Here is a 115,343-nt window from a genome sequence, read left to right as displayed (position 1 = left end):
GTGCCGCACCGGCGGTAGCCGAGCTCGTGGCCGGTGAGGTCGGTCAGCTCGGCCGCGAACTGCGGATAGCGGCGGGCGGAGGCGACGTTCAGGGCGAGCAGCGTCTGCTCGCCGTAGTGCAGTTCCGTGACGGCGGCGAGCATCCCGGCCGCCACCTGGGCGGCGCCGCCGCCCGGTTCGGGGTCCACCACGGCCGTGGCGAGCCCGCGCTGCGCGGCCCGCCAGGCCGTGACCAGACCGATGATCCCGCCCCCGACGACGAGGACGTCCGACGTACGCGGTGACGACGGTGGAGACGACATGGGCGTCCAGCCCCTCCCTTCGCCGGCATGACCCGGATCAGGTTCGTACGGTCGGAGGCCGCCAGCCTCCCTCTCAGCCCGGTGCGTCCGGGCTCCCGCGAGTGCTTTACGTTGGCCACCCTAGCCCGACGCCGTATGTCTCAGTAAGGGAGCCTCCACCCGTGGCGCGTTCACTCGACGGTCTCGTCCTCGCCCCCGTCGCCGACCAGTCACCCGGCCAGGTGGGCACGCGCACCCGGTTCACCTATCACGAGCAGGACGGCGCGATATGGGCCGAGTACGAGGGCGGCGACGTCGTGCGCGGCCGCCTGGTGGGCACCCGGGACGGCGACCGGCTCGACTTCCGGTACGTGCAGCTCAAGACCGACGGCGGCACGTCGTCGGGGCACTGTGTGTCGACGGTCGTGGAACTGCCGGACGGGCGGGTGCGGCTGGAGGAGAGCTGGGAGTGGGAGTCGCAGCAGGGCAGCGGCACGAGCGTGGTGGAGGAGGTCGCCGCGTGACGACGGGGTCGTCGCCGGGTGGTCGGGGCCTGATCGCCGAGTGCGGAGCGTCACTGAACGCGCTTGCTGACCGACAAATTGCCAGGTGTCTATGGTGATCAGGTGAGCGAGCAGACGCAGGAACGGGCAGTGCCGGAGCGCGTGGTCGTGGTCGGCGCGGGCATGGCGGGTGTGCAGACCGCGGTCGCCCTGCGGGAGCAGGGCTTCACCGGCACCGTCACGCTGATCGGCGCCGAGCCGCACCAGCCGTACGACCGGCCACCGCTGTCCAAGGCGGTCCTGCTCGGCACGGCCGAGGGCTCCGCCTTCGACGTCGACTTCGAGGCGCTCGGCATCGAACTGCGGCTCGGCTGCGAGGCGCTCGGCGTCCGCCCGGGCGAGCACCTCCTCGACACCTCCGCGGGGCCCGTGCCCTACGACGCCCTCGTCCTCGCGACCGGCGCCGAACCGATCCGGCTGCCCGGCGCCGAGGGCGTCCCCGGCGTGCACCTGCTGCGCACCCTGGACGACGCCGAGCGGCTGCGCCCGGTGCTCGCCCGGCAGCACGACATCGTGGTCGTCGGCGCGGGCTGGATCGGCGCCGAGTTCGCCACCGCGGCGCGCGAGGCGGGCTGCGCGGTGACCGTCGTCGAGGCAGCCGACCGGCCCCTCGCGGGAGCGCTGCCCGCCGAGGTCGCCGCCCCCATGACGGCCTGGTACGCCGACGCGGGCGCCGTACTGCGCACCCACGCGCGCGTGGAGCGCGTCGAGCCCGGTGAGCCCGGCGCGGTGATCCTCGACGACGGTTCGCGGCTCCCCGCGGGCGCCGTCGTCGTCGGCATCGGCGCCCGGCCGGCCACCGCCTGGCTCGCCGGCTCCGGGATCGAGCTCGGCGCGTACGGCGAGGTCCTGGCCGACGAGCGCCTGCGCACCTCCGCGCCGGACGTCTACGCCGTCGGCGACTGCGCCTCCTTCCCCTCCGGCCGCTATGGCGAACGGCTGCTCGTGCACCACTGGGACAACGCCCTGCAGGGCCCGCGCACGGTGGCCACGAACATCGTCGGCGACGCCCCGGCCACCTACGACCCGGTGCCGTACTTCTGGTCCGAGCAGTTCGGCCGTTTCGTCCAGTACGCCGGTCACCACACGTCCGCCGACACCACCCTGTGGCGCGGGGATCCCTCCGGCCCCGCCTGGACGGTCTGCTGGCTGCGCGACGACCGTCTGGTCGCCCTGCTGGCGGTGGGCCGGCCCCGCGACCTGGCGCAGGGCAGACGTCTGATCGAAGCGGGCACGGTGATGGACCCGCGGCTGCTGACCGACCCGGCGAGGCCGCTGAAGGCGGCCACGGCGTAGCCCGTCCGACCGGCCCGGACGGGTCCGGCTTCCGACTGTCGGTGCGGGATGGCAGTCTGGAGACGTGACCGAGATTGACGCAAAGATCGATGCTCTCGTGCCTGCCTGGCTCACCCTTCCCGACATCGCGGAGATGATGGACGTCGAGGTGACCCGCGTGCGGCAGCTGGTGAAGGAAGGCCAGCTCATCGCGGTGCGCCGCGGTGAGAACCGCGCGCTGCACGTCCCCGCCGCCTTCATCGACGGGGACAAGGTCGTCAAGGGCCTGTCCGGGACCCTGACGCTCCTGCGGGACGACGGCTTCACGGTCGAGGAGATGCTGGAGTGGCTCTTCACGCCCGACCCGACCCTGCCCGGCACCCCCGCGCAGGCGCTGAGCGAGAATCGCGGCACGGAGGTGAAGCGCCGCGCCCAGGCGCTCGCCGTCTGACCTGACACACCGCCCGGCGTACGGGCCGCGGCAGGCCGGGGCCCCGGCCCACCACGGCCCGTGGCCGGTGCCGCCACGGCCGCTGCCCGTGCGCCACGACGGCCGCGTGCACACCACGGCCGCGCACGTGGCCGTACGCCGCGACGACGGGGGACACCCCGGCCGTCACCCGCCACCGATCTGGGGGACACACGCATGCCCGACACAGCCGCCACCGCACACGCCCGGCTCGCCGACGCCCGGCTCTACCTGTGCACCGACGCCCGCAAGGAGCAGGGCGACCTGCCCGAGTTCCTGGACGCCGTGCTGGCCGGCGGTGTCGACATCGTGCAGCTGCGGGACAAGGGCATGGAGGCGGCGGAGGAGCTGGAGCACCTGAAGGTCTTCGCCGACGCCTGCGCCCGCCACGGCAAGCTGTTCGCGGTCAACGACCGGGCGGACGTCGCCCACGCCGCCGGATCCGACGTGCTGCACCTCGGCCAGGGCGACCTGCCGGTGCCCGCGGCGCGGGCGATCCTCGGCGGCGACGTCCTCGTCGGCCGCTCCACGCACGCCGAGTCCGAGGCGGCGGCCGCCGCCGTCCAGGAGGGCGTGGACTACTTCTGCACGGGGCCGTGCTGGCCGACCCCCACCAAGCCGGGACGTCACGCGCCCGGCCTGGACCTGGTCCGGTACACGGCCTCCCTGGGCACCGACCGTCCCTGGTTCGCCATCGGGGGCATCGACCTCGGAAATCTCGACGAGGTCCTTCGGGCGGGCGCCCGCCGGGTCGTCGTGGTCCGCGCGATCACCGGGGCGGACGACCCGGGAGCGGCGGCGGCGGAGTTCGCGAAGCGGCTGCGGGAGGCGTAGGCCCCGGCCGGTCCGGGCGAGTGCCGAGGGCATGTGTCCAAGGGGTGGACAACAAACAGATAATCCGGACAAATCAGCCGCCTCCGGTTGGGGGACCGACGCCCCCTGGCTAACCTGCCCGTATGGCCCTCGGAACCGCATCCACCAGGACTGATCGCGCACGCACCGTGCGCGACATCCTCGCCACCGGCAAGACGACGTACTCGTTCGAGTTCTCGGCGCCGAAGACGCCCAAGGGCGAGCGGAACCTGTGGAGCGCGCTCCGGAGGGTGGAGGCGGTCGCTCCGGACTTCGTCTCCGTGACCTACGGCGCCGGCGGCTCCACGCGCGCGGGCACGGTCAAGGAGACCCAGCAGATCGTCGCGGACACCACGCTGACCCCCGTCGCCCACCTCACCGCGGTCAACCACTCCATCGCGGAGCTGCGCAACATCATCGGCCAGTACGCCGACGCCGGGATCCGCAACATGCTGGCCGTGCGCGGCGACCCGCCCGGCGACCCCATGGGTGACTGGGTCCCGCACCCGCAGGGCCTGACGTACGCGGCCCAACTCGTGGAGCTCATCAAGGAGTCGGGCGACTTCTGCGTCGGCGTGGCGGCCTTCCCGGAGATGCATCCGCGCTCCGCCGACTGGGACACGGACGTGACGCACTTTGTCGACAAGTGCCGGGCGGGCGCCGACTACGCGATCACCCAGATGTTCTTCCAGCCCGAGTCGTACCTGCGGCTGCGCGACAGGGTCGCCGCGGCGCGGTGCGAGACGCCGGTCATCCCCGAGGTCATGCCGGTGACGAGTGTGAAGATGCTGGAGAGGTTGCCGAAGCTCAGCAACGCCGCGTTCCCGGCCGAGCTGAAAGAGCGGATCCTCACAGCAAAGGACGATCCGACCGCTGTACGCTCCATTGGCATCGAGTTCGCCACGGAGTTCTGCGCGCGGCTGCTGGCCGAAGGTGTGCCCGGACTGCACTTCATCACGCTCAACAACTCCACGGCGACCCTGGAGATCTACGAGAACCTGGGTCTGCACCACCCACCGCAGGCCTAGACCTGCCGCACATACTTACGACACACTGCGTAGCGGCCACTGGGAGAGGGGCGTACATGGGCTGGACGGTCCTCTACATCGCGTTCGGCGTCGTCGCGCTGTGGCTGCTGGGCGAGGTGCTGCTGCAGTACAAGGCGCGCCTGCGCTGGCGGCTGCTCGCCTTCGGCGGCTTCCTCGGTGTCGTCGTGGGTGTGCTGATCCCGTCCGTCGTCGTCATCGGCCTGGGCGCGGCGGCCTTCGCCGTCGGCCAGACCTACGTCACGCTGTCGTTCCGCCGCGGTTTCGCGGCCGGCTGGGCCGTCTCGGCTCCGGCGGGTCTGATCGGCAGCAAGCGCCGCAGGCCCGAACCGGGCCGTCAGGAGCCGACGTTGGAGGTCTCCGGACTGGAGGCGGCCGAGGCCGGCCACGACGACCGCGCACACGGCCCCGACAGCCTCTCCTACGGCCACGGCGACTACGACCGCGACGACGTCTTCGCCCCCGCCCGCCCCGCCGTGCCCACGGCCGCGGAGACCACCGCCGTCTACGAGCCGCAGCCCCTGCCGGACGACACCGGCTCCTACGGCGTGTACGGCGACTCCGGTCACGGCCAGGACCGGCAGGCGCCGGCCGCGCAGACCACCGACGCGAACTACGCCTACGACTACTCCGGCTACGGCCAGCAGGATTACGGCTACGACAGCGGCCAGCAGCAGTACGCCGCCTACTCCGACCCGTACATCGGCACCCACACCTACGGGGGAGCCGCGTACGGCACCGGTTACGACACCACCGGCCAGCACCAGTACGGCCAGCAGGGCTACGGGCAGGACCCGTACGCCACCGGCGGCTACGGCGGCGAGACCCCGCCCGGCGGGGTGTGGGTGCCGCAGCAGCGCAGCACCGACGCGCCGTACGGCGGCGAACTCCCGCCGGAACAGGGGTATCCGCACCAGGGCGACGGGCAGCCGCAGGGTCAGGGCTACGACGAGCAGTACCGGTTCTGACGCCCACCGGCGCCGATCGCCGGCCGGTCGTTCACTGGGAGCCCCGGAACCCCGGCCCCTCCACGATCAGTCCGGCGACCAGCGCGCCCGACATGCCCGCGTGCGGCAGACCGCCGCCGGGGTGCGACCAGCCGCCCACCGTGAACAGGCCGCCGGTGCGCGTGCCGTTCGCCGGGTGCAGCAGGCGCCCGTCCGCCGCGGCCAGCGCCGGCGCCGGAACCGCTCCGCCCTCGGCGCCGGTCGCCTCCGCGATGTCGGCCGGGGTGAGCACCTCGTGCCACAGCAGGCGGTCGCGCAGGTCCGGCACGGCCCGCTCGGCGACCGCGATCAGGTGCTCGGCGTGGCCCTCGGCGTCGGCTCCGCCTCCCGCGGGCACCACCGAGGTCAGCGTGACCGCCTCGTGGCCCGCGTCCGGGACGGACTCAGGGCCGCCCGGCCGCAGGACGGTGACGGTGGGCCGCCCGGCCGTGCCGGGCACGGCGCCGAACAGGGAGCCCAACTCGCTCTCGCGGTCCTCCGCGTGCACCACCGTGCGGTGGGCCGTGCCCTCCGGGCGGCCACCCCGGAGGGCCAGCAGCACCGTGAGCCGGCTCGCCGTGCCGTGCTGCGGCGGCACGTCGCCGTCGCCGCGCACCGGCGTCCCGCCGACGAGGCGGTCCAGCACACCGGGCGCGACACCGGCGACCACGAACTCGGCCTCGGCCACCGCACCGTCGGCCAGCTCCACGCCCGCCGCCCGGCCGTCCTTCTCCACGAGGCCCGTGACCTCGGTGCCGAAGTGGAACTCGACCCTGCGCTCCCGGCACCGCTCGTACACGGCCCGCGCCAGCTCCCGCAGACCGCCGCGCACGTACCAGGTGCCGAAGGCGTGCTCCATGTAGGGCAGCACGGCGGTGCTCGCCGGGGCGGAGCGGGGATCCAGGCCGTGGGCGAGCGCGTGGCTCTCCAGGAGGGCGGTCAGGCGGGCGTCGCGCAGTTCCCAGGCGCCCACCTCGGCGAGGGTGCCGGCCCGGCGGGTGCGCAGCAGCCGCTTGTGCGGGACCGCCGGATAGGGCTCGCGCTCGCCGAGCACCCGCCAGTCGGGCCACAACGGCTCCTCCAGGAGCGGCCGGCGGGTCCGGTCCCAGGCCTCCCGGGCCCGCACCAGGAAGTCGCCCCAGCGCTGTCCGGCCGGCGGGCCGAGCGCCTCGTCCAGGGCGGCGACGACGCCCGCGCGCGAGGCGTTCGGCAGCGAGACCCGCGTGCCGTCCGCGAACACGTGGTGCGACGACGGGTCGACCTGGACCAGGTCGACGCACCGCTCCAGCGGTTCCTTGCCGGTCTTGACGAACAGATCGCGCCAGACCGCGGGCAGGGGCAGCAGGGCGGGGCCGGTGTCGAAGGAGAAGCCGTCCCGCTCGAAGCGGCGCACCGCTCCGCCGTACGTCTCCGTCCGCTCGTACACCGCCACCCGGTGGCCCGCGACGGCCAGCCGGGCGGCGGCCGCCATCGCGCCCATCCCGGCGCCGATCACCGCAATCCGTGCCATGCCAGGGACTTTATCGGCAGCCGCCGACGGTCCGGCCCGAGGGGCGGCGCCGGCCTGCGGGACCGACGGCTCCCTCCCCGGCGGGCCGCTCGCCGGGGCGGCTGCTGAGTACGGTGACGGGCGCGTACGTGACCGATCGCGGGCGCGGCGCGTTGGGCAGGAGTGCGCAGGGCTGAGTATCCGTACCTAGCCGGGGAGATGAGTACGCGCGCGGATGGGGTCCGACCTGCGCGAACGAGAGAGTGGAGGCACGGAGAGGGGCACGGCTCCGGCACCGGCGACACGGGGCGCCGGAACGGGGCCGGGCCCACGATCCGCTCCTTCCGCCGGCCGGTGTCGGCGGGAGTGAGGCACGGGGGGACCCGGGGGACGACCGAGAACGGGGGTTCCGACGGGGGGACGTACGGGGGAGCAGGAAGAGGCGCCGGTCCGACGGTGGCCCGCGGGGGACGCGGCCACCACGGACCGGCGCTTTTCTTGCGGCCGGATCTCAGGGGCGGCCGCTCACCCGGCCCTGGAGCAGCCGGGACAGGGCCGCGTGCACGTCGTCGAGGGAGCGTTCCGGCTGGAACGACTTCCAGTCCAGCGCGGCGACCAGCACCATGCCGACCAGCGCGGCGGCGGTCAGCGGGATGTCGATCTCCTCGCTGAACTCACCGCTCTCCACGCCGTCGCGCAGCACCCCCTCGACCACCGCGACGGCCTCCTGCCGGACCACCAGCAACGTGGACTGCCAGGCGCGGTTGGTGCGCCACAACTCCGCCACGTACAGCTGGGTGAAGGCCGGGTAGCGGTCGATGAAGACGAGCCCCGCGCGGATCATCGCGTCCAGGGCGTCGACCCGGCCGCGGCCCTCCCGTGCCGTCCGCTCGGCCGCCTCCCGCAGGGACGCGGTCAGCAGGCCGACGCCGTGCCGCAGCAGCTCCTCGAAGAGGACCGACTTGCTGGCGAAGTTGTAGTAGACCGTGCCCTTCGCGACCCCCGCCCGTTCGGCGATCTCGTCCACGGTGGTGGCGGAGAAGCCCTGCTCGGCGATGAGGGTGACGGCCGCCTCGTAGAGCTTCTGCCGGGTGGCCTCGCGACGGCTGCTGCCCTGCGGGGCGGCGCTGCTGCTTTCCATGGTCCCGATTGTCACAGGAACCTTTCCGGGGGATGTCACCGAAGGGCTCACAGGGTCAGCTCCGGGTGCAGCCGGTCGAGCGTCCACACCTGCCGGCGGCGTGCCGACAGCGCGGTCAGCGCGAGGGCCGCCACGGTGAACGCCGCGAGCACCACGCACGCGTGCCACACCGGTTCCGGACCGCCGCCCGTGATCAGCCTCCTGAGGGCCTCGACGACGTAGCTCATCGGCAGGAAGGGGTGCAGCGCGTTGAAGAAGCCCGGGCTGGTCTGCACGGGGTAGGTGCCGCCCGCCGAGGTCAGCTGGAGCATCAGCAGCGCGAGCACCAGGATCCGGCCGGCCGCCCCGAAGCGGGCGTTCAGCCACTGCACGATGGCCGTGAAGCACGCGGTCACCAGGAACAGGAAACCCACCGTCCCGGCCGCCCGGGCCATCTGCAGGCCGACCGCCCAGTGCAGCACCGACATCAGGGCCACCGTCTGGAGCACCCCGATCGCCACCACCGGCAGCCAGCCCGCCAGCGCGATGCGCCAGGCCGAGGCGCCCGCGGCGAGCGCACGCCGGTTCATCGGCGCGATCAGCATGTACGCCACCATGGCACCCACCCACAGCGAGAGCGGGATGAAGTACGGGGCGAAACCGGTGCCGTAGTTGGGCGCCTGGTGCAGGGACTCGGAGACGAGCCGGACCGGGTCGGCCATCACACCGGTGCGCTTGTCGCGGTCCTGCTCGTCGTAGTCCGGGATCTGCTCGGCGCCGTCGTGGAGGCCTCCGGCGAGCTTCTCGGAGCCGTCGACCAGCTTGAACATGCCGCCGTTCAGGTCGTCGGCGCCCGTCCTGAGCCTGCCGACGCCCTCGTCGAGATCGACCGCGCCGGTCCTGGCCGTACCGAGCCCCTTGTGCAGCTTCTTGGCCCCGGCGGCGACCTTTCCGGCGCCCTCGTTCAACTCGTTGATCTTCGTGACGGCGTCGTCGAGGTCCTCGGAGAGGTTCGGCGCGCGGTCGGCGAGGGCCTGAGCCTGCTTCTGCAGGGTGGCGAGGTTCTCGTCGAGCTTCTTCAGGTCGCCGTCCTGGTCGGCGACGAGGGTGTCGACGTCGTCCGCGATCACCGCCACGTCGGCCGCGGCGTCCTTGGCCTTCTTCAGGTCGGCGCAGGCCGGATCGGGCAGCGCCGGGTCCTCGCAGCGCGCCTTGTGGACGCCGGTGAGCGTGTCGGAGGCCGCGTGGGCGCCCTTGGCGGCGGCCGGGGCCGTCCTGACCAAAGTGTCCAGGTGGTCGCGGATGGTCCCGGAGGAGTCGGCGACGAGCTGGGCGGTGTCCCCGATGGTCTTCTCGTTGTCCTCCAGGAAGGGGCCCGCCTTGCCCGCGGCCTTGTTGACCTTGTCGGCGAGCGTCTGCGTGCCCTCGGCGACCTGCTTCGAGCCCTCCTCCAGGTCACCCGCGCCCTTGTCGAGCTTCTTCAGGCCCTTGGACAGCTTGCCGCTGCCGTCCTCGGCGTCCTTGAGCCCGTCGGCGAGGTCCTTGGAGCCCTTCTTCGCCTTGCCGATGCCGCCCTTGAGCTTGTCCGCCCCCTGCGCCGCCTTCACGGTTTCGCCGTGGATGTCGGAGAAGGAGATGAAGATCCGGTCCAGGAACGACCGCGAGGCCTTGGTGGACGCGGCCTGGCGCACCTCGCCGAACACCGTCCGGGAGATCTGTCCGACGATGTAGTTGTTCGCGTCGTTGGTCCGCACCTGGAGGGCGCCGGTCTCCGGGGAGTCGCCGGCGCTGGAGGCGATGCGGCGGCTGAAGTCGGCGGGCATGGTGAGCGACAGGTAGTAGGTGCCGTCCTCCAGGCCCCTGCGGGCCTCGGCGGCGCTCACCTCGTGCCAGTCGAAGACCTCGCTCTCGCGCAGCCCCTCGGTGATGTCGTCGCCCGCCGTGAGCCTCTCGCCGTCCGCGGTGGCTCCCCGGTCGTCGTTCACGAGCGCCACCGGGATGCGGTCGAGACGGCCGTACGGATCCCAGAACGACCACAGGTACAGCGCTCCGTACAGCAGGGGCAGCACCAGCAGCGCGACCAGCGCGGCGCGCGGCAGCCGCCCGCGCCCGAAGCGCCTGAGCTCAAGCGCGGCCAGCTTCGGCGAGCGCATCGGCCGCCTCCTTGTCTTCGTCGTCCTCGTCGCCTGCGTCTTCTGCGCCGTCCGGCCCGGTGGAGACGACCACAGCCCCCTCCGGTGCCTCGCTGCACACCGCCAGGACCGTCGTGCCCGAGTCGGCGATCGACGCCAGCAGCTCCCAGATCTCGGTCCGCTCGGCGGCCGAGAGCTTCAGGTCGGTGTCGTCGACGCCGAGCAGGCGCGGCCGGCCGATCAGGGCCAGGGCGACCGACAGGCGCAGCGCCTCGGTGCGCTCCAGGTCCCGCACGGCGGTACGGGAGCCCTTGGGCAGCGCCTCCCGGTCGAGGCCGGCCGTGGCCAGCGCCGTGTCGATCCGCAGTTTCGCCTCCGCCGCCCGCTCCCCGCGCGGGCGCAGCAGTCCGCGCACCGAGTCGCCGAAACGGCGCTGCAGCAGCGCCCGCTCGCGCAGGTGCTCGCCGACGGTCAGGGCCGGGTCGAGGTCGGTCACGCCCGGAACGTGTGCGAGGGCGCTCACCCGGCGCAGGGCGGACATCTGCCGGGGCAGCGTGCGGCCCCCGACGGTGGCCGTGCCCTCGGTCGCTCTCATCCGGCCCGTGAGCGCGAGCAGCAGACAGGTGCGGCCCGATCCGGACGGCCCCCTGAGCGCGATCAGCGCGCCGGGTTCCGCGTCGACGGAGACGCCGCGGAACGCCCAGCCGCGGGGCCCCTCGAGTCCGAAGTCGTGGGCCGTCACGCCGAGCCCGGACGCACTCTCCACGGCACCTCACCCCCTGGTCACTGCACCGAACTATTTGAACTGACTGGTCAGTGCAAAAACTAACCCGAACCTTCGATCGAAGCAAAAGCCCTGGTCAGAACGGATTGTCAGTGGCATACCTCACGATGGGCGCATACGGCACCTCGTAGCAGGGCGTGCCGTCACGCAGACGACAGGAGGATCGTCATGGCCCACTCGTCCGCAGCCGCCGCCCGTCGGCGCCGCGCAACCGGCCCTGCCCCCTCACTGACCGGCCCGGCGAGCGACGTGCACCCCGTGCTCCGCCGGACGACGGCCCCGCCCGCCGCCCTCGACCTGCTCGCCCAGGCCCGCGCCGGACTGGAGGAGGCCACCGTCCTGCAGACACCGAACGAGCGGTACGCGACGGCCCACCTCGCCGCCCTGCGCACCGCCGCCGCCGTGCTCGCCGCGCGCGGCCGGCCCGAGACCACACCGCGGGCCCGGGCCCGCATCAGGAGCGCCTGGGAAGTGCTCCCCGAGATCGCGCCCGAGCTCGCCGACTGGAGCGCGCTGTTCGCCGCGGGCGCCCCGCGCCGCGCCCGCGCCGAGGCCGGCATCGAGGGCGCGGCGAACAGCCGGGACGCCGACGACCTGATACGCGACGTGGCGATGTTCCTGCGCATCGTGGAGCGGATGCTCGTCCTCCAGCCGGTGCTGCCCTAGCCGCGCCCCGACGGCGACCGCCCGCAGGGCGACGGCACGGGCCGTGACATGCCGGACGCGGGATGAGAGCACCGCCGCACCCGGCCGGGCCACCGCCGGTACCGGAGTGACCGGGCCGGGCGCCGGAGGCAATAGGGTGGGGAGGGCCTGAAGCCTTCCCTTCCGTGCTCGCGGCGGGGAAGGCGCCCCGTTCGCTCCGCCGCATCGAGGCGGTGCCGCGCCGAGGAGTCAAACTGCCGTGTCGGACCCGATGCGCCCCCGCGCTTCCCTCCGTACCGCCGTGGTCTGGGAGGTCCTCCAGGACGCCCTCGACCGCAGGGTCAAGGCCACGGGTCGCCAGGCGCTGGACGTCCTCGACACCGGGGGAGGCAGCGGTAACTTCGCGGTGCCGGTGGCCCGCCTCGGCCACCGCGTGACCGTCGTCGACCCGAGCCCCAACGCGCTGTTCGCCCTGGAGCGCCGCGCCGCCGAGGCCGACGTCGCCGACCGTGTGCGGGGCGTCCAGGGCGACGCCCACGGCCTCTTCGACGTGGTCGAGCGGGGCGGCTACGACGTGGTGCTGTGCCACGGCGTCCTGGAGTACGTGGACGACCCCGCCGAGGGCGTTCGCAACACGGTGGCCGCCCTGCGCGCCGAGGGCGTCCTCAGCCTGCTCGCCGCCGGCCTGGGTGGAGCGGTGCTCGCGCGGGCCCTCGCCGGTCACTTCACCGAGGCCCGGCAGGCCCTCGACGACCCGAACGGCCGCTGGGGCGCGGGAGACCCCGTGCCGCGCCGGTTCACCGCCGAGCAGCTCACCGGCCTGGTCGAGAGCGCGGGGCTCAGGGTCGGTGCCGTGCACGGAGTGCGGGTCTTCGCCGACCTCGTCCCCGGCGTGCTCGTGGACACCGAGCCCGGTGCCCTGGACGCGCTGCTGAAGCTCGAGGCCGCGGCGGCCGAGCTCCCCGCCTTCCACTCCGTGGCCACACAGCTCCACGTGCTCGGTGAGACGCAGGGGACCGATGCGGCCTGAGTCGTCGGCCGTGGTACGCCGCTGATCAGCGGCGCGGCTGCAGATGGAGTACGCCACAGGTCCCCCGAACGAAGGCCCGGCGCCGTATGATCGGGGGAGACCGCCCGGCATGAGCGGTCGGCCGCTGGGGAATGGGAACTTCAGCGAGCCGGCGCGTTCATGACGGAGTCCGGTTGGCCAATTGGCGTAGAGGGGCGGGTTTCACGGGGGCGATTCCCTGCCTATCCTGAAGGGACCCCCCCCGGGTCGCCCCGGCGACTGCACGATGAGGAGGACTCCGTGCCGCTCTCGGAGCACGAGCAGCGCATGCTCGAGCAGATGGAGCGAGCGCTGTACGCCGAAGATCCCAAGTTCGCGTCGGCGCTCGAGGGAAGCGGGCTGCGTACGTACACCCGGCGGCGGGTCTACCAGGCGGTCGCGGGCTTCCTCGTAGGAATTGCGCTCCTCATGGCCGGTATGGTCGCCAAGCAGGTCTGGCTCAGCGTGGTGGGATTCCTCGTCATGCTCGGCTGCGCGGTCCTGGCCGTGACCGGCTGGCGGAAGGCCCCCAAGCCGGGCGAGCAGTCCGCCGCCCCCGGTGCCGGACCGCAGGCCCGCCGTCAGGGACGGCAGAAGCGCTCCATGATGGACCGCATCGAGGAGCGCTGGCAGCGGCGCCGGGACGAGCAGCAGGGCGGTCAATAGCCCCGGAACTCGCCAGCACCCTGGAACGTCCGTGAGGGGGTGACCACCGGAAAGGTGGTCACCCCCTCACGCATGTCCTCGACCTGCCGGCATCGTCGCTGGGCGCCCCGGCCGCCGGGGGCCGTCGGCAGAGTCCGACACCCCCGCCCCCCCGCTCAGCCCTGCTGCCCCGACGGCTTCCGCAGCGTCGGCCGGGCCGCGGAGATCCGCCGCTTGAGGGCGCTCCACCGGGCCGACGCCGTCCAGGCCACCCGGGCAGCCGAACGCGGGGCGAAGCGTGCGCGCAGCCGCGTGCCACGGCTGACGGTGGCCCGCAGCCCGGCGGTCGCGCGGTGGACGTCGTCCGTCAGACCCGCCATGGGACGGGGACGGGGCGCGTAGAGGACCTGTTCCACGGCGTCCGCCACCCGGTGCACCGCCGCCGCGGCCGTCGGATCGAGCTGCCCGAGCCGGACGATGCGGGCCGCAGCCTTGCGCGGGGTCTGGGACTCCTCCGGCGGGATGCCGAAGTCCCACGCCGTGTCCGTCAGCTCCTGCCATACGGCGAGGGTGTACGGGACCGCGTCCGCCTCGGAACGGCCGTGCGCCCCCAGTCGTACCGCCCGGATGCGCAGCCGCCACAGCATCGGCGACAGCGGGATCAGCAGCACCGCGAGCCCGCCCAGGGACCAGGCCAGGAACGCGTACCACTTCGGTCCGTCGCCCCCCGAGGCCGGAGTGGCCGGTGCCGACTCGCTCTCGCAGGCCTCCAGCTTTTTGTCCTGGGCCGTGCAGCTCTCGCTCGCCGACGGTGCGGCCGAGGGCTCCTCCGACGCGTTCCGGGAGGGCACGGCGGGGTCCGGGTCCGTGTCGCCCGGTGTTTCCGTCAGGGTGTACGACGGGATCGAACCCCGGGTCGGCGTGGGCTCGAAACGGGTCCAGCCCACACCCTCGAAGTACAGCTCGGGCCAGGCGTGGGCGTCCCGCAGCCCCACCGACACCGAGCCGTCCGCCTGCGGGGAGCCCGGCGCGAAGCCGACCGCGACCCGGGCCGGGATGTCCAGGGAACGGGCCATCGCCGCCATGGCGAAGGAGAAGTGGATGCAGAAGCCCTGCTTGTCCTCCAGGAAGCGGGCGATCGCCTGCGAGCCGCTGCCTACCTCCACCTGCGTGTCGTACTCGAAACCGCCGTTGAGCGAGAAGTACTCCTGCAGCTTGACCGCCTGGTCGTAGGCGTTCGTCGCGCCCGCGGTGACCTGGCGGGCCGTCCTGGACACCACCGCCGGCAGCGAGTCCGGCAGCTCGGTGTACTCGCGCTTGAGGGCGGCCGGCGGCTGCGGGGCCGCGGCGAGCTGATCGGCCGTCGGCCGCACGTCCAGGCTGCGCACCTCGTACGTCAGCCCGCGCGTGTTCTGGCCGTGGTCGCCGACCAGGGTCATGCCGACGGGTTCGTAGCGCCAGTTGCCGCCGACCCGCACGCCGCTCGGCGGGTACGGCATGGGCAGCCAGTCCTGGGCGTACCAGTCGGCGGCCGAGATCGTGGTCTCGGTCTCCGTGCGCCGGACGTCGGGGCCGAGGCCGGCCGGCGTCGGGAACGTGCCGTCCGGCACGGCGGTGATCTGCCGCTTGGAGGGCTTCCAGGTGGTGCCGTCGAAGTCGTCCAGGGACACGATCCGCAAGTACAGGTCGGAGATGTCCTCCGAGTCGGTCTCCACCGTCAGGACCTGGCGGTCCTCGTCCACGTTGAGACTGTCGCGCAGGGAGACCAGGGGGTTCACGGCGGAGATCGTGCCGCCGCCTCCGGTGCCGGAGCCCACGCCCGTCTTGGTGCCGTCCAGCAGCCCGCCGTTCATCGCGGGCAGGGCCAGCGGCACCACCAGGGCGACGCCCAGCGCGAACGCGCCGATGCGGCGCCCGGTGCGGACCGGGGCCACCGCGCCGCTCCGCTCCCCGCCCGGGGCGCGTGGCGCCCCGCCGAAGACCCGGCCCCACTGCGAGAGCCGCTCGCGTCCCTCGGCCAGGAGCAGCATCAGATAGCCGGCCGCCGCCACCAGGAACCACAGCCAGTCGGTGCCGCCCTCGGACAGCCCCGCGGCCACGGAGTACAGCGCGAGCAGCGGGAGCCCGGCCGGGGCGGCGCCGCGGAAGGTCACCGCGAGGGTGTCCACCAGCAGGCCGATCACCAGCACGCCGCCGACCAGCATCAGCCGGATGCCGTCGGACTCCAGGGGGGCGGGTATCGCGTACCGCGCGATGTCGTCGCCGCCCTGTCGCAGCAGCTCGGCGAAGCGCTGGAAGGCCTGCGGGCCGGGGACCAGCCCCGCGAGGGCCTGCTGCCGGGCGAAGACCAGGGTCAGCAGCACGAGCGTGACCAGGGCCTGCGCGGCGACGGTCAGCGGCCGGGCCAGCGGCACCCGCCGCGCCGCCGCGCCCACCCCGGACTGGACCGCCAGCAGGAACGCGGCCTGCAGGATCCAGGTGGCCGGGTCGACCAGCGGCAGCAGCGCGCATGCCGCCATCAGCGTGGCCGCCCACGCGCACAGTGCCAGTCGTGCCCGCCCGCTCATCGGGTGCCCTCCCGACCGCTGGTCGCCGCGGGGCGGGTGTGGTCGTGGTCCGTCTGCCGGTGGTGTCGCGTGCGCGTGGGCGCCCACGCGCACAGTGCCGGTCGTGCCCGCCCGCTCATCGGGTGCCCTCCCCGCTGCTCGCCGCCGCGAGGCCGGTGCGCTCGCGGTCGGCCAGCCGCCACAGCTCCTCCAGGGTGGCGCCCCGCGGCACGCCGACGGCCGTCCAGCCCGCCTCGCGCAGCATCCGCAGCCCCTCCCCGCTCCTCTCCGACGGGCCGGGCACGTCGGCGGGTTCCCGCAGCCAGGTCTCGCTGTCCAGCACGAAGGCGACCGCGCCGCCGCTGCGCCGGCTCATCTTGGCGGCGACCGCGGCCTGTTCCTCGTCCAGGTCGCCGAAGAACGCCACCAGCAGTCCCTCGTTCCCGCCGCGCAGCACGTCGTACGCCCGGGACAGGCCGGTGCCGTCGGAGTGGTCGATCACCGCGAGCGTGTCCATCATCAGCCCGGCCGCGTCCGCCGTCTCCTGGCTGGCACCCGCGAATCCGTCGGCGCCCTCGCCCGGGACCGCGTTGCCGGTGTCCGTGAGCAGCCGGACCGAGAAGCCCCGTTCCAGCATGTGCACCAGTACGGACGCCGTGCCCGACACGGCCCACTCGAAGGCGGAGTCGGGACCCGCGCCCTCGTAGGCCAGGCCCCGGGTGTCCAGGAGCACCGTGCACCGGGCGCGCTGGGGCTGCTCCTCGCGGCGCACCATCAGCTCGCCGTAGCGGGCCGTGGAGCGCCAGTGCACGCGGCGCAGGTCGTCGCCGTAGCGGTACCCGCGCGGGATCACGTCGTCCTCGCCCGCCAGCGCCAGCGACCGCTGCCGCCCGTCGCCGTACCCCTTGGCCTCGCCGCTCAGACGCACCGGCGGCAGCGCCTCGACACGCGGGATCACGGTCAGGGTGTCGTACGTGGAGAAGGACCGGGTCAGCTCGCACATCCCGAACGGGTCGGTCAGGCGCAGCTGGAGCGGACCCAGCGGATAGCGGCCGCGCAGATCGGAGCGGACCCGGTAGGACACCTCGCGGCGGCCGCCCGGCTCCACCCGGTCGAGCACGAAGCGGGGGCGCGGACCGAGCACGTAGGGCACCCGGTCCTGGAGCATCAGCAGACCGGTGGGCAGCCGCGAGACGTTGTCGATGCGCAGATGGACCCGGGCCTCGCTGCTCGCGGGTACCCGCGCGGGGGAGAGCCGGCGGCTGCCGGCGACCCGGTAGCGGGTGCGGTACAGGACGGTCGCGCACACCAGGGGCAGCACGCTCAGCAGCAGCCCCACGCGCAGCAGGTCGCTCTGCCCGAGGACGTAGGCGCAGACGGCGGCGGCGACGCCGGCGGCCAGGAAGGACCGCCCTCGCGTGGTCAGGCCGGTCAGGGCGGTGCGGACGCCACCCCTCTCGCCCCGCTCGTCCTCCGCACGGCCCGGCCCCCCGGTGTCCATCACAGCCTCCGCGGCGGCTGCTGGCCGTACGCCGTCGCACCCCGGCCCATGCCGAAGCCGGGCTGCTGCTGGGGCGCCGCGGGCACAGGGGTGCGCTGCAGGATCTCCTGGACGACCTGTTCGGCGGTGCGGCGGTTGAGCTGGGCCTGGGCGGTGGGCAGCAGGCGGTGGGCCAGGACGGCGACGGCGAGGGCCTGCACGTCGTCCGGCAGCGCGTACTCCCGGCCGCTCAGGGCGGCGGACGCCTTCGCCGCGCGCAGCAGGTGCAGCGTCGCGCGCGGGGAGGCGCCGAGTCTGAGGTCGGGATGGGTGCGGGTGGCGGCGACGAGGTCGACCGCGTACCGCCGGACCGGGTCGGCGACGTGGACGCCCCGGACCGCCTCTATCAGTTTCAGGATCTCGTGCGCGTGCGCCACCGGCTGCAGGTCGTCCAGCGGGCTCACCCCACCGTGGACGTCGAGCATCTGCAGCTCGGCGTCCGGGCTCGGGTAGCCGATGGAGACGCGGGCCATGAACCGGTCGCGCTGGGCCTCCGGCAGCGGGTAGGTGCCCTCCATCTCGACCGGGTTCTGCGTCGCCACCACCATGAAGGGGCTCGGCAGCTCGTAGGTCTGGCCGTCGATGGTGACCTGGCGCTCCTCCATCGACTCCAGGAGCGCCGACTGCGTCTTCGGCGAGGCGCGGTTGATCTCGTCGCCGATCACCACCTGCGCGAAGATCGCGCCCGGCTTGAACTCGAAGTCCCGGCGCTGCTGGTCCCAGATGGACACTCCGGTGATGTCCGACGGCAGCAGGTCGGGCGTGAACTGGATGCGCCGCACGGAACAGTCGATGGACCGTGCCAGCGCCTTGGCCAGCATGGTCTTGCCGACCCCGGGGACGTCCTCGATCAGCAGGTGTCCCTCGGCGAGCAGCACGGTCAGCGAGAGCCGTACGACCTCGGGCTTGCCCTCGATCACGCCCTCCACCGAACCGCGCACGCGCTCGACCACAGCGGTCAGATCAGTGAGGCTCGCTCGATCGTCATAGGTCGTCACCCGGCCCTCCTCGGCCCTTCCCCACGCTCCCTGAGAGCGGGGAATACCCCAACTTTCCGGACCGATGCACTGCGCCGCGGACCGGCCCACCCCGAATCACGGACACCGCGCGGAAAAAGTTCCGCGCGGACGCCGCTTCCCCGCATTCTTGCCGCCGTTACCGATTCGTGTCACTCGCCTGTGGACAACTGGCTGCGATATGTCGGGCCTTACGTGCTTTGCGGTGCTTGCGCGACGGGGACCATCGGAAGGCACCGGGGCGGGAGCACCCGTCAGGCGGGATCGACCTCGCGCAGGAGACCGGTCTTCACGTCGAAGACGAAGCCGCGCACGTCGTCGGTGTGCAGCAGGAAGGGCGAGGTGCGCACCCGCTGCATGGACTGCCGCACGTCCTGGTCGACGTCCCGGAAGGACTCCACCGCCCACGAGGGGCGCTGGCCGACCTCCATCTCCAGCTCGTGCCGGAACTCCTCGGTGAGGGACTCCAGGCCGCACCCGGTGTGGTGGATGAGAACCACACTGCGGGTGCCGAGCGCGCGCTGGCTGATGGTGAGGGAGCGGATCACGTCGTCGGTGACGACACCGCCCGCGTTGCGGATGGTGTGGCAGTCACCGAGATTCAGACCGAGCGCGGCGTGCAGGTCGAGACGTGCGTCCATGCAGGCCACGACGGCGACGCGCTGGACGGGACGGGCGTCCATCCCGGGATCGGTGAACGCGGCGGCGTAGCGCACGTTCGCTTCGACGAGCCGGTCGGTGACGGTGCCGTCGCCGGCTATGGCGGACTCGGAGCCCGCGGGAACCGATGCAGAAGTCGTCATATCCATGACGTTACTGGTCACTCGTCTGCCAGGCCCGCTGTGAGAGGGGACAAAGAACGCCATCGAGGCTTGTTGTGAGCCACCCCACAGAGCCGTACGGCTGCACCCGTCCGGGTGACGCGCCGCGCGCTGCCGGATCCTGCGCGCCGGCGTCCGCGACGCGCAGGCCGGTTGATTGACCGGGCGACAGGGTGGACTAAAGTGACGCGAAGCGGGAGGCGAGGCTCCCCCCGCTGGACTGAATTTCCCGGAGACCTGGGCGATGCCCCGCCAGATCTCCCCACGTGCGCGGCGCGTACGTACGGCTCGGCCTCCTCCCGCTCCTGGTCGGCTGACGCTTCCGGCGCCGGCAGGCCTCCCCTTCACCGAGCGGGCGGGGACCCGGCGGTACGTGCCGCCGCGCCGGACCCGAGAGGCCGCCCCACTTGAGCCAGAGTCGACACGTCCCGGTGATGCTCCAGCGGTGCCTGGACCTGCTGGCGCCCGCGCTCGAGGAGCCGGGGGCGGTGGTCGTCGACTGCACGCTGGGCCTGGGCGGACACAGTGAGGCGCTGCTGGAGCGGTTCCCCGAGGCGCGGCTCGTCGCCCTCGACCGGGACAAGGAGGCCCTGCGCCTGTCCGGGGAGCGGCTCGCACGCCACGGGGAGCGCGCCACCCTGGTGCACGCCGTCTACGACGAGCTGCCCGACGTCCTCGACCGGCTGGGCATCCCGCGCGTCCAGGGCGTGCTGTTCGACCTCGGCGTCTCCTCCATGCAGCTCGACGAGGCCGACCGCGGCTTCGCCTACGCCCAGGACGCCCCGCTCGACATGCGCATGGACCAGACGACGGGCATGAGCGCCGCCGAGGTCCTCAACACCTACCCGCCGGGCGAACTGGTCCGCATCCTCAGGGCGTACGGGGAGGAGAAGCAGGCCAAGCGGATCGTGTCCGCCATCGTCCGCGAGCGCGAGAAGGAGCCGTTCACCACCAGCGCCCGGCTCGTGGAGCTGATCCGCGCCGCTCTCCCGCAGGCCGCCAAGCGCACCGGCGGCAACCCGGCCAAGCGCACCTTCCAGGCCCTGCGGATCGAGGTCAACGGCGAACTGGCCGTCCTGGAGCGGGCGATCCCGGCCGCCGTCAAGGCGCTCTCGGTGGGCGGGCGGATCGCCGTGCTGTCGTACCACTCCCTGGAGGACCGGCTGGTCAAGCAGGTGTTCGCGGCCGGCGCCGCGAACACGGCACCGCCGGGACTGCCGGTCGTCCCCGAGCGTTACGCGCCCCGGCTCAAGCTGCTCACACGCGGTGCCGAACTTCCCACCGAGGAGGAGATCGCCGAGAACCGGCGCGCGGCTCCGGCACGGCTGCGCGGGGCCCAGCGCATCAGGGAGGACGTCGAGTGAGCCACGCGAGGCGGGGGTGCCGGCCGCATCGGCCGGGCCGAGGGGAGGGCGAGTGAACAGGAAACCCGAACTGAAGGGGAGAGCCGCTCGGCTCGCCCGGCTCTTCCCGCCGGGCGGCGGACGCGGGCAGGCGGCCCGTGCCCCCTTCGTCCTCCTCGTCGTCCTGCTCCTCGGCGGCGGCCTCATCGGGCTGCTGGTGCTGAACTCCGCCCTGAGCGAGGGCTCCTTCCAGATGGACGACCTGAAGGCGGAGACCAAGAGCCTCACCGACGAGGAACAGGCCCTCCAGCGGGACATCGACGCCTACTCGGCCCCCCGGGCCCTCCAGCGCCGCGCCCGCGAGCTCGGCATGGTGCCCGGCGGCGACCCTGCGTTCCTCGACCCCGACGGGACCGTCAAGGGCGTCCCCGGTCCCGCCTCCGCCTCGGGGGCGACCCCTCTCGTCATCGCCCCCGAGGCACTCACGGCGGCCTCCGTCACCGCACCGTCCACCCTCGCCCCGTTCGGCCCGGCGCCCACGCCGACCGCAGCGGCCACGGCGGCCGCGCCCACCACGATCCCGACCCCGACCCCCGGCAGGTGACGGAAGTGTCCGACAGGGAACCGCCGCGCCGCCGCGTGCCCGGACCCGCCAGGCCCGTCCGCCCCGGCGGGCGACGGCAGCCCGGCCCCGGCGCCCGCCCGGCCCGCCGACCGAGCGCGCCCCGCCCGGCCCCGCCACGCGTCATCCGGCTGGGCAGCCCCCGCCCCCGCCTGCGCATGGTCGGCCTCGCGTTCACCCTGGTGCTGGCCGCGTTCGTCGTACGGCTGCTCCAGGTGCAGGCCGTCGACGCCGGCACGTACACCGCCAAGGCAGAGCAGAACCGCTACGTGGTCCACGCCCTGCCCGCCGAGCGCGGCGGCATCACCGACCGCAACGGCGTGGCCCTCGCGACCACCGTGGACGCCTACGACATCACGGCCGACCCCACGATGTTCACCCGCGAGCAGCTCGACGTCGGTGACGGACCCGAGCAGGCGGCGGCGCTCCTCGCGCCGATCCTCGGCGAGAACCAGGAGGCGCTGGCCGGCAAGCTCCGCCCGGAGAACAAGGAGCTGCGCTACGTCCGTCTCGCCCGCGCCAAGACCCCGCAGGTCTGGAACCAGATCAAGGACCTGAAGGCCGCGCTCACCAAGAAGGCGGAGACCGACAAGTCCACGGTGAACGTCCTCGCGGGCGTCTTCGCCGACCCGAGCAGCAAACGCGTGTACCCCAACGGCGACCTCGCCGCCGCGATCCTCGGCTGGGTCAACTCCGAGGGCGAGGGCAGCGGCGGACTGGAACGGAAGCTGGACAAGACGCTGGCCGGCGAGGACGGCAAGATCCGCTACGCCCAGTCCGGCGGGCGCCAGGTGCCCACCGCGGGCTCCACCGAGACGCCCGCCGTGCCCGGCAGCGACGTCGAGCTCACCATCGACCGGGACATCCAGTGGGCCGCGCAGCACGCCATCTCCGAGCAGGTGAAGAAGTCGAAGGCGGACGGCGGCTACGTCATCGTCCAGGACACCGCCACCGGCGAGATCCTCGCCATGGCCAACTCGCCGAGCTTCGACCCGGGCGACCTGGCGCACGCCGACCCACAGGCCCTCGGCAACGCCGCCCTGCAGGACGCCTTCGAGCCCGGTTCCACCGCCAAGGTGCTGTCGATGGCGGCCGTGCTGGAGGAGAACGCCGCCACGCCGATGACCCACATCACCGTCCCCAACCGGCTGAAGCGCGGCGACAGGCTCTTCAAGGACGACATCGATCACCCCACCTGGTACCTCACGCTCAACGGGGTGCTCGCCAAGTCCAGCAACATCGGCACCATCATGGCCACCGGCGAGCTCGGCAGGACCCAGCAGGAGGCCAACCGGGTCCTCTACTCCTACCTGCGCAAGTTCGGCCTCGGCGACTACAGCGGGCTCGGCTTCCCCGGCGAGACCAAGGGCATCCTCGCGCCCCCCGACCAGTGGTCGACCTCGCAGCAGTACACGATTCCTTTCGGCCAGGGCGTGTCCGTGAACGCGCTCCAGGCGGCGTCCGTCTACTCGACGATCGCCAACGGCGGTGTCCGCGTCGAACCCACGCTCGTACGCGGCACGAAGGATGCCGAGGGCCGCTTCACGCCCGCACCGGAGCCCAAGAAGACCCGTGTGATCAGCGAGAAGACCGCGAAGACCCTCTCCGAGATGCTGGAGTCCGTGGTGGACGACGAGGAGGGGACCGGGACCAAGGCCCGCATCCCGGGCTACCGGGTGGCGGGCAAGACGGGCACGGCCAACCGCGTGGATCCGGCCACCGGCAAGTACCACGGCTACACCTCGTCGTTCGCCGGGTTCGCCCCCGCGGACAAGCCCCGCGTCACCGTCTACTGCGCCATCCAGAACGCCACCCAGGGCAGCTACTTCGGCGGCCAGATCTGCGGCCCCATCCACAAGGAGGTCATGGAGTTCGCACTCAAGACCCTCCAGGTCCCGCCGACCGGGGCGAAGGCGGCGAAACTGCCGGTCACCTTCAAACCCTGAGCAGACCGAATCAGCACCGAGCCACCAGGAACCACCCCGTGACAACGATCACCCCGGATCCCGGGAACCAGAGCGCCCCCCGCCCCTCGCTTCGCCCGGAAGCGGGTACGCCCGGTACGCTCACCGCCGTGCCACAGCCTGATCAGTCCCAAACCACCCAGAAGGGCCAACCCGTGACATACCCGGGACCGCCCCGGCCGGTGCAGGTCTCCGCCACACCCCTGGCGGAACTCGCCGGTCAGCTGGGTGTCACCGCGCCGGAGAGCACCGCCGGGGTCACGGGCATCACCCATGACTCGCGTGCGGTCCGCCCCGGCGACCTGTACGCCGCCCTCCCCGGAGCCCGCGCCCACGGCGCCGACTTCGTCACCCAGGCCGCCGGCCTCGGCGCCGCCGCCGTGCTGACCGACCCGTCCGGCGCGGAGCGCGCCGCCGCCACCGGTCTGCCCGTGCTCGTCGTCGACGACCCGCGCGGCCGGATGGGCGAGCTGGCGGCCACGATCTACGGCCGGCCCGGCCGGGACCTGCTCCAGATCGGCATCACCGGCACCTCCGGCAAGACCACCACCGCCTACCTCGTCGAGGGCGGTCTGCGGACGGCGAAGTCCACCGGGCTCATCGGCACCGTCGAGATGCGCATCGGCGACGAGCGCATCAAGTCCGAGCGCACCACGCCCGAGGCCACCGACCTCCAGGCCCTGTTCGCGGTCATGCGCGAACGCGGCACCGAGGCGGTCGCCATGGAGGTCTCCAGCCACGCCCTCGTGCTCGGCCGGGTCGACGGCTGCGTCTTCGACGTCGCGGTCTTCACCAACCTCAGCCCGGAGCACATGGAGTTCCACTCCGGCATGGAGGACTACTTCCAGGCCAAGGCGCAGCTGTTCACTCCGGCCCGCAGCAGGCTCGGTGTGGTGAACACCGACGACGAGTACGGCCGCCGGCTGGCGAACGAGGCCACGGTCCCGGTCGTCACCTACTCCGCCGAGGGCCACCCGGACGCCGACTGGCGCGCCGAGGACGTCCAGGTCGGACCGCTGGACTCGACGTTCACCGCGATCGGCCCCAAGGGCGAGCGGATCGCCGCCAGGTCCCCGCTGCCGGGCCCCTTCAACGTGGCGAACACCCTCGCCGCGATCGTCGCCCTCGCCGCCGCCGGCCTCGACCCGCAGGCCGCCGCCGACGGTGTCGCCGCCGTGCCGGGCGTGCCGGGCCGGCTGGAGCGTGTGGACGCCGGGCAGCCCTACCTCGCGGTGGTCGACTACGCCCACAAGACCGACGCGGTCGAATCCGTCCTCAAGGCCCTTCGCAAGGTCACCGAGGGCAGGCTGCACGTCGTCCTCGGCTGCGGCGGCGACCGCGACACCACCAAGCGGGCGCCCATGGGGGCCGCCGCCGCCCGGTTCGCCGACACGGCCGTACTGACCTCCGACAACCCCCGCTCCGAGGACCCGCTCGCGATCCTGGCCACCATGCTCCAGGGCGCGGCGTCCGTGCCCGCGCACGAGCGCGGCGAGGTCCAGGTCTTCGAGGACCGTGCCGCCGCCGTCGCCGCGGCCGTCGCCCGGGCCGAGCCCGGCGACACCGTGCTGGTGGCGGGCAAGGGCCATGAGCAGGGACAGGACATCGCCGGGGTGGTCCGTCCGTTCGACGACCGCCAGGTGCTTCGCGAAGCTATCCAGAAGACCCAGGGATGAACTTGTGATCGCCCTCTCTCTCGCCGAGATCGCAGAAGTCGTCGGCGGGCAGATGCACGACATACCGGATCCGTCCGCCGAGGTCACCGGGCCGGTCGTCCGGGACTCCCGCGAGGCGGGTCCCGGCAGCCTCTTCGTCGCCTTCGTGGGCGAGCGGGTGGACGGCCACGACTTCGCCTCGGCGGTCGTCGAGGCCGGTGCGGTGGCCGTGCTCGGCTCCCGCCCCGTCGGCGTGCCCGCGATCGTCGTGGACGACGTGCAGGCCGCGCTCGGTGCCCTCGCCCGCCATGTCGTACACCGCCTGGGGACCACCCTCGTGGCCCTCACCGGTTCCGCGGGCAAGACCAGCACCAAGGACCTGATCGCCCAGGTCCTGCAGCGCAAGGCGCCGACGGTGTTCACGCCGGGCTCGCTCAACAACGAGATCGGGCTGCCGCTCACCGCGCTCACGGCCACCGAGGAGACGAAGTTCCTCGTGCTGGAGATGGGCGCACGCGGCATCGGCCACATCAGGTACCTGACCGAACTGACCCCGCCGAGGATCGGCCTGGTGCTCAACGTCGGCTCCGCCCACATCGGCGAGTTCGGCGGCCGTGAGCAGATCGCGCAGGCCAAGGGCGAACTCGTGGAGGCCCTTCCGCCGGCGGAGGAGGGCGGGGCCGCGATCCTCAACGCGGACGACGCGTTGGTACGGGCCATGGCCTCCCGAACGAAGGCGAAGGTGATCCTTTTCGGAGAGTCCGACGAAGCGGACGTTCGCGCCGAGAACGTGCGACTCACGGACAGCGGACAGCCTTCCTTCAGGCTTCACACACCCTCCGGTGCAAGTGATGTGACCATGCGCCTGTACGGTGAGCACCACGTGTCGAACGCGCTCGCCGCGGCCGCCGTCGCCCACGAGTTGGGCATGTCCGCAGACGAGATCGCCACCGCGCTCTCCGAGGCGGGCTCCCTCTCCCGCTGGCGGATGGAGGTCACCGAGCGCCCGGACGGCGTGACGGTCGTCAACGACGCCTACAACGCGAACCCCGAGTCCATGAAGGCCGCTCTGCGTGCGCTGGTGGCCATGGGCAAGGGACGCCGTACGTGGGCGGTGCTCGGCAAGATGGCCGAGCTCGGGGACGAGGCGCTCGCCGAGCACGACGCGGTCGGACGGCTCGCCGTCCGGCTCAACGTCAGCAAGCTCGTCGCGGTCGGGGGCAGGGAAGCCGCCTGGCTGCAACTGGGCGCATACAACGAGGGTTCGTGGGGTGAGGAGTCGGTGCACGTGTCCGACGCACAGGCGGCGATCGACCTGTTGCGCAGCGAGTTGCGCCCAGGGGACGTCGTGCTCGTGAAGGCGTCCCGTTCGGTGGGTCTGGAGAGCGTCGCCACGGCGCTGCTGGAGACCGGCGCCGAGGGTGAGGTTGCCGCCCGATGATGAAGCAGATCCTGTTCGCGGGAGTCATCGGCCTCTTCCTGACACTGGTCGGCACGCCGCTGCTGATCAAGCTGCTGGCCCGCAAGGGCTACGGTCAGTACATCCGCGACGACGGCCCGCGCGAGCACGCCAGCAAGCGCGGTACGCCGACCATGGGCGGTATCGCCTTCATCCTGGCGACGGTCGCCGCGTACTTCCTGGCCAAGGTGATCACGAGCTACCTGGACCCCGAGGCCGACGCGGCGCCGACCTTCTCGGGTCTGCTGGTGCTCGGCCTGATGGTCGGCATGGGTCTGGTCGGCTTCCTCGACGACTACATCAAGATCGTCAAGCGGCGTTCGCTGGGCCTTCGGGCCAAGGCCAAGATGGCCGGCCAGCTGATCGTCGGTATCGCCTTCGCGGTGCTCGCGCTGCAGTTCGCGGACAACCGCGGCAACACCCCGGCCTCCACGAAGCTGTCGTTCATCACGGACTTCGGCTGGACCATCGGCCCGGTGCTGTTCGTGGTCTGGGCGCTGTTCATGATCCTCGCGATGTCGAACGGCGTGAACCTGACCGACGGCCTGGACGGCCTCGCCACCGGCGCCTCGGTCCTCGTCTTCGGCGCCTACACCTTCATCGGCGTCTGGCAGTTCCAGGAGTCCTGCGCCAACGCGCTGACCCTGACCAACCCCGGCGCCTGCTACGAGGTGCGGGACCCCCTCGACCTGGCGGTGGTCGCCTCCGCGCTGATGGGCGCCTGCCTCGGCTTCCTGTGGTGGAACACCTCGCCGGCCAAGATCTTCATGGGCGACACCGGTTCGCTCGCGCTCGGTGGTGTCCTCGCGGGTCTGGCGATCTGCTCGCGCACCGAGCTGCTCCTCGCCATCCTCGGCGGTCTGTTCGTCCTGATCACCATGTCCGTGGTCATCCAGGTCGGCTCCTTCCGCCTCACCGGCAAGCGCGTCTTCCGGATGGCGCCACTGCAGCACCACTTCGAACTCAAAGGCTGGTCCGAGGTCCTTGTCGTGGTCCGCTTCTGGATCATTCAGGGCATCTGTGTAATTGTCGGACTTGGCCTCTTCTATGCGGGATGGGCAGCGGAAAAGTGACCTCCTCGGCGCTCTCGGAACTCAAGGGCAAGCACGTCACCGTCGCCGGACTCGGCGTCTCGGGCGTCCCGGCGGCCAAGGTCCTGCACGGCCTCGGCGCGCACGTCACCGTGGTGAACGACGGCGCCGACGAGCGCGCGCGGGCGCAGGCGGCGGACCTGGAGGCGCTCGGCATCACCGTGCGCCTCGGCGACGGCGACACCCTCCCCGAGGGCACCGAACTGATCGTCACCGCGCCCGGCTGGAAGCCGGACAAGCCGCTCTTCGCGGCGGCCGGGCAGGCCGGCGTCCCCGTCTGGGGCGACGTCGAGCTGGCCTGGCGGCTGCGCGGCCCCGGCGCCGCCCCCTGGCTGGCGGTCACCGGCACCAACGGCAAGACCACCACCGTCCAGATGCTGGCGTCGATCCTCAGGGCCGCGGGCCTGCGCACCGCCGCCGTCGGCAACATCGGCGTCTCGCTGCTGGACGCGGTCACGGGCGAGGAGGAGTACGACGTCCTGGCCGTGGAGCTGTCCAGCTACCAGCTGCACTGGGCGCCGTCCCTGCGCGCCCACTCGGCGGCGGTGCTGAACCTCGCCCCCGACCACCTCGACTGGCACGGCTCCATGGAGGCGTACGCCGCCGACAAGGGCCGTATCTACGAAGGCAATCGCGTCGCCTGCGTCTACAACGTCGCCGACAAGGCCACCGAGGACCTGGTGCGCGAGGCCGACGTCGAGGAGGGCTGCCGGGCCATCGGCTTCACTCTCGGCACGCCCGCTCCCTCCCAACTCGGCGTCGTGGACGGCATCCTGGTCGACCGCGCCTTCGTGGAGGACCGGCACAAGAACGCCCAGGAGCTCGCCGAGGTCTCGGACGTCAACCCGCCGGCCCCGCACAACATCGCCAACGCCCTTGCCGCGGCGGCCCTCGCGCGCGCCTTCGGGGTGTCCGCCGCGGCCGTACGGGACGGGCTGCGGTCCTTCACGCCGGACGCCCACCGCATCGCGCACGTCGCCGACGTCGACGGGGTGGCGTACATCGACGACTCCAAGGCCACCAACACCCACGCCGCCGAGGCGTCGTTGGCGGCCTACGAGTCGATCGTGTGGATCGCGGGCGGGCTCGCGAAGGGCGCCACCTTCGACGAACTGGTCGCAAGGGCGGCGAAGCGACTTCGCGGAGCCGTCCTCATCGGAGCCGATCGTGCGCTGATCCGCGAGGCCCTGGCGCGACACGCCCCGGAGGTACCCGTCGTCGACCTCGACCGGACCGACACTGGGGCGATGCTCCAGGCCGTCCAGGAGGCGCAGCGGCTCGCGAGGCCCGGTGACACCGTGCTGCTGGCCCCGGCCTGCGCTTCCATGGACATGTTCACCAACTACAACAAGCGCGGTGACGCGTTCGCGGAGGCCGTTCGCGAACTCGGCGCCTGACCGGCCGCCTGTGCCGGGCGACCATGGGAGGGACGCGTGGGACGGTCCAGGCCGACGTACAGCGGAGGCTGCGATGCCCGGTAGTCGCACCGGACGTCCGCCCGTGCAGCGGGCCGTCAGACGGCCCTCCGCACCGAGGCCGCCGCACGAGAACCCGGTCCTGCGTCTCCACACGCGTCTGCGCCGTGCCTGGGACCGGCCGCTGACCGCGTACTACCTGATCCTCGGCGGCAGCCTGCTGATCACGGGGCTCGGCCTCGTGATGGTCTACTCCGCCTCCCAGATCACGGCGCTCCAGCTGTCGCTGTCGGGGTCGTACTTCTTCCGCAAGCAGTTCCTGGCCGCCCTGATCGGCGCCGGCCTGCTGGTCGCCGCCATGCGGATGCCGGTGAAGCTGCACCGCGCGCTGGCCTATCCGATCCTCGCGGGCGCCGTCTTCCTCATGGCCCTGGTGCAGGTGCCGGGGATAGGGATGTCGGTCAACGGCAACCAGAACTGGATCTCCGTCGGAGGACCCTTCCAGCTGCAGCCCAGCGAGTTCGGCAAGCTCGCCCTGGTGCTGTGGGGCGCGGATCTGCTCGCCCGCAAACAGGACAAGAGGCTGCTGACCCAGTGGAAGCACATGCTGGTGCCGCTGGTGCCGGTCGCCTTCATGCTGCTCGGGCTGATCATGCTGGGCGGCGACATGGGTACGGCGATCATCCTGACGGCGATCCTCTTCGGCCTGCTGTGGCTGGCGGGCGCGCCCACGCGGATGTTCACCGGCGTGCTGTCGATCGCCGCGCTGCTCGGTGTGATCCTCATCAAGACCAGCCCCAACCGCATGGCCCGGCTCGCCTGCCTCGGCGAGACCGACCCCGGTCCGGGTGATTCCTGCTGGCAGGCGGCGCACGGCATCTACGCCCTCGCCTCGGGCGGACTGTTCGGTTCCGGCCTCGGTGCGAGTGTGGAAAAATGGGGCCAACTCCCCGAAGCGCACACCGACTTCATCTTCGCCGTCACCGGTGAGGAACTGGGCCTGGCGGGGACGCTGTCGGTGCTCGCCCTCTTCGCGGCTCTAGGCTATGCGGGTATCCGCGTGGCCGGACGCACGGAGGACCCCTTCGTGAGGTATGCCGCGGGAGGCGTGACCACCTGGATCACGGCCCAGGCCGTGATCAACATCGGTGCGGTCCTCGGACTGCTGCCGATCGCCGGCGTCCCCCTCCCGCTGTTCTCCTACGGGGGATCCGCCCTGCTGCCGACCATGTTCGCCATCGGGCTGCTGATCGCCTTCGCGCGCGACGAGCCCGCTGCGCGGGCGGCGCTTGCGATGCGGCAACCTCGCTTTGGTAGAAAGCGGGGAGCCGGGGGTTCCGGGTCGAAGCGGAGCCCCCGGGGTTGGAACACGATGCGACGGCGCGCCTCGGCGGCGCGCTCGTCCGGAGAGCGGTGAATTTCGGTGCATGTCGTACTCGCCGGCGGAGGAACCGCGGGCCACATCGAGCCCGCGCTCGCCCTCGCGGACGCCCTGCGCAGGCAGGATCCGACCGTGGGGATCACGGCCCTGGGCACGGAACGCGGCCTGGAGACCCGACTGGTGCCCGAGCGCGGTTACGAGCTGGCGCTGATCCCGGCCGTACCGCTGCCGCGCAAGCCCACGCCCGAGCTGATCACCGTCCCGGGGCGGCTGCGCGGCACCATCAAGGCGACCGAGCAGATCCTGGAGCGCACCAAGGCCGACGCCGTGGTCGGCTTCGGCGGCTACGTCGCCCTGCCCGGCTACCTGGCGGCCAAGCGGCTCGGCGTGCCGATCGTCATCCACGAGGCCAACGCCCGCCCGGGTCTGGCCAACAAGATCGGCTCGCGCTACGCCAGCCAGGTCGCCGTCTCCACCCCCGACAGCAAGCTGCGCAACTCCCGCTACATCGGCATCCCGCTGCGCCGCTCCATCGCCACCCTCGACCGGGCCGCCGCGCGTCCCGAGGCCCGCGCGATGTTCGGGCTCGACCCCAACCTGCCGACGCTGCTGGTCTCCGGCGGCTCGCAGGGCGCCCGGCGCCTCAACGAGGTGGTCCAGCAGGTCGCGCCCTGGCTCCAGCAGGCCGGCATCCAGATCCTGCACGCGGTCGGCCCGAAGAACGAACTGCCGCAGGTTCACCAGATGCCGGGAATGCCCCCCTACAGGCCGGTAAGTTACCTGGACCGGATGGACCTCGCGTACGCCGCCGCCGACATGATGCTCTGCCGCGCGGGCGCGATGACCGTCGCCGAACTCTCCGCCGTCGGGCTCCCGGCCGCCTACGTCCCGCTGCCCATCGGCAACGGCGAACAGCGGCTGAACGCCCAGCCGGTGGTCAAGGCCGGCGGCGGACTGCTGGTCGACGACGCGGACCTGACGCCCGAGTGGGTGCAGCACAACGTCCTGCCCGTGCTCGCGGATCCGCACCGGCTGTACGAGATGTCCCGCGCCGCCGCCGAGTTCGGCCGCCGGGACGCCGACGATCTGCTCGTCGGCATGGTGTACGAGGCGATCGCCGCCCGTGCACACCGCTAGGCACGTCTGACGGAGGGCAGGGAGCGTGGCCGGTCCGAGCACCGCCGAGCGCGGTGAACGCCAGCAGGAGTCGTCCGGCCCGCCCCGCCTCCGGCGGTTCGGATCGCCACGCCTTCGTGTGATCGTCATTCTTTCCGCCGCCCTCGTGCTCGCCGGGGCCGGCACGGTCTGGGTGCTGTACGGCTCGAACTGGCTCCGCGTGGAACGCGTGTCCGTCTCGGGGACCCGGGTCCTCACCCACCAGCAGGTCCGAGAGGCCGCCGACGTACCCGTCGGGGATCCGCTCGTTTCGGTCGACACGGAAGCGATCGAGGCCCGTCTCGGCCGGGAATTGCCCCGCATCGACTCCGTCGACGTGGTCCGTTCATGGCCGCACGGAATCGGACTGAAAGTGACAGAGCGTACTCCGGTTCTGATTGTGCAAAAGGGCGGAAAGTTCGTCGAAGTGGACGATGAAGGCGTCCGATTCGCCACGGTTTCCCGCGCTCCGAAAGGCGTGCCCGCACTGGAATTGGACCCCTCCCGTTCCGGGTCGGCCGCGGCGAGCCTGCGCCGCTTCGGTGAGGACCGCCTGGTGCGGGAGGCGGTCCGGGTCGCCGGCCGTATTCCGGACGCGGTCGCGCGGGACACCCGGGTGGTCAAGGTCCGTTCATACGACGACATCTCGCTGGAGTTGGGCGGTGGCCGGACCGTGGCGTGGGGAAGCGGAGAGCAGGGGGAGCGGAAGGCCCGCACGCTCACCGCTCTGATGAAAGCGGCCCCCGATGCGCGGCACTTCGACGTGAGTGTTCCCACCGCCCCCGCCTCGTCGGGGAGTTGACGCGTATCGACGCAGGCCAGCACCCTGGTTGGGCAGCGCTACGGCTGATCACATAGGGTGAAAAGAAAAACGGGAGGTTCGGCGTGTTCGTTGAACGCGCGCCACTTGTCGACTTAGTGTCCTGTTCAGAAGACTCCAAGGAACAGACACACTGGTAACCCTAAACTTCAGGGTTAGGGTTCGGGTCGGCGATACGGACCGTCCCATTCGGCATCAGTCGTCGGGTCGCGGGGCAGCAGTGCTTCGACGATTCGACGACACGTAACTCGAGGCGAGAGGCCTTCGACGTGGCAGCACCGCAGAACTACCTCGCAGTCATCAAAGTCATCGGTGTCGGCGGCGGTGGTGTCAATGCCATCAACCGGATGATCGAGGTCGGTCTCAAGGGCGTCGAGTTCATCGCCATCAACACCGACGCGCAAGCTCTGTTGATGAGCGACGCCGACGTCAAGCTGGACGTCGGCCGTGAACTCACCCGCGGACTCGGCGCCGGAGCCAACCCGGCCGTCGGCCGCAAGGCCGCCGAGGACCACCGCGAGGAGATCGAGGAGGTCCTCAAGGGGGCCGACATGGTCTTCGTGACGGCCGGTGAAGGCGGCGGCACCGGCACCGGCGGCGCGCCCGTCGTGGCCAACATCGCCCGCTCGCTGGGTGCCCTCACCATCGGCGTGGTCACCCGCCCGTTCACCTTCGAGGGACGGCGCCGGGCCAACCAGGCCGAGGACGGTATCGCCGAGCTCCGCGAAGAGGTCGACACCCTCATCGTCATCCCCAACGACCGGCTGCTGTCCATCTCGGACCGCCAGGTCAGCGTGCTCGACGCGTTCAAGTCCGCCGACCAGGTGCTGCTCTCCGGTGTCCAGGGCATCACCGACCTGATCACCACGCCCGGCCTGATCAACCTGGACTTCGCCGACGTCAAGTCGGTCATGTCCGAGGCCGGTTCGGCCCTCATGGGCATCGGCTCGGCCCGCGGCGACGACCGCGCGGTGGCCGCGGCCGAGATGGCGATCTCCTCGCCGCTGCTGGAAGCCTCCATCGACGGCGCCCGGGGCGTGCTGCTCTCCATCTCCGGCGGTTCCGACCTCGGCCTGTTCGAGATCAACGAGGCCGCCCAGCTGGTCAGCGAGGCCGCCCACCCCGAGGCCAACATCATCTTCGGCGCGGTCATCGACGACGCCCTCGGCGACGAGGTCCGGGTCACCGTGATCGCGGCCGGCTTCGACGGGGGCCAGCCGCCCGCCAAGCAGCGGGACAACGTCCTCGGCTCCACCTCGGCCAAGCGCGAGGAGCCGGCGCCGGTACGGCAGCCCGAGAGCCGCCCGTCCTTCGGTTCCCTCGGCAGCGTCAAGCCGAAGGAGGAGCCCGAGCCGGTCGTCCCGGAGCCGGTGAGCGACCTGCCGCCGGTCGCCCCGCCGCCGGTCCCGCCGTCGCGGACCTACTCGGACAGCGCGGCCGAGGAACTGGACGTGCCGGACTTCCTGAAGTGATAGGACAGCGCGACACCGTGAACGGCGCGCACTTCGGCTTCACCGACCGGTGGGGCGGAGTGAGCGCCGTTCCGTACGAGGAGCTCAACCTCGGCGGCGCGGTCGGCGACGACCCCGCCGCCGTCACGGCCAACCGGGAACTGGCGGCGAAGTCGCTGGGACTGGAGCCGGCCCGTGTGGTCTGGATGAACCAGGTGCACGGGGCCGACGTGGCCGTCGTCGACGGACCCTGGGGGGACCGGCCGGTCCCGCGGGCCGACGCCGTCGTCACCACCGAGCGGGGTCTCGGCCTCGCCGTCCTCACCGCCGACTGCGTGCCCGTCCTGCTCGCCGACCCCGTCGCCGGGGTCGCCGCCGCGGCCCACGCGGGCCGGCCCGGCATGGTCGCCGGGATCGTCCCCGCCACCGTACGGGCCATGACCGAACTCGGCGCCGATCCGGCCCGGATCGTCGCCCGCACCGGTCCCGCCGTGTGCGGCCGGTGCTACGAAGTGCCGGAGGAGATGCGCGCCGAGGTCGCCGCGGTCGAACCGGCGGCGTACGCCGAGACGAGCTGGGGCACACCGGCGGTCGACGTGAGCGCCGGCGTGCACGCGCAGCTCGAACGCCTCGGGGTGTGCGACCGGGCGCAGTCGCCGGTGTGCACCCGGGAGTCGAAGGATCACTTCTCGTACCGACGCGACCGCACCACCGGGCGGCTCGCGGGCTATGTCTGGCTGGACTGAAGAGGCATGACGGACCGTAAGCACGAACTCGCCGGAAATCTGGCGAAAGTGGAGGAGCGCATCGCCGCCGCGTGTGCGGCCGCCGGGCGCGCACGTGACGAAGTCACCCTGATCGTGGTCACGAAGACCTACCCGGCGGACGATGTGCGAATTCTCTCGGAACTCGGTGTGCGTCACGTCGCCGAGAACCGTGACCAGGACGCGGCCCCCAAGGCCGCTGCTTGCTCGGATCTGCCCCTTTTGTGGCACTTCGTCGGGCAGTTGCAGACCAACAAGGTGCGGTCTGTGGTCGGTTATGCCCATGTCGTGCAGTCCGTCGATCGTCCCAAGCTCGTCACAGCTCTGTCGAAGGAGGCGGTACGGGCCGGGCGCGAGGTGGGCTGCCTCCTCCAGGTCGCGCTCGACGCCGGGGAGAGCGGGCGGGGGGAGCGCGGCGGCGTCGCGCCCGCGGGAATCGAAGAGTTGGCCGACCTCGTCGCCGGTTCGCCGGGGCTGCGCCTTGACGGACTGATGACCGTGGCTCCCCTCACGGGTGAGTACGCGGGTCGCCAACAGGCCGCCTTCGAGCGCCTCATGGATTTGTCGACCGACCTGCGCCGAGCCCATCCGGCTGCGAACATGGTTTCCGCAGGGATGAGTGCGGACCTCGAACAGGCCGTGGCCGCCGGAGCGACACATGTGCGCGTCGGTACCGCGGTACTCGGAGTCCGCCCCAGGCTCGGGTAACGTCGCCAAGAAGTCGGACCACAGCAGAAAATATGGTCATTACCGTCGAAAGGCGGATGCAACGACCCCGTGGATCGCGGGCACTTGGCAGTCGTCAGCCGATCCACCACAGAGCGGAGGACTCAGAGCATGGCCGGCGCGATGCGCAAGATGGCGGTCTACCTCGGCCTCGTGGAGGACGATGGGTACGACGGCCGGGGCTTCGACCCCGACGACGACTTCGAACCGGAACTGGACCCGGAACCCGAACGGGACCACCGTCGGCACGAACCGTCACACCAGTCGCACGGGTCACTCCAGTCCCAAAGGGACGAAGAGGTACGAGTCGTACAACCGCCCGCGCCGCGCGAGCCGGTGTCCCGATCCGCTTCGCTCGCGGCGGAATCGAGCCGCCCGGCGCGCATCGCGCCCGTGGCGTCCATCACACAAGAACGCGCAAGCCTGGAAAAGAGCGCACCGGTCATCATGCCCAAGGTCGTGTCGGAACGAGAGCCCTACCGAATCACCACGCTTCACCCACGGACCTACAACGAGGCCCGTACCATCGGGGAACACTTCCGTGAAGGCACTCCGGTGATCATGAATCTGACTGAGATGGATGACACAGATGCGAAGCGACTTGTCGACTTTGCGGCTGGTCTGGTGTTTGGTCTTCACGGCAGTATCGAGCGGGTGACGCAGAAGGTGTTCCTGTTGTCGCCTGCTAACGTCGATGTCACGGCGGAGGACAAGGCCCGCATCGCAGAGGGCGGGTTCTTCAACCAGAGCTGAGACGCACCACCGGTGAGAGCATGGATCAGGGGAGAGGGAAGCACAGGTCATGAGCGTGGTCCTGGATGTCGTCTACATCGCGCTGATGTGCTTCCTCATCGTGCTCATCTTCCGGTTGGTCATGGACTACGTCTTCCAGTTCGCCCGCTCGTGGCAACCCGGCAAGGCGATGGTGGTCGTTCTGGAGGCCACCTACACTGTCACCGATCCACCGCTGAAGCTTCTGCGGCGGTTCATTCCGCCGCTGCGTCTCGGGGGCGTGGCGCTCGACCTGTCCTTCTTCGTACTGATGATCATCGTCTACATCCTGATCGCGATCGTGAGCCGGCTGTGAGCGATGAGAGAGATACGGGCTTGCCGAATGCCGACGACAACGTTGAGGTGAAGAGATGCCGTTGACCCCCGAGGACGTGCGGAACAAGCAGTTCACGACCGTCCGCCTCCGAGAAGGCTATGACGAGGACGAGGTCGATGCCTTCCTCGACGAGGTCGAAGCCGAGCTGACCCGACTGCTCCGTGAGAACGAGGACCTGCGCGCGAAGCTGGCCGCTGCCACGCGCGCGGCCGCGCAGAACCAGCAGAACATGCGCAAGCCTCCGGAGCAGCCGCAGGATCAGCAGCAGGGCGGTATGCCTCAGCAGGGCGGTATGCCCCAGCAGGGCATGCGAGGTCCCGGCGCTCCGGTGCCCGCCGGCATATCGGGCCCGCCGCAGCAGCAGATGGGTGGCCCCATGGGTGGTCCGCCCCAGCTGCCGAGCGGTGCCCCGCAGCTGCCCGCCGGCCCCGGCGGTCAGGGTGGCCCGCAGGGTCCCGGTCCGATGGGCCAGGGTCCGGGGCCGATGGGCCAGGGCCCGGGTCCGATGCAGGGCCAGATGGGTCCCGGCCCGATGGGCGGCCCCATGGGCGGCCCGCAGGGCCCCGGTGGTCCGGGTGGTCCCGGCCTGCCCGGACAGGGCCCCGGTGGCGACAGCGCCGCGCGCGTTCTGTCGCTGGCCCAGCAGACCGCGGACCAGGCGATCGCCGAGGCCCGTTCCGAGGCCAACAAGATCGTCGGCGAGGCGCGTTCGCGTGCCGAGGGTCTGGAGCGGGACGCCCGTGCCAAGGCCGACGCCCTGGAGCGGGACGCGCAGGAGAAGCACCGTGTCGCGATGGGCTCCCTGGAGTCCGCCCGCGCCACGCTGGAGCGCAAGGTCGAGGACCTGCGCGGCTTCGAGCGCGAGTACCGGACGCGACTGAAGTCGTACCTGGAGTCGCAGCTGCGTCAGCTGGAGACCCAGGCCGACGACTCGCTCGCCCCGCCGCGTACGCCCGCGACGGCCTCGCTCCCGCCGTCCCCGGCGCCCTCGATGGCCCCGGCCGGCGCGAGTGCCCCGTCCTACGGCGGCAACCAGTCGATGGGCAGCGGTCCGAGCCAGTCCGGTCCGTCCTACGGTGGTCAGCAGCAGATGTCGCCGGCGATGACCCAGCCGATGGCTCCGGTGCGGCCGCAGGGTCCGTCGCCGATGGGGCAGGCGCCCTCGCCGATGCGCGGGTTCCTGATCGACGAGGACGACAACTGACGGGCTGTAGTACGGCGTAGACGTCGGCAGCGTTCAGGGCGGGCCCCGGGTTACTGACCCGGGGCCCGCCCTTTGCTGTGCCCGGTGCTGGTGCCGGGGGTGGGTGTCGCTCGCCGGCGCTTGCGGGGTGCCTCCCCCAGAGGGGGCACCCCCAGCGCCCACCCGTGCCGCCCCTGGGTGCCTCCCAGGCCGTTCAGGCACTAGGGGGAGGCACGATTGCCCGCAGCTACGGGAGAGGGCCCGGTTCCCGAGTGGGAACCGGGCCCTCGTGTGCCCGCGTCTCGCTTACGCCTTGCGGAGGCGGAACGTCAGGCTCAGACCCTCGTCCGTGAACGGCTCCCCGTACGTGTCGTCCGCCTCGCCCTGGGCGAAGTCCGTGGCCAGGACCTCGTCGGCGATCAGACCGGCGTGCGCGGTCAGGGCGGCGACGGTCACGGGGTCCGTGGCCGTCCAGCGCAGGGCGATGCGGTCGGCGACGTCGAGGCCGCTGTTCTTGCGGGCCTCCTGGATCAGGCGGATCGCGTCACGGGCCAGGCCCGCGCGGCGCAGCTCCTCCGTGATCTCCAGGTCGAGGGCGACCGTGGCGCCCGAGTCGGAGGCGACCGACCAGCCCTCGCGCGGCGTCTCCGTGATGATCACCTCGTCGGGCGCGAGGGTGATCGTTTCGCCGTCGACCTCCACCGAGGCCGTGCCTTCACGCAGGGCGAGGGACAGGGCGGCGGCGTCCGCGGCCGCGACGGCCTTGGCGACGTCCTGGACGCGCTTGCCGAACCGCTTGCCCAGCGCACGGAAGTTGGCCTTCGCGGTCGTGTCGACCAGGGAGCCGCCCACCTCGCTGAGCGACGCGAGCGACTCGACGTTCAGCTCCTCCGTGATCTGCGTGTGCAGCTCGGGGGAGAGCGTGTCGAAGCCCGAGGCCGCGATCAGCGCGCGCTTCAGCGGCTGGCGGGTCTTGACGCCCGACTCCGCGCGCGTGGCCCGGCCCAGCTCGACCAGGCGGCGGACCAGGACCATCTGGCGGGACAGCTCCGGATCGATCGCCGTCAGGTCCGCCTCCGGCCAGGAGGACAGGTGGACCGACTCCGGCGCGCCCGGGGTGACCGGTACGACCAGGTCCTGCCAGACCCGCTCGGTGATGAACGGGGTCAGCGGGGCCATGAGCTTGGTGACCGTCTCGACGACCTCGTGCAGCGTGCGCAGCGCGGCCTTGTCGCCCTGCCAGAACCGGCGGCGGGAGCGGCGGACGTACCAGTTGGACAGGTCGTCGACGAACGCGGACAGCAGCTTGCCGGCGCGCTGGGTGTCGTAGCCCTCCAGCGCCTGCGTCACCTGGTCGGTGAGCGCGTGCAGCTCGGACAGCAGCCAGCGGTCCAGGAGCGGGCGGTCGGCCGGGGCCGGGTCGGCCTCGCTCGGGGCCCAGCCGGTGGTGCGGGCGTACAGGGCCTGGAAGGCGACCGTGTTCCAGTACGTGAGGAGCGTCTTGCGGACGACCTCCTGGATGGTGCCGTGGCCGACGCGGCGGGCCGCCCACGGGGAGCCGCCGGCCGCCATGAACCAGCGGACCGCGTCCGCGCCGTGCTGATCCATCAGCGGGATCGGCTGCAGGATGTTGCCCAGGTGCTTGGACATCTTCCGGCCGTCCTCGGCGAGGATGTGGCCGAGGCAGACGACGTTCTCGTACGACGACTTGTCGAAGACCAGGGTGCCGACGGCCATCAGCGTGTAGAACCAGCCGCGGGTCTGGTCGATGGCCTCGGAGATGAACTGCGCCGGGTAGCGGGACTCGAACAGTTCCTTGTTCTTGTACGGGTAACCCCATTGCGCGAACGGCATCGAGCCCGAGTCGTACCAGGCGTCGATGACCTCCGGCACGCGCGTGGCCGTCCTCGCGCAGGTCGGGCAGGCGAAGGTGACCTCGTCGATGTACGGGCGGTGCGGGTCCAGGCCCGACTGGTCGGTGCCGGTCAGCTCGGACAGCTCCGCTCGGGAGCCGACGACCGTGAGGTGGTCGTCCTCGCAGCGCCAGATCGGCAGCGGGGTGCCCCAGTAGCGGTTGCGGGAGAGCGCCCAGTCGATGTTGTTGTTCAGCCAGTCGCCGTACCGGCCGTGCTTGACCGAGTCGGGGAACCAGTTGGTCTTCTCGTTCTCCTGGAGGAGCCGGTCCTTGAGGGCCGTGGTGCGGATGTACCAGGACGGCTGCGCGTAGTACAGCAGCGCGGTGTGGCAGCGCCAGCAGTGCGGGTAGCTGTGCTCGTAGGGGATGTGCTTGAACAGCAGGCCCCGGGCGTCCAGGTCCTCGGTGAGCTTCTCGTCGGCCTTCTTGAAGAAGACGCCGCCGACCAGGGGGACGTCCTCCTCGAAGGTGCCGTCCGGGCGGACCGGGTTCACGACGGGCAGGCCGTAGGCGCGGCAGACCTTGAGGTCGTCCTCACCGAAGGCGGGGGACTGGTGGACCAGACCCGTGCCGTCCTCGGTCGTGACGTACTCGGCGTTGACCACGTAGTGCGCCGGCTCGGGGAACTCCACCAGCTCGAACGGGCGCCGGTACGTCCAGCGCTCCATCTCGGCGCCGGTGAAGGTCTGGCCGGTGGTCTCCCAGTCCTCGCCGAGGGCCTTGGCGACCAGCGGCTCGGCGACGACGATCTTCTCCTCGCCGTTCGTGGCGACGACGTAGGTGACGTCGGGGTGGGCGGCGACCGCGGTGTTGGAGACCAGGGTCCACGGGGTGGTCGTCCACACCAGGAGCGCGGCCTCGCCGGCCAGCGGGCCGGAGGTCAGCGGGAAGCGGACGTAGACGGAGGGGTCGACGACCGTCTCGTAGCCCTGGGCCAGCTCGTGGTCGGACAGGCCGGTGCCGCAGCGGGGGCACCAGGGGGCGACGCGGTGGTCCTGGACCAGCAGGCCCTTGTTGAAGATCTCCTTCAGCGACCACCAGACCGACTCGACGTACTCCGGGTCCATGGTCCAGTAGGCGTCGTCGAGGTCGACCCAGTAACCCATGCGGGTGGTCAGCTCGGCGAAGGCGTCGGTGTGGCGGGTCACCGACTCGCGGCACTTGGCGTTGAACTCGGCGATGCCGTACGCCTCGATGTCCTGCTTGCCGGAGAAGCCCAGCTCCTTCTCCACCGCCAGCTCCACGGGCAGGCCGTGGCAGTCCCAGCCGGCCTTGCGGGCCACGTGGTAGCCGCGCATGGTGCGGAAGCGGGGGAAGACGTCCTTGAAGACGCGGGCCTCGATGTGGTGGGCGCCCGGCATGCCGTTCGCGGTGGGCGGGCCCTCGTAGAACACCCATTCGGGGCGGCCCTCGGACTGCTCCAGACTCTTGGCAAAGATCTTCTGCTCGCGCCAGAAGTCGAGCACCGCGTGCTCGAGCGCGGGCAGGTCGACCTGGGCGGGCACCTGGCGGTACTGCGTCATCGATCTTCCTCCGGCGGACGTGCTGCCTTCCGTCGGAGGGACGAGAGCCGTGCAGCCGTTAGGCTCCGTACGCCGCTGTGTGCGGCGTGCTCCCGCGGTACCACCCTCCTTGGCCCTCCGGTGCGTCGTGTGCACCGGCGAGCCCCCTCATTGGGGTCGCGAGGCCGGTTCTACTCGCCCTGACCGGGCTTTCTTCCGGCGGCTCCGGGGTGATCTTCACGTCGCGCTCGCCCCCGGGCTCCCACCGTCCCCGGGTCGCTCTGGGCTGCGTACGCCGCTACTCGTCCCCATCCACGCTTTTTCGCTCCGCCCAGTGTACGGCGCCGCACGGACAGCGGCCTACCGGTTTCCGGGCGGGGCGGGGCCGGGGTTCGCGCGCGGCCCCCGTGACCCGAATGGCGCGGCCGGGCGTCCGGCTCCCGGGCGGTCGGGACCGGGTCCGGCCAGGCGGATTACCCGGCGGGGAGCTGGGCACAACGGATGCAGGTTCGCCGCTCGGCGACCGCGGGGCGGGCGAATCGGGCGGCGTGCCCCGTTGCCGCGGGAGTCGAGTCGATTTATCGTCCCAGCACGATTCGCGCGCAAGATCACAATATGTGAAGGGGCCGCGGCCATGGTGGCGAAGAAGACCGCCGTACAGCAGCCGGCACCCGGCACCCCCACGGGTGCGGGTGCCTCCGGCGGTGCGGCCGAGGGCGCGGGCGGGAAACGGAGCACCCAGGGGGCGGACAGGAAGGCGGCGGCGGGGAAGAGGAAGGCGGTGGCCGGACCGGCACCGGTGGAGACGGCCGGCGAGACCGCCGCCGAGCCCGGTGGCACGGGGAAGGGCGTCAGCAAGAAGGGCGGCACCAGGAAGAGCACTGCCAAGCGGGGCGCGGCCGGGAAGAGCGCCGCCGGCAAGGGCGCCGCCAAGGAGAGTGCCGGCAAGCAGGGCGCTGCCGGGGAGGGCGCCTCCGGCGCGGGCGCGGACGGGGGCACCACCAGCCGCGCGGTCAGGAAGAGCACGGCCAAGAAGGCGGGCGCGGCTCAGGCCGCGGAGCAGACGGGAGCCACGACAGTGGTTGCGAAGAAGACTCCTGGCACGGCCACGGCGGCCAAGTCCGCCGTTCCCAAGGCGCGGGGCGCCGCGGTGGACCCCGGCGATCTGGCGGTGCGCCCCGGTGAGGACCCCTGGACCTCGGAAGAGGTCGAGGAGGCGCGCGGGGAACTGCAGTCCGAGGTGGACCGGCTGCGCGCCGAGCTCACCGCCTCCGAGCAGTCGCTCCAGGGCCTGATGCGGGACTCCGGTGACGGTGCCGGCCACGACGAGGCGGACACCGGCAGCAAGAACATCACGCGCGAGCACGAGCTGGCGCTGGCCGCCAACGCGCGGGAGATGCTCACCCAGACCGAGCGCGCCCTGGAACGCCTCGACGCGGGCACCTACGGCCTGTGCGAGAACTGCGGCAATCCCATCGGCAAGGCCCGCATGCAGGCCTTCCCGCGGGCCACCCTGTGCGTCGAGTGCAAGCAGAAGCAGGAGCGCCGGTACTGATCCGCGGCCGGATCCGTCCTGCGCACCTGGGGCGGGGGCGGCGTGTCGTACCCTCGTCCTCAGTCAGGTACCTAGGTCGAGGGACTCACGTGGCAGAGGCGGAGCGCATCATCGGTACGCCGGACAGTCCGGAAGCGGCGGGGGACGGGCAGGAGCGGCCCGGGGCCGAGCAGGCGCGGAGCCCGGAACGGGCAGAGGGTCCCGAGCAGGCGCAGAGCCCGGCCGAGCGCCCCCGGGGCAGGCGCCGGGTCGCGGTGCTGTTCGCGGTCGCCGCGGTCGCCTACGTCCTCGACCTGGTCAGCAAGATGATCGTGGTCGCCAAGCTGGAACACCACGAGCCCATCGAGATCATCGGGGACTGGCTGAGGTTCGAGGCGATCCGCAACGCGGGCGCGGCCTTCGGCTTCGGCGAGGCCTTCACCGTGATCTTCACGGTGATCGCGGCGGCCGTGATCGTCGTGATCGCCCGCCTCGCGCGCAAGCTCTACAGCCTGCCGTGGGCGATCGCGCTCGGCCTGCTGCTCGGCGGTGCCCTCGGCAACCTCACCGACCGGATCTTCCGCTCGCCCGGCGTCTTCGAGGGCGCGGTGGTCGACTTCATCGCGCCGAAGCACTTCGCGGTCTTCAACCTCGCCGACTCGGCGATCGTCTGCGGCGGCATCCTGATCGTGCTGCTGTCCTTCCGGGGCCTGGACCCGGACGGGACCGTCCACAAGGACTGAGCGGGCCGAGCGCCCAGGCTGCCGTACGGGCTTGTCGGACCCGTCCGGCATACTCGACGGGTGAGCACCCTTCCCGAGATCCGTACCCTGCCCGTGCCCGACGGCCTGGAGGGCGAGCGCGTCGACGCCGCCATCTCCCGCATGTTCGGCTTCTCCCGTACCAAGGCCGCGGAGCTTGCCGCGGCGGGCAAGGTGCAGGTCGACGGGTCGGTGGTGGGCAAGTCCGAGCGGGTGCGCGGCGGCGCGTGGCTGGAGGTCGAGATGCCGCAGGCGCCCGCGCCGGTGCAGGTCGTCGCCGAGCCGGTCGAGGGCATGGAGATCGTGCACGACGACGAGGACGTGGTCGTGATCGTCAAGCCGGTCGGTGTGGCCGCCCACCCGTCGCCCGGCTGGTCCGGGCCGACCGTCATCGGCGGCCTCGCCGCCGCCGGGTACCGCATCTCGACGTCCGGCGCCGCCGAGCGGCAGGGCATCGTGCACCGCCTGGACGTGGGCACCTCCGGGCTGATGGTGGTGGCCAAGTCGGAGCGGGCGTACACCTCGCTCAAGCGCCAGTTCAAGGAGCGCACGGTCGACAAGCGCTACCACACGCTCGTGCAGGGCCACCCCGACCCGACCAGCGGCACCATCGACGCGCCCATCGGCCGCCACCCGAACCACGACTACAAGTGGGCGGTCACCGCCGACGGCAAGCCCTCCGTCACGCACTACGACCTCGTGGAGGCGTTCCGTGCGGCCTCCCTGCTCGACGTGAAGCTGGAGACCGGCCGCACCCACCAGATCCGTGTCCACATGGCCGCCCACCGGCACCCCTGCGTCGGCGACCTGACCTACGGGGCCGACCCGACGCTCGCCAAGCGCCTGCGCATCACCCGCCAGTGGCTGCACGCCGTGCGGCTCGGCTTCGAGCACCCCGGCAGCGGCGACTGGGTGGAGTACGCCAGCGAGTACCCCGAGGACCTGCAGCAGGCCCTGGACAGCGTCCGTGAGGAGACCTACGCGTGAGCGGTCCCTCGCACGTGCCGGCGTACGAGGTGCGCATCGCCGAGGACCCCGCCGACCGGGAGGCGTGCTTCGCCGTCCGCAAGGACGTCTTCGTCGCCGAGCAGCACGTCCCCGAGGACATCGAGTACGACGTGTACGACGCCGTCGCGGTGCACGTCCTGGCGGTCCGGGAGGACGGCGTGCCGCTGGGCACCGGCCGGCTGCTGCACGGCGAGGCCGCCGCGGCGAAGACCGGTGGCGAGGCGGCCGTGGGTTCCCTCGGGAGGCTCGCGGTGACCGCGGCGGCCCGCGGACTGGGCGTGGGGGCCGCGCTGGTGCGGGCCATCGAGGAGGCGGCACGCGCGCGGGGGCTCACGGCGGTGGACCTGCACGCGCAGACGCACGCGCTGGGGTTCTACGAGCGACTGGGGTACGAGGCGTACGGGCCGGAGTTCCCCGACGCGGGGATACCGCACCGCGCGATGCGGCGCGTTCTGTAGCCGACAGGCGCCGAACGCGCTGGTGGGACGGCCCGCGTGGCAGGCTGGAAACTGCCGTGTGAACGCCGAGACCCACCGGAGCGCTGACCGTGGATCAGTTGGCCCTGCTGTTCGTGCTGTTGCTCGGGGCCCTGATCAGTGTCCCGGTCGGGGACCGGCTCGGGCTGCCGGCGCCGGTGCTGATGACGGTGCTCGGGATCGTCCTGGCGCTGCTGGAGTTCGTGCCCAACGTCGACATCCCGCCCGACCTCATCCTGCCGGCCCTGTTGCCGCCGCTGCTGTACGCGGCCGTGCGGCGGACGTCCTGGCGGCAGTTCGCGGCCAACAAACGGCCCATCTTCCTGCTGGCGGTCGCGCTGGTCTTCGTCACCATGGCGTGCGTGGCCACGGTGGCCCACGCGATCGTGCCGGGGCTGCCCCTCGCCGCCGCCTTCGCGCTCGGGGCGCTGGTGGCGCCGCCCGACCCGGTCGCGGCGACCGCCGTCGCCGGGCAGCTGGGGTTGCCACGCCGGCTGGTGTCCATCCTGGAGGGCGAGGGGCTGTTCAACGACGTGACGGCCATCGTCCTGTACCACGTGGCCATCGCCGCGGCCGTCGGCGGCACCTTCTCGCCGTGGAAGGCCGGCCTGGAACTGGTGCTGTCCGCCGTCGTCGCCGTCGCCGTGGGCCTCGCGCTCGGCTGGGGCGCCTACAAACTGCTGGACCTGCTGGGGGACGCCACCCTGCAGATCGGGCTGACGCTGCTGGTGCCGTACGCGTCGTACATCCTGGCCGAGGAACTGCACGGCTCCGGGGTCCTCGCCGTGCTCACCACCGCGATGTTCCTGGCCGAGTACGCCGTCGGCGCCGACGACGTGATGACCCGGCTCGCGGGGCACACCGTCTGGGACGTCGTCGACACGCTCGTCACGGGGGTCGCGTTCGGACTGATCGGGCTGGAGCTGCACAACGCGATCCGCACGGCCTCCGGGCGGTGGACCGAGCTGTTGGGCTGGTCCGCCGCGGTCGTGTGCGTGGTCGTCCTCGTGCGGCTGGTGTGGCTGCTGCCGGCCACCTGGCTGACGAAGCGGCTGCACGCCAAACGGGACCAGGACGAGGACATCCCGATGAGCTGGCGGGAGACCGTCGTCATGTGGTGGGCGGGTATGCGGGGTGTCGCCTCCGTGGCGCTGGCGCTCGCGATCCCCCTGGAGACCGACGACGGGTCCGCCTTTCCCAACCGTGAGGAGATCATCTTCATCGCGTTCGGGGTGATCATGGTGACCCTGTTGGTGCAGGGGCTCACCCTGCCCTGGCTGGTGAACCGGCTCGGGGTGCGGGCGGACACCGAGCGGGAGAAGGACTTCGAGCGGGCACTGGCCGTGCGGGCCGCGAAGGCGGCGAAGAAGCGGCTGCGCGAGATCGAGGCGGTCGAGGAGCTGCCGGAGGAGCTGTCCGAGCAGATGCTGCGGCGGGCCTTCGACATCGGGGTGCGGATCAGCCCGGAGATCGGCGACGAGGAGCGGCGCGAGGCCCACGAGCAACGGGTCCGGCGGCTGAAGCGGATCCGGCGCATCCAGGGCGAGATGCTGAGCGCCGCCCGGCACGAGGTACTGGCGGCCCGCAGCGAACCCGGCGCCGACCCGGAGATCGTGGACCGGGTGCTGCGTCACCTGGACGTGCGCAGCCTGCGGTGAGCCCCGCGGCCACGTGCCCGGCGTCCCGCGCGCGTGACGGGACCACGGCGACGGGGTGCCTCGGCGGTGAGGTGGCGAGGCGGTTCATGGTGCCGCCGCGGTGGGGGGCCACCCGGCCTGCACCCGACCGTGCGCGTCGGCGCCCGGAGCTGGGGCATGCGGGCGCCGGGCCCCGACGACGGCGCGGACGCGCGTACGGGTGCTGTCGGCAAGAGCGGCCGGGAGACGTGACGGCCGGGTCCGTGGCCGGGGTGAGCGGACTGGTGCGTGGGCGGAGCGAGTCCGTGGCCGTTGCGGTCGGGGCACCGTGCTGGCGCGATGGCCGGGGCGGGTTCGGTGCTGGGTGTGGTGGCCGGGTGGGGTTCACGGCTGGGGTGGTGGGGGAGCGAGTCCGTGGCCGTTGTGGTCGGGGCACCGTGCTGGCGCGATGGCCGGGGCGGGTTCGGTGCTGGGTGTGGTGGCCGGGTGGGGTTCACGGCTGGGGTGGTGGGGGAGTGGGGCCGTGGTCGTTGTGGTCGGGGCACGGTGCTGGTGTGACGTCGGGGTGGGTGCGGCGCCGGTGCGTCGCCCGGAGTGGCCCGCCGCTTGGGCGGGGTGCGTGGCCGGGGTCACAGGCCCTTCGTCGGTTGTTCGGGGAAGCGGCGCGGGGTGCCGTCGGAGGTGGGGCGGGGGCGGGGGAAGCCGTCGCGGCCGGGCGGCAGGGCCGCGTCCGCCGTGTTGACGCGGGGCAGCGCGTACGGGTGCTCGTCGGCCAGCCAGCGGATCATCTGCTCGCGCACCTCGACCCGTACCGTCCAGATGTCGTCCGCGTCCTTCGCCGTGACCAGGGCCCGCACCTGCATGGTGTTCGCGGTGGTGTCCGTGACGGACAGGTTGTAGGCGCGGCCGTCCCAGGCCGGGCAGTCGCGCAGGATGTCACGGAGCCGCTCGCGCATGGCCTCCACCGGCGCGGAGTGGTCGACGTGCCAGAAGACGGTGCCGGTCATCTGCGGCGTGCCGCGCGACCAGTTCTCGAACGGCTTGGACGTGAAGTACGACACCGGCATGGTGATCCGGCGCTCGTCCCAGGTGCGCACCGTCAGGTAGGTCAGCGTGATCTCCTCGACCGTGCCCCACTCGCCGTCCACCACGACCGTGTCGCCCATGCGCACCATGTCGCCGAAGGCGATCTGGAACCCGGCGAACATGTTGCTGAGCGTGGACTGCGCCGCGATGCCGGCCACGATGCCGAGGACGCCCGCCGAGGCCAGCAGCGAGGCGCCGGCCGCGCGCATCTCGGGGAACGTCAGCAGCATCGACGCCACGGCCACCACGCCGACCACCGCGGAGACCACGCGCATGATCAGCGACACCTGGGTGCGGACCCGGCGCACCCGGGCCGGGTCGCGCTGGGCACGCGCGTGGGCGTAGCGGGAGTACGACGTCTCGACGATCGCCGCGGCGATCCGGATCACCAGCCAGGCCGCCGAGCCGATCAGCACCAGCGTGAGCGTCCGGCCGATGCCCGCCCGGTGCGACGGGAACACCTGGGCCTCGACGTACGACCCTCTCAGCAGCGCCGCGCACAGCACGAGCTGGTACGGGACGCGGGCGCGGCGCAGCAGCCCCCACAGGGGTGTCTCGTGATGCCGTTCGTCGGCCTTGCGCAGCAGCAGGTCGGTGGCCCAGCCGATGAGCAGGGTCAGGATGACGGAGCCGCCGACCACGATCAGCGGGCGGAGTATGTTCTCCATGCCCACGAACCTAACCGGCGGCGCCGACCCATGAACATGTGACTTCGGAGCGGTCCTGGGTACGGGCGCTCGGCCGCGGTGTCACACCCGGCTGGCACCATGTCCCCATGAACATCGTGCTCTTTCATTCGACCTACGGCCTCAGGCCCGCGGTGCGGCAGGCCGCCGACCGGCTGCGTGACGCCGGTCACCAGGTGTGGACACCGGACCTCTTCGAGGGACGCACGTCCGACACGGTCGAGGAGGGCATGGCCCACAAGGAGGAGATCGGCAAGGAGGAGCTGCTGAAGCGGGCCGTGCTGGCCGCGGCGCCGTACTCCGACCGGGGGCTGGTGTACGCCGGGTTCTCGCTCGGCGCCTCCGTCGCCCAGACCCTCGCCCTCGGCGACCACCAGGCGCGCGGACTGCTCCTGCTGCACGGCACCTCGGACATCGCCCCCAATGCCGCGGTGGACGATCTGCCGGTGCAGCTGCACGTCGCCGAACCGGACCCGTTCGAGACGGACGACTGGCTCAGCGCCTGGTACCTGCAGATGGGCCGGGCCGGCGCCGACGTGGAGGTGTACCGGTACGCGGGGGCCGGTCACCTCTACACCGACCCCGAGCTGCCGGACTGGGACGAGGAGGCGGCCGAGGCCACCTGGCGGGTGGCGCTCGGCTTCCTGGAGTCGCTCGGCTAGACGGCTCAGCCGGCGGCGCGGTATGCGGCCCAGCTCTGCTGCATGCGGGTCACCTGGCCCGAACTGAACTGGTACATGCAGGCGTCGTACGTGTAGTCCATGAAGTTGTGGATCGGGTCGGCGCCCGGCTTGCGGGTGCAGCTGTCCAGGCCCTCGGGGCACTCGTACGCGGGGCTCTTCTCGGCCGGGGTGTCCTCGACGTAGTCGCCGTTGCCGTTGCAGCCGCCCTGGAAGGTGTGGTACAGCCCCAGCCAGTGGCCGACCTCGTGGGTCGCGGTGTCGCCCTGGTTGTAGTTCGTGGCCGAGCCGCCCGGCAGGGAGGCGTCCAGCATGACCACGCCGTCCATGGACGGGCTGGAGTTGTAGGAGCTGGGGAAGGTGGCCCAGCCGAGCAGGCCGCCACCGAGGTTGGCGGTGTAGATGTTCAGCGCGTTCGCGCCGCCCTTGCGCAGCGCGGACTTCATCGCCCGCTCCTCGGCCGAACCGGAGGAGACGTTGTACCAGGCGGCGTTGTCCGTGTAGTCGGTGCCCGCCAGCGAGAACTGGAAGCCCGAGTCGACGTTGCCGGTGCCCTGGCCGCCGAACGCCGCGTTCAGCACGTTCATCTGGGCGGTGATGTCGGCCGAGCCGAGCTGGCCGGCCGCGCCGTCGTGGATGACGTGGAAGTAGACCGGGACGGTGGTCGTGGCGGCGGCCGAGAGGCCGCGGCCGTTCCCGGGCAGCCTGTCGAGCTTCTTGCGCAGGTCGGCGTCCATGGCCTGGGCCCTGGCCGCGCTCACCTCGTTGGGCTCGGCGGCGTGCTCGCCGGACCCGGGGCGGGCCTCGCGGGCCGAGGCGTGGGCGCCCGCGTGGGTGTCCTCCACGCACTCGGCGGCGGTGGGGGTGCCGGCCGCCGCGACGCCCGTGGGCGCCGACAGAGGAGTGAGCATCAGGGTTCCGGCCACGAGGGCGGTGGCGAGAACACGTCTGCGCGTCGAGGGGGATATCCGGGCAAGCGCACGCATGCTGGCTCCTAGCGGATGCGGTGGGGAGAGGCACAGGGGTCTTCCTGGCCGCCGCCCGGAGATTACGTGGACATGACCAGCTGCGAAGAGCGGTGATCAGGCCCAATCAAATTCCCGGCAAACGAGGGGAATTGGGGAAATGAATTGACGGCCTGTCCGGAGTTTGAGATCTCGACGTAACGAGTGCCGTGACTGGGGCGGGTGGTGTGTCCGGATTCGGGTCACGGCTCGCACCACCCGCCGTAGTGGAGTCAGGCGAGATGTGATCTCGCCTTAACAGTGCGGGAACTCACTGGGGTTGGCTGGAAATCGCCCCTTGGTCACGGCTGTCACACAGGGTCGTAGGCCCGCTCGACCCTCTGCGTGCCGCTGCGCGTCCGGTACGACCTGGCCCAGGACGACGTGGCGTCCGGGTCGGTGCGGTCGGACACGACGTAGTAGTCCATCTGCGCCCGGTCGGCGGTGATGTCCAGCACCCCGTAACCGTGCCGGTCGGTGTCGACCCAGTGCACGTGGCGGTTGGCCGCGCGTATCAGCGGTGCGGCGACCGTGGAGACCGTGCCCTCGCCGACCTTCAGGATGTCGTCGAGGTTGTCGGAGGTCACCGAGGTGACGACGAACTCCGTGGCGGCCGAGGCGGACAGCGGATAGGTACCGGCGTTGTGCGGCACGTCGTTGGCCCAGGCCATGTGGATGTCTCCGGTCAGGAACACCGTGTTGCGGATGGCGTTCGCCCGCAGGTGGGCCAGCAGCTCGCGCCGGTCGTCGGTGTAGCCGTCCCACTGGTCGGTGTTGAGGGCGAGGCCCTCCTTGGGCAGGCCCAGCAGCTCCGCCAGCGGCTTCAGCAGCTCGGCGGAGAGCGAGCCGATGGCGAACGGCGAGATCATGACCGAGTTGCCGACCAGCCGCCAGGTGGTGTCGGACGCCGTCAGCCCGGCCTTGAGCCAGTCGAGCTGGGCGCGGCCGGTGAGGGTGCGCTCCGGGTCGTCGACCTCGCCGTTGCCGAGGGCGGCCTGCTGCGAGCGGTAGGAGCGCAGGTCGAGCAGCGACAGGTCGGCCAGCTTGCCGAAGCGCAGGCGGCGGTAGGTGGTGCCGGCGATCGCCGGGCGCACCGGCATCCACTCGAAGTACGCCTGCTTGGCGGCGGCCTGACGCGCCGCCCAGGTCCCCTCCGCGCCCTCGGTGTGGTTCTCCGCGCCGCCCGACCAGGTGTCGTTGGCGATCTCGTGGTCGTCCCAGATGGCGACGACCGGGGCAGTCGCGTGCAGCGCCTGGAGGTCGGGGTCGGTCTTGTACCGGGCGTGCCGGACGCGGTAGTCGGCGAGGGTGACGATCTCGTGGGCGGGCGCGTGCGGGCGTACGACGGTGTCGCGCGTGCCGTACTCGCCGGTGCCGTACTCGTATATGTAGTCGCCAAGGTGCAGCCAGGCGTCCAGGTCCCCGCGGGCCGCGAGATGGCGGTACGCGGAGAAGTGGCCGGCCTCCCAGTTGGCGCAGGAGACGACGCCGAAGCGCAGGCCGGCGACGGCCGCGTCGGCCGCGGGGGCGGTGCGGGTGCGCGCGGCGGGGGAGTCGGTGCCGCCGGCGGAGAAGCGGAACCAGTAGTCGGTGGCGGGGGCGAGGCCCCGGACGTCCGCCTTGACGGTGTGGTCGGAGCCGGCGGTCGCGGTGGTGGAGCCCTTGGCCACGATGTTCGTGAAGGCGCGGTCCCTGGCGACGACCCAGCTCACCTCGGTGTCCGGACCTGCCCCCGAGCCCGGTACGGCCTCGGGCGTGGGCGTCACGCGTGTCCACAGCAGGACGCCGTCGGGCAGCGGATCGCCGGAGGCGACGCCGTGCAGGAAGGCGGGGACGGCGTCGGCCGCGCCGGCGGGCAGGGCGGCGGTGAGCGGAGCCGCCAGAACCGCGCCGGCCGCCGCGGCCTTGACGACCGTACGGCGGCTGGGGGAGAGGGAGTCGGCCGGGACGGCGCTCTCGGATGATCTGTATCGACTGGTCACGGCCGATCAGGTTACTGATCGGTATGCCCGAGAGCGGGCGAACTCGAAAAGTTCGCCCGCTCTTTCGCCGTGCTTCCGTGAGGCGTCACCGCCCCACGGTGGTCAGGCCGGGGTCACTTGGTGACCCCGGCGTCCTTCAGCGCCTTCTCCCAGTCGGCGACGGTGCTCGGGTTCTCGATCACCTTGTCGTTGATCTTGATGGTCGGGGTCGACTGGACGTCCTCGGTCTTGTCGAAGGACTCGCTCATCTTCATGGCCCAGGCGTCGTAGGTGCCCTTCTCCACGGCGTCCTGGAACTTCTTGTTGTTCTTCAGGGCGTCGACGGTGTCCGCCACCTTGATCAGGTAGTCGTCCTTCGCGAACTCGTCGGACGACTCCTCGGGGTGGTACTCGGAGGAGTAGAGCGCGGCCTTGTAGTCGAGGAACGCCTCGGGGCTGACGTTCAGCGCGGCACCGAGCGCGCTGAGCGCGTTCTTCGAGCCCTCGCCGCCGAGGTTGCCGTCGAGGAAGGTGCCGAGCGTGAAGGAGAGCTTGTAGTCGCCGTCCTCCATGCCCTTGTTGACGGTCTCGCCGACGGTCTGCTCGAAGGAGGCGCAGGCCGGGCAGCGCGGGTCCTCGTAGAGGTGGATCACGTTGTCGGTCTTGGAGTCGCCGATGGTGACCGTGGTGCCGTTCTTGCCCGACGCGTTGGCCGGGGGGACCACCTCGGCCTCGGCGGCCTTCTCCCAGCCCGAGGGCTGGCTGTTCTGGACGACGGCGTAGCCGATGCCGCCGGCTATCGCCAGGACGCCGACGATGGAGCAGGCGACGATGACCTGCCGCTTGGCCTTGTCGCGCTTGGCCTGGCGCTCGCGCTCCTGGCGCAGCCGCTCACGGGCCGCCGTCTTCGCCGCCTGGCTGTTCCGCTTGCTCATGGTGTTGATCTCCGTGGGGACGCGCACACGCGGGTGTGCGGAAAACGTAGGGGGGACTGCTGGTGCTCGAATGTCGGATGACGGGTCACGCGAAGGCGACCGAGCACGGCGGTCCGCGCCGTCCCAGGGAGTGCGCGAGGATCCGCTCGCGTGCGGTGGCGGCGCGGCGGACCGGTCGCGCCGGGCGGCGCACCGCCGGAGCGCGGCGTACGCTCACGGCCGCGACGGCGAGGAGCAGCGGCCGGAATGTCGTTGCGGCCACGGCCCGCAGCAGTTGGGCCAGCGCCCGCTCGCCGCGGCGCAGCCAGGCCGCCGCCAGGAGGCCGACGCCGATGTGCGCGCCGAGCAGCAGCCAGGCGGTCGCCGGGTCGGCGTGGGCCAGCGCGGCCGCCAGCCGGTCGGTGTCGGCGCCGGTCACCCGGGTCAGCGGGGTGCCGACACCGGCTCCCACACCGGTGCCGTCGCCACACAGCACGTCGAAGCCGACCGAGGCCAGCGGACCGGTGACCGGGCCGCCCGCTCGCCCGTAGCAGACGTGCTGGCCGGTGGTGAACACCGTGTCCGCGGCCAGCTCCAGGGGGATCAGCAGGGCGGCGATCCGCCCGAAGCCGCGCTCGCGGCCCGCCAGGGCGTACGCGATCACGAACACGGCGGCGGCGACCGAGGCCACCGTGCTCAGCGGCAGCGGGACCCCGGACAGCAGCACGTGCGACGCGGTGCTGAGCGTCACGACGAGTGCCGTGAACAGCGCCGCGCGCACGGCTCTGAGCGGGGTTCCGGTTATGTCCATAGCGATAGGAGAGTGTGTCACGGGCTCCGGTAAAGGAACCCTAAAGGGTGGCTGTGAGAGCCCGGGGTCACAGCCCCGGGATCCGGCCGTTGCGGAAGAGGTCCACGAAGATCTGGTGGTCGGCACGCGCGCGTGCGCCGTAGCCGTGGGCGAAGTCCACCAGGAGGGGCGCGAAGCCGTCCTCGTCGGCCGCGATCGCCGCGTCGATGGCCCGTTCCGTGGAGAACGGCACCAGGGACTCGCCGGAGGTGTCGTCCGCCGCCGCGTGCATCGTGGCCGTGGCCCGGCCCAGGTCGGCGATCACCTCGGCGATCTCCTCCGGGTCGTCGAGGTCGCTCCAGTCCAGGTCGACGGCGTACGGCGAGACCTCGGCGACCAACTGGCCCGCGCCGTCCAGCTCGGTCCAGCCGAGCCACGGGTCGGCGTGCGCCTGCAGGGCTCGCTGGGAGATCACCGTGCGGTGGCCCTCGTGCTGGAAGTAGTCGCGGATCGCCTGGTCCGTGATGTGCCGGGAGACCGCCGGGGTCTGGGCCTGCTTGATGTAGATCACGACATCGTTCTCCAGGGCGTCGCTGTTGCCCTCCAGGAGGATGTTGTACGAAGGCAGGCCAGCAGAGCCGATGCCGATGCCGCGGCGGCCGACGACGTCCTTCACCCGGTAGGAGTCCGGACGGGTCAGGGACGACTCCGGGAGCGTCTCCAGGTAGCCGTCGAAGGCCGCCAGCACCTTGTAGCGCGTGGCCGCGTCCAGCTCGATGGAGCCGCCGCCGGGAGCGAAGCGGCGCTCGAAGTCGCGGATCTCCGTCATCGAGTCCAGCAGCCCGAAGCGGGTCAGCGAGCGGGCGACGCGCAGCGCCCCCAGCAGCGGCCCCTCGGCGGTGTCCAGGGTGAACGGCGGCACCTCGTCGCTCTTGGCCCCCGTGGCCAGGGCGTGGATCCGCTCGCGGTACGCGCCCGCGTACACCCGGACCAGCTCGGTGATCTGCTCGTCACTGAGCGCCTTCGCGTACCCGATCAGCGCGACGGAGGCGGCGAAGCGCTTGAGGTCCCAGGTGAAGGGGCCGACGTACGCCTCGTCGAAGTCGTTGACGTTGAAGATCAGCCGGCCGGTGGAGTCCATGTACGTGCCGAAGTTCTCCGCGTGCAGATCGCCGTGGATCCACACGCGGGAGGTCCGCTCGTCCAGGTAGGAACCGCTGAACACGCCCCCGCCGGCCCGCCCGGCGTGTTCCGCGTCCAGGTCGTGGTAGAAGAGGCACGCCGTGCCCCGGTAGAACGCGAAGGCCGAGGCCGCCATCTTCCGGAACTTCACGCGGAACGCGGCAGGGTCGGCGGCCAGGAGCTCGCCGAAGGCGGTGTCGAAGACGGCGAGGATCTCCTCGCCGCGGTGCTCCTCGTGGAGCTGCGGGACCGGCATCGCTGGGTGCCTCCTGGTGCGGACGGTGCGTGACGAGTGGAGCGGATCCTCCGCTCCGACCAACGTTCGAGGGTGTGAGCAAGTGCCCGTGACCCCTCGGACGAAGGTACGCGCGGAGCGCCCCGGATTGTCAGTGCCGAGGCATAGACTTCGACGCTGACCCCCCGGACTGTCCGCAGCCCGTCGCCCCACGTTTTCCCAGGAGGCCGCACGTGTCCAAGCCGCCGTTCACGCACCTGCACGTCCACACCCAGTACTCGCTGCTGGACGGTGCCGCGCGGCTGAAGGACATGTTCAACGCGTGCAACGAGATGGGCATGACGCACATCGCCATGTCCGACCACGGCAACCTTCACGGGGCGTACGACTTCTTCCACTCCGCGAAAAAGGCCGGAATCACCCCGATCATCGGGATCGAGGCGTATGTCGCACCGGAGTCGCGCCGCAACAAGCGCAAGATCCAGTGGGGCCAGCCGCACCAGAAGCGGGACGACGTCTCCGGTTCGGGTGGCTACACCCACAAGACGATGTGGGCCGTGAACAAGACCGGCCTGCACAACCTCTTCCGCCTCTCCTCCGACGCCTACGCCGAGGGCTGGCTGCAGAAGTGGCCCCGGATGGACAAGGAGACCATCTCCCAGTGGTCGGAGGGGATCGTTGCCTCCACCGGCTGCCCGTCCGGCGAGGTGCAGACCCGGCTGCGCCTCGGTCAGTTCGACGAGGCCCTCAAGGCGGCCGCCGACTACCAGGACATCTTCGGCAAGGACCGCTACTTCCTGGAGCTGATGGACCACGGCATCGACATCGAACACCGGGTCCGCGACGGCCTGCTGGAGATCGGCAGGAAGCTCGGCATCCCGCCGCTGGTCACCAACGACTCGCACTACACCTACGCGCACGAGGCGGGCGCCCACGACGCGCTGCTGTGCATCCAGACCGGCAAGAACCTCTCGGACCCGGACCGCTTCAAGTTCGACGGGACCGGCTACTACCTGAAGTCCACGGAGGAGATGTACGCCATCGACTCCTCGGACGCCTGGCAGGAGGGCTGCGCCAACACGCTCCTGGTGGCCGAGATGGTCGACACCGACGGCATGTTCGAGAAGCGCGACCTCATGCCCAAGTTCGACATCCCCGAGGGCTACACCGAGGTCACCTGGTTCAAGGAGGAGGTCCGCCGCGGCATGGAGCGCCGCTACCCCGGCGGCATCCCCGAGGACCGCCAGAAGCAGGCCGAGTACGAGATGGACACCATCATCTCGATGGGCTTCCCCGGCTACTTCCTCGTCGTCGCCGACTTCATCATGTGGGCCAAGAAGCAGGGCATCGCCGTCGGCCCCGGCCGAGGCTCCGCGGCCGGCTCGATCGTCGCCTACGCCATGGGCATCACCGACCTCGACCCCATCCCGCACGGCCTGATCTTCGAGCGGTTCCTCAACCCCGAGCGCATCTCGATGCCCGACGTCGACATCGACTTCGACGAGCGCCGGCGCGTCGAGGTGATCAGGTACGTGACGGAGAAGTACGGCGCCGACAAGGTCGCCATGATCGGCACGTACGGCACCATCAAGGCCAAGAACGCGATCAAGGACTCCGCGCGCGTGCTGGGCTATCCGTACGCGATGGGCGACCGCATCACCAAGGCCATGCCCGCCGACGTCCTCGGCAAGGGCATCCCGCTCTCCGGCATCACCGACCCCGAGCACCCCCGCTACTCGGAGGCGGGCGAGGTCCGCGGGATGTACGAGAACGAGCCGGACGTGAAGAAGGTCATCGACACCGCCCGGGGCGTCGAGGGCCTGGTGCGGCAGATGGGCGTGCACGCCGCCGGCGTGATCATGTCCAGCGAGACCATCACGGAACACGTCCCTGTCTGGGTCCGGCACACCGACGGCGTGACCATCACGCAGTGGGACTACCCGAGCTGCGAGTCGCTCGGCCTGCTGAAGATGGACTTCCTGGGCCTGCGCAACCTCACGATCATGGACGACGCCGTCAAGATGGTGAAGGCCAACAAGGGGATCGACATCGATCTCCTGAGCCTCCCGCTCGACGACCCCACGACCTTCGAGCTGCTCCAGCGCGGCGACACCCTCGGCGTCTTCCAGTTCGACGGCGGCCCCATGCGCTCCCTGCTGCGCATGATGAAGCCCGACAACTTCGAGGACATCTCCGCCGTCTCGGCCCTGTACCGGCCGGGCCCGATGGGCATGAACTCGCACATCAACTACGCCCTGCGCAAGAACGGCCAGCAGGAGATCACGCCGATCCACCCGGAGCTGGAGGAGCCGCTCAAGGAGGTCCTGGACGTCACCTACGGCCTGATCGTCTACCAGGAGCAGGTGCAGAAGGCCGCCCAGATCATCGCCGGCTACTCGCTCGGCGAGGCCGACATCCTCCGCCGCGTGATGGGCAAGAAGAAGCCCGAGGAGCTGGAGAAGAACTTCGTCATCTTCCAGGCCGGCGCCCGCAAGAACGGCTACAGCGACGAGGCCATCCAGGCCCTGTGGGACGTGCTGGTCCCCTTCGCCGGCTACGCGTTCAACAAGGCGCACTCGGCCGCGTACGGACTGGTGTCGTACTGGACCGCGTACCTGAAGGCGAACCACCCCGCCGAGTACATGGCCGCGCTGCTCACCTCGGTCAAGGACGACAAGGACAAGTCGGCCGTCTACCTCAACGAGTGCCGCCGCATGGGCATCCGCGTGCTCCCGCCGAACGTCAACGAGTCCGAGGCGAACTTCGCCGCGCAGGGCGACGACGTGATCCTCTTCGGCCTCTCCGCCGTGCGCAACGTCGGCACGAACGTCGTCGAGTCGATCATCAGGTGCCGCAAGGCCAAGGGGAAGTACACCTCCTTCCCCGACTACCTCGACAAGGTCGAGGCGGTCGTCTGCAACAAGCGGACGACGGAGTCGCTGATCAAGGCCGGCGCCTTCGACGAGATGGGGCACACCCGCAAGGGCCTCACCGCACAGTACGAGCCGATGATCGACAACGTGGTCGCGGTCAAGCGCAAGGAGGCCGAGGGCCAGTTCGACCTCTTCGGCGGCATGGGCGACGAGCAGAACGACGAGCCCGGCTTCGGACTCGACGTCACCTTCAGCGAGGAGGAGTGGGACAAGACCTATCTCCTCGCCCAGGAGCGGGAGATGCTCGGCCTGTACGTCTCCGACCACCCGCTGTTCGGTCTGGAGCACGTGCTGTCCGACAAGGCCGACGCGGGCATCTCCCAGCTCACCGGCGGTGACTTCGGCGACGGCGCGGTCGTCACCATCGGCGGCATCATCTCCGGCCTGCAGCGCAAGATGACCAAGCAGGGCAACGCCTGGGCGATCGCCACCGTCGAGGACCTGGCCGGCTCCATCGAGTGCATGTTCTTCCCGGCGACGTACCAGCTGGTGTCCACCCAACTCGTCGAGGACGCCGTGGTGTTCGTCAAGGGACGTCTCGACAAGCGGGAGGACGTGCCGCGGCTCGTCGCGATGGAGCTGATGATCCCGGACCTGTCCAACGCGGGCACCAACGCGCCCGTGGTGCTCACCATCCCGGCCACGCGGGTCACCCCGCCCATGGTCAGCCGGCTCGGCGAGATCCTCACGCACCACAAGGGCGACAGCGAGGTCCGGATCAAGCTCCAGGGGCCGACCAGGACGACGGTGCTGCGCCTGGACCGGCACCGGGTGAAGCCCGATCCGGCCCTGTTCGGAGACCTGAAGGTGCTGCTGGGCCCGTCCTGCCTGGCGGGCTGAGCGACGGCAACGCCCGAGGGGCGCACCCGGAACCGGGTGCGCCCCTCGCCTGTGTCCGGGCCGCGGTGGCCCGGCGCGCTGACGCCGGCCGCGCGGATCCAGGTCGCGCGTGACGTCGGTCGCGTGGATGTCAGTTGTGGCCGAAGCGCTTCTTCCGCTTGTGGGAGGGCGTGTCGCCGGAGGGCGTCTGCGCGGCGTGTTCCTCGTCCCGCTCCAGCACGGCCGTGTCCGCCGTCTGCGGGGCGCGCCGGTCCTGGGGCTGCTTACGGTCACGGTTGTTCTTGTTCTTGGCCATGGTGTGCCTCCTGGGGGATTTAGGGGCCAGGGCCGGGACCAGATTCACATAAGCGGATAAAGAACGCATGTTGGGCAATTACCGTGTGTCACACGGCTCGTCGGGCCGCGGCACTCGCAAACGCCACGCCGAAGATCGAGTTCGGGCCGTTAACCTCCGCGTGGTCGGGCAGACTCGAAGGAAGCCCGAAGCAAACCTCCCGGAAAGAGGGTGGATCGCGTGGACCGCTGCATCGTCCTGGTGGACGCCGGGTATCTGCTGGGGGCCGCCGCCAGTCTCCTCGCCGGGGAGCCGTCGCGCTCCCGCATCACCGTCGATCACGCCGCCCTCATCCAGGGGTTGCGCGAACGCGCCGAGTCCGACACGCAGCAGCCCCTGCTGCGCATCTACTGGTTCGACGGCGCCCCCGACCGCGTACCGCAACCCGAGCACCGCAGGCTGCGCGTGATGCCCCGGGTCACCGTCCGGCTGGGTGCGCTCACCCGCAGTGACGGCCGCTGGGCCCAGAAGGGCGTGGACGCCGCCATGCACGCCGAGCTGACCGAACTGGCCCGCAACCGCGCCTGCTCCGACGTCGTCCTGGTCACCGGCGACGGCGACCTGCTGCCGGGCATGATGGCCGCGAAGGAGCACGGCGTCGCCGTCCACCTGTGGGCCGTGCAGGCCGCCGACGGCGACTACAACCAGTCCGAGGACCTGGTCGCCGAGGCCGACGAACGACGCGTCCTGGACCGTACCTGGATCACCAAGGCCGTCCGCACCAAGGAACTCGGCGGAATCTGCGCACCGCCCCCCGCGCCCCGCCCCGAGATCGCCGCGATCCTCTCGGCGCCGCTGCCCGAGGCCACCCTGTCCGCCGCCGGCGAGCGGCCAGTTCCCGCCGAGGAGCCGGCGCACCCCACGGCGGCCCCCGCCGCCCGCAACGGCACCGAGGGACGCGTACCGCCGGCCAAGGGCGTCCCCACCCCCAAGGACCTCGCCGCCCTGCGCGCCCCCGGCACCCACCCCGCCCCGCAGCCCCCGACCGCCACCCTGCGCTGGTCCTCCGACAAGGGCTGGGTCGACCGGCCCGCCGCCGAGCCGCCCGAGGCCGCCTCGATGCCGACGCTCGCCCAGCTCACCACGGCCGAACAGCGGTGGGCCGACCGCGAGGAGGACATCACCACGGTCGGCGGCGATCCCTACGAGGTGGGGCAGGTCTTCGCCCGCCGCTGGGTGGAGCGGCTGGGCGACCAGAGCCACCTGCAGAAACTCTCGGGGATGTACCCCCGCATCCCGCACCGTGTCGACGGCGAGCTGCTGCGCTACGCCGCCCGCTTCGGGCTGCTGGCCCACAAGGACGACCAGATCGACGAGCACGACAGGTACGCGATCCGGGCCGGGTTCTGGCGGGAGATCGACCTGCGGACGGCCACCGAGCACGCCCCCGCGGGCGAGTGAGTCCCCGGATGAATTGACTCTTATGGGCCGACCCGAGGGCGGAGCGGCATTCCGGACCCCGTAGTCTCGTCCCTTGTGAGTAAGCGCGCGGCACAGGCATTTCGGCACGGTGGCGATGTCGTGTGCGTGGTGCGCGGACTGACCAAGACCTATCCGGCGGTGCGGGGCAGGCGGGGCGTTCCCGCGACGCCCGAGGTGCGGGCCACCGACGACGTCACGCTGGACATCCGCCGCGGTGAGATCTTCGGGCTGCTCGGACCGAACGGCGCCGGCAAGTCCACCCTCGTACGGCAGCTCACCGGGCTGATGCGGCCCGACGGGGGCGGCGTCGAGATCCTCGGGCACGACATCGTGCGCCACCCGGAGCGGGCCGCGCGGATCCTCGCCTACCTCGGTCAGGAGTCGAGCGCGCTGGACGAGCTGACCGTGTCGCTCGCCGCCGAGACCACCGGGCGGCTGCGTGGCCTGGACGCCCGCGAGGCACGCGCCGAGCGCGACGCCGTCCTCGACGAGCTGGGCCTGACCCCGATCGCCGGACGCCCGCTGAAGAAGCTCTCCGGCGGACAGCGCCGCCTCGCCTGCTTCGCCGCGGCGCTGGTGGGGGAACGCCCGCTGCTCGTCCTCGACGAGCCGACCACCGGCATGGACCCGGTGGCACGGCGCGCGGTGTGGTCCGCGGTCGACCGACGGCGGGCCGAGCGCGGCACGACCGTGCTGCTCGTCACCCACAACGTGATCGAGGCCGAGACCGTCCTCGACCGGGTCGCCGTCCTCGACCGGGGACGTGTGATCGCCTGCGACACACCGTCCGGACTCAAGGAGAAGGTCGCGGGCGAGGTCCGTGTCGACCTGGTGTGGCGCGAGGCGGCGCCGCTGGGCGTCCCGGAGGTCGCCGCCCTGCGCGACCGGGCCACCGAGTCCGGACGCCGCTGGACGCTGCGGCTCGCGCCCGAGGAGGCCCGCGCGGTCGTCGCGACCGTCACCGGCGGGGCCGCCTTCGCCGCCCTGGACGACTTCACCCTGGCCACGCCCAGCCTGGAGGACGTGTATCTGGCGCTGGGCGGAGCCGCGCGGCAGGGGCTGGTGAGGGCGTGAGCACCGAAGCGGTGAGACCGGGGACCTCCGTGTCCGTATCCGACGGGACGAGCGCCGCGGTGAAGACCGCCTCTGCGACGACTGGTGAAGGGGAGCAGCACGACGTGAGTGTCGTACCCGCCGATGTCCTGCCGGGCGGTGCCCTGGCCGTCGAGGAGGAGGGAGCCGCCCGAGCGGCCGAGCTGGGGCCCCGGGCACGGCTGTGGCCCTCCCTGGTGGCCGTCTACCGGGCGCAGCTGTCCCGGGCGCGGGTCGCGCGGATCCCGCTGCTGTTCGTGGCCACCTTCCAGTCGATCGGCATCATGATCCTGATGCGCGGGGTCGTGGACGGCGGCGGCGAGGCGCGGGCCGTGGTCGCCGGGTCGGCGGTCCTGGTCGTCGCCTTCGTCGCGCTCAACCTGCTGGCGCAGTACTTCGGCCAGCTGCGTGCGAGCGGCGGGCTCGACCACTACGCGACGCTGCCGGTGCCGCCGGCCGCGGTCGTCCTGGGCGCGGCCGGCGCGTACGCGTCCTTCACCGTGCCGGGGACCGTGGTGACGGCGGTGTTCGGGTGCGTGCTGTTCGGACTGCCGCTGACGCACCTGTGGGTGCTGGTGGCCGTCATCCCGCTCGCGGGCGCCGCGCTCGCCGGGCTGGGCGCCGCGCTGGGCCTGCTCGCGCCGCGGCCCGAGCTGGCCACGCTCCTCGGCCAGCTGGGCATGTCGGCGGCGCTGCTGCTGGGGGTGCTGCCGGCCGAGCGGATGCCGGAGGCGGTGCGCCTGGCGCGGGACCTGCTGCCGTCGACGTACGGCGTGGAGGCGTTCGCGCGCACGTTCGCGGAGCGGCCCGACTGGGCCTTCGTGCTCGGCGATCTGGCCGTGTGCGGGGCGGTCGGCGTGGTCTCGCTGGCCGTCGCGACCTGGGCGTACCGCCGGGCCGCCGTCCGGTGACGCGCCGCACGGACGGGTTTGGCACGATGGCAGGGTGACCGCACCTCTTACTCCGCCTCCGCCACCGCACGAACACTCGTCGTACCACGGCGGGCCGGTGCCGCCGCCCGTCGGTGCGCATGCGGTCGGAACCGTGTACCGGCCCCAGGGCGAACAGGACGGTCCCGGGATGATCACGGAACTGCGTCAGGCCGCCGTGACCGTGGTGGCGGTCGCGCTCTCCGGGGCGCTGCTGGGCGTGCTGTGGTGGTGGCTGGCGCCGAGTGTGCCGCTGATCGGTGACGTGGTGGGCGACAACTGGGTCGTCTACCTCAAGGACTCCGAGGGCGAGCAGGCGGTCGGCGTCGACGGCGCGTTCACGCTGCTCGCGGTGGTGTTCGGCGTGCTGAGCGCGCTGGTGGTCTTCCTGCTGCGGCGGCGCGGAGGCGTGCCGCTGGTGGTGGCCCTGGGCCTCGGCGGGCTGCTCGGCTCGCTGCTGGCCTGGCGGCTCGGGGTGTGGCTCGGTCCCACGCAGGACGTGATCGCCCACGCCCGGGAGGTGGGCCGGGGAGTGACCTTCTCGGCGCCGCTGAAGCTGGGGGCGAAGGGTGCGCTGCTGGCGTGGCCGGTGGCGGCGCTGGTGGTCCACCTGGGGCTGACGGGGTTGTTCGGGCCCCGGGACCCGGATCCGTACCAGCAGGGCCCGTACGGGGGGAAGTCCGCGTAGGTCCAGCCGCCCGGTGGCATCCCCCGGCCCGCGTCAGTCGAACGCTGAGGCCAGGGCCGGGTAGGCGCTGTTCACGCCGAACCGGACGGACCGCAGGGGGTCGGTGGCGGTGGTGAAGACGTCCTCGCCGCCGCCGAAGTGGACCGCCCACAGGCACACCGGCGCGGCGAAGACACCGACGGACGTCAGCACGGTGGGGACGTCGACGTCGACGGGGGCTTCGGTCAACGCGTGGCCGGTGATCAGGGACGTCTCGCCGAGAAGGGCGTCGTGGCCGGCGTCGCCGCCGTCCGGCTCCCGCCGCCGGCGTGCCTCGCCGCCCTCGACGTCATCCTGGTCGTGACGGCCACCGCTCTGTCGCGCGCCCCCACCGGCACCTGGCGGACTCGCTGCGGGGACGCCCCGGGATCCTGACGCCCTGGGCGGGGCGCCGGCCGTGGTTCGCACGGCCCTCCTTCGTCCGCCACCTGCGTTTGCGTGTTCGCTTCGACATGCCCCTTGTGCTTAACCGGGAAAGGGGCGCCCGTCGAGAGGTCACACACGGCCGACGGGGGCGAGGACCGCGTCCGTCAGCTCGGCCAGGTCGTCGGGGGAGAGCTCCACCTCCAGGCCGCGGCGGCCGGCCGAGACGCAGATCGTCTCGTGGCCGGAGGCGGACGCGTCCAGGACCGTCGGAAGGCGTTTGCGCTGGCCGAGGGGGGAGATGCCGCCCCGGACGTAGCCGGTGGTGCGCTCGGCGAGGGCCGGGTCGGCCATCGCCGCCCGCTTGCCGCCCACCGCCGCCGCGAGCGCCTTCAGGTCCAGCTGGCCGGCCACCGGCACCACCGCGACCGTCAGCGCGCCGTCGACGTCCGCGACCAGCGTCTTGAAGACGCGCTCCGGCGAGACGCCCATCGCCTCGGCCGCCTCCTCGCCGTAGGACGGATGGGCGGGGTTGTGGTCGTAGGAGTGGACCGTGTACGCCACCCCGGCCGCCGTGAGCGCCACCGTCGCGGGCGTGCCCCCCGGCTGCTGCTTCTTCGCCTTCTTCGTCATGCCGGCCAGTACCTCGAAAGGATCGTGCGTCAGTTGAGACTCGTCGGGCCGCGCGTCAGGTCAGACGTCGGCAACGACGGAAGCGTACGGATGATGGCCGTCTCGGTGCGAAGGAGTTTCAGCTCGTCGCGCAGCCGGGACGCGGTGTCCGGCGCCTGGAGCAGACGCTGCTTCGTCGGCGTGTCCAGCATCATCGCGGCGGCCACCAGGTAGGACACCACGCCGGGCTCGTCCGGCAGGTCGGCGCCGGTCGCCAGCGACCGCTCCCGCGCCCCGGCCAGCCGCTTCTGGTACTGGCGGAAGGCCCGCAGCACCCCTTCGGCCAGCGCCCCCGACTCGTCGCCGGGGTCCTCCGCCAGCGGTTCCAGCTCGGCCGTCAGGAACGGGCCCGAGGCGTCCACCGACAGCAGCCGCACCCGGGTCGTCCCGGTCGCCAGCACCTCGAAGGTGCCGTCGGCCCGCTCCCGGATGGTCGCCGCGTCCGCCACGCAGCCCACCTTGTGGAACGCCTTGGCCGGCTCGGCCCCGAACCCGGCGGCGGCCCCGCGCTCGGGCACCGCGGTCGGGTCGGGCATGCCGGGGGCGCTCGGCGCCACTTCGTGGCCGTCCCGGATCGCCACGACGGCGAACCGGCGCGGCTCGTCCTCGGGGGTCTTCAGCAACTCGCGCATCATGGCGCGATAGCGCTCCTCGAAGATGTTGAGCGGGAGCACCAGCCCCGGGAACAGCACCGAGTTCAGGGGGAAGAGGGGGAGCCGGACGGTGGTCACGACCCAGAAGCCTAATGGTCGCCGGGGCGGACGTGACCGCCGTGCCCACTTCGTGGATGGCCGGAACGCGTCACCCCGGGTCGTCGGCGGCCGCGGCGCGGACATCTTCGCGCACCTGGAGGAACCGGCCGAGCGGATCGTCCGCGTCCCGGTCCCAGGGGAAGGAGGTGACGTACGGGCCGGTCAGCCGCAGCTGCTCGGCCGCGTCCCGGTGGCGGTCCAGGCGCACCAGGACGTACGTCAGCAGGTTGCGCAGCTCGGCCGCCCACGGGTCGGCCGCCGGACACCTGGCCGAGAGTGCGACGGCCCGGTCGGCGGCGGCGTCCAGCCGCGCGCGGTCCACCGAGGCCCCGCCGTCCGCCGTCATACACACGAACGCCGCCTGCAGGGGCAGCGCCCGCACGAGCGCGTCCTCGGGCGCGTCCTGCGCGGCCGTCTCGGCGAAGTCGAGGCACTCGCGGTGGGCGCCGGGCGAGGCCGCGGCCAGGTAGTCCAGAGCGGCGACATGGCAGCCGTAGTGGTGCGGGGAGCGGCGTACCGCCTGCGCCCACAGCCGCTCGAACTCCGCGTGCCCGGCCTCCGCGCCCCGCGCGGTGTCCAGCGCGATCCGCCACGGCACCGGGTCGGGTCCGCCGGCCTCGGCGGCCGCCGTGACCGCCGGGCCCGCCTGGCGCAGCAGTTCGGCGCGGGCCGGCGACTCCCAGCAGCGGTCCACCGTCAGCCGGGCGCGGACCAGCAGGGCGTCGGGGTCGTCCGGGGCGGCGGCGCGCCAGTCCTGCAGCCACCCGGCGCGCGAGCGCGCGAACGCCGCCAGCCGGGCCGCGTACCGGTCCCGGTGCTCCCACTCGGCGTTCTCGCGGGTGCCGGCCAGCAGCTCGGCCACCGGGGCGTACTCGCCGCGCGCCGCCGCGACCAGCGCCGGGCCGAGCCGGTCGTCGGGGGCGTCGAGGAGCACCTCGTCGTCGGCGGGCGGCCGGGCGGCGGGACGGGGTACGCGGTGTCCCGCCCGGGCCGTGCGGAGGAACGCCGGCAGCAGGGCCATGGTGCCTCCTTCGCGCCGTGACGGGCGCCGCGCTTTCCGACCTAGCGCTGAGAAGACGGCCGACGGCCGGGGATGGTTGTGCGCGGGGCGGCCCTTCCGCGGCGCCGTGCGCGGGCGGCTGACCGGCCCTCGTACGGCGGCCGTTCGGGCCGGGCCCGGCGGCCACCGGGCCCGGCACCCCAGTATGCGGTCCGGTGACTCGCCCTCGTCGGCCGGTGGTTCTCGCACCGCTGGTGAGCCGCGTGTGGCGGTTGCCGGGGTGAGGGCGGTGGTGGGTCGGTGGCCTCGTCTTCGTCGGCCGGCTCTTGCGGGATGGCTGGTGGGGTTGCGTGTGGCGGTTGCTGGCTGCGTGGCCGGTGGTGGGTCGGTGGCCTCGTCTTCGTCGGCCGGCTCTTGCGGGGTGGCTGGTGGGGTTGCGTGTGGCGTTGCTGGGGGGCGGTGGTGGGTCGGTGGCCTCCTCTTCGTCGGCCGGCTCTTGCGGGGTGGCCGGTGAGGCCGCGCGGTGGTTGCCGGGGTGCCGGTGGTGGGGGGCGGTGGCCCCGTCTTCGTCGGCCGGTGGCCTCTTGGCACCTGGTGGGGCCGCGCTGTGGTGTCGGGGGCGTGGGCGAGGTCGGGTCGGCCTGGCCGGGTTGTCCGGCGGCCCGGCACGTCCGGCGGGCGGGCCACGCGCGAGGCTGCGCGGGAACGACCGGTCAGTTCCTGCGCAGCAGCCGCGTCGCCCCCGCCGCCACCGTCGTCGCCAGGATCCAGCCCAGCAGGATCATCGCCGCCGCCAGCCACTGCCAGCCGCCGCGCAGCTGCCAGAAGCCCACCTGCCCCAGATCGATGACCGGGAGCAGCAGGTCGAGGGCGAACAGGGCGGGGTTCCAGTCCGGATGCTCGCCGCTCTTGAGCGGCGGATGCTCCGCCCGTGAGAACGCGAACGCGCCCGCCGCCCACAGCACCGCCATCCACACCGCGGCCCGCCCCGGGCGGTAGCCGTAGGCGACCGTCCAGTCCTGCGCGTACCCCACCAGCTTCGCGGCCGGCGGGAGGCTCTCGCGGCGCCGGCGCTGCTTGGCGAGCAGTACCTCGCGGGCGTCCTCGTCCTCGCCGCCCGCCCGCAGCACGGCGGCCAGACGCTCGTACGGCTCCGGGTTGTACTCGGCGGTCGCGGCGGCCACCCACCGCAACCGCTTCTCCAGCGGGAACGGACCGCGGGGCACGAGGTTCTCGTAGGTGAAGCCGCCCATGTGCAGCCTGCCCGGGCCCGGCCAGCTGTCCGCCCGGTCCATCAGGTTGACGATCCGCGCCCCGGACAGCACCACCCGGCCGCGCGCCGGCCGCTCGCCCAGGAACCGCAGTTCGGGCGTCTGCACCCGGCGCAGCGACAGCTCCTGGTCGTCGGTGAGCGTGAACCGGGCCTGCTCGAAGTCGACGGCGTCGCCGAACCGCCCGTCGTCCAGCCGCACCCCGCCCTCGCACTCGAACCGCTGGATCCGCGTCCCCTGCGCCGGTGTCGTACCCCTGAGCAACGGGCTGCCGAGACCCGCCGGAGTCAGATAGAGCGTGCGCTCCACGGTCAGCTGCGGGGCGTTCAGCGCGTGCCGCGTGTACGGGTTGCGCAGCCGGGCGCCGCGCAGGCTCAGCGAGACCCCGACCTGGGCGCTGCGCAGGCTCACCTCGCCGTACGACTCCAGCATCTCGGCCTGCAGGTCCTGGCCCACGGTCATCCCGTCCGCCGCGATGGAACGGCCGCTGCGGTCCCGGTGCACGATCGCCTGGTTGAGCAGCAGGTCGGTGCCTATCTGCGCGTCGGTCAGCCGCACCCCGCCGAGGAAACGGCAGCGCGGCAGATGCAGATCGCCCTCGGTCTGCAGCCGGGCCGCCTCCAGCCGCGGCACCGAGCAGTCCACCAGCCGCGCGGTCGTGAAGCGGGCCTCCGGCAGCAGCACCTCCCGCTCGAAGCGGCAGCCCCGCAGCTCGACGTACGGCACCACCGTGCCGCCGGCCAGGTCCACCGTGCCGCTGATCTGCACGCCGACGAGCTTGAGCGAGGACACGCGGCCCGCGAGCGCGGGCGGGCCGTCGAGGAGCAGCCAGCACACGACGCGGGCCCGCACGGTGCGCTCCGGCCCCCAGGGCTGCCCGCCGTGCGGATCGTCGGCGAGCGCGTCACCGGTGCGCAGGTCGTACACGCTGCCGTTGCGGAACGCCTGCCACATGCCGGCCTCGACGGTGGTCAGGTCGTCCGGCACATCTCCGGCCCGGCGGCCGGCCCCCTCGGTCACGGCTGTTCACCCCCTCCCCGGCTACTCGCGAGTCCGTACCTTCGTACAACCGTTCATGCCCGCTGTGTGACGCGCCGAACACTCAACGTGAGGAGGATCTTCCGGATCCCCGCACGAGAACCGCGTCGGCCGGTGGCGTTCTGTATCAGCCATTGATACGCGCGAACGGTCCCCGACGCGGGTCTGAGAGAATTGGTTCCGTGATCTCCCGAATCGATCTGCGCGGCGACGCCCTTCCCGAGGGCCCCGCCCTGCGCGACCTGCTGCCCCGAGCCGACTTCGACGTTGCGGCCGCCCTGGAGAAGGTGCGTCCCATCTGCGAGGCCGTGCATCATCGTGGCGACGCGGCGCTGATCGACTTCGCCGAGCAGTTCGACGGCGTCGAGCTCGACCAGGTACGGGTGCCGGCCGCCGCGCTCACCCGCGCCCTCGAGGAGCTCGACCCGGCCGTGCGCGCGGCCCTGGAGGAGTCCATCCGCCGGGCCCGCCTCGTCCACCGCGAGCAGCGCCGTACGACCCACACCACCCAGGTCGTGCCCGGCGGCTCGGTCACCGAGAAGTGGGTGCCGGTCGAGCGGGTCGGTCTCTACGCGCCCGGCGGACGGTCGGTCTACCCGTCCTCCGTCGTCATGAACGTCGTGCCCGCGCAGGAGGCCGGCGTCGAGTCGATCGCGCTCGCCTCTCCCGCCCAGGCCGAGTTCGGCGGACTGCCGCACCCGACGATCCTCGCCGCGTGCGCCCTGCTCGGCGTCGACGAGGTGTACGCGGCCGGCGGCGCCACCGCCGTCGCGATGTTCGCGTACGGCACCGAGTCCTGCCCGCCCGCCAACATGGTCACCGGCCCCGGCAACATCTGGGTCGCCGCCGCCAAGCGGTACTTCACCGGCAAGATCGGCATCGACGCCGAGGCCGGCCCGACCGAGATCGCGATCCTGGCCGACGACACCGCCGACCCGGTGCACGTCGCCTCCGACCTGATCAGCCAGGCCGAGCACGACCCGCTGGCCGCCGCCGTCCTGGTCACCGACTCCCCGGCGCTCGCGGACGCGGTCGAGCGGGAGCTGGAGCCCCAGGTCGCCGCCACCAAGCACATCGACGACCGGATCGTCCCGGCCCTCAAGGGCCGCCAGTCCGCGATCGTGCTGGTCGACGGCCTCGACGAGGGCCTGCGGGTGGTCGACGCCTACGGCGCCGAGCACCTGGAGATCCAGACGGCCGACGCGGCGGCGGTCGCCGGCCGCGTGAAGAACGCCGGCGCGATCTTCGTCGGCCCCTGGGCGCCGGTCTCGCTCGGCGACTACGCGGCCGGGTCCAACCACGTCCTGCCCACCGGCGGCTGCGCCTGCCACTCCTCGGGCCTGTCCGTCCAGTCCTTCCTGCGCGGCATCCACATCGTCGACTACACGAAGGACGCGCTGGCCGAGGTCGCGCACCACGTGGTGACGCTGGCGGAGGCGGAGGACCTGCCCGCGCACGGCGCGGCGATCAAGGCACGGTTCGACTGGAAGGTTCCCGAGGGCAAGTGACCGACGTACGCATCGACGATCTCCCCGTACGCGACGAGCTGCGCGGCAAGTCCCCCTACGGCGCGCCCCAGCTGGACGTCCCCGTACGGCTGAACACCAACGAGAACCCCTACCCGCTGCCCGAGCCGCTGGTCGAACGGATCGCCGAGCGGGTCCGCGAGGCCGCCCGCGACCTCAACCGCTACCCCGACCGGGACGCGGTCGAACTGCGCACCAGGCTCGCCGAGTACCTGACCGACACCTCCGGGTACGAGGTCGGTCTCGGCAACGTATGGGCGGCCAACGGCTCCAACGAGGTCATCCAGCAGCTGCTGCAGACCTTCGGCGGTCCGGGCCGCACCGCGATCGGCTTCGAGCCGTCGTACTCGATGCACGGCCTGATCGCACGCGGCACGGGCACGGGCTGGATCTCCGGCCCCCGCCACGAGGACTTCACGATCGACGTGCCGGCCGCCGAGAAGGCCATCGCCGAGCACCGCCCGGACGTCGTCTTCATCACCACCCCCAACAACCCCACCGGCAACGCGGTCCCGGCCGGGACGGTCCTCGCGCTGTACGAGGCCGCGCAGGCGGCGAAGCCGTCGATGGTGGTCGTGGACGAGGCGTACATCGAGTTCAGCCACGGCGCCTCGCTGCTGCCGCTGCTCGACGGACGGCCGAACCTCGTCATCTCCCGCACGATGTCGAAGGCGTTCGGCGCGGCCGGCCTGCGCCTGGGCTACCTCGCCGCGCACCCGGCCGTCGTCGACGCCGTCCAGCTCGTACGGCTGCCCTACCACCTGTCGGCCGTCACCCAGGCGACCGCCCTGGCCGCCCTGGAGCACACCGGCACGCTGCTGAAGTACGTCGAGCAGCTGAAGACCGAGCGGGACCGGCTGGTCGCCGAACTGCGGGCGGCCGGCTACGAGGTGACCGAGTCCGACGCGAACTTCGTCCAGTTCGGGCGGTTCGAGGACTCCCAGGCAGCCTGGCGGAAGATCCTCGACCGGGGCGTCCTGGTCCGGGACAACGGCGTACCGGGATGGCTGCGGGTGACCGCAGGCACCCCGGAGGAGAACGACGCGTTCCTCGATGCGGTACGCGGACTGAAGAAGGAACAGGAGCAGAGCGGATGAGCCGCGTCGGGCGCGTGGAGCGCACCACCAAGGAGACCTCCGTCCTCGTCGAGATCGACCTCGACGGCACGGGCAAGACCGACATCGCCACCGGCGTCGGCTTCTACGACCACATGCTCGACCAGCTCGGCCGGCACGGTCTGTTCGACCTGACCGTGAAGACCGACGGCGACCTGCACATCGACTCCCACCACACCATCGAGGACACCGCGCTCGCCCTGGGCGCCGCCTTCAAGCAGGCCCTCGGCGACAAGGTGGGCATCTACCGCTTCGGCAACTGCACGGTCCCGCTGGACGAGTCCCTCGCCCAGGTCACCGTCGACCTGTCCGGCCGCCCCTACCTCGTGCACACCGAGCCCGAGAAGATGGCGCCGATGATCGGCGAGTACGACACCACCATGACCCGGCACATCCTGGAGTCCTTCGTCGCACAGGCCCAGATCGCGCTGCACGTGCACGTGCCCTACGGGCGCAACGCGCACCACATCGTGGAGTGCCAGTTCAAGGCGCTCGCCCGGGCACTGCGCTACGCCTCGGAGCGCGACCCGCGCGCGGCCGGCATCCTGCCCTCCACGAAGGGTGCGCTGTAAACGCCATGAACGGTACGTCCACCGCTCTGATCGTCGTCGGCCTCTTCCTCGTCGGCGGGATCATCTCCTTCGCGAAGCAGAAGATGCCCACCGGCCTCATCGTGCTGCTCTCCATCGGCGCCGGGATGTGCCTGCTCGCGGGTGTCCTGAGGCTGGAGGTGTGGAATTGAGCACCGGAAGCAAGCGGGTCGTCGTCTTCGACTACGGCTTCGGCAACGTACGCTCCGCCGAGCGCGCCCTCGCGCGCGCGGGAGCCGACGTGGAGATCACCCGTGACTTCGACAAGGCCATGAACGCCGACGGGCTCCTGGTCCCGGGCGTCGGCGCCTTCGCCGCCTGCATGGAGGGCCTGAAGGCCGCCCGGGGTGACTGGGTCGTCGACCGGCGGCTGTCCGGCGGGCGCCCGGTGATGGGCATCTGCGTCGGCATGCAGATCCTCTTCGCGCGCGGCATCGAGCACGGCGTCCAGGCCGAGGGCCTGGACGAGTGGCCCGGCACGGTCGAGCCGCTGCAGGCCGACGTCGTGCCCCACATGGGCTGGAACACGGTCGAGGCACCGGCCGACTCGCAGCTCTTCGCCGGCCTGGACGCGGACGCCCGCTTCTACTTCGTGCACTCCTACGCCGTCCACGACTGGACGCTGGAATCGCACAACCCGTTGATCGCCGCCCCCAAGGTGACCTGGTCCACGCACGGCAAGCCGTTCGTGGCCGCCGTGGAGAACGGCGCCCTGTGGGCCACGCAGTTCCACCCCGAGAAGTCCGGCGACGCCGGAGCCCAGCTCCTCACCAACTGGATCGAGACCCTGTAGAGATGAGCAAGCTCGAACTCCTCCCCGCCGTCGACGTCCGCGACGGCCAGGCCGTCCGCCTCGTGCACGGCGAGTCCGGCACCGAGACCTCCTACGGCTCCCCGCTGGAGGCCGCCCTCGCCTGGCAGCGCTCCGGCGCCGAGTGGCTGCACCTGGTCGACCTGGACGCCGCGTTCGGCACCGGGGACAACCGCGAGCTGATCGCCGAGGTCGCGAAGGCCATGGACATCAAGGTGGAGCTGTCGGGCGGCATCCGCGACGACGACACGCTCGCCGCCGCCCTCGCCACCGGCTGCACCCGCGTGAACCTCGGCACGGCCGCCCTGGAGACCCCCGACTGGGTCGCCAAGGTCATCGCCGAGCACGGCGACAAGATCGCGGTCGGCCTGGACGTGCGGGGCACCACGCTCCGCGGCCGCGGCTGGACCCGCGACGGCGGCGACCTCTACGAGACGCTGGACCGCCTCGACAAGGAGGGCTGCGCCCGGTACGTGGTCACCGACATCGCCAAGGACGGCACGCTCCAGGGCCCGAACCTGGAGCTGCTGAAGAACGTCTGCGCGGCGACGGACCGCCCGGTGGTCGCCTCCGGCGGCGTGTCGTCACTGGACGACCTGCGGGCCCTCGCGGGCCTCGTCCCCCTCGGCGTCGAGGGCGCCATCGTGGGCAAGGCCCTCTACGCGAAGGCGTTCACCCTGGAAGAGGCGCTGGAGGCGGTAGCCCGGTGAGCGACGTACGACGCGTCACCACAGGAGCGCCCTGGGAGGAGTCGTTCGGCTACTCCCGGGCCGTCCAGCTGCCGAACGGCCTCGTGCTGGTCGCCGGCTGCACGTCCATCGTGGACGGCCAGATCGCCGGAGGCGGCCCCTACGAGCAGACGGTCAACGCCTTCAACGTCGCGTTCGGGGCGCTGGAGGAGCTGGGCCTCGGCCGTGACGACGTCGTACGGACGCGTATGTACATCACCCATGCCCGAGACGTGGACGAGGTGGGGCGTGCGCACAAGGAGCTGTTCGACTCCGTCCGTCCCGCCGCATCCATGATCATCGTCTCCGGCTTCGTCGACCCCAGCCTGGTCGTCGAGGTCGAGCTGGAGGCGTTCCGCCCCGGCGGAGAACACGGAGTACCCGCATGAGCCTGGCCGTACGAGTCATCCCCTGCCTGGACGTGGACAACGGCCGGGTCGTCAAGGGCGTCAACTTCCAGAACCTGCGCGACGCGGGCGACCCCGTCGAGATGGCCAAGGTGTACGACGCCGAGGGCGCCGACGAGCTGACGTTCCTGGACATCACCGCCTCGTCGGGCGACCGCGAGACCACGTACGACGTGGTGCGCCGGACCGCGGAGCAGGTGTTCATCCCGCTGACCGTCGGCGGCGGCGTGCGCACCGCCGAGGACGTGGACAGGCTGCTGCGGGCGGGCGCGGACAAGGTCGGCGTCAACACGGCCGCCATCGCCCGCCCCGACCTGATCCGGGAGATCGCCGAACGCTTCGGCCGGCAGGTCCTCGTCCTGTCGGTCGACGCGCGCCGCACCGAGGCGGGCACCTTCGAGGTGACCACCCACGGCGGCCGGCGCGGCACCGGCATCGACGCGGTGGAGTGGGCGCACCGCGCCGCCGAGCTGGGCGCGGGCGAGATCCTGCTGAACTCGATGGACGCCGACGGCACCAAGGACGGCTACGACCTGGAGATGATCGCGGCGGTGCGCAAGCACGTCACGGTCCCGGTCATCGCGTCCGGCGGCGCCGGCAAGCTCGCCGACTTCCCGCCGGCCGTCGCGGCGGGCGCCGACGCGGTCCTCGCGGCCTCCGTCTTCCACTTCGGCGACCTGCGCATCGGACAGGTCAAGGAGACGCTGCGGGGCGCCGGGCACCCGGTCAGGTAGGCCCGTGCCGGGCCCCGGCCCGAGCGGCCGGGGCCGGAACCTCAGAAGCCGAGCTGCTTGGTCTCCTGCAGCTGGGCGATGGCGTCCTTCTCGCCCTCCAGCTCCACCTTCGCGGCGTTCTGCCGCCCGTAGGCGAACAGCAGCAGCTCGGACGCCTCTCCCGTCGCCGTCACCACCGGCGTGCCGCGGTGGGCGACCGCCGTCTGGCCGTTCGGGCGGCGCAGCACCAGACCGGTCGGGATGCCGCGCCCCACCAGGCGGGCGGTGCGCTCCAGACGGGACCACAGGGCGTCCTGGAAGACCGGGTCCAGCTCGCGCGGCGTCCAGTCCGGCTGGGCCCGGCGGACGTCCTCGGTGTGGACGTAGAACTCCACCGTGTTCGCGGCCTCGTCGATCTGCTTGAGCGAGAACGGCGAGAAACGCGGCGGACCGGTGCGGATCAGCTGGATCAGCTCCTCGTACGGTTTGGCGCCGTACTCGTCCATCACCCGGTCGAGCCGGGGCGCCAGCTGCTTGATCAGGGTGCCCCCCGCGGCGTCGGGCCGGCGTTCGCGTACCACCACATGGGCGGCGAGGTCCCGGGTCCGCCAGCCCTCGCACAGCGTGGGGGCGTCCGGACCCGCCGTCTCCAACAGATCGGCGAGCAGAAGTCGTTCACGCTTGGCGAATGTCGACATGGAGTCAGCCTACGGCCGCCGCCCGGGTCCGCACAGTGGACAGCGCCGGGGCGGGCCCGCGCACGCGGCACAATGGGCGTCATGAACAGCAGCTCCCCCCGGCGGCCCAGCCCGCTCGACCCGGAGATCGCCGCCCGCCTCAAGCGCAGCGCCGACGGCCTCCTGCCCGCCATCGCCCAGCAGTACGACACCGGGGAGGTGCTGATGCTCGGCTGGATGGACGACGAGGCGCTGCACCGCACGCTGACCACCGGCCGCTGCACCTACTGGTCGCGCAGCCGCCGGGAGTACTGGGTCAAGGGCGACACCTCCGGCCACTTCCAGTGGGTGAAGTCCGTCGCCCTGGACTGCGACGCCGACACCGTCCTGGTCAAGGTCGACCAGGTCGGCGCCGCCTGCCACACCGGCGCCCGCACCTGCTTCGACGCCGACGTGCTCCTCAAGGACGGCGATTCCGGCGCCCCGGCGCGGGATCAGTAAGGTCTGCCGCCATGGACCTCGAGACCTTCCGCAAGCTGGCCACCGACCGCCGGGTCATCCCGGTCACCCGCAAGCTCCTCGCCGACGGCGACACCCCGGTCGGGCTGTACCGCAAGCTCGCCGCCGAGCGCCCCGGCACCTTCCTGCTGGAGTCCGCGGAGAACGGACGGTCCTGGTCCCGGTACTCCTTCGTCGGTGTCCGCAGCGCCGCCACCCTCACCGAGCGCGACGGGCAGGCGCACTGGCACGGCACCCCGCCCGTCGGCGTCCCCACCGGCGGCGACCCGCTCGCCGCCCTGCGCGCCACCGTCGAGGCCCTGCACACCCCGCGCGACCTCGCCCACGACCTCGGGCTGCCGCCCTTCACCGGCGGCATGGTCGGCTACCTCGGCTACGACATCGTGCGCCGCCTGGAGAAGGTCGGCCCGGGGGAGCGGGACGACCTGCGGCTCCCCGAGCTGACCATGCTGCTCACCAGCGACCTGGCCGTCATGGACCACTGGGAGGGCTCGGTCCTGCTGATCGCCAACGCGATCAACCACAACGACCTGGCGACGGGCGTGGACGAGGCGTACGCCGACGCCGTGGCCCGCCTGGACGCCATGGAGGCCGACCTCACGCGCGCCGTCGCCCAGCCCCCGGCCGCGCTGCCGCCCTCCGAGCTGCCCGAGTACACCGCGCTGTGGGGCGGCCCCGACTTCCAGGAGGCCGTCGAGGACATCAAGGAGCGCATCCGCGCGGGCGAGGCCTTCCAGGTCGTGCCCTCGCAGCGGTTCGAGACGCCGTGCACGGCGAGCGCTCTGGACGTGTACCGGGTCCTCAGGGCCACCAACCCCTCCCCGTACATGTACCTGATCCGCTTCGACGGCTTCGACGTCGTCGGATCGTCCCCCGAGGCCCTGGTCAAGGTCGAGGACGGGCGGGCCATGGTCCACCCCATCGCCGGCACCCGGCCGCGCGGCGCCACCCCGCAGGAGGACCAGGCCCTCGCCGACGAACTGCTCGCCGACCCCAAGGAGCGCGCCGAGCACCTCATGCTCGTCGACCTGGGCCGCAACGACCTGGGGCGGGTCTGCGAACCCGGCTCCGTCGAGGTGGTCGACTTCATGTCCGTCGAGCGGTACTCGCACGTCATGCACATCGTCTCGACCGTCACCGGACGGGTCGCCCAGGGCCGGACCGCCTTCGACGTCCTCACCGCCTGCTTCCCGGCCGGCACCCTCTCCGGCGCCCCCAAGCCGCGCGCCCTGCAGATCATCGACGAACTCGAACCCTCCCGGCGCGGCCTGTACGGCGGCTGCGTCGGGTACCTCGACTTCGCGGGCGACTCCGACACCGCGATCGCCATCCGCACGGCACTGCTGCGCGACGGCACCGCCTACGTCCAGGCGGGCGCGGGCATCGTCGCCGACTCCGACCCGGTCGCCGAGGACACCGAGTGCCGCAACAAGGCGGCGGCGGTGCTGCGGGCGGTGCACACGGCCAACCGGCTCGGGCAATAGGGCCCTTCTCACGCCCCCATACCGAACCCCGGGTGACTGTTCGCCCGGGGTTCGGGCGATAGTGGAGTACGTGACTGCTGTTCCTCACCCCCGTAGCCAAGCCGCAGGACCCGCCCGGGCCGGCCGCCGGAGCCTCGCCCTCGCGCTGCTGTGCGGTGCGCTCGGCGCGGCCGTCGCCCTGCTCGCCACCCGGCAGGAGTGGTCGGAGGGCACCGCGACGGTGGCCGGCGGCGCGTTCCCCCTGACCGCCAAGGGCAGCGACGTCACCGGCGTCCCCGCGGCGCTCGCCATAGTGGGCCTCGCCGCGCTCGTCGCCGTCTTCGCCGTCCGCCGAGCCGGACGGTTCGCCGTCGCCGCCCTGCTCGCGCTGTGCGGTGCCGGCACCGTCGCCGCGGCCCTGCTGGGCGCCTCCGACAGTTCCGCGCTGGACGACAAGGCCGCGAAGGCCGCGGGCGACACCTCGGCCACCGTGGACGCCCTCTCGCACACCGCCTGGCCCTACGTCGCCGCCGTGGGCGGTGTCCTGCTCCTGCTGGCCGGGCTGCTGGCCCTTCGCTACGGCCGGCTGTGGCCCTCGATGTCCGGCCGCTACGAGCGGGGCGGCACCGCCCGCCCGCGCCGCAGGGCGCCGAGCGTCGACCCCGACCGCCCCGAGGACCTCTGGAAGGCGCTCGACCGGGGCGAGGACCCGACCGGGGCCTGAACGGCCGCCACGCGCGCGTGCGTGCGGTTCGGCCACGCGCGCGGGGGCACCCGGTGGGCGGCACACGCCGACACCCGCCGCGAGCACGCCTGGGCCACCCCCGATCACCGGACGCGCGCGCGTGCGGGACAATGACCACCGAGCGTCCTGCTCAGACACGTACACAGCAACGAGGAGCAAGCAATGGCGGGCAGCAGCCACGGTCACACCCCGGCCGCCTGGACCGGTGTCATCATCGCCTTCATCGGTTTCTGCATCGCGGGCGCGTTCATGGTCATGGCCCAGCCGGTGGGCTTCTGGGTCGGCATGGCGATCACGCTCCTCGGCGCCGTCGTCGGCGGCATCATGCGCATGATGGGCATGGGCCAGCCGAAGCACATCCACCCCGTGCACCAGGTCGCCGACAAGCGCCAGCCGGCCGGCGTCGAGGGCTGACCGTACGGCGGTCGCGGACGCGCTTCCCGAGGGGCGGAACCGGCACATCGGTGCCGGGTCCGCCCCTCACGTGCGGGTACGGGCCGTGCGGGAGAGAATGCGGGGCGTGGACGCCGAGAGCCGAAAGCCCGCGCACCTCACGACCGCGCCCCCGCCCGCCGTGCCGGCCCTCGCGGCCCGGCTGGCCGTCCCGGCCGGGGTGCTCGCGGCCGTCGTCGCCGCCTTCGCCTACGTGGGCGCCGTCGACCCCAACGAGCCCGGCCACTACCCCGTCTGCCCGCTGCTGCGCTTCACCGGCGTCCACTGCCCCGGCTGCGGGGGCCTGCGCAGCGCGCACGCGTTCGTCCACGGCGACGTCCTGGGCGCGCTGCACGCCAACGCGATGGCCGTCTTCGGCTATCTGGGCTTCGCCGTGCTGTGGGCCGTCTGGGTGGTTGCCGCGGTGCGCGGACGGCCGCTGCGGATCGATCCCGGTCCGGTGCGGCTGTGGGCGCTGGGGGCGTTGCTGCTGGTCTTCACGGTTGTCCGGAACCTGCCGTTCGGTGGCTGGCTGCTGCCTTGATCATCCAAGAAATGTCCAGGTAATGGGACCGGCGTCAACCGGATGCGAGCCCTCGGCCCTCCTGCGGATACCATCGCAGTGACCACAGGTTTCGCCGTCAGGAAGGGGGCCGCTCGCGTGAGTGTGCTCGACGAGATCATCGACGGAGTCCGTGCCGACCTCGCGGAGCGGCAGGCGCGCGTCAGCCTCGACGAGCTCAAGGAGCGCGCGGCCAAGGCTCGCCCCGCGAAGGACGGGGTGACCGCCCTGCGCGGCGACGGCGTCAAGGTCATCTGCGAGGTCAAGCGGTCCAGCCCCTCCAAGGGCGCGCTCGCGGCCATCGCCGACCCGGCCGGACTCGCCGCGGACTACGAGGCGGGCGGCGCGGCCGTCATCTCCGTCCTCACCGAGCAGCGCCGCTTCGGCGGCTCGCTGGCCGACCTCGAGGCGGTCCGCGCGCGCGTGGACATCCCCGTGCTGCGCAAGGACTTCATCGTCACCTCGTACCAGCTGTGGGAGGCCCGGGCGTACGGCGCCGACCTGGCGCTGCTGATCGTCGCGGCCCTCGACCAGCCGGCCCTGGAGTCGCTGATCGAGCGCGCGGAGTCCATCGGGCTCACCCCGCTCGTCGAGGTGCACGACGAGGACGAGGTCGAGCGCGCGGTGGACGCCGGCGCCAAGGTGATCGGTGTCAACGCCCGCAACCTCAAGACGCTGGAGGTCGACCGCGGCACGTTCGAGCGGGTCGCCCCGGAGATCCCGGCGGGCATCGTCAAGGTCGCCGAGTCCGGCGTGCGCGGCCCGCACGACCTCATCGCCTACGCCAACGAGGGCGCCGACGCCGTCCTGGTCGGCGAGTCCCTGGTCACCGGCCGCGACCCGAAGACGGCCGTCTCCGACCTGGTGGCCGCGGGCGAACACCCGGCACTGCGTCACGGACGGGGCTGACCCCCGATAGGCTTGGCCCCGATGACGCTTCCGATCACCCTGACGACCCGGGACCCGTACGCCCGCCTCGCGCGCGGCTGCCGGCCCCGCGGCTGCCGCGCGCCCGCGCGCCGGGTGCACGGCCGCCGGGTGCGGTACGTCATCGGTGACGAACCCGGGCAGGTCAACGGCATGCGATGGCAGCAGCCGACCTGAGGGGCGCGGGGAACTGCGCGACCAGCCACGTACGGCCCGCAGCCGACAGATAAGTCCCCGCCCCCACGGCGATTGGTCCACACCAGACACTCACCGTGAGGTACACGCATGCCCAGCGACTTCTTCATCCCCGACCCGGAGGGTCAGATCCCCAGCGCCGAAGGTTACTTCGGCGCGTTCGGCGGCAAGTTCATCCCGGAGGCCCTCGTCGCCGCCGTGGACGAGGTCGCCGTCGAGTACGACAAGGCCAAGGCCGACCCCGAGTTCGCCCGCGAGCTCGACGACCTCCTGGTCAACTACACCGGCCGCCCGAGCGCCCTCACCGAGGTGCCCCGGTTCGCCGAGCACGCAGGCGGCGCCCGCGTCTTCCTCAAGCGCGAGGACCTCAACCACACCGGCTCGCACAAGATCAACAACGTGCTGGGCCAGGCCCTGCTGACCAAGCGCATGGGCAAGACCCGCGTCATCGCCGAGACCGGCGCCGGCCAGCACGGCGTGGCGACCGCGACGGCCTGCGCCCTCTTCGGCCTCGACTGCACCATCTACATGGGCGAGATCGACACCCGGCGCCAGGCCCTCAACGTGGCCCGCATGCGCATGCTGGGCGCCGAGGTCATCGCCGTGAAGTCCGGCAGCCGCACGCTGAAGGACGCGATCAACGAGGCGTTCCGCGACTGGGTCGCCAACGTCGACCGCACCCACTACCTCTTCGGCACCGTCGCCGGTCCGCACCCCTTCCCGGCGATGGTCCGCGACTTCCACCGCGTCATCGGCGTGGAGGCCCGACGCCAGCTCCTGGAGCGGGCCGGACGCCTGCCCGACGCCGCCGTCGCCTGCGTCGGCGGCGGCTCCAACGCCATCGGCCTCTTCCACGCCTTCATCCCCGACGCCTCCGTCCGCCTCATCGGCTGCGAGCCCGCGGGACACGGCATCGAGACCGGCGAGCACGCGGCCACCCTGACCGCGGGCGAGCCCGGCATCCTGCACGGCTCGCGCTCCTACGTCCTCCAGGACGACGAGGGCCAGATCACCGAGCCCTACTCGATCTCGGCCGGCCTGGACTACCCCGGCATCGGCCCCGAGCACTCCTACCTCAAGGACTCCGGCCGCGGCGAGTACCGCGCGGTCACCGACGACGCGGCGATGCAGGCGCTGCGCCTGCTGTCGCGCACCGAGGGCATCATCCCGGCCATCGAGTCCGCCCACGCCCTGGCCGGCGCCCTGGAGGTCGGCAGGGAACTCGGCGAGGACGGGCTGATCGTCGTCAACCTGTCCGGCCGTGGCGACAAGGACATGGACACCGCCGCCCGCTACTTCGGGCTGTACGACACCGATGCCCAGGTGGCCGAGGACGCCACCGGCACCGCCGAGATCGAGGGGGACGCCAAGTGAGCGGGAACGTGCAGCTGCTGAACGACACCCTCGCCGCGGCGAAGGCCGAGGGCCGCTCCGCCCTCATCGCCTACCTCCCGGCCGGGTTCCCGACCGTGGACGGCGGCATCGAGGCGGTCAAGGCCGCGCTGGAGGGCGGTGCCGACGTCGTCGAGGTCGGTCTGCCGCACAGCGACCCCGTCCTCGACGGCCCGGTCATCCAGACCGCCGACGACATCGCCCTGCGCGGCGGCGTGAAGATCGCCGACGTGATGCGGACGGTCCGGGAGGCCCACCGGGCCACCGGGAAGCCGATCCTCGTCATGACGTACTGGAACCCCATCGACCGCTACGGCGTCGAGCGCTTCACCGCCGAGCTGGCCGAGGCGGGCGGCGCCGGGTGCATCCTGCCCGACCTGCCGGTCCAGGAGTCGGCGCTCTGGCGGGAGCACGCCGACAAGCACGGGCTCGCCACGGTCTTCGTGGTCGCGCCCAGCAGCAAGGACGAGCGGCTCGCCGAGATCACCGCGGCAGGCAGCGGCTTCGTCTACGCCGCCTCCCTGATGGGCGTCACCGGCACCCGCGAGACGGTCAGCTCGCAGGCGGAGGACCTGGTGCGGCGCACCCGCGCCACCACCGACACCCCGGTCTGCGTCGGACTCGGCGTCTCCAACGCCGTGCAGGCCGCCGAGGTCGCCCGCTTCGCCGACGGCGTGATCGTCGGCTCGGCGTTCGTCAAGCGGATGCTGGACGCGCCCGACGCCGCCGCGGGCCTGGAGGGCGTCCGCGCGCTCGCCGCGGACCTGGCGCAGGGAGTACGCCGACAGGTGTGACCCACAGGTAGTCATACGGGTCCCTCGTACGGGTGGACCTGGGGCCGGGGAGGCGCTGTGCGCCTCCCCGGTTCGTTCTGCGGGGTGTGAGCGAGAAGAACCGTGAGGGAAAGCGCACCGCCCGGGAGCGGCTGGCGGTCGAGCGTGAGAAGCAGAAGTCCCGGGACAAGCGCAGGCGCGCGCTGATCGTAAGCGCGTCCGTGGTCTGCGTGCTGGGGCTCGCGGCGGTGATCGGCGTGGTCGCCGCGAACGCGGGCAAGGACGACAGCGAGTCGGCGGGCCCCGTCGTGGCGCCCTCGGGCGCCCAGGGCAAGGACGGCCTCGCGATCCCGGTCGGCAAGGAGAGCGCCAAGTCGACGCTCACCATCTGGGAGGACTTCCGCTGTCCCGCCTGCAAGGGCTTCGAGCTGGCGTACCGCGACACGATCCACCAGCTCACCGACAAGGGGCAGCTCCGGGTCGAGTACCACCTGGCGACGATCATCGACGGCAACATGGGCGGCACCGGCTCCCGGAGGTCGGCGAACGCCGCGGCCTGTGCCCAGGACGCCGGCAAGTTCACGCCGTACCACGACGTGCTGTACGACAACCAGCCGCCGGAGACCGACGACGCCTTCGCCGACAACGACAAGCTGATCGAGCTGGCCGGCAAGGTGGACGGGCTGGACACCCCCGCCTTCCAGGAGTGTGTGAAGAACGGCACGCACGACAGCTGGGTCGAGAAGTCCAACGAGGCCTTCCAGAGCGGCGGCTTCAGCGGCACGCCGACCGTGCTGCTGGACGGCAAGAACATCTACGAGGACCGCTCGATGACCCCGGCCAAGCTGAAGCAACTCGTAAAGGACGCCAACAAGTAGCGGAGGTCGGGCGCCCGCCCCGTTATGGACCCGTAGCCGGGCTGCCCGGCGCGGGTCCCGCCCGACACGGTAGCGTCGACCCTGCCATGGAACTTGCCTTCATTCCCAGCCCGTCGCGCGGGGTGCTGTACCTCGGTCCCATCCCGCTGCGCGGCTACGCGTTCTGCATCATCATCGGCGTCTTCGTTGCCGTCTGGTTCGGCAACAAGCGCTGGATCGCCCGCGGCGGGCGGGCCGGCACGGTGGCCGACATCGCGGTCTGGGCCGTTCCCTTCGGTCTGATCGGCGGCCGGCTCTACCACGTGATCACGGACTACGAGCTGTACTTCAGCGAGGGCCGTGACTGGGTCGACGCCTTCAAGATCTGGGAGGGGGGACTCGGCATCTGGGGCGCGATCGCGCTCGGCGCGCTCGGCGCCTGGATCGGCGCCCGGCGCCGGGGCATCCCGATGCCCGCCTACGCCGACGCCGTCGCCCCGGGCATCGCCTTGGCGCAGGCCATCGGACGCTGGGGCAACTGGTTCAACCAGGAGCTGTACGGCCGGGCCACCGACCTGCCGTGGGCGCTGGAGATCACCTCCTCGGCCGACGGACGGGTCCCGGGCACGTACCACCCGACGTTCCTGTACGAGTCGCTGTGGTGCATCGGCGTCGCCCTGCTCGTCATCTGGGCCGACCGCCGGTTCAAGCTGGGCCACGGGCGGGCGTTCGCGCTGTACGTCGCCGCGTACTGCGCCGGCCGCTTCTGGATCGAGTACATGCGCGTCGACGACGCCCACCACATCCTGGGCCTCAGGCTGAACAACTGGACCGCGCTCTTCGTGTTCCTGCTCGCCGTGGTGTACATCGTGATCTCGGCGCGGATGCGTCCGGGCCGCGAGGCCGTGGTCGAGCCGGCCGTGGAGGCGACCGGCGACGAGAGCGGCGACGCGAACGGGGACGACTCGGCGAAGTCCGCCAAGGGCTCCTCGGACACCGAGGGTGACCCGGAGGCCGGGGACGGCACCGAGGACGACGGGCGGGCGAAGCACGACACGGACGTGAAGGACGATGTGAAGGACGGCGCCGAGTCGGCCAAGAAGAGCTGACGGCCGGCCGTACGCACGGTCACCGAGGGCGCCCGGAGAGCTTCCGGGCGCCCTCGGTGCGTGCCGGCGGGAATCAGGCGATCGTGGGCCGCCGGGCCAGCGACAGGGTGCGCCGGGCCGTCGCCACCACCGCCGCGTCGATGAAACGGCCGTCCGGCAGCGCCTGGGCGCCCGGCTGTGCCGTGGCCGCCTTGAGAATCGTCTCCGCCTCCTCCAGCTCCCGCTCGGTGGGCAGATAGGCCCGCTCGATGATCGGCAGCTGACGGGGGTGGATGGCGGCCCGGCCGAGGAAGCCCAGGGCGCGGCCGTGGGCGCAGGACGCGGCCAGGCCCTCCAGGTCCCGGGTGTCCGGATGCACCGACTGCGCGGGCGGCGCCAGGCCCGCCGCCCGCGCTGCCACCACCACGCGGGAGCGGGACCAGTCCAGCCCGGCGTCGCCCCGCACCCCCAGGTCGGCGCGGAGATCCGCCTCGCCGAGGAAGACGCCGCGCAGGGACGGATGCGCCGAGGCGATCCCGTACGCCCGCTCCACGCCCAGGGCCGTTTCCAGCAGCGCGTACAGCGGCGGGCCGCCGGTGGCCTCGGCGACGCCGGTGATCTGCTCCGGGGACGTCACCTTGGGCAGGCGCAGCCCGGACAGGCCCGGCAGCGCGGCCACCGCCGCGAGGTCGGCCGGTCCGAGCGGGCCGTCCAGGGCGTTGACGCGGACGTGGACCGGGACCGGCTGCGGACCGGTGAGCAGCTCGGCGGTGGCCCCCCGGGCGTACTCCTTGCGGTCCGGGGCGACCGCGTCCTCCAGGTCGATCACGACGACGTCGGCACCGGCGGCCAGCGCCTTGGCGACCACCTTCGGACGGTCCCCGGGAGCGTACAACCAGGTCAGCGGGGGAGCGGTCATACGACGCCCTCCTCGCGCAGTTCCTTCACGTCGGCCGGGGTCAGACCCAGCTCGGTGAGGACCTCCTCGGTGTCCGCGCCGTGCGGGCGGCCGGCCCAGCGGATCGCGCCCGGGGTGGCGGACAGCCGGAAGAGGACGTTCTGCATGCGCAGCGGCCCCAGCTCGGGGTCGTCGACGGTGGTGATCGTGTCCAGGGCCCGGTACTGCGGGTCGGTCATCACGTCCCGCACGTCCTGCACCGGGGCCACCGCGGCCTGGGCCTCCTCGAAGGCGGCCAGGACCTCCGCCCGGGTGTGCCGGGCGATCCAGCTGCCGACCGCCTCGTCGAGGACGTCCGCGTGGCGGGCCCGGTCGGCGCCCGTGGCGAACCAGGGCTCCTCGATCAGCTCCGGCCGGCCCACCAGGCGCATCACGCGCTCGGCGACCGACTGGGCCGACGTCGACACCGCGACCCAGGTGCCGTCGGCGGTGCGGTAGGTGTTGCGCGGGGCGTTGTTCTGCGAGCGGTTGCCGGTGCGCGGCTGGACGTGGCCCAGCTGGTCGAACCAGAGCGGCTGCGGACCGAGCACCATCAGCATCGGCTCGATGATCGCCATGTCGACGACCTGCCCCTCGCCGGTGCGTTCCCGGGCGGCGAGCGCCGTCATCACCGCGTACGCCGTCGCCAGCCCCGCGATGGAGTCGGCGAGGCCGAACGGCGGCAGCGTCGGGGGCGCGTCCGGTTCGCCGGTCATCGCGGCGAAGCCGCTCATCGCCTCGGCGAGGGTGCCGAAACCGGGCCGGTGCGCGTACGGGCCGAACTGGCCGAAGCCGGTGACCCGGGCCAGCACCAGGCGCGGATTGACGGCGGACAGCTCGTCCCAGCCCAGGTCCCACCGTTCCAGGGTTCCCGGGCGGAAGTTCTCGACGATCACGTCCGCGGTCGCGGCGAGCCGGAGCAGCGCGGTCCGGCCGCCCGGCTTGGACAGGTCCAGGGTGATCGCGCGCTTGTTGCGGCCCAGCAGTTTCCACCACAGGCCCACGCCGTCCTTCGACGGACCGTGGCCGCGGGAGGGGTCGGGCCGGGTGGGGTGCTCGACCTTGATGACCTCGGCACCGAAGTCGCCGAGCATGGTGGCCGCGATGGGACCGGCGAAGAGGGTGGCGAGGTCCAGTACGCGCAGACCGGTCAGGGGCGCGGAGCGCGCGGGACGCGCGGTGGGCGCGGTCACGAGGCGTACCCGGCCTCGATCTCGGGGCGGTACGGCATCGACGCCGACGCCCCGGCCCGCTGCACGGACAACGCCGCCGCCGTGGCCGCCCACGACAGCGCCTCGCGCACCGGGCGGGCCTCGCCGAGGGCCACCGCCAGCGCGCCGACGAAGGTGTCACCGGCGCCGGTGGAGTCCACGGCGGTCACCCGGGGCGCCGGGACGGTCAGCGGTTCGGCGCCCCGGGCGGCGTACAGGCTGCCCGCCGCGCCCAGGGTGACGACGACCTCGGGCACCCGCTCCAGCAGGGCGGCCGCCGCCTCGCGCGGGTCGGTGAGGCCGGTCAGTGCGGCGGCCTCGTGCTCGTTGGGCACCAGCAGGTCGGTGGCGGCGAGGAGCTCGGGGGGCAGCGGCTGGGCAGGGGCCGGGGTGAGGATCGTCCGGACCCCGTGGGCCCGGGCGGTCCGGGCACCGGCGAGGACCGCGGAGAGGGGGGTCTCCAACTGCAGGAGCAGGGAGTCGGCGGAGGCGATGCAGCCCTCGTCGCGGGGGAGGACACGGTCGACGGTGGCGTTGGCGCCGGGGACCACGACGATGGAGTTGCCGCCCTCGGCGTCCACGACGATGTGCGCGGTGCCGGACGGGCCCTCGGTGGTGCGCAGGTGGTCGGTGTTCACCCCGGAGTGCTCCAGGGTGGCGCGCAGCCGGCTGCCGAAGGCGTCGTTGCCGACCGCGCCGATCATCGACACCGTGGCTCCCGCGCGGGCGGCGGCGATCGCCTGGTTGGCGCCCTTGCCGCCGGGGACCGTACGGAACTCCCGTCCCGTCACGGTCTCTCCGCGCTGCGGGGCCTTCTCCACGTAGGCGACGAGGTCCATGTTCGTGCTGCCGAGCACGACGATGTCGGTCATGGGCGGGTGGCCTCCCGGTGGGTGAGGTGGGCGAGGGCGTCGAAGCCCGTGCCGTCGAAGTCCGCGACGGAGGTGGACAGGCGGTTCTTGAGCGGTGCCGTCCAGCGGTGGGGCAGGGCGGCGGGATCGCCGGCGAGGAGGCCGGCGATGCCGCCCGCGGTGGCGCCGCACGAGTCGGTGTCCCAGGCGCCGCTGACGGCACGGCAGACGGAGCCGGTGAAGTCGCCGTCCGCGTGGGTGAGGGCCGCGGCGATCAGCGCGGTGTTGGGAACGGCGTGCACCCAGTGGTGGGTGGGGGAGTACCTGGCGTGGAGTTCGTCGACGACCGCGTCGAAGTCGGTGTGCGTCCCGGCGAGTCGGACGGCGTGGCGGACGGCCCGGGCGAGGCGGGAGTCGGGTGGGACGACGGTGAGGCCGGTGCGGAGGCAGCCGTGGACGTCGGCGGTGCCGCTGTCGTCGGCGGCGGCCGAGATGACCGCGGCCGCGAACATCGCGGCGTACACGCCGTTGGCGGTGTGGGTGAGGACCGCGTCGCGGTGCGCCTGTTCGGCCGCGGCGGCCGGGTCGCCGGGGTTGGTCCAGCCGTGCACGTCGGCGCGGATCAGGGCGCCGATCCACTCCCGGAAGGGGTTGCGGTGGCGGGCCGTGTGCGGGGGCTCCAGACCGGTGAGGAGGTTGCGGTAGGCGAGGCGTTCGGCGGTGAAGGTGCGGCCGGCGGGCAGTTCGTCCAGCCAGAGGCGGGCCACGTCGGACGTGGTGAAGTCCTTGCCGTGGCGTTGGAGGAGCAGAAGGTCGAGGAGGGGGTAGTTGAGATCGTCGTCCTCGGGCATGCCGTCGATGTTCTCGGCGAGGGAGTTCGCTGCGGAACGGCGGTTCCAGGGGTGCCGTGCGAGCAGGTCCGCGGGGACGCCGTGGGCGGTGAAGTAGGTGCCGAGGGGCCAGTTGCCGGTGGCCCGGGCCAGCTCGCGGACGGCGTGGAGGGGGAGCTTCTCGACGGGCTTTCCGAGCAGGCAGCCGACGGCCCGGCCCAGCCAGGCGGCTTCCAGGCGGGCGGGGGTCGTGGCCGGGGGGCGGGTGTCGTTCGCCCGCGCGGCACGACGGTCCGCGGGCTGCGGCGGTGCGGGCCAGTTGGGGCACAGGGCCTTGATGCGGTCGAGGTCCGTCGGCTCGGTCCGCGCCGACTCGTCGGGCAGGTCGGCGAGTTCGTCCAGGAGTTCCTCCGCCAGCAGGCGCAGGTAGGGGGAGGACGGTTCCGGGGAGGCGCCCGCACGGGTGGGGGCCTCGCAGCCGCCCGCCGCGCGCCAGCGGGCCGCGATCGCCGACGGGTCGCGGCCGTCCTGGGCCGCCTGGCGCAGTTCGTGGCCGATCAGGTCCTCCGGCTGGACCCAGGTCAGTCGGAGCATCTCGCGCCCCCGATCCCGGCGAACGCCTCCTCGTGCGCGCGCCGCCGTCGTACGTCGCGGTCGAAGATCTCACGGGTCACCTCGGTGAGCGTCGTCGCCGGTTGCCACAGGTCCAGGCGGCTCGCCTCCGCGACGGTCTTCGCCCAGTCCTCCGGGACCGGTGCGCCGAGGGCCCCGGCCAGCGCGCCCGCCATCGTGGCGATGGAGTCGCAGTCGCGGCCGTAGTTCACCGCGCCGAGGACCGCGTGCCGGTAGTCGCCGCCGGAGACCAGCAACATGCCGAGGGCGACGGGGAGTTCCTCGATGGCGTGCAGACGGGACGGGCGGCGGGCGGCCAGGGAGGGGGAGCGGTAGTCGGGGCCCACCGTGTCGTAGGGGGCCACCGCGTCCCGCAGCGGGCGCAGCGCGGACTCGAAGTCCGTGTGGCGGCCCGCCACTTCGCAGACCTGTTCGATCGCGGCCCGGGTGCCGTCCTTCGCCAGGGACAGGCAGGCCGCCACGACCGAGTCCGGGGTCGCCTCCGGTGCGCACGCCGCCGCCACCGCGGCCGCGAAGACACCGGCCGCCTCCCGGCCGTACGACGACTGGTGGGCGCCCGCGACGTCCAGCGCCTCGGCGTACGCGCCCTCCGGGTTGGCGGCGTTGACCAGGCCGACCGGGGCCATGTACATCGCGGCACCGCAGTTGACGATGTTGCCGACGCCGGCCTCGCGCGGGTCGACGTGGCCGTAGTGCAGACGGGCCACCAGCCACTTCTCCGCCAGGAAGATCCGCTGGAGCGGGAGCGCCTCGGCCTCCAGTTCCGGGATCCAGCGCGGGGCCGTCATCAGGTCCGGGACCAGGTGCTCGGCGATCGCGTAGGCGTCGAGGTGGTCGCGGACGGCCGCGTACACCCGTACCAGCGCGTGGGCCATCAGGGTGTCGTCGGTGACGTGGCCGTCGCCCTTGTGATAGGGGGCGATGGGGCGGGCGGTGCGCCAGGCGTCGCCGTTCCAGGGGCCGACGACGCCGTGGATCCGGCCGCCGTGGCGCTGAAGGATCTGCTCGGGGGAGTAGCCCTCGACGGGGCCGCCGAGCGCGTCGCCGACGGCCGCGCCGACGAGGGCGCCGGTGATCCGCTCGTCCAGGGCGGCCGTCCGGTTTTCTCCTGTTCTGGGTGTCATGTCACGCATCATCCTCCTGGCCGGGGCGGTTGCGTGGCTTGCAGGAGTCCGGCGAGTTCCACCAGGTCCGTTCCGGTGAGCCGGGGCAGTACGCAGCCGGAGAGCGTGCGGCAGGCGTCCCGCCAGGACGCGGGGACCGACGCACCGCCGCCGATGGCGCCGGTGAGGGCGCCCGCCAGCGCCGGCGCGGAGTCCGCGACCCGGGACAGGCAGGCCGCCGCCGGCACCGCCTCGGCGATCCGTCCCCGGGCGGCGGTGGCGAGCGCGAGGGCGACCGGGACCGTCTCGGCGGCGGCGACGCCGTAGCTGTAGACGTGGTCGACGATCTGGTGCTCGAGGGGCGGGACGAGAGCGAACGTGCTCTCGGTCCGTGCCGCCAGCGCCAGTGCCTGCCGGGCGTTGCGGCCGATCTCCGTCTCCTCGGGCAGCTCGGCGAGCGCGGCCGTCACGCAGGCGTCCACGTCCGCGCCGTCGAGGGCGCCGGCCAGCGCCGCCGCCATGGCCCGGGCGCCGTGCACGCCGTCGCCGTCCTGGGTGTAGCGGGCGTCGAACTCGGCGAGGTCGGCGGCGGCGCGCGGGTCGCCCGGGTGGGCGACGGCGAGGACGCAGGCCCGTACGCAGGCCGCGTCGTCGAAGTAGTGCGGGTTGTCGTGACCGGTGGCGGGCGGGCGCAGGCCGGTGGCGAGGTTGCCGAGCCCGGCCCGGACGGAGATGCGGGCGCGCAGGGGCAGCACGGCCGATTCGACCTCGGGGGCGCGGTCCGCGGCGGCGGCCACCTCGCTGGCGACGGCGTTCCAGGTGAGGTCGATGGCGGCGCGGGTCCGGCGTTCCCGGCTCAGGTCCCCGAGCGCGCTGTCGTCCCCGGCCCGCAGCAGGGCCTCCGCCGCGAACACCGCCCACTCGGCGTCGTCCGACGGGCCGAGGCGCAGCGGCTCCGGGGGCTGGTTGAGGGCGATGGGGACGGGGAGGGTGGTGGTCGCGTTCTGCTCGGCGAAGGTGTCCAGTTCGCGGGTGAGGCGGCGGGTCCACTCGGGCATCCGGGCGGCCCGGTGCCGGGCGGCGGGCCAGCCGGCCGCGTCGCCCGCGGCCAGACCGAGCAGGAGCCCTTCGACGCGGTGGGACGGCGCCGCCCCGTGCGGCGGTGCGGCGGACTCGGGGCCGGGCCGGTGACCGCTCCCGGTGGTCGCGGCCCGCTCCGGCGCTCCGGGCGGGGCGACGTACGCCGTGGTCGCCGGTTCCTCGCCCGTCGGACGGCCCCTGGTCACGACCGCACCTCCGCCGCCGCCTCGTCGTCCGACGTCGGCACGAGCACGGCCGGCGCAGGCGAGGGCCACGTGCCGGGGGGTACGGGAGGGCGAGGCCGTACGGGGTCGCCGTGGCGTGGTGCGTCGCCGTGCGGCGAGGCGCGGTCGCCCGGTGACGAGCCGGCGTCCGGAGCGGGGCTGCCGCCGTGCGGGTGGCCGGCGTCCCGGACGGGGCCGTCCGGCCGGGTGGGCCCGTTGGCCCGCAGGAGGTCGTCACCCCGTACGCGAGCGCCCTGTCGCGCGGAGCCGTCGTCCCGTGGGGACCCGGGTCTCTCCTCGCGCAACGGGGCGTCGTCCGGTGCCGGGCGGCCGTCGTGCCGCCCGCGTCCGCGGCCGCGCCCCGGCCCGGCGCCGATGACGGGAGCCAGGTCCGCGCCCCCCTGTGCCGGGCGTGGTCCGCCGGGCGTCAGCAGGTCCGCCACCTCCAGGACGTGGTGTCCGGCCATGGCCGGCAGGCAGCTTCCGCGGGCGGGGCCGATCGCCGCCGCCCACTCCGGCGGGATGGCACCGGCACCCCGCGTCGCCCCGGCCAGGGCGCCCGCCACCGCCGCCGTGGTGTCGGCGTCGCGGCCCATGTTCACGGCCGTCAGCACGGCTTCGGCGAAGTCGCCGTCGGCCGCCGCGTACGCGCCGAAGGCGAGAGCGACGGCCTCCGGCGCCAGGTCGGTCCAGGGGTACCCGCCGATGACCACCGCGGAGCGTACGGCGCGTTCGCCGCGGTGGGCCGCCGTCATCGCCCGGCGCAGACAGCGGGCCGTCCAGGAGTCGTCCGGGACGACGGCCAGGGCGGAGGCCACCACCGCCACGGCCGGCGCCCCCGCCATCGCCGCCGCGACACCCGCCGCCACCGCCTGGCCGCCGTAGATGCCCTCGCCGTCGTGGCTGACCGAGCCGTCGATCGCCACCAGCCGGGCCGCCTCGGCGGGGCGGCCCGCCGCGAAGACCCCGTAGGGCGCGGCCCGCATGGCCAGACCGTCGCTCCAGGCGTGGCGGTGCTGAGCGGAGATGGGCGCGGCCAGCCCCCGGCGCAGATTCTCCAGCGTGCCGCGCTCGCTGAAGCCCGCGCCCCGGAACGGGCCCTCGTCCCGGTCGGCGATCCACTCGTGCCAGGCCGCCTCCACATGGGCCGGGGTGAGTGCCGAGCCGTGCCGGGCCAGCAGCAGGCCGGAGAAGATCGCGTACTCGGTGTCGTCGGTGCCGGACGGATGCTCGGCCACGTAGCCGGTGATGCGGCCCCAGCGGGCGCGGATCTGGGAGGGCTTCATGTTCTCGGCCGGTGCCCCGAGCGCGTCGCCGACGGCCAGGCCGAGCAGCGCGCCGCGCGCCCGGTCGCGGAGTCCGGCGGCGTCCCCGGGGGCGGGGACCGGGGGGATGCAGGCGGTCGATGCCATGCGGCCTCTCCTTTCGGGGGCGCCCCGGGAGGCGCGGAGCCCTTTGCGGAACTGTCCCCGGTGCGGTGCGCGCCGCAGCCTCACCGGCCTCAGCGTCACCCGGTCGACATCTGTGCGTCTACGTTCACGGATGAGCGGAGAACGGCAAAAGCCCAGGTAAGCCCAGCCTTTCCTTGCTGGCGCGACGGAAATGACCGACGTACATTTGGTGTTGTCGAAAAGTAGAACTCGTCCAAAAAACTTCCTGGGGGACCTTTCATGGCCATCATCGAAACCGAGGCGGTGCTGCACGAGGCGCACCGCGACAACCACACGCACCGGGACGTGAACGGCGGCTGGCTGCGCCCCGCCGTCTTCGGCGCGATGGACGGTCTGGTCTCCAACCTCGCCCTGATGACCGGTGTCGCCGGCGGGTCGGCGAGTCAGCAGACCATCGTGCTGAGCGGCCTCGCGGGCCTGGCCGCCGGCGCCTTCTCCATGGCGGCCGGCGAGTACACCTCGGTCGCCTCGCAGCGCGAGCTGGTCGAGGCCGAGCTGGACGTGGAGCGCCGGGAACTGAAGAAGCACCCGAAGGACGAGGAGGCCGAGCTGGCCGCCCTCTACGAGGCGCGGGGCGTCGAGCCCGGCCTCGCGCGCGAGGTCGCCCGGCAGCTGTCCCGCGACCCCGAGCAGGCCCTGGAGATACACGCCCGCGAGGAACTGGGCATCGACCCGGGCGACCTGCCGTCGCCGACGGTCGCGGCCGTGTCGTCGTTCGGCTCCTTCGCGCTGGGTGCCCTGCTGCCCGTCCTGCCGTTCCTGCTCGGCGCCGGTGCGCTGTGGCCCGCGGTCCTGCTGGCGCTGGCCGGCCTGTTCCTGTGCGGCGCGGTGGTGGCCAAGGTGACGGCGCGCACCTGGTGGTACAGCGGATTGCGGCAGCTCGCGCTGGGTGGAGCGGCGGCCGGTGTGACGTACGCCCTGGGCAGTCTGTTCGGAACGGCCGTAGGATAGCGAGACTGGAACTTATGCGTCGGACCGCATAAGTAGCCGTTACTCGCTGGTTTCGGCAGTATGACCACCGGGCATGAGCCGTAAGCGCTGTGGGCAATGAGGCCCGCCGCGCATCCGTGGAGTGAGCGACGGAGCTCCCTCCCGCCCCCCTTCGGACCGACGGACACGATCTGTCCACCTCGGTCCCCATAGCTTCCGCCGCCGGGCGCGGTATCCCCGCCGCGACCCCCTGGTGTCCGCATGTTGGAACGGGTTATCCCGGTTCCCGAGAACCGCTCCATCATGTAACCTGCACGAAATTTTGCACTCACGCAGAGGGCCAACGTCGTCCCTCGGCACTTGCCACATGCCACATGACGACGACGGGAGAGCCGATGCGTACGCCGCGCCAGCCGTCCCAGCACTCCGCGAATGGCCAGAACTGGTCCTTCATGGATGCTCGCCCTGCTGCGCAGGGTATGTACGACCCCCGCAACGAGCACGACGCCTGCGGCGTCGGTTTCGTCGCCACCCTCACCGGCGAGGCATCGCACACCCTGGTCGACCAGGCGCTCACCGTGCTGCGCAACCTCGAGCACCGCGGCGCCACCGGCTCCGAGCCCGACTCGGGCGACGGCGCCGGCATCCTCTCCCAGGTGCCCGACGCCTTCTTCCGTGAGGTGGCCGGATTCGAACTGCCCGAGGCCGGCGCCTACGCCGTCGGCATCGCGTTCCTCCCGGAGGACGGCACCGAGGACGCCGTCTCGCGGATCGAGACGATCGCGGCCGAAGAGGGCCTGACCGTCCTCGGCTGGCGCGACGTCCCGGTCGCCCCCGAGCTGCTGGGCGCGACCGCCCGCTCGACGATGCCGGCCTTCCGCCAGATCTTCGTCACGGACGGGGCGTCGCGGGGCATCGCCCTGGACCGCAAGTCCTTCGTGCTGCGCAAGCGCGCCGAGCGCGAGGTCGGCGTCTACTTCCCGTCGCTGTCCGCGCGGACCATCGTCTACAAGGGCATGCTGACCACCGGCCAGCTGGAGCCCTTCTTCCCGGACCTGTCCGACCGCCGCTTCGCCTCCGCGATCGCGCTCGTGCACTCCCGGTTCTCCACGAACACCTTCCCGTCGTGGCCGCTGGCCCACCCGTACCGCTTCGTCGCGCACAACGGCGAGATCAACACGGTCAAGGGCAACCGCAACTGGATGCGCGCCCGCGAGTCCCAGCTGGTCTCCGACCTGTTCGGCTCCTCCGAGAAGGACATCGAGCGCATCTTCCCGGTGTGCACGCCCGACGCCTCGGACTCGGCCTCGTTCGACGAGGTCCTCGAGCTCCTGCACCTGGGCGGGCGTTCGCTGCCGCACTCCGTGCTGATGATGATCCCGGAGGCGTGGGAGAACCACGACTCCATGGAGCCGGCCCGGCGCGCCTTCTACCAGTTCCACTCCACGATGATGGAGCCCTGGGACGGCCCGGCCTGCGTCACCTTCACCGACGGCACCCAGGTCGGCGCCGTGCTCGACCGCAACGGCCTGCGCCCCGGCCGCTACTGGGTCACCGACGACGGCCTCGTCGTCCTCGGCTCCGAGGTCGGCGTCCTCGACATCGACCCGGCCAAGGTCGTCCGCAAGGGTCGCCTGCAGCCCGGCCGCATGTTCCTCGTGGACACCGCCGAGCACCGCATCATCGAGGACGACGAGATCAAGGCGCAGCTCGCCGCCGAGCACCCCTACGCCGAGTGGCTGGAGGCCGGTGAGATCGAGCTGGGCGACCTGCCCGAGCGCGAGCACATCGTCCACACCCACGCCTCGGTCACCCGCCGCCAGCAGACCTTCGGCTACACCGAGGAGGAGCTGCGCGTCATCCTCGCGCCGATGGCCAAGTCCGGCGCCGAGCCGATCGGCTCGATGGGCACCGACTCGCCGATCGCCGCGCTCTCCGAGCGCCCGCGGCTGCTCTTCGACTACTTCACCCAGCTGTTCGCGCAGGTCACCAACCCGCCGCTGGACGCGATCCGCGAGGAACTGGTCACCTCCCTGCGCTCCTCGCTGGGCCCCCAGGGGAACCTGCTGGACCCGACGGCCGCGTCCTGCCGCAGCGTCGTCCTGCCCTTCCCGGTCATCGACAACGACGAGCTGGCCAAGCTCATCCACATCAACGCCGACGGCGACATGCCCGGCTTCAAGGCCGCGACCCTGTCCGGCCTGTACCGGGTGCACGGCGGCGGCGACGCGCTGGCCGCCCGCATCGAGGAGATCTGCGCCGAGGCCGACGCGGCCATCGAGAACGGCGCCCGGCTGATCGTCCTGTCCGACCGCCACTCGGACGCCGAGCACGCGCCGATCCCGTCGCTGCTGCTCACCGCGGCCGTCCACCACCACCTCATCCGCACCAAGCAGCGCACCCAGGTGGGCCTGCTGGTCGAGGCCGGCGACGTCCGCGAGGTCCACCACGTGGCCCTGCTGATCGGCTACGGCGCCGCCGCGGTCAACCCGTACCTGGCCATGGAGTCCGTCGAGGACCTGGTCCGCGCGGGCACGTTCCTGCCGGGCATCGAGTCCGAGAAGGCCATCCGGAACCTGATCTACGCCCTCGGCAAGGGCGTCCTGAAGGTCATGTCCAAGATGGGCATCTCCACCGTCGCCTCCTACCGCGGCGCCCAGGTCTTCGAGGCCGTCGGCCTGGACGAGGCGTTCGTGGAGAAGTACTTCAACGGCACCGCCACCAAGATCGGCGGCGTCGGCATCGACGTCGTCGCCAAGGAGGTCGCCGCCCGCCACGCCAAGGCGTACCCGGCGAGCGGCATCGCGCCCGCCCACCGCGCCCTGGAGATCGGTGGCGAGTACCAGTGGCGCCGCGAGGGCGAGCCGCACCTGTTCGACCCGGAGACGGTCTTCCGCCTCCAGCACTCCACGCGCTCCGGCAAGTACGACATCTTCAAGAAGTACACCGAGCGCGTGAACGAGCAGTCCGAGCGCCTGATGACGCTGCGCGGCCTGTTCGGCTTCAAGTCGGACCGGCAGCCGATCTCCATCGACGAGGTCGAGCCCGTCTCCGAGATCGTCAAGCGCTTCTCCACCGGCGCCATGTCGTACGGCTCCATCTCCCAGGAGGCGCACGAGACCCTCGCCATCGCCATGAACCAGCTGGGCGGCAAGTCCAACACCGGTGAGGGCGGCGAGGACCCGGAGCGCCTGTACGACCCGGCGCGCCGTTCGTCCATCAAGCAGGTCGCCTCCGGCCGCTTCGGTGTCACGTCGGAGTACCTGGTCAACGCGGACGACATCCAGATCAAGATGGCCCAGGGCGCCAAGCCCGGCGAGGGCGGCCAGCTGCCCGGCCACAAGGTGTACCCGTGGGTGGCCAAGACCCGGCACTCGACGCCGGGCGTGGGGCTCATCTCCCCGCCGCCGCACCACGACATCTACTCCATCGAGGACCTGGCCCAGCTGATCCACGACCTGAAGAACGCGAATCCGCAGGCGCGGATCCACGTCAAGCTGGTCTCCGAGGTCGGCGTCGGCACGGTCGCGGCGGGTGTGTCCAAGGCCCACGCGGACGTCGTCCTCATCTCCGGCCACGACGGCGGTACGGGCGCCTCCCCGCTCACGTCGCTGAAGCACGCCGGCGGCCCCTGGGAGCTGGGCCTCGCCGAGACCCAGCAGACCCTGCTGCTCAACGGCCTGCGCGACCGGATCGTCGTCCAGACCGACGGCCAGCTCAAGACCGGCCGCGACGTCGTCATCGCCGCGCTGCTCGGCGCCGAGGAGTTCGGTTTCGCGACCGCGCCGCTCGTCGTCTCCGGCTGCGTCATGATGCGCGTCTGCCACCTGGACACCTGCCCGGTCGGCATCGCCACCCAGAACCCGACCCTGCGGGACCGGTTCTCCGGCAAGGCCGAGTACGTCGTGAACTTCTTCCAGTTCATCGCCGAGGAGGTCCGCGAGATCCTCGCCGAGCTGGGCTTCCGCTCCATCGAGGAGGCCGTCGGCCACGCGGAGGCCCTGGACGTCACCCGCGCCGTCGACCACTGGAAGGCGCAGGGACTGGACCTGGAGCCGCTGTTCCACGTGCCCGAGCTGGCCGAGGGCGCGGTGCGCCACCAGGTCGTCGGCCAGGACCACGGCCTGGAGAAGGCGCTCGACAACGAGCTGATCAAGCTCGCGGCGGACGCGCTCGGCGCTTCGAACGCGACCGACGCGGTGCCGGTGCGGGCCCAGGTCGCGATCCGCAACATCAACCGCACGGTCGGCACCATGCTCGGCCACGAGGTGACGAAGAAGTTCGGTGGCGCCGGCCTGCCCGACGACACCATCGACATCACCTTCACCGGCTCCGCCGGCCAGTCCTTCGGCGCCTTCGTCCCGCGCGGCATCACGCTGCGCCTGGAGGGCGACGCCAACGACTACGTCGGCAAGGGCCTGTCCGGCGGCCGGATCGTCGTCCGCCCGGACCGGGGCGCCGACCACCTCGCCGAGTACTCCACGATCGCCGGCAACACCATCGGCTACGGCGCCACCGGCGGCGAGATGTTCCTGCGCGGCAAGGTCGGCGAGCGCTTCTGCGTCCGCAACTCCGGCGCGCTGGTCGTCTCCGAGGGCGTGGGCGACCACGGCTGCGAGTACATGACCGGCGGTCACGCGGTCGTCCTCGGCGAGACCGGACGCAACTTCGCGGCCGGCATGTCCGGCGGCGTCGCGTACGTCATCGACCTCGACCGCGACAACGTCAACGCCGGCAACCTCGGCTCGGTCGAGGCGCTGGACGACGCCGACAAGGACTGGCTGCACGACGTGGTGCGCCGCCACGCCGAGGAGACCGGATCCACGGTCGCCGAGAAGCTGCTCGCCGAGTGGTCCGTCTCCGTGGAGCGCTTCAGCAAGATCATCCCCAGCACGTACAAGGCAGTGCTCGCCGCCAAGGACGCCGCCGAGCGAGCCGGTCTCTCCGAGTCCGAGATCACCGAGAAGATGATGGAGGCGGCGATCAATGGCTGACCCGAAGGGCTTTCTGAACCACGGCCGCGAGGTCGCCAAGTCGCGTCCGGTCGAGGAACGCGTCAAGGACTGGAACGAGGTCTACGTCCCCGGCTCCCTGCTGCCGATCATCAGCAAGCAGGCCAGCCGCTGCATGGACTGCGGCATCCCGTTCTGCCACAACGGCTGTCCGCTCGGGAACCTGATCCCCGAGTGGAACGACTACGCCTACCGCGAGGACTGGTCGGCCGCGTCCGAGCGCCTGCACGCCACCAACAACTTCCCGGAGTTCACCGGCCGCCTGTGCCCGGCTCCGTGCGAGTCGGCGTGCGTGCTCGGCATCAACCAGCCGCCGGTCACCATCAAGAACGTCGAGGTCTCGATCATCGACAAGGCGTGGGAGACCGGGGACGTCGCCCCGCAGATCCCGGAGCGCCTGTCCGGCAAGACGGTCGCGGTCATCGGCTCGGGCCCGGCGGGCCTGGCCGCCGCCCAGCAGCTCACGCGCGCCGGTCACACGGTCGCCGTCTACGAGCGCGCGGACCGCATCGGAGGACTCCTCCGGTACGGCATCCCCGAGTTCAAGATGGAGAAGCGGCACATCAACCGCCGTATCGAGCAGATGCGCGCGGAGGGCACCCGGTTCCGCACCGGCGTCGAGATCGGCCGCGACCTGAAGGCGACGGACCTGAAGAAGCGGTACGACGCCGTCGTCATCGCCGCCGGTGCCACCACCGCCCGCGACCTGCCGGTCCCCGGCCGGGAGCTCAAGGGCATCCACCAGGCGATGGAGTACCTGCCGCTGGCCAACAAGGTCCAGGAGGGCGACTACGTCTCCCCGCCGATCTCGGCCGAGGGCAAGCACGTCGTCGTCATCGGCGGCGGCGACACCGGCGCCGACTGCGTGGGCACCGCCCACCGCCAGGGCGCGGCCTCCGTCACCCAGCTGGAGATCATGCCCCGGCCGGGCGAGGAGCGGAACCCGGTCTCGCAGCCGTGGCCGACCTTCCCGATGCTCTACAAGGTCACCTCGGCGCACGAGGAGGGCGGCGAGCGGGTCTACTCCGTCTCCACCACCCACTTCGAGGGCGACGAGGAGGGCAACGTCCAGTGGCTGCACATGAGCGAGGTGGAGTTCGTCGACGGCAAGCTGACGCCGAAGCCGGGCACCGAGCGCAAGATCCCGGCCCAGCTGGTCACCCTCGCGATGGGCTTCACCGGCACCGACCGGGACAACGGCCTGGTCGAGCAGTTCGGCCTGGAGCTCGACGAGCGGGGTAACATCGCCCGTGACGCGGACTTCCAGACCAACGTGCCGGGTGTGTTCGTCGCCGGTGACGCCGGCCGCGGCCAGTCGCTCATCGTCTGGGCGATCGCGGAGGGCCGCTCGGCCGCCCGCGGCGCGGACCGCTACCTGACCGGCACCAGCGACCTGCCGGCCCCGATCCGCCCGACGGACCGCGCGCTGACGGTCTGACGCACCGCCACACAGAGCGTCCCGTACAACGGCGTACGGAACACTGACGGCGCCCGCCCCCTGTCCCCGACCGGACGACGGGGCGGGCGCCGCCGCATGCTCAGGGCACCCGGTACGTGTCCCCGTACATCTCCCACACCAGCGGCGTGTCCAGATCCATGTTCCCGGCCTGGAGGAACCGGCGCTGCGCGGTGTCGACCCGCGAGGTGTCGATGCCGGGGCGCTTGGCCTTCATGGCTTCGTGGCGGACGTCGAGGAAGGCGTCCAGGTAGGCCTTCTCGGACCCGCCCTCAGCCGGCGTTTCGGCCTGCTTCATGGCGCGTTCGCGCAGGCCGTAGAAGCCGTCGGCGTCGGTGTCCGGGCCGTGGAAGACCATCGCGTCGTAGTAGACGAACTGGCCCAGCGTGCCGAGGCCGTCCAGCTTGGCGAGGCGGACCGCCGGTTCGAAGTAGACCCGGTCGCGCTCCTCCTCCTGGGCCTCGCGGAACGCCGGCACCTCCGCCTCCGCCTGCCAGGCGGCCGTGAAGCCGGGGTCCAGGCCCTCGTGGGAGTCGGAGCCGTCGACCTTGCGCAGGGCGGGCAGATACTCGGCCAGACCGTTGCCGGGGTGGGCCTCGGTGTAGCGCTCGACCAGGGTGAGCAGGTCGTGGGTGCCGGTGCAGAAGCCGATGATGCCCGCCGTGTAGCCGCAGCCGTCGCCGAGGTCGTCGATGGTGCCGTAGGCGGTGCGCCACCGGGTGGTCGAGTTCTCGGCGCTCGACACCAGTTGCTGCGCCAGCTCCTTCTTCGCGGGGGAGGCGAGCCCCGGCGGCAGGTCGGCGATGAGCGCGTCGTCCGCCTCACGCTCCTGCTCGGCCCGGTCCTTGGCGTCCTCGCGGGACGACTGGGCGGTGGCCGCGGGCGGCGTCACCGGGGTGTCGGCCGAGTCCGTCGGCATGACGAAGTACACGCCCGTGGCGATCACGGGAACGGCCGCCAGGAGCAGCACACCGGCACGTTTCATTGGGGGATACCTCCACCCGTCAGTTCCGACACCTTGATCGCCGCCGTCACCGCCAGCAGCACCAGCAGCCCCGCGCACGCCCCCGCCTGCACCGCCGTCCGGCGCACGTCCCGGGGGGCGTAGGCGAAGGCGAGGGTCACCACACCGCCCGCCAGCAGGCCGCCGAGGTGGCCCTGCCAGGAGGTGAGCCCGGCGGAGACCAGCAGCCACACCAGCAGGAGGGCCATGAACCGGTTGACGGGGGCCATGTCGGCGCCCAGGCGGCGGGCGAGGACGTAGTAGGCGGCCCCCAGGCCGAAGATCGCGCCGGACGCGCCGACCGAGGGCTGCCCGGCGTCGGCCAGCAGCAGTTCGAGCACCGAACCGCCGAGCGCCGACAGCAGATAGAGGACGGCATGGCGGACCCGGCCCAGCATCGGCTCCACGACCCGGCCGAGCTGCCACAGCGTGACCATGTTCATCACGATGTGCAGGATCCCGAAGGTGCCCTCCGCGGGGCCCAGATGCAGGAAGGCGCTCGTGATCAGCCGGTCCCACTCACCGGCCACGACACCGTCGGCGTGGAAGCCCGCCGGGTACACGTCCTGGTAGACGTAGAAGCCGCCGTCCGGACCGACCAGCCTGGCCGTGACCATCGAGAACCGGTCCACGATCTCCGGGCGCACCAACTGCGCCACGTAGGCGAGGACGTTGAGCCCGATCAGGACGTACGTCACCACGGGCGTCGCCGAGACCCGGCCGCCGACGATCGTCCGGGCCTGCCGGACGGACCGCGTCCCCTCCTTCACGCACTCCGGGCAGTGGTGGCCCACGGCCGCCTCGCGCATGCAGTCGGGGCAGATGTACCGGTCGCAGCGGGTGCAGCGGACGTGGCACTCCACCCGTGGATGGCGGTAGCAGGTGGTGACGGTGGACTCGGAATCCACGGCCGGCTCCTCGGGGACGGGACGGACGGTGAGCCGGTGGGGACGGCGGCGAACAAAATAGCGAACAGCTGTGGAGGAGCTTAGAGGCGGGGTTCGCCGTGGCGTACGCTCGGCAGCCAGGTGCCGCACGTCCGGCACGACGAGGCCGCACGTCCGGCACACCGAGGGGGAGTCCGCATGGCCGCGATCAGTCTCACCAAGGTGCAGGAGACCGCGCCCGCGCTGGTCAGCCTGTACAAGAGCGCGGGGGTGTCGCTGACGAAGCACGGCCTGGACGGGCTGCGGGCCGCGGTGTACCTCGTCGTCGACTACTCCGGCTCCATGAAGCCGTACTACAAGGACGGCAGCGTGCAGGCGCTCGCCGACCGGGTGCTCGGCCTGTCCGCGCACCTCGACGACGACGGCACCGTGCCGGTGGTGTTCTTCTCCACGGACGTCGACGCCGTCACCGAGATCGGGCTCGCCGACCACCGGGGACGGATCGAGCGGATCGTGGCGGGCCTCGGGCACATGGGCAGGACCAGTTACCACCTGGCCATGGACGCGGTCATCGACCACTACCTCGCCAGCGGCGCGCGCCACCCCGCCCTGGTCGTCTTCCAGACCGACGGCGGCCCGATCAGCCGGCTCGCCGCGGAGCGGTACCTGTGCAAGGCGGCACGGCTGCCGCTGTTCTGGCAGTTCGTCGGCTTCGGCGACCCTGGCAGCAGGCAGTTCGAGTACCTGCGGGGGCTCGACGAACTGGCCGTGCCGGCCAAGCGGATCGTCGACAACGCCGGTTTCTTCCACGCGGGCCGGGACCCGCAGAAGGTGACCGACGCCGAGCTGTACGACCGTCTGGTGGGCGAGTTCCCCAAGTGGCTGGTGGCCGCACGCGCCCAGGGCATCGTGCGGCCGTCCTGACAGCCGGCGGCCGGTGCGCCGGCCGAACCAGGGGCTCAGCGATTCACTGGTTCAGGGAGAAGCCCAGCACCACGCCCGCGGACACCTCCACCATCCCCGGTGCCAGGTCGCCGGCGGCGGCGCCGCCCCCGCCGCCGTGGCCGCGGTAGTTGCTGAAGGACTCGGCGTCCACGTCCTGGATGTGCAGCACCGGGCCCAGCCGCACGCCCGCCGCCTCCGTGTACACCTCGGCCTTGCGGCGGGCGGCGGCCACGGCCCTGCGCCGGGCCTCGTCCCGCATCGCCGGCTTGTCGTGCACGTCGAACTCGACACCGTCGATGCGGTGCGCGCCCGCGTCGACCGCGTCCACGATCAGCCGCTGGAGGTCGTCCAGCGCGTCCGTGTGGATCGAGTACGCGGCCTGGCAGCCGTAGCCGAGGAACTTCCGGTCGCTGCCGTAACCGCTGTACTCCGAACTGAGCCTGAGCCGGGAGCCGGAGACCGCGGCGTCCGGTATGCCGTGCCCGCGCAGCACCTCCCGCAGCCGCGTCACGGCCGTGCCCGCCTCCTGGAAGGCCTTGTCCGGCGAGGACTCCAGCACGTCCACCGCCAACTTCACCCGCGCCAGCTGCGGTTCGAGCCGCACGCTGCCCGCCCCGAAGACGCTGAGCCCCCAGGGCTGGTCGATCGTCTGTGTCATGCGGGCATTGAAGCAGCTACGCCTGCGACAGGCGTACGGCCGCCCGCTGCTGACGCTCCGTCATCACGGTCAGGAAGCGGATCACGGTCTCCAGCTCCTGCGTGCTGAACTCCTCGCAGGCATCGGCGACGTCCCGGGCCCAGTCCTCGAAGAACACGGCGAACTCGGCGATCTTGTCCTGGTCGAGCTCGACGAGGACCCGGCGCTTGTCCGTGGGGTGCTTGACCCGGCGGACGAAGCCCTTGGCCTCCAGCCGGTCGACGAGGCCGGTGACGGAGGCGGGGGCCAGGCCGGTCAGCCCGGCGAGGTCCTTCGCGGTGAGCGGGCCCCGGCGCTCCAGGTAGTCGAGGGTCTTCTCCTCGGTGGCGTTCAGCCCCTGCTTGGCGGCGACCGCCGAGTGGAACATGACCGTGACCGCGCTGTTCGCCCGGCCGGCGGCCATGAGCCGCCGCAGCGCCTCGGCCCTCCTGTCGTCCGTCTCCCGGTCCTCGCCGTCCATGGCACCAGACTAGCAAACCTTTCGTTCGGTCGAACTAAGGACTTGCGGACGGCGGTCGGGTGATGCGAGTCTTTCGTTAGGTCGAACGAAATGAATTCACGAGTCCGCCGGAGGGCCGACCATGCCCACAACCCTGGCCTCGCCGACATCCGCCGACGCCGAGCCGTACCCCCGTCGCTGGGCCGCCGCCGGCGTGATGACGACCGCCGCCCTGATGGACCTGGTGGACGTGACGATCGTGAACGTCGCGATCCCGTCCGTCGGCCGCGACCTGCACGCCTCCGAGAGCGCCCTGCAGTGGCTGGTCTCCGCCTACCTGCTGGGCTTCGCCGCCACGCTGATCGTCTCCGGCCACCTCGGGGACCGCTTCGGACGCCGGGGCCTGTTCCTCGCCGGAACCGCCGGGTTCGGGCTGGCGAGTCTCGCCTGCGGAATCGCCCAGTCGCCGGGGCAGCTGATCGCCGCGCGGGCCGTGCAGGGCGTGACCGCGGCGGTGCTCATGCCGCAGGTGCTGGGTTCGTTCCGCACCCTGTTCCGGGGCAAGGAGCGCGGGGCCGCCTTCGGGATGTACGGCGCGGTCGCCGGGTTCGCCTCGGCCGTCGGGCTGCTGCTGGGCGGACTGCTGACGGACGCCGACCTGTTCGGCTGGGGCTGGCGGACGGTGTTCCTCGTCAACGTGCCGATCGCCGCACTGACCCTGGTGGCCGCGGTGCTCCTGGTACCGGCGACGAAGGAGCGGTCGGCCGGGCGCCCCGACGCGCTGGGCAGCCCGGTGCTGGCGGCCGGCCTCGTCGCCGTCGTGCTGCCGCTCGTGCAGGGCCAGGACAACGGCTGGCCGCTGTGGGGCTGGCTGTGCCTCGCCGCCGGCGCCTCGGCGGTCGCCGCGCTCGGCGTGTTCGAGGCACGGCGGCACGGCCCCGCGACGGTACCGCTGCTGCCGGCGCGGGCGTTCCGGCTGCCCGCGTTCTCCGTCGGCGTCCTGGTCCAGCTCCTGTTCTCCGTCGGCATGCAGGGCTTCTTCCTGGTCTTCGCCATCTGGCTGCAGGCCGGCCAGGGCTACACACCGATGCAGGCCGGTCTGGTCACCGTGGCCTTCTCGGCGGGCGGCTTCCTGACCGCCCCCGCCGCCGACGCCCTCGCGGTGCGCCACGGGCGACTGGTGCTCGGCGCCGGCGCGCTGATGCTGGCGGCCGGCTTCGGCTGGGTGTGGTCGGCCGTCGCCGACTCCGCCGACGCACACACCGGGGCGTGGCCGCTGGTGCCGGGACTGGTGGTCGCCGGAGCCGGACTGGGCCTCCTGGTGGTGCCCCTGGTCAACGTGGTGCTGTCGGCGGTGCCGGGCGAGCTGGCCGGCGGGGCGTCCGGGATCTTCTCGACGGCGCAGCAGTTCGGCGGCGCGCTGGGCGCGGCCGTGGTGGGCACCGTCTTCTTCCGGCACGCGGGCGACGGACCCACCGAGGCGCTGGGAGCGGCGATGCCGTGGGTCGTCGGCGGCTTCGTCACCTGCGCGGCCCTGTGCGCGGCGCTGCCCCGCCGGGCGGTGGCGGCACACGAGGGCTGAGACGGCGCCGCGGCATGGCCGGCGCCCTGGGGGCAGGCCGGCCCGCTCGGCAATCGCCGGTGCCGGTCAGGACATCCAGCCCGTCCGGCGCTTGAGGACGAGGCCGTTCAGGCCGAAAGCGGGGCCCGGGGCGACAGCCCCCGGCGTCGCCCGCACCCGGCCGGGTGCACGAACACGGCCGGGACACCCTAGGTGTCACACTCCAGCACCGTCCGGCACAGCCCGCACCGAGCCCGCACCCGCCCCCGTACCGGCACCCTGATCCGCTGGTGACAGGTCGGGCAGGGGAAGGACACCCGCAGCGGCCCGCGCACGTCGGGCGTGAACGAGTACGCCACGTCCTCCGGGGCGCCGGGCACGTGCCGGTCCTGGGCGTGACGGCGGTCCCGGGCGTAACGGCGGCGCCCCGCCCAGCCGGCCGCCGTGAGCGGCGGCTGCTGCTCGTCCCGGCGCGCCCGGGCCCTGCCCCTGACGTACGCCTCGTAGGCCTGCGGACTGGTGAACCACACCGAGGGGTCCTCGCCGAAGACCAGCGCCCGCTTGGCCAGCACGTAGCCGAACTCCTCCGGCGTCAGATACCCCAGCTTCTGCGACGACGCCGAATCCTCCCGGTAGGCGTCCAGCAGCAGCCACCCCGCCCCCAGGTACGTCGTCGCGGTGTCCGTGAGGATCTCGTTGTCCCGCGTACCGGGGAAGGACAAACCCAGCCGGTGCAGGTACACGTGCATCACCTCGTGCGCGAGGGCAGCGCCGATGTCCCGTCGATGGGTGCGGAAACGGTCGTTCAGCTCGACGAAATACTCCGGCCCGGCGGCCAGTTCGACATTCGCGGCGTGCGTCATCTCGCGGAACGACACGATCATGCGGGCATCGGGGAGACGGTAGTGACGCACCAGCTCGCGGGCCACCCGCTGAGCTCCCAGATACAGGTCGTCGGTGTCGCAGAACGCCACGTCGGCCGGGGCCACACTGCCCGAGAACGTCTGGATCGTGTCGTACGACAACCGTTTGTACAGCGCGGTGACGGCAGCCCGCACCGTCTCCAGATGCGGGAAGCCGTGCTCGACCGGTCCGCCGTTCGCCACGCCTGAACCCCCAAGACGCCTGAACCCGTCTTCCACTGTACGGGGACCGCCCGAGCACGGCCCGCGCCACCGGACGCAAACCGTTCACCGCCGCACCCCCCTGCGGCAGAATCCGGACCGTGACCGGCGAACAGCAGTCGGTCGTCACCGCCGCCCTGCGGGTGAGCGGCCAGGACGACGTCCTGGAACAGCGGCTCGACGACGAACCGACCGTCTTCAACACCGCGGCCACCGCGGGCGCCCGCCCCGAACCCCTCACCGTCCGCGTCACCGACGACGCGGGCGAACTGGTCGGCGGCCTCACCGCCTGGACCTGGAGCGGCCTGTGCTCCGTGGACCTGCTCCGGGTGCGCGAGGACCAGCGGCACACGGGCCGGGGAGCCGGCTGATGCGCGCCGCGGAGGAGGAGGCCGTCCGGCGCGGCTGCACCGACATGACCGTCTCCACGTACACCTTCCAGGCGCCCCGCTTGCACCAGGGACTCGGCTTCCGGGAGCGGGGCCGTGTCGAGGGCGTGCCGGGCGGCCACCATGACGTGTACTTCCACAAGAGCATCGGGGCGAGCGCGCCCTCCGAGGTCTGAGACGGTGTGGGGCGGTCGGGGGCCCGCACCGTAGGCTGAGCCCCCATGACCACCAGCAACACGGGTACCGGTGCCGTCGACCCCGCCGTCCGCGAGGAGCTGAGCCGGCTGCGCGACAGCATCGACAACATCGACGCCGCCGTCGTCCACATGCTCGCCGAGCGCTTCAAGTGCACCCAGCAGGTCGGCCACCTCAAGGCCCGGCACCAGCTGCCGCCCGCCGACCCGGCCCGCGAGGCGAAACAGATCGCCCGGCTGCGCGCACTCGCCGAGAGCGCCAAGCTGGACCCCGCGTTCGCCGAGAAGTTCCTGAACTTCATCATCGGCGAGGTCATCCGCCACCACGAGCGCATCGCGGAGGACACCGGCAACGGCTCCACGCCCGACAGGGTCCGGCAGACCGCCCCGGGGGAGTGACACGGGGGCGTCCACGGGGCATGCTGCGACGTGCACCCCTGTCGGCCGGCGGGCACCGTCCGCCGGCTCTCTGGACATGAGCTGCGCCGTCCACGAGGGGAGGGACGTCGGGTCATGCCCCCGGATGCCGGGATCCTCATCGTCGACGACCACGAAGACACCCTGTACGCCCTGGAGAGCGCCCTCGCCCCGCTCGGCTACCGGGTCGGCCGGGCCACCAGCGGCGACCAGGCCCTCAAACAGGTGCTCCGCGGCAACGTCGGCCTGCTCCTGCTGGACCTGCGCATGCCCGGCGCCGGCGGACTGGACGTCGTGCGCTACATGCGCCGCCTGGAACAGACCCAGCGCATACCGGTGATCCTCCTCACCGGCTACGGCCCGGACCTCGCACTCAGCTCCACCGCCTTCGCGCTCGGCGTCGCCGACCTCGTCACCAAACCCGTCGACCCCTGGGCGCTGCGCACCAAGGTCCGCTACCTGTACGACGCCCACCAGCACCGCCTCGCCCTGGAAAGAGAGGTGCGCGAACTGCGCGCCCAGCTCCGGGAACACACCGAGGCCGCCGAGCACCACCCGCGCCCCGCGCTGCCGCACCCCGACGCGCCGCCCCGGGACCGCGAACCCCTCCGGCCGGCCCGGGGGGCGCGCGCCGAGGAGTGCGACGACCTCGAAAAAGGCCGGACATAACCCGCGTACCGATCCGCCCCTGTGCCCTGCCCATCACATCAGGCAGCATGTCCTGCATGTCCGTACTGACGCGCGACGAAGCGCAGACCCGTGCCCAGCTCCTCGACGTCCACCACTACACCATCGACCTCGATCTCACCGGTGACGACGAGACCTTCGACTCCCGCACCGCCATCCGGTTCACCGTCCGCGGCGAGACGGGCACCACGGACACCTTCGTCGAGGTCAAGCCCGCCGAGCTGCGCACCGTCACCCTCGACGGACACCCCCTCGACCCCGAAACACTGGACGAGAACCGCCTGCCGCTGAAGAACCTCACCCCCGGCGAGCACGAACTCCGCGTCGACGCCACCATGCGCTACTCCCGCACCGGCGAGGGCATGCACCGCTTCACCGACCCCACCGACGGCGAGACCTACGTCTACACGCAGCTGTTCATGGACGACGTACAGCGCGTCTTCGCCGCCTTCGACCAGCCCGACCTCAAGGCCGTCTTCGACCTCACCGTCACCGCGCCCCAGGGCTGGACCGTCCTCGCCAACGGCATCACCGAACACACCGGGGACGGCCGGTGGAAGGCCGCCACCACCCCCCTGATCTCCACCTACCTCGTCGCCGTCGCCGCCGGCCCCTGGCACTCCGTGCGCACCGAACACCGCGGCCTGCCCTTCGGCATCCACTGCCGCCGCTCCCTCGCCCCCCACCTCGACGCCGACGCCGACGAACTCCTCGACGTCACCCGCGCCTGCTTCGACCGCTACCACGAGAAGTTCGACGAGCCCTACCCCTTCGACTCCTACGACCAGGCGTTCGTCCCCGAGTTCAACGCCGGCGCCATGGAGAACCCCGGACTCGTCACCTTCCGCGACGAGTTCGTCTTCCGCTCCGCCGTCACCGACACCGAACGGCAGACCCGCGCCATGGTCATCGCGCACGAGATGGCCCACATGTGGTTCGGCGACCTCGTCACCCTCAGGTGGTGGGACGACATCTGGCTCAACGAGTCCTTCGCCGAGTACATGGGCTACCAGACCACCGCCGAGGCCACCCGCTTCACCGACACCTGGACCGACTTCGGCGTCGCCCGCAAGTCCTGGGGCTACGACGCCGACCAGCGCCCCTCCACCCACCCCGTCGCCCCCGAGAACGTCGAGGACACCGCCTCCGCCCTCCTCAACTTCGACGGCATCTCCTACGCCAAGGGCGCCTCCGCCCTGCGCCAGCTCGTCGCCTGGCTCGGCGAGAAGGACTTCCTCGCCGGCATCAACACCCACTTCGCCCGCCACAAGTTCGCCAACGCCACCCTCGCCGACTTCATCGACTCCCTCGCCGCCGCCACCGACCGCGACGTCCACGCCTGGGCCGACGCCTGGCTGCGCACCACCGGCGTCGACACCCTCACCCCGCACATCACCCCCGGCCCGGACGGCACCTGCACCCTCACCGTCGACCGCACCGGCGAGCGCCCCCACCGCATCGCCGTCGGCCTCTACGACCAGGACCTCACCGACGGCCGGCTCACCCGACGCGACCGCCTCGAACTCGACGTCCCCCAGAGCGAACCCCACCCCATCGGCAAGCGACCCGCCCTCCTCGTCCTCAACGAAGGCGACCTCACCTACGCCAAGGTCCGCTTCGACGCCCCCTCCTTCGACACCGTCCGCACCGCCCTCGCCGGCCTCCCCGACGCGCTCACCCGCGCCGTGGTGTGGAACGCACTCCGCGACGCCGTCCGCGACGGCGAACTCCCCGCCACCGCCTACCTGGACATCGCCCGCACCCACCTCCCCCGCGAGACCGACCTCGCCGTCGTCGAGGGCGTCCTCGCCTTCGCCACCGCCCAGGTCGCCGACCGCTACGTCACCCCCGAACAGCGCCCCGCCGCCCTCGCCACCCTCACCGATCTGTGCCGCGACCTCATCCGCCGCACCGAGGACGGCGACCACCCCGGGCTGCGCCTCATCGCCGTACGCCACCGCATCGACACCGCCGCCCACCCCGACACCATCGCCGCCTGGCTCGCCGACGGAACCGTCCCCGGCGGCCCCGAACTCGACCCCGAACTGCGCTGGCGCGTCCTCACCCGCCTCGCCGTCCTCGGCGCCACCGACGAGAGCGCCATCGCCGCCGAACTGCAGCGCGACCCCAGCGCCACCGGCCAGGAGGGCGCCGCCCGCTGCCGCGCCGCACTGCCCGACCCCGAGGCCAAGAGCCGCGCCTGGGCAGCCATGTTCGCCACCGACGACCTCTCCAACTACCTGTTCACCGCCACCGCCCGGGGCTTCTGGCAGCCCGAACAGGCCGACCTCGTACGCGACTACGTACCGCGCTACTACGCCGAGGCCGTCGCCGTCGCCGCCCGCCGCGGCCCCGCCATCGCCGACGCCGCCGGGCGCTGGGCCTTCCCCACCCACGCCGTCGACGCCGACAACCTCCGCCTCGGCCAGGAATGCCTCAGCGACGCCGACCCGATCCCCGCACTGCGCCGCAAACTCGTCGACCAGCTCGACGACCTGGCCCGCGCCCTGCGGGTGCGCCGGGCCCAGGCCGGCTGACACGGCACACGGCCGGCCCACGGCGCCCTGCGCCCCGGGCCGGCCACACCCCGTGAGAGGGTTCCGACACGCTTTCCCCGCACGGCAGTACCCACTTTCGGGTTCTGATCGTCGGGCTCTCCGGGCGCGGGCAGGCAACCGCGTACAAGCTGGGACTCCCCGCCGTCCCCGCACCCGGAGGACAACCCATGAGCACGCCTCCCCTCGCCTCGGGTCCCCACGGCCCCGACGCCCTGCGGCCCCTGCTCGACACCGTGCTCCACGCACTCCACGCCGGCACGGCGGCACGCGGCGGCCCCCTGCCCGCCGGCGGACCCGACGCCGTCACCGCCCGGGTACGGGACGCGGCCGGCGACGTCCTGCCCGACACCGGCGACCCCGACGCCCTGCGCACCCTCGTCACCGCGCTCACCGAAGGCGCCGCCGACCCCGCCCACCCCCTGTGCGCCGCCCACCTGCACGGCCCGCCCCTCGCCGTCGCCACCGCCGCCGACCTGGCCGCGAGCGTCCTCAACCCCTCCCTCGACTCCTGGGACCAGGCACCCGCCGCCTCCGCCCTGGAGACCCTCGTCACTCACGCCCTCGCCCGCGAGACCGGCGCCGCCGACGCCCTCGTCACCACCGGCGGCACCGAATCCAACCAACTCGCCCTCCTGCTCGCCCGCGAAGCCGCCGGCGGGACCCTACGGCTCGTCCACGGCGCGAACGCCCACCACTCACTGCCCCGCGCCGCCTGGCTCCTCGGACTCCCCGCCCCCGTCGTCGTCCCCGCCCCCACGGGCACCCTCGACCCCGCCGCCCTCGACGAAGCCCTCGACCAGGTGCCCGGCCCCCACCTCGTCGCCGCCACCGCCGGCACCACCGACGCCGGCCTCATCGACCCCCTCCCCGAGATCGCCGACCGCTGCGCCGCCCACGGAGCCCGCCTCCACATCGACGCCGCCTACGGGGCCGGCCTGCTGTTCTCCGACCGGCACCGCCCGAAACTCACCGGCCTCGACGCCGCCCACACCGTCGCCCTCGACCTGCACAAACTCGGCTGGCAACCCATCGCCGCCGGCCTCCTCACCGTGAAGAACCCCGACGACCTCACCGCACTGGACCAGCGCGCCGACTACCTCAACGCCCACGACGACACCGAAGCCGGACTCCCCGACCTCCTCGGCCGCTCCCCGCGCACCAGCCGCCGCCCCGACATCCTCAAGATCGCCGTCACCCTCAAGACCCTCGGCCGCGACGGCCTCGGCGCCCTCGTCGACCGAGTCTGCGACCTCGCCCAGCAGTTCGCCGACCTCGTCACCGGCCACCCCGGCTTCGAACTCCACGCCCCGCCCACCATCAGCACCGTCCTGTTCCGGCCCACCGACGCCACCGACCACACCGTCGCCACCATCCGCCGCACCCTCCTCACCACCGGCCGCGCCGCCCTCGGCCGCGCCCGCGCCGACGGCCGGCTCTGGCTCAAGGCCACCCTCCTCAACCCCCGCACCCGGCCCGACGACCTGGCAGACCTCCTGCACCTCGTGGAAGGAAACACCCCCCGATGACCCCCGCGCCGCACCCCCCACACCACGAGCCCGGCACCCCCCGCGACCTCGTCGGCATCGGCATCGGCCCCTTCAACCTCTCCCTCGCCGCCCTCGCCGACCCCCTCACCGGGCTCGACACCGCCTTCTACGACCAGCGCCCCGCCTTCCACTGGCACCCCGGACTCCTCATCGACGGCGCCCGCATCCAAGTCCCCTTCCTCGCCGACCTCGTCACCCTCGCCGACCCCGCCAGCCCCTGGACCTTCCTCAACCACCTCAAGTCCCGCCGACGCCTCTTCCCCTTCTACTTCGCCGAGCGGTTCCACATCCAACGCACCGAATACGACGCCTACTGCCGCTGGGTCGCCGAGAACCTCCCCACCCTCCACTTCGGCCACCAGGTCGACGCCGTCCGCTGGAACCCCGAACGCCACCTCTTCGAAGTCGACCACACCCGACTCGGCACCGACGGAGAAGCCGAAGCCCTCGGCCGCACCTACACCAGGAACATTGTCCTCGGCATCGGCACCGAACCCCACGTCCCCGACCCGCTCAGGCCCCTAGCCGACGCCCCCGGCGTCCCCGTCGTCCACTCCGCCGACTACCTCGACCACCGCGACGCCCTCCTCGCCGCCGGACACGTCACCGTCATCGGCACCGGCCAGTCGGGCGCCGAGATCTTCCTCGACCTGCTCCGCAACCGCCCCGCCGGACACGAACGACTCCACTGGCTCGGCCGCACCGAAGCCTTCGCCCCCATGGAGTACTCGAAACTCGGCCTGGAGCACTTCACCCCCGACTACACCCGCTACTTCCACGCCCTGCCCGAACCCGTCCGCGACCGCCTCGTCACCGCACAGTGGCAACTCCACAAAGGCATCGACGCCGACACCGCCGCCGCCATCCACGACGAGCTCTACCGCCGCACCCTCGACGACGGCTGGCCCGACACCGTCCTCACCCCCGGCGTCCACGTCCGCACCGCCGGCCGCATCGCCACCACCAAGATCGAACTACACCTCGAACACACCCAGCAGAACACCCGCACCCGCCTCACCACGGACGCCGTCGTCCTCGCCACCGGCTACCGCGAACGCCCCCTCGGCCGCATCCTCGCCGGCCTCGACCCCTACCTGCGCCGCGACAGCCACGAACGCCCCCGCATCGACGAACGCTTCCGCCTCGTCCTCGACCCCTGCGTCACCGGCTCCGTCTACGTCCAGAACGCCGAGACCCACACCCACGGCGTCGGCGCACCCGACCTCGGCCTCGCCGCCTGGCGCAGCGCCACCATCCTCAACGACCTCACCGGAAACGAGCCCTACCCCCTGCCGGCCCGCACCGCCTTCACCACCTTCGGCCTGGAGCAGCAACAGCCCCAGATCCCGTCCGCACGCAGGCCACGCGCGCTCACCCCCCTGGGGGACGGAATCTGAGGCTGCCCCGCACCCTCCCGTTAGAACACCGGCGTACCGTCCCGCGTCAGCCGCCAGTCCACCGACGCGAAGTCCTTCGGATCCAGCACACCCTTCGCCGTCGCCCACTCCGCGATCCGCGTCCGGATCTCCGTCGACTCCGACCACAGCTCCTTGGCCGACGCCACATGCGGGAACGCACCGCCACCGTTGGCACGGTAGTTGTTCACCGCCAGCACGAACTGCTGAGCGTCGTCCAGCGGAGCACCACCGAACGCCAGGTTCCTGATCCGGGAACCGGGCGCCTGAGCGATGTCGATCTCGTACGTCAGCCCCGACACATAGTCGTAGTTGTAGTCCGGACGGCCGTTCGCGTTCGTCAGCTTGTCCACGTCGACCGGTGCGCCGGCCGCGGTCCGCACGTAGTACTCCGCCGAGTACTCCAGATACGCCCGCACCTGCGCACCCGTCAGCAGCTTCGCCACCAGCGTGTTGTCGTACACGTACAGACTCGACAGGTCCCGGATCGTCACCTCGCCCGCCGGGATCTCGGACGTACGCGAGAACGGCGACGCCTGCGCCAGCACCGGCAGCGACGCGTACTCCGTACCCGCCAGCGCCGACCTGACCACGTCCTCCTGCACCTTGGTGATCAGATCGATGATCGGCGCGTCCTTGAACCGCGCCTCCACCGTCGTCAGCGTCTCGGTCGCCGTCCCCACCACCTGGTTGACGTACGCCACCACCTTCGCGTGCTCGTCCGCCAGCAGCCTGGTGATCCGCGGGTCGTCGGCGACGGTGTTGGAGTTGCGCAGCGACGCCCTGACCGACTCCACGTGCCAACGGCCCCGCTCGAAGACCAGCTCGAAGTCGAACAGCGTCAGCCGCTCGGCATAGCACAGCGGCTCCGACAGCACGACCGTCTTCCCGGTGCTGTCGTTGGTCACCCTCAGCTCCGGGATCTCCACGTGCGCGTGCCCGACGAGGATGGCGTCGATGCCCGGCACCTGCCTCGCCACGTTCGCCGCCGCGTTCTCCACGTACGGCACCTGGTCACCGTACGACGACGTGCCCGACGAACCCGAGTGCGCCGACACGACCACGACGTCCGCACCCATCGAGCGCAGCTTCGGCACCCACTTCGCCGCCTGCTCCTCCAGACCGGGGAACGCCAGCTTCCCCTGCACGTACGCCTTGTCCCAGATCGCGATACCCGGGTTGGTCAGACCCAGCACCGCCACCTTCACCGGCGGCGCGCCCTTCACCCGGAACGTCTTCATGAAGTACGGCGGGAAGGCGGGCTTCAGCGTCCTGGCGTCCACCGCGTTCGCACCCAGCAGCGGGAAACGGCACTGCTCCTCGAACTTCCGCAGCGTTTCGATGCCGTAGTTGAACTCGTGGTTGCCGAGGGCCACCGCGTCGTAGCCGATCGCGTTCATCGCCTGCGCCATCGGGTGCACCGGACCGCCCTCGGCGGTGATCGGGTCGACCTTCGCGTAGTAGTACGTCAGCGGCGTGCCCTGAATCGTGTCACCCGCGTCCAGCAACAGCGTGTTGTGCCGGCCCTTCTCCTCACGGACCTCGTTCACCAGCGTCGAGATGCGGGCCAGGCCCTGGGCGTTGCCCGCCGTGTCCGCGTACTCCGCGTCCTTGAAGTAGTCCCAGTTGAAGACGTGCCCGTGCAGGTCGGTCGTGCCCATCACCGTCAGCGCGTACCGCTTGGACCCGCGCCCCCTGCCCGCCGGTGCGGCCGCGGTCGCCGGGGCCGCCGCCGTACCGGCTATCGCGACCCCCGCCCCCGTCACGGCGGATCTCTTCAGGAACTTCCGGCGGTTCAACGGCATGACCGACTCTCCTAGCGACGCACCATCAACAACGCGCGTAGATTCTGTCCTGGACATGCCTCGTGTCAACAGGCCCCTCACGTTGCGATCTGATGACCGGTCGGCTCCGCCGTCGCCCGGAAATGCTCATCAGAGCACCTCGTCGCACAATTCAACACTTGTCAATGACCCTTTACTGAAAGGTGGTTGAGTAGTCATGCGCGGCCAATTCGCTACCCACCGGTAAGTCATAGGCTCGACCCATGCGCCGAGCAAAGATCGTCTGTACTCTTGGGCCCGCCACCGACTCGTACGATCA

Annotated in this window: 102 protein-coding genes, 4 pseudogenes and 1 riboswitch (2 of these 107 cut by a window edge); of the genes and pseudogenes, 69 read left to right on the top strand and 37 right to left on the bottom strand. The window is 72.2% G+C overall.

The window, feature by feature from the left end; genetic code table 11:
* On the bottom strand, window positions 1–302 hold the beginning of the coding sequence (thiO, locus tag IE260_RS11075; RefSeq protein WP_189870448.1) for a glycine oxidase ThiO. The gene continues 877 nt to the left of window position 1, outside the view; 302 of the gene's 1,179 nt are visible here — the first part of the coding sequence; its start codon is at window positions 300–302; its stop codon lies beyond the left edge, outside the window.
* A riboswitch (TPP riboswitch) is annotated at window positions 300–411 on the bottom strand. It overlaps the preceding gene by 3 nt.
* Window positions 412–463: 52 nt before the next feature.
* On the opposite strand from thiO, the gene IE260_RS11070 reads away from it, so the two are divergent.
* The 6 genes from IE260_RS11070 to IE260_RS11045 all read left to right on the top strand — a co-directional run bounded on the left by IE260_RS11070 (window position 464) and on the right by IE260_RS11045 (window position 5,454).
* Window positions 464–805, top strand: coding sequence for an avidin-fold protein (locus IE260_RS11070; protein WP_189870446.1), 342 nt, complete (start codon window positions 464–466; stop codon window positions 803–805).
* A gap of 102 nt (window positions 806–907) precedes the next feature.
* The gene (locus tag IE260_RS11065) at window positions 908–2,140 is read left to right on the top strand and encodes an NAD(P)/FAD-dependent oxidoreductase (RefSeq protein ID WP_189870444.1); all 1,233 of its coding nucleotides are present in this window, start codon (window positions 908–910) and stop codon (window positions 2,138–2,140) included.
* 64 nt (window positions 2,141–2,204) lie between these two features.
* Complete coding sequence (locus IE260_RS11060; RefSeq protein WP_189870442.1) at window positions 2,205–2,570, top strand: Rv2175c family DNA-binding protein; 366 nt, start codon at window positions 2,205–2,207, stop codon at window positions 2,568–2,570.
* 195 nt (window positions 2,571–2,765) lie between these two features.
* Window positions 2,766–3,422, top strand: a complete 657-nt coding sequence (thiE, locus tag IE260_RS11055; protein WP_189870440.1) for a thiamine phosphate synthase — start codon at window positions 2,766–2,768, stop codon at window positions 3,420–3,422.
* Window positions 3,423–3,544: 122 nt separating this feature from the next.
* Window positions 3,545–4,468, top strand: coding sequence for a methylenetetrahydrofolate reductase [NAD(P)H] (metF, locus tag IE260_RS11050; RefSeq protein WP_189870438.1), 924 nt, complete (start codon window positions 3,545–3,547; stop codon window positions 4,466–4,468).
* A gap of 56 nt (window positions 4,469–4,524) precedes the next feature.
* Window positions 4,525–5,454, top strand: a complete 930-nt coding sequence (locus tag IE260_RS11045; protein ID WP_189870436.1) for an SCO2102 family sporulation regulator — start codon at window positions 4,525–4,527, stop codon at window positions 5,452–5,454.
* Window positions 5,455–5,485: 31 nt separating this feature from the next.
* Here IE260_RS11045 and IE260_RS11040 read toward each other — a convergent pair whose 3' ends face one another.
* The 4 genes from IE260_RS11040 to IE260_RS11025 all read right to left on the bottom strand — a co-directional run bounded on the left by IE260_RS11040 (window position 5,486) and on the right by IE260_RS11025 (window position 10,979).
* Entirely contained in the window at window positions 5,486–6,982 is a 1,497-nt protein-coding gene (locus tag IE260_RS11040) for a phytoene desaturase family protein (RefSeq protein ID WP_189870434.1), read from the bottom strand.
* A gap of 490 nt (window positions 6,983–7,472) precedes the next feature.
* The gene (locus IE260_RS11035) at window positions 7,473–8,102 is read right to left on the bottom strand and encodes a TetR/AcrR family transcriptional regulator (RefSeq protein ID WP_189870432.1); all 630 of its coding nucleotides are present in this window, start codon (window positions 8,100–8,102) and stop codon (window positions 7,473–7,475) included.
* A 47-nt stretch (window positions 8,103–8,149) separates the two neighbouring features.
* Entirely contained in the window at window positions 8,150–10,234 is a 2,085-nt protein-coding gene (locus tag IE260_RS11030) for a YhgE/Pip family protein (protein WP_189870430.1), read from the bottom strand.
* The gene (locus IE260_RS11025; protein ID WP_189870428.1) at window positions 10,206–10,979 is read right to left on the bottom strand and encodes an ATP-binding cassette domain-containing protein; all 774 of its coding nucleotides are present in this window, start codon (window positions 10,977–10,979) and stop codon (window positions 10,206–10,208) included. Before IE260_RS11025 ends, IE260_RS11030 begins: the two co-directional genes overlap by 29 nt.
* Window positions 10,980–11,165: 186 nt before the next feature.
* Here IE260_RS11025 and IE260_RS11020 point away from each other — a divergent pair.
* The 3 genes and pseudogenes from IE260_RS11020 (at window position 11,166) to IE260_RS11010 (ending at window position 13,356) form a co-directional block, all read left to right on the top strand.
* A pseudogene (locus IE260_RS11020) lies at window positions 11,166–11,729 on the top strand (SAV_6107 family HEPN domain-containing protein).
* A 172-nt stretch (window positions 11,730–11,901) separates the two neighbouring features.
* Window positions 11,902–12,672 carry a methyltransferase gene (locus tag IE260_RS11015; RefSeq protein ID WP_189870424.1) on the top strand — a complete coding sequence of 257 codons (771 nt, stop codon included), beginning with the start codon at window positions 11,902–11,904 and terminating at the stop codon, window positions 12,670–12,672.
* A 279-nt stretch (window positions 12,673–12,951) separates the two neighbouring features.
* Window positions 12,952–13,356: a spore wall synthesis complex protein gene (locus tag IE260_RS11010; RefSeq protein ID WP_189870422.1), complete on the top strand. Its 405-nt coding sequence runs from the start codon at window positions 12,952–12,954 to the stop codon at window positions 13,354–13,356.
* Between the two features lie 155 nt (window positions 13,357–13,511).
* Here IE260_RS11010 and IE260_RS11005 read toward each other — a convergent pair whose 3' ends face one another.
* The 4 genes from IE260_RS11005 to IE260_RS10990 form a co-directional block, all read right to left on the bottom strand.
* Window positions 13,512–15,902, bottom strand: coding sequence for a transglutaminase TgpA family protein (locus tag IE260_RS11005; RefSeq protein ID WP_189870420.1), 2,391 nt, complete (start codon window positions 15,900–15,902; stop codon window positions 13,512–13,514).
* Between the two features lie 115 nt (window positions 15,903–16,017).
* On the bottom strand, window positions 16,018–17,382 hold the full coding sequence (locus IE260_RS11000) for a DUF58 domain-containing protein (RefSeq protein ID WP_189870418.1): 1,365 nt from the start codon (window positions 17,380–17,382) through the stop codon (window positions 16,018–16,020).
* Entirely contained in the window at window positions 17,382–18,419 is a 1,038-nt protein-coding gene (locus IE260_RS10995) for an AAA family ATPase (protein ID WP_189870416.1), read from the bottom strand. The genes IE260_RS11000 and IE260_RS10995 overlap by 1 nt, the downstream gene beginning before the upstream one ends.
* Before the next feature lie 272 nt (window positions 18,420–18,691).
* Complete coding sequence (locus IE260_RS10990) at window positions 18,692–19,240, bottom strand: beta-class carbonic anhydrase (protein ID WP_189870414.1); 549 nt, start codon at window positions 19,238–19,240, stop codon at window positions 18,692–18,694.
* Between the two features lie 425 nt (window positions 19,241–19,665).
* Between IE260_RS10990 and rsmH the strand changes: the two genes are divergently transcribed.
* The 16 genes from rsmH to divIVA all read left to right on the top strand — a co-directional run bounded on the left by rsmH (window position 19,666) and on the right by divIVA (window position 37,416).
* A complete protein-coding gene (gene rsmH, locus IE260_RS10985) occupies window positions 19,666–20,622 on the top strand; it encodes a 16S rRNA (cytosine(1402)-N(4))-methyltransferase RsmH (protein WP_189870412.1) in 957 nt (318 codons plus the stop codon).
* Window positions 20,623–20,674: 52 nt separating this feature from the next.
* Window positions 20,675–21,205, top strand: coding sequence for a cell division protein FtsL (ftsL, locus tag IE260_RS10980; protein WP_189870410.1), 531 nt, complete (start codon window positions 20,675–20,677; stop codon window positions 21,203–21,205).
* Window positions 21,202–23,169 (top strand): peptidoglycan D,D-transpeptidase FtsI family protein, encoded by a 1,968-nt coding sequence (locus tag IE260_RS10975; RefSeq protein ID WP_189870408.1) that lies wholly within the window; start codon window positions 21,202–21,204, stop codon window positions 23,167–23,169. Before ftsL ends, IE260_RS10975 begins: the two co-directional genes overlap by 4 nt.
* A 173-nt stretch (window positions 23,170–23,342) precedes the next feature.
* Window positions 23,343–24,863, top strand: a complete 1,521-nt coding sequence (locus IE260_RS10970; RefSeq protein WP_189870406.1) for a UDP-N-acetylmuramoyl-L-alanyl-D-glutamate--2,6-diaminopimelate ligase — start codon at window positions 23,343–23,345, stop codon at window positions 24,861–24,863.
* A gap of 4 nt (window positions 24,864–24,867) precedes the next feature.
* Window positions 24,868–26,283 carry a UDP-N-acetylmuramoyl-tripeptide--D-alanyl-D-alanine ligase gene (locus tag IE260_RS10965; protein WP_189870404.1) on the top strand — a complete coding sequence of 472 codons (1,416 nt, stop codon included), beginning with the start codon at window positions 24,868–24,870 and terminating at the stop codon, window positions 26,281–26,283.
* A complete protein-coding gene (gene mraY, locus IE260_RS10960; protein WP_188181051.1) occupies window positions 26,283–27,374 on the top strand; it encodes a phospho-N-acetylmuramoyl-pentapeptide-transferase in 1,092 nt (363 codons plus the stop codon). The genes IE260_RS10965 and mraY overlap by 1 nt, the downstream gene beginning before the upstream one ends.
* A complete protein-coding gene (murD, locus tag IE260_RS10955) occupies window positions 27,356–28,789 on the top strand; it encodes a UDP-N-acetylmuramoyl-L-alanine--D-glutamate ligase (protein ID WP_189870402.1) in 1,434 nt (477 codons plus the stop codon). The genes mraY and murD overlap by 19 nt, the downstream gene beginning before the upstream one ends.
* A 73-nt stretch (window positions 28,790–28,862) precedes the next feature.
* On the top strand, window positions 28,863–30,224 hold the full coding sequence (ftsW, locus tag IE260_RS10950) for a putative lipid II flippase FtsW (protein ID WP_189870400.1): 1,362 nt from the start codon (window positions 28,863–28,865) through the stop codon (window positions 30,222–30,224).
* Window positions 30,225–30,230: 6 nt separating this feature from the next.
* Window positions 30,231–31,325 carry an undecaprenyldiphospho-muramoylpentapeptide beta-N-acetylglucosaminyltransferase gene (murG, locus tag IE260_RS10945; RefSeq protein WP_189870398.1) on the top strand — a complete coding sequence of 365 codons (1,095 nt, stop codon included), beginning with the start codon at window positions 30,231–30,233 and terminating at the stop codon, window positions 31,323–31,325.
* A gap of 25 nt (window positions 31,326–31,350) precedes the next feature.
* Window positions 31,351–32,145, top strand: a complete 795-nt coding sequence (gene ftsQ / locus IE260_RS10940; RefSeq protein WP_189870396.1) for a cell division protein FtsQ — start codon at window positions 31,351–31,353, stop codon at window positions 32,143–32,145.
* A gap of 287 nt (window positions 32,146–32,432) precedes the next feature.
* Window positions 32,433–33,635: a cell division protein FtsZ gene (ftsZ, locus tag IE260_RS10935; RefSeq protein ID WP_189870394.1), complete on the top strand. Its 1,203-nt coding sequence runs from the start codon at window positions 32,433–32,435 to the stop codon at window positions 33,633–33,635.
* A complete protein-coding gene (pgeF, locus tag IE260_RS10930; protein ID WP_189870392.1) occupies window positions 33,632–34,360 on the top strand; it encodes a peptidoglycan editing factor PgeF in 729 nt (242 codons plus the stop codon). The genes ftsZ and pgeF overlap by 4 nt, the downstream gene beginning before the upstream one ends.
* A gap of 6 nt (window positions 34,361–34,366) precedes the next feature.
* The gene (locus IE260_RS10925) at window positions 34,367–35,086 is read left to right on the top strand and encodes a YggS family pyridoxal phosphate-dependent enzyme (RefSeq protein ID WP_189870390.1); all 720 of its coding nucleotides are present in this window, start codon (window positions 34,367–34,369) and stop codon (window positions 35,084–35,086) included.
* Between the two features lie 129 nt (window positions 35,087–35,215).
* Window positions 35,216–35,857, top strand: a complete 642-nt coding sequence (locus IE260_RS10920; RefSeq protein ID WP_189870388.1) for a cell division protein SepF — start codon at window positions 35,216–35,218, stop codon at window positions 35,855–35,857.
* A 49-nt stretch (window positions 35,858–35,906) separates the two neighbouring features.
* Entirely contained in the window at window positions 35,907–36,191 is a 285-nt protein-coding gene (locus tag IE260_RS10915) for a YggT family protein (RefSeq protein ID WP_019328007.1), read from the top strand.
* Between the two features lie 55 nt (window positions 36,192–36,246).
* The gene (gene divIVA / locus IE260_RS10910) at window positions 36,247–37,416 is read left to right on the top strand and encodes an apical growth/hyphal branching protein DivIVA (protein ID WP_189870386.1); all 1,170 of its coding nucleotides are present in this window, start codon (window positions 36,247–36,249) and stop codon (window positions 37,414–37,416) included.
* 285 nt (window positions 37,417–37,701) lie between these two features.
* Here the strand turns inward: divIVA and ileS are convergent, their stop codons facing one another.
* The gene (ileS, locus tag IE260_RS10905; protein ID WP_189870384.1) at window positions 37,702–40,833 is read right to left on the bottom strand and encodes an isoleucine--tRNA ligase; all 3,132 of its coding nucleotides are present in this window, start codon (window positions 40,831–40,833) and stop codon (window positions 37,702–37,704) included.
* 613 nt (window positions 40,834–41,446) lie between these two features.
* On the opposite strand from ileS, the gene IE260_RS10900 reads away from it, so the two are divergent.
* The 5 genes from IE260_RS10900 to IE260_RS10880 all read left to right on the top strand — a co-directional run bounded on the left by IE260_RS10900 (window position 41,447) and on the right by IE260_RS10880 (window position 46,249).
* Window positions 41,447–42,367: a TraR/DksA family transcriptional regulator gene (locus IE260_RS10900; RefSeq protein ID WP_189870382.1), complete on the top strand. Its 921-nt coding sequence runs from the start codon at window positions 41,447–41,449 to the stop codon at window positions 42,365–42,367.
* An 89-nt stretch (window positions 42,368–42,456) separates the two neighbouring features.
* Complete coding sequence (gene lspA / locus IE260_RS10895) at window positions 42,457–43,089, top strand: signal peptidase II (RefSeq protein ID WP_189870381.1); 633 nt, start codon at window positions 42,457–42,459, stop codon at window positions 43,087–43,089.
* A gap of 60 nt (window positions 43,090–43,149) precedes the next feature.
* Entirely contained in the window at window positions 43,150–44,094 is a 945-nt protein-coding gene (locus tag IE260_RS10890; protein ID WP_189870379.1) for an RluA family pseudouridine synthase, read from the top strand.
* A complete protein-coding gene (locus IE260_RS10885) occupies window positions 44,091–44,573 on the top strand; it encodes a GNAT family N-acetyltransferase (protein WP_189870377.1) in 483 nt (160 codons plus the stop codon). The genes IE260_RS10890 and IE260_RS10885 overlap by 4 nt, the downstream gene beginning before the upstream one ends.
* A gap of 89 nt (window positions 44,574–44,662) precedes the next feature.
* Window positions 44,663–46,249: a Na+/H+ antiporter gene (locus IE260_RS10880; RefSeq protein ID WP_189870375.1), complete on the top strand. Its 1,587-nt coding sequence runs from the start codon at window positions 44,663–44,665 to the stop codon at window positions 46,247–46,249.
* Between the two features lie 608 nt (window positions 46,250–46,857).
* Here the strand turns inward: IE260_RS10880 and IE260_RS10875 are convergent.
* On the bottom strand, window positions 46,858–47,982 hold the full coding sequence (locus IE260_RS10875; protein ID WP_189870373.1) for a mechanosensitive ion channel family protein: 1,125 nt from the start codon (window positions 47,980–47,982) through the stop codon (window positions 46,858–46,860).
* 107 nt (window positions 47,983–48,089) lie between these two features.
* Between IE260_RS10875 and IE260_RS10870 the strand changes: the two genes are divergently transcribed.
* Window positions 48,090–48,662 carry a dienelactone hydrolase family protein gene (locus IE260_RS10870; protein WP_189870371.1) on the top strand — a complete coding sequence of 191 codons (573 nt, stop codon included), beginning with the start codon at window positions 48,090–48,092 and terminating at the stop codon, window positions 48,660–48,662.
* 5 nt (window positions 48,663–48,667) lie between these two features.
* Here the strand turns inward: IE260_RS10870 and IE260_RS10865 are convergent, their stop codons facing one another.
* From IE260_RS10865 to IE260_RS10845, 5 genes are all read right to left on the bottom strand, one after another.
* Window positions 48,668–49,666 (bottom strand): zinc metalloprotease, encoded by a 999-nt coding sequence (locus IE260_RS10865; RefSeq protein WP_189870369.1) that lies wholly within the window; start codon window positions 49,664–49,666, stop codon window positions 48,668–48,670.
* 329 nt (window positions 49,667–49,995) lie between these two features.
* The gene (locus IE260_RS10860) at window positions 49,996–51,666 is read right to left on the bottom strand and encodes an alkaline phosphatase D family protein (RefSeq protein ID WP_189870367.1); all 1,671 of its coding nucleotides are present in this window, start codon (window positions 51,664–51,666) and stop codon (window positions 49,996–49,998) included.
* 113 nt (window positions 51,667–51,779) lie between these two features.
* Window positions 51,780–52,580 carry a DsbA family protein gene (locus IE260_RS10855; protein WP_189870365.1) on the bottom strand — a complete coding sequence of 267 codons (801 nt, stop codon included), beginning with the start codon at window positions 52,578–52,580 and terminating at the stop codon, window positions 51,780–51,782.
* 85 nt (window positions 52,581–52,665) lie between these two features.
* Complete coding sequence (locus IE260_RS10850; protein WP_189870363.1) at window positions 52,666–53,370, bottom strand: hypothetical protein; 705 nt, start codon at window positions 53,368–53,370, stop codon at window positions 52,666–52,668.
* A 67-nt stretch (window positions 53,371–53,437) separates the two neighbouring features.
* On the bottom strand, window positions 53,438–54,787 hold the full coding sequence (locus tag IE260_RS10845) for a DUF2252 domain-containing protein (RefSeq protein WP_189870361.1): 1,350 nt from the start codon (window positions 54,785–54,787) through the stop codon (window positions 53,438–53,440).
* Between the two features lie 212 nt (window positions 54,788–54,999).
* Here IE260_RS10845 and dnaE point away from each other — a divergent pair, with 212 nt between their 5' ends.
* Window positions 55,000–58,539, top strand: coding sequence for a DNA polymerase III subunit alpha (dnaE, locus tag IE260_RS10840; protein WP_189870359.1), 3,540 nt, complete (start codon window positions 55,000–55,002; stop codon window positions 58,537–58,539).
* Between the two features lie 130 nt (window positions 58,540–58,669).
* On the opposite strand, the gene IE260_RS10835 is transcribed toward dnaE, so the two are convergent.
* Window positions 58,670–58,834: a hypothetical protein gene (locus IE260_RS10835; protein WP_189870357.1), complete on the bottom strand. Its 165-nt coding sequence runs from the start codon at window positions 58,832–58,834 to the stop codon at window positions 58,670–58,672.
* A gap of 219 nt (window positions 58,835–59,053) precedes the next feature.
* Between IE260_RS10835 and IE260_RS10830 the strand changes: the two genes are divergently transcribed.
* The 4 genes from IE260_RS10830 (at window position 59,054) to IE260_RS10815 (ending at window position 63,004) form a co-directional block, all read left to right on the top strand.
* Complete coding sequence (locus IE260_RS10830; RefSeq protein ID WP_189870355.1) at window positions 59,054–60,274, top strand: NYN domain-containing protein; 1,221 nt, start codon at window positions 59,054–59,056, stop codon at window positions 60,272–60,274.
* Window positions 60,275–60,394: 120 nt separating this feature from the next.
* Entirely contained in the window at window positions 60,395–61,369 is a 975-nt protein-coding gene (locus IE260_RS10825) for an ABC transporter ATP-binding protein (RefSeq protein WP_189870487.1), read from the top strand.
* A 104-nt stretch (window positions 61,370–61,473) separates the two neighbouring features.
* Entirely contained in the window at window positions 61,474–62,298 is an 825-nt protein-coding gene (locus tag IE260_RS10820; protein WP_189870353.1) for an ABC transporter permease, read from the top strand.
* 34 nt (window positions 62,299–62,332) lie between these two features.
* A complete protein-coding gene (locus IE260_RS10815) occupies window positions 62,333–63,004 on the top strand; it encodes an AAA family ATPase (protein ID WP_189870351.1) in 672 nt (223 codons plus the stop codon).
* 33 nt (window positions 63,005–63,037) lie between these two features.
* Here IE260_RS10815 and IE260_RS10810 read toward each other — a convergent pair whose 3' ends face one another.
* The gene (locus IE260_RS10810) at window positions 63,038–63,232 is read right to left on the bottom strand and encodes a hypothetical protein (RefSeq protein WP_189870349.1); all 195 of its coding nucleotides are present in this window, start codon (window positions 63,230–63,232) and stop codon (window positions 63,038–63,040) included.
* 3 nt (window positions 63,233–63,235) lie between these two features.
* Between IE260_RS10810 and IE260_RS10805 the strand changes: the two genes are divergently transcribed.
* Window positions 63,236–63,418: a hypothetical protein gene (locus IE260_RS10805; protein WP_189870347.1), complete on the top strand. Its 183-nt coding sequence runs from the start codon at window positions 63,236–63,238 to the stop codon at window positions 63,416–63,418.
* A gap of 16 nt (window positions 63,419–63,434) precedes the next feature.
* On the opposite strand, the pseudogene IE260_RS43425 reads toward IE260_RS10805, so the two are convergent.
* The 5 genes and pseudogenes from IE260_RS43425 to IE260_RS10785 all read right to left on the bottom strand — a co-directional run.
* A pseudogene (locus tag IE260_RS43425) lies at window positions 63,435–63,497 on the bottom strand (hypothetical protein); the annotation flags it as partial.
* A 41-nt stretch (window positions 63,498–63,538) separates the two neighbouring features.
* Complete coding sequence (gene ybaK, locus IE260_RS10800; protein WP_189870345.1) at window positions 63,539–64,039, bottom strand: Cys-tRNA(Pro) deacylase; 501 nt, start codon at window positions 64,037–64,039, stop codon at window positions 63,539–63,541.
* A 29-nt stretch (window positions 64,040–64,068) separates the two neighbouring features.
* On the bottom strand, window positions 64,069–64,809 hold the full coding sequence (locus IE260_RS10795; RefSeq protein ID WP_189870343.1) for an LON peptidase substrate-binding domain-containing protein: 741 nt from the start codon (window positions 64,807–64,809) through the stop codon (window positions 64,069–64,071).
* An 11-nt stretch (window positions 64,810–64,820) separates the two neighbouring features.
* Window positions 64,821–65,851 (bottom strand): annotated as a pseudogene (locus IE260_RS10790) (hypothetical protein).
* Window positions 65,852–66,543: 692 nt separating this feature from the next.
* A complete protein-coding gene (locus IE260_RS10785; RefSeq protein WP_189870339.1) occupies window positions 66,544–68,121 on the bottom strand; it encodes an oxidoreductase in 1,578 nt (525 codons plus the stop codon).
* Window positions 68,122–68,321: 200 nt separating this feature from the next.
* Here IE260_RS10785 and hisD point away from each other — a divergent pair, with 200 nt between their 5' ends.
* The 8 genes from hisD to hisF are packed head-to-tail and all read left to right on the top strand — an operon-like array spanning window position 68,322 to window position 74,050.
* Complete coding sequence (gene hisD, locus IE260_RS10780; RefSeq protein ID WP_189870337.1) at window positions 68,322–69,647, top strand: histidinol dehydrogenase; 1,326 nt, start codon at window positions 68,322–68,324, stop codon at window positions 69,645–69,647.
* Window positions 69,644–70,762, top strand: coding sequence for a histidinol-phosphate transaminase (locus IE260_RS10775; protein WP_189870335.1), 1,119 nt, complete (start codon window positions 69,644–69,646; stop codon window positions 70,760–70,762). The genes hisD and IE260_RS10775 overlap by 4 nt, the downstream gene beginning before the upstream one ends.
* Window positions 70,759–71,352 carry an imidazoleglycerol-phosphate dehydratase HisB gene (gene hisB / locus IE260_RS10770; protein ID WP_019328035.1) on the top strand — a complete coding sequence of 198 codons (594 nt, stop codon included), beginning with the start codon at window positions 70,759–70,761 and terminating at the stop codon, window positions 71,350–71,352. The genes IE260_RS10775 and hisB overlap by 4 nt, the downstream gene beginning before the upstream one ends.
* Before the next feature lie 5 nt (window positions 71,353–71,357).
* Entirely contained in the window at window positions 71,358–71,522 is a 165-nt protein-coding gene (locus IE260_RS10765; protein ID WP_189870333.1) for a CG2302 family histidine operon protein, read from the top strand.
* Window positions 71,513–72,163, top strand: coding sequence for an imidazole glycerol phosphate synthase subunit HisH (gene hisH / locus IE260_RS10760; RefSeq protein ID WP_189870331.1), 651 nt, complete (start codon window positions 71,513–71,515; stop codon window positions 72,161–72,163). Before IE260_RS10765 ends, hisH begins: the two co-directional genes overlap by 10 nt.
* A 2-nt stretch (window positions 72,164–72,165) precedes the next feature.
* Window positions 72,166–72,891, top strand: coding sequence for a bifunctional 1-(5-phosphoribosyl)-5-((5-phosphoribosylamino)methylideneamino)imidazole-4-carboxamide isomerase/phosphoribosylanthranilate isomerase PriA (gene priA, locus IE260_RS10755; protein ID WP_189870329.1), 726 nt, complete (start codon window positions 72,166–72,168; stop codon window positions 72,889–72,891).
* Window positions 72,888–73,298, top strand: coding sequence for a RidA family protein (locus IE260_RS10750; protein ID WP_189870328.1), 411 nt, complete (start codon window positions 72,888–72,890; stop codon window positions 73,296–73,298). Before priA ends, IE260_RS10750 begins: the two co-directional genes overlap by 4 nt.
* Window positions 73,295–74,050: an imidazole glycerol phosphate synthase subunit HisF gene (hisF, locus tag IE260_RS10745; protein ID WP_189870326.1), complete on the top strand. Its 756-nt coding sequence runs from the start codon at window positions 73,295–73,297 to the stop codon at window positions 74,048–74,050. Before IE260_RS10750 ends, hisF begins: the two co-directional genes overlap by 4 nt.
* A 41-nt stretch (window positions 74,051–74,091) precedes the next feature.
* On the opposite strand, the gene IE260_RS10740 is transcribed toward hisF, so the two are convergent.
* Window positions 74,092–74,727: a TIGR03085 family metal-binding protein gene (locus tag IE260_RS10740; RefSeq protein ID WP_189870323.1), complete on the bottom strand. Its 636-nt coding sequence runs from the start codon at window positions 74,725–74,727 to the stop codon at window positions 74,092–74,094.
* 81 nt (window positions 74,728–74,808) lie between these two features.
* Here IE260_RS10740 and hisI point away from each other — a divergent pair, with 81 nt between their 5' ends.
* From hisI to lgt, 11 genes are all read left to right on the top strand, one after another.
* Window positions 74,809–75,207: a phosphoribosyl-AMP cyclohydrolase gene (hisI, locus tag IE260_RS10735; protein WP_373303332.1), complete on the top strand. Its 399-nt coding sequence runs from the start codon at window positions 74,809–74,811 to the stop codon at window positions 75,205–75,207.
* 11 nt (window positions 75,208–75,218) lie between these two features.
* Window positions 75,219–76,709, top strand: a complete 1,491-nt coding sequence (locus tag IE260_RS10730) for an anthranilate synthase component I (RefSeq protein ID WP_189870319.1) — start codon at window positions 75,219–75,221, stop codon at window positions 76,707–76,709.
* Between the two features lie 61 nt (window positions 76,710–76,770).
* Window positions 76,771–77,412, top strand: a complete 642-nt coding sequence (locus tag IE260_RS10725) for a TIGR02234 family membrane protein (protein ID WP_189870317.1) — start codon at window positions 76,771–76,773, stop codon at window positions 77,410–77,412.
* 183 nt (window positions 77,413–77,595) lie between these two features.
* Window positions 77,596–77,847 (top strand): HGxxPAAW family protein, encoded by a 252-nt coding sequence (locus tag IE260_RS10720; RefSeq protein WP_189870315.1) that lies wholly within the window; start codon window positions 77,596–77,598, stop codon window positions 77,845–77,847.
* Window positions 77,848–77,944: 97 nt separating this feature from the next.
* Complete coding sequence (locus IE260_RS10715) at window positions 77,945–78,409, top strand: DUF2752 domain-containing protein (protein WP_189870485.1); 465 nt, start codon at window positions 77,945–77,947, stop codon at window positions 78,407–78,409.
* Window positions 78,410–78,526: 117 nt separating this feature from the next.
* On the top strand, window positions 78,527–79,336 hold the full coding sequence (trpC, locus tag IE260_RS10710; RefSeq protein WP_189870313.1) for an indole-3-glycerol phosphate synthase TrpC: 810 nt from the start codon (window positions 78,527–78,529) through the stop codon (window positions 79,334–79,336).
* A gap of 21 nt (window positions 79,337–79,357) precedes the next feature.
* Entirely contained in the window at window positions 79,358–79,531 is a 174-nt protein-coding gene (gene trpM, locus IE260_RS10705; protein ID WP_189870311.1) for a tryptophan biosynthesis modulator TrpM, read from the top strand.
* 108 nt (window positions 79,532–79,639) lie between these two features.
* Complete coding sequence (gene trpB, locus IE260_RS10700; RefSeq protein ID WP_189870310.1) at window positions 79,640–80,923, top strand: tryptophan synthase subunit beta; 1,284 nt, start codon at window positions 79,640–79,642, stop codon at window positions 80,921–80,923.
* On the top strand, window positions 80,920–81,735 hold the full coding sequence (gene trpA, locus IE260_RS10695; protein ID WP_189870308.1) for a tryptophan synthase subunit alpha: 816 nt from the start codon (window positions 80,920–80,922) through the stop codon (window positions 81,733–81,735). The genes trpB and trpA overlap by 4 nt, the downstream gene beginning before the upstream one ends.
* A gap of 86 nt (window positions 81,736–81,821) precedes the next feature.
* The gene (locus tag IE260_RS10690; protein WP_189870306.1) at window positions 81,822–82,592 is read left to right on the top strand and encodes a DsbA family protein; all 771 of its coding nucleotides are present in this window, start codon (window positions 81,822–81,824) and stop codon (window positions 82,590–82,592) included.
* 86 nt (window positions 82,593–82,678) lie between these two features.
* On the top strand, window positions 82,679–83,680 hold the full coding sequence (lgt, locus tag IE260_RS10685; protein ID WP_189870304.1) for a prolipoprotein diacylglyceryl transferase: 1,002 nt from the start codon (window positions 82,679–82,681) through the stop codon (window positions 83,678–83,680).
* Between the two features lie 73 nt (window positions 83,681–83,753).
* Here the strand turns inward: lgt and IE260_RS10680 are convergent, their stop codons facing one another.
* From IE260_RS10680 to IE260_RS41570, 7 genes and pseudogenes are all read right to left on the bottom strand, one after another.
* Window positions 83,754–84,578: an HpcH/HpaI aldolase/citrate lyase family protein gene (locus IE260_RS10680; RefSeq protein WP_189870302.1), complete on the bottom strand. Its 825-nt coding sequence runs from the start codon at window positions 84,576–84,578 to the stop codon at window positions 83,754–83,756.
* Window positions 84,575–85,789, bottom strand: coding sequence for a CaiB/BaiF CoA transferase family protein (locus IE260_RS10675; RefSeq protein ID WP_189870300.1), 1,215 nt, complete (start codon window positions 85,787–85,789; stop codon window positions 84,575–84,577). Before IE260_RS10675 ends, IE260_RS10680 begins: the two co-directional genes overlap by 4 nt.
* A complete protein-coding gene (gene rbsK / locus IE260_RS10670) occupies window positions 85,786–86,679 on the bottom strand; it encodes a ribokinase (protein WP_189870298.1) in 894 nt (297 codons plus the stop codon). The genes IE260_RS10675 and rbsK overlap by 4 nt, the downstream gene beginning before the upstream one ends.
* A complete protein-coding gene (locus tag IE260_RS10665; RefSeq protein ID WP_189870296.1) occupies window positions 86,676–88,082 on the bottom strand; it encodes an ADP-ribosylglycohydrolase family protein in 1,407 nt (468 codons plus the stop codon). The genes rbsK and IE260_RS10665 overlap by 4 nt, the downstream gene beginning before the upstream one ends.
* Window positions 88,070–89,245 (bottom strand): ADP-ribosylglycohydrolase family protein, encoded by a 1,176-nt coding sequence (locus IE260_RS10660; protein ID WP_189870294.1) that lies wholly within the window; start codon window positions 89,243–89,245, stop codon window positions 88,070–88,072. The genes IE260_RS10665 and IE260_RS10660 overlap by 13 nt, the downstream gene beginning before the upstream one ends.
* A gap of 8 nt (window positions 89,246–89,253) precedes the next feature.
* Window positions 89,254–90,510: an ADP-ribosylglycohydrolase family protein gene (locus IE260_RS41575; RefSeq protein WP_229880621.1), complete on the bottom strand. Its 1,257-nt coding sequence runs from the start codon at window positions 90,508–90,510 to the stop codon at window positions 89,254–89,256.
* 437 nt (window positions 90,511–90,947) lie between these two features.
* Window positions 90,948–91,940 (bottom strand): annotated as a pseudogene (locus IE260_RS41570) (ADP-ribosylglycohydrolase family protein); the annotation flags it as partial.
* Between the two features lie 258 nt (window positions 91,941–92,198).
* Here IE260_RS41570 and IE260_RS10650 point away from each other — a divergent pair.
* From IE260_RS10650 to IE260_RS10640, 3 genes are all read left to right on the top strand, one after another.
* A complete protein-coding gene (locus tag IE260_RS10650) occupies window positions 92,199–92,930 on the top strand; it encodes a VIT1/CCC1 transporter family protein (protein WP_189870292.1) in 732 nt (243 codons plus the stop codon).
* Between the two features lie 431 nt (window positions 92,931–93,361).
* Window positions 93,362–97,903, top strand: a complete 4,542-nt coding sequence (gltB, locus tag IE260_RS10645) for a glutamate synthase large subunit (protein WP_465270557.1) — start codon at window positions 93,362–93,364, stop codon at window positions 97,901–97,903.
* Window positions 97,896–99,359 carry a glutamate synthase subunit beta gene (locus IE260_RS10640; protein ID WP_189870290.1) on the top strand — a complete coding sequence of 488 codons (1,464 nt, stop codon included), beginning with the start codon at window positions 97,896–97,898 and terminating at the stop codon, window positions 99,357–99,359. Before gltB ends, IE260_RS10640 begins: the two co-directional genes overlap by 8 nt.
* 100 nt (window positions 99,360–99,459) lie before the next feature.
* On the opposite strand, the gene IE260_RS10635 is transcribed toward IE260_RS10640, so the two are convergent.
* Both IE260_RS10635 and IE260_RS10630 read right to left on the bottom strand, forming a co-directional pair.
* The gene (locus tag IE260_RS10635) at window positions 99,460–100,362 is read right to left on the bottom strand and encodes a chitosanase (protein ID WP_229880619.1); all 903 of its coding nucleotides are present in this window, start codon (window positions 100,360–100,362) and stop codon (window positions 99,460–99,462) included.
* The gene (locus IE260_RS10630) at window positions 100,359–101,288 is read right to left on the bottom strand and encodes a rhomboid family intramembrane serine protease (RefSeq protein WP_189870288.1); all 930 of its coding nucleotides are present in this window, start codon (window positions 101,286–101,288) and stop codon (window positions 100,359–100,361) included. Before IE260_RS10630 ends, IE260_RS10635 begins: the two co-directional genes overlap by 4 nt.
* Window positions 101,289–101,465: 177 nt before the next feature.
* On the opposite strand from IE260_RS10630, the gene IE260_RS10625 reads away from it, so the two are divergent.
* The gene (locus IE260_RS10625; protein ID WP_189870286.1) at window positions 101,466–102,191 is read left to right on the top strand and encodes a vWA domain-containing protein; all 726 of its coding nucleotides are present in this window, start codon (window positions 101,466–101,468) and stop codon (window positions 102,189–102,191) included.
* A gap of 43 nt (window positions 102,192–102,234) precedes the next feature.
* Here IE260_RS10625 and IE260_RS10620 read toward each other — a convergent pair whose 3' ends face one another.
* Both IE260_RS10620 and IE260_RS10615 read right to left on the bottom strand, forming a co-directional pair.
* Window positions 102,235–102,870: an SIMPL domain-containing protein gene (locus IE260_RS10620; RefSeq protein WP_189870284.1), complete on the bottom strand. Its 636-nt coding sequence runs from the start codon at window positions 102,868–102,870 to the stop codon at window positions 102,235–102,237.
* A 16-nt stretch (window positions 102,871–102,886) separates the two neighbouring features.
* Window positions 102,887–103,369 (bottom strand): MarR family winged helix-turn-helix transcriptional regulator, encoded by a 483-nt coding sequence (locus IE260_RS10615; protein ID WP_189870282.1) that lies wholly within the window; start codon window positions 103,367–103,369, stop codon window positions 102,887–102,889.
* A gap of 121 nt (window positions 103,370–103,490) precedes the next feature.
* On the opposite strand from IE260_RS10615, the gene IE260_RS10610 reads away from it, so the two are divergent.
* Window positions 103,491–104,930, top strand: coding sequence for an MFS transporter (locus tag IE260_RS10610; RefSeq protein WP_189870280.1), 1,440 nt, complete (start codon window positions 103,491–103,493; stop codon window positions 104,928–104,930).
* 188 nt (window positions 104,931–105,118) lie between these two features.
* Here the strand turns inward: IE260_RS10610 and IE260_RS10605 are convergent, their stop codons facing one another.
* Window positions 105,119–106,015 carry a hypothetical protein gene (locus tag IE260_RS10605; protein WP_189870279.1) on the bottom strand — a complete coding sequence of 299 codons (897 nt, stop codon included), beginning with the start codon at window positions 106,013–106,015 and terminating at the stop codon, window positions 105,119–105,121.
* 119 nt (window positions 106,016–106,134) lie between these two features.
* On the opposite strand from IE260_RS10605, the gene IE260_RS41565 reads away from it, so the two are divergent.
* From IE260_RS41565 to IE260_RS10575, 7 genes are all read left to right on the top strand, one after another.
* Window positions 106,135–106,404: a hypothetical protein gene (locus IE260_RS41565; protein WP_229880617.1), complete on the top strand. Its 270-nt coding sequence runs from the start codon at window positions 106,135–106,137 to the stop codon at window positions 106,402–106,404.
* On the top strand, window positions 106,404–106,598 hold the full coding sequence (locus IE260_RS41560; RefSeq protein WP_229880615.1) for a GNAT family N-acetyltransferase: 195 nt from the start codon (window positions 106,404–106,406) through the stop codon (window positions 106,596–106,598). The genes IE260_RS41565 and IE260_RS41560 overlap by 1 nt, the downstream gene beginning before the upstream one ends.
* 45 nt (window positions 106,599–106,643) lie before the next feature.
* Entirely contained in the window at window positions 106,644–107,015 is a 372-nt protein-coding gene (locus IE260_RS10595) for a chorismate mutase (RefSeq protein ID WP_189870277.1), read from the top strand.
* A gap of 114 nt (window positions 107,016–107,129) precedes the next feature.
* Window positions 107,130–107,702: a response regulator gene (locus IE260_RS10590; RefSeq protein WP_189870275.1), complete on the top strand. Its 573-nt coding sequence runs from the start codon at window positions 107,130–107,132 to the stop codon at window positions 107,700–107,702.
* Window positions 107,703–107,758: 56 nt separating this feature from the next.
* A complete protein-coding gene (gene pepN / locus IE260_RS10585; RefSeq protein WP_189870273.1) occupies window positions 107,759–110,257 on the top strand; it encodes an aminopeptidase N in 2,499 nt (832 codons plus the stop codon).
* 188 nt (window positions 110,258–110,445) lie between these two features.
* Window positions 110,446–111,804: a pyridoxal phosphate-dependent decarboxylase family protein gene (locus IE260_RS10580; protein WP_189870271.1), complete on the top strand. Its 1,359-nt coding sequence runs from the start codon at window positions 110,446–110,448 to the stop codon at window positions 111,802–111,804.
* The gene (locus tag IE260_RS10575; protein WP_189870270.1) at window positions 111,801–113,222 is read left to right on the top strand and encodes a lysine N(6)-hydroxylase/L-ornithine N(5)-oxygenase family protein; all 1,422 of its coding nucleotides are present in this window, start codon (window positions 111,801–111,803) and stop codon (window positions 113,220–113,222) included. Before IE260_RS10580 ends, IE260_RS10575 begins: the two co-directional genes overlap by 4 nt.
* Before the next feature lie 20 nt (window positions 113,223–113,242).
* Here IE260_RS10575 and IE260_RS10570 read toward each other — a convergent pair whose 3' ends face one another.
* Window positions 113,243–115,045 (bottom strand): bifunctional metallophosphatase/5'-nucleotidase, encoded by a 1,803-nt coding sequence (locus tag IE260_RS10570; protein WP_189870269.1) that lies wholly within the window; start codon window positions 115,043–115,045, stop codon window positions 113,243–113,245.
* A gap of 242 nt (window positions 115,046–115,287) precedes the next feature.
* Here IE260_RS10570 and pyk point away from each other — a divergent pair, with 242 nt between their 5' ends.
* Window positions 115,288–115,343, top strand: partial view of a pyruvate kinase gene (gene pyk / locus IE260_RS10565; RefSeq protein WP_189870268.1) — the beginning only. Its footprint extends 1,369 nt past the window's final position; 56 of the gene's 1,425 nt are visible here — the first part of the coding sequence; its start codon is at window positions 115,288–115,290; its stop codon lies off the right edge, out of view.

The organism is Streptomyces viridiviolaceus (assembly GCF_014650995.1).
GTDB classification, from domain to species: Bacteria; Actinomycetota; Actinomycetes; order Streptomycetales; family Streptomycetaceae; genus Streptomyces; species Streptomyces viridiviolaceus.
This window is presented reverse-complemented; position numbering and strand designations above follow the sequence as displayed.

Bases quoted from the DNA above. Each gene is read 5' to 3' on its own strand.
- IE260_RS10920 (WP_189870388.1), top strand. From the start codon at position 35,216: ATGGCCGGCGCGATGCGCAAGATGGCGGTCTACCTCGGCCTCGTGGAG.
- IE260_RS10835 (WP_189870357.1), bottom strand. From the start codon at position 58,834: ATGGCCAAGAACAAGAACAACCGTGACCGTAAGCAGCCCCAGGACCGG.
- IE260_RS11030 (WP_189870430.1), bottom strand. From the start codon at position 10,234: ATGCGCTCGCCGAAGCTGGCCGCGCTTGAGCTCAGGCGCTTCGGGCGC.
- rbsK (WP_189870298.1), bottom strand. From the start codon at position 86,679: ATGACCGACATCGTCGTGCTCGGCAGCACGAACATGGACCTCGTCGCC.
- IE260_RS10875 (WP_189870373.1), bottom strand. From the start codon at position 47,982: ATGGAGAACATACTCCGCCCGCTGATCGTGGTCGGCGGCTCCGTCATC.
- IE260_RS10580 (WP_189870271.1), top strand. From the start codon at position 110,446: ATGAGCACGCCTCCCCTCGCCTCGGGTCCCCACGGCCCCGACGCCCTG.
- ftsW (WP_189870400.1), top strand. From the start codon at position 28,863: ATGCCCGGTAGTCGCACCGGACGTCCGCCCGTGCAGCGGGCCGTCAGA.
- priA (WP_189870329.1), top strand. From the start codon at position 72,166: ATGAGCAAGCTCGAACTCCTCCCCGCCGTCGACGTCCGCGACGGCCAG.
- gltB (WP_465270557.1), top strand. From the start codon at position 93,362: ATGGATGCTCGCCCTGCTGCGCAGGGTATGTACGACCCCCGCAACGAG.
- IE260_RS10715 (WP_189870485.1), top strand. From the start codon at position 77,945: ATGCGGGGCGTGGACGCCGAGAGCCGAAAGCCCGCGCACCTCACGACC.
- IE260_RS11005 (WP_189870420.1), bottom strand. From the start codon at position 15,902: ATGAGCGGGCGGGCACGACTGGCACTGTGCGCGTGGGCGGCCACGCTG.
- thiE (WP_189870440.1), top strand. From the start codon at position 2,766: ATGCCCGACACAGCCGCCACCGCACACGCCCGGCTCGCCGACGCCCGG.
- ileS (WP_189870384.1), bottom strand. From the start codon at position 40,833: ATGACGCAGTACCGCCAGGTGCCCGCCCAGGTCGACCTGCCCGCGCTC.
- murD (WP_189870402.1), top strand. From the start codon at position 27,356: ATGGGCAGCGGAAAAGTGACCTCCTCGGCGCTCTCGGAACTCAAGGGC.
- IE260_RS10590 (WP_189870275.1), top strand. From the start codon at position 107,130: ATGCCCCCGGATGCCGGGATCCTCATCGTCGACGACCACGAAGACACC.
- hisI (WP_373303332.1), top strand. From the start codon at position 74,809: ATGAACAGCAGCTCCCCCCGGCGGCCCAGCCCGCTCGACCCGGAGATC.
- IE260_RS11040 (WP_189870434.1), bottom strand. From the start codon at position 6,982: ATGGCACGGATTGCGGTGATCGGCGCCGGGATGGGCGCGATGGCGGCC.
- IE260_RS10850 (WP_189870363.1), bottom strand. From the start codon at position 53,370: ATGGACATAACCGGAACCCCGCTCAGAGCCGTGCGCGCGGCGCTGTTC.
- IE260_RS10680 (WP_189870302.1), bottom strand. From the start codon at position 84,578: ATGACCGCTCCCCCGCTGACCTGGTTGTACGCTCCCGGGGACCGTCCG.
- IE260_RS10615 (WP_189870282.1), bottom strand. From the start codon at position 103,369: ATGGACGGCGAGGACCGGGAGACGGACGACAGGAGGGCCGAGGCGCTG.
- IE260_RS10720 (WP_189870315.1), top strand. From the start codon at position 77,596: ATGGCGGGCAGCAGCCACGGTCACACCCCGGCCGCCTGGACCGGTGTC.
- IE260_RS11035 (WP_189870432.1), bottom strand. From the start codon at position 8,102: ATGGAAAGCAGCAGCGCCGCCCCGCAGGGCAGCAGCCGTCGCGAGGCC.
- hisF (WP_189870326.1), top strand. From the start codon at position 73,295: ATGAGCCTGGCCGTACGAGTCATCCCCTGCCTGGACGTGGACAACGGC.
- divIVA (WP_189870386.1), top strand. From the start codon at position 36,247: ATGCCGTTGACCCCCGAGGACGTGCGGAACAAGCAGTTCACGACCGTC.
- IE260_RS10855 (WP_189870365.1), bottom strand. From the start codon at position 52,580: ATGAGCAAGCGGAACAGCCAGGCGGCGAAGACGGCGGCCCGTGAGCGG.
- trpB (WP_189870310.1), top strand. From the start codon at position 79,640: ATGCCCAGCGACTTCTTCATCCCCGACCCGGAGGGTCAGATCCCCAGC.
- IE260_RS10740 (WP_189870323.1), bottom strand. From the start codon at position 74,727: ATGTCGACATTCGCCAAGCGTGAACGACTTCTGCTCGCCGATCTGTTG.
- IE260_RS10870 (WP_189870371.1), top strand. From the start codon at position 48,090: ATGAACATCGTGCTCTTTCATTCGACCTACGGCCTCAGGCCCGCGGTG.
- mraY (WP_188181051.1), top strand. From the start codon at position 26,283: ATGAAGCAGATCCTGTTCGCGGGAGTCATCGGCCTCTTCCTGACACTG.
- IE260_RS10915 (WP_019328007.1), top strand. From the start codon at position 35,907: ATGAGCGTGGTCCTGGATGTCGTCTACATCGCGCTGATGTGCTTCCTC.
- IE260_RS11000 (WP_189870418.1), bottom strand. From the start codon at position 17,382: ATGGACACCGGGGGGCCGGGCCGTGCGGAGGACGAGCGGGGCGAGAGG.
- IE260_RS10650 (WP_189870292.1), top strand. From the start codon at position 92,199: ATGGCCATCATCGAAACCGAGGCGGTGCTGCACGAGGCGCACCGCGAC.
- ybaK (WP_189870345.1), bottom strand. From the start codon at position 64,039: ATGACGAAGAAGGCGAAGAAGCAGCAGCCGGGGGGCACGCCCGCGACG.
- lgt (WP_189870304.1), top strand. From the start codon at position 82,679: ATGGAACTTGCCTTCATTCCCAGCCCGTCGCGCGGGGTGCTGTACCTC.
- IE260_RS10900 (WP_189870382.1), top strand. From the start codon at position 41,447: ATGGTGGCGAAGAAGACCGCCGTACAGCAGCCGGCACCCGGCACCCCC.
- metF (WP_189870438.1), top strand. From the start codon at position 3,545: ATGGCCCTCGGAACCGCATCCACCAGGACTGATCGCGCACGCACCGTG.
- IE260_RS10640 (WP_189870290.1), top strand. From the start codon at position 97,896: ATGGCTGACCCGAAGGGCTTTCTGAACCACGGCCGCGAGGTCGCCAAG.
- IE260_RS11045 (WP_189870436.1), top strand. From the start codon at position 4,525: ATGGGCTGGACGGTCCTCTACATCGCGTTCGGCGTCGTCGCGCTGTGG.
- IE260_RS10635 (WP_229880619.1), bottom strand. From the start codon at position 100,362: ATGAAACGTGCCGGTGTGCTGCTCCTGGCGGCCGTTCCCGTGATCGCC.
- IE260_RS10730 (WP_189870319.1), top strand. From the start codon at position 75,219: ATGGACCTCGAGACCTTCCGCAAGCTGGCCACCGACCGCCGGGTCATC.
- IE260_RS10765 (WP_189870333.1), top strand. From the start codon at position 71,358: ATGAACGGTACGTCCACCGCTCTGATCGTCGTCGGCCTCTTCCTCGTC.
- IE260_RS41560 (WP_229880615.1), top strand. From the start codon at position 106,404: ATGCGCGCCGCGGAGGAGGAGGCCGTCCGGCGCGGCTGCACCGACATG.
- IE260_RS10990 (WP_189870414.1), bottom strand. From the start codon at position 19,240: ATGACGACTTCTGCATCGGTTCCCGCGGGCTCCGAGTCCGCCATAGCC.
- IE260_RS10595 (WP_189870277.1), top strand. From the start codon at position 106,644: ATGACCACCAGCAACACGGGTACCGGTGCCGTCGACCCCGCCGTCCGC.
- hisB (WP_019328035.1), top strand. From the start codon at position 70,759: ATGAGCCGCGTCGGGCGCGTGGAGCGCACCACCAAGGAGACCTCCGTC.
- IE260_RS10925 (WP_189870390.1), top strand. From the start codon at position 34,367: ATGACGGACCGTAAGCACGAACTCGCCGGAAATCTGGCGAAAGTGGAG.
- pepN (WP_189870273.1), top strand. From the start codon at position 107,759: ATGTCCGTACTGACGCGCGACGAAGCGCAGACCCGTGCCCAGCTCCTC.
- IE260_RS10575 (WP_189870270.1), top strand. From the start codon at position 111,801: ATGACCCCCGCGCCGCACCCCCCACACCACGAGCCCGGCACCCCCCGC.
- IE260_RS10610 (WP_189870280.1), top strand. From the start codon at position 103,491: ATGCCCACAACCCTGGCCTCGCCGACATCCGCCGACGCCGAGCCGTAC.
- IE260_RS10620 (WP_189870284.1), bottom strand. From the start codon at position 102,870: ATGACACAGACGATCGACCAGCCCTGGGGGCTCAGCGTCTTCGGGGCG.
- IE260_RS10625 (WP_189870286.1), top strand. From the start codon at position 101,466: ATGGCCGCGATCAGTCTCACCAAGGTGCAGGAGACCGCGCCCGCGCTG.
- IE260_RS10865 (WP_189870369.1), bottom strand. From the start codon at position 49,666: ATGCGTGCGCTTGCCCGGATATCCCCCTCGACGCGCAGACGTGTTCTC.
- IE260_RS10845 (WP_189870361.1), bottom strand. From the start codon at position 54,787: ATGCCGGTCCCGCAGCTCCACGAGGAGCACCGCGGCGAGGAGATCCTC.
- trpM (WP_189870311.1), top strand. From the start codon at position 79,358: ATGACGCTTCCGATCACCCTGACGACCCGGGACCCGTACGCCCGCCTC.
- IE260_RS10660 (WP_189870294.1), bottom strand. From the start codon at position 89,245: ATGACACCCAGAACAGGAGAAAACCGGACGGCCGCCCTGGACGAGCGG.
- IE260_RS10570 (WP_189870269.1), bottom strand. From the start codon at position 115,045: ATGCCGTTGAACCGCCGGAAGTTCCTGAAGAGATCCGCCGTGACGGGG.
- IE260_RS10665 (WP_189870296.1), bottom strand. From the start codon at position 88,082: ATGCTCCGACTGACCTGGGTCCAGCCGGAGGACCTGATCGGCCACGAA.